Raw genomic sequence first — 111,061 nt, 5'->3', positions numbered from 1 at the left:
CGGGTGAGCACCATGCGGCGGTGCATCGCCAGCAGGGTCTCGTCGGGGATCGCCCGCGCGGCGGCGGCGAACTCGGCGTTCTCGTCGGTCTCCACGAACCGACCCTCGGGGTCGAGGAGCCGGACGGTGGTCGTCGCGGGAGCCGCGGCGCGGAATGACATGCGGGCCAGCGTAGCGCCAGGCACTAGTCGGCCACCTGGAGGTCCCCCACAAGTGAGCGGGCTGTTTGGAGGAGCGTTTCCACAGCTTCGTGCTCGCCGATCGAGATGCGGATGCCCTCTGGCGGGAAGGCCCGGACGATGATGCCGGCGGCCTCGAACGCGGCCGCCGCGGTCGCCGTCCGCTCGCCCGTCGGCAGCCAGAGGAAGTTGCCCTGGGCGTCCGGGACGTCCCAGCCCTGGGCCCGGAGCTCGACGACGATCCGGTCGCGCAGGGTGGCGATCTCGGTCACGCGTCCGAGCAGTTCGGCCTCGCGTTCCAGGCTGGCGAGCGCCGCCGCCTGGCCCTGGGCGGTCACGGACAGCGGGATCGCGCAGGCCCGGACGGCGTCGAGCACGTAGTCCGGACCGAGCGCGTAGCCCACCCGGAGCCCGGCGAGCCCGTACGCCTTCGAGAAGGTACGGAGGACCACGAGGTTGGGGTGCGCGGCGAGCAGCGGGTGGCCGTGCACGGCGGCTTCGTCGGTCACGAACTCGGCGTATGCCTCGTCGAGCACGACCAGCACCGACTTCGGCACCGCGGCCATGAACGCGTCGAACTCCGCGGCGGTCACGATCGGCCCCGTCGGGTTGTTCGGCGAGCAGACGAGCACCATGCGGGTGCGCTCGGTGACGGCCGCGGCCATCGCGTCGAGGTCGTGCCCGCCGTCGGCGCGGTTCGGCACCTGCACGCTCGTGGCGCCGGCGACCGTGACGACCCCGGGGTACGCCTCGAACGAGCGCCAGGCGTAGACGATCTCGTCGCCCGGGCCCGAGGTCGCGCGGGCGAGCTCGTGCAGGATCGCGACACTGCCCGGGGCGACGTGCACCTGCTCGGCGGTCAGCCCGAAGCGGTTGGCCAGCACGGCGCGCAGGGCGAGGGCGGTGGCGTCGGGGTAGCGGTTGTACGAGGTCTGGGCCTGCACGGCCTCGACGACCCCGGGGAGCGGCGGGAACGGGTTCTCGTTGCTCGACAGCTTGAAGGCGGAGTCGGACGCCTGTCGCCCCTGCTTGTACGCGGGGAGGACGGCCACCTCGGGCCGGATGTGCACACGCTGCTCGCTCACGGGTCCAGGCTACCGGCAGGCCCACGGCACCCACGAGGGGAACGAGGGCATCATGGGCGCATGCGATTCCTCGTCCGCCTCGTCGTCAACGCCCTCGCGCTCTGGCTCACCACGCTCATCGTCAGCGGCGTCTCCGTGACGCCGTTCGGTGACGGCGGGACCACCGCGACCGTCCTCACCTTCCTGCTCGTGGCGTTCGTGTTCGGTCTCGTGAACGCGGTGATCGGCACGCTCATCCGGATCGTGGCGTTCCCGCTCTACATCCTCACGCTCGGGCTCATCTCGTTCGTCGTGAACGCGATCCTGCTGCTCATCGTCGCGGGCATCTCGGAGGCGTTCGGCTTCGGGCTCGAGGTCGACTCCTTCGGCTGGGGCATCGTCGGTGCCTTCGTGCTCGCGGTCTTCGCCTGGCTGATCGGGCTCTTCGCCCGCCCGGTGCTCAACCGCCAGCGGGCGTGACCCCGGCGGACCTCGCGGAGGACCCCGCCCTGCGTCATGATGTGCTCATGACCCAGGACGTCGACGCCCCGTTCCGCGTCTCGTTCGTCTGCAGCGGCAACATCTGCCGCTCCCCCATGGCCGGGGTCGTGTTCGCGCAGATCGCCGCGGACGCCGGTCTCGCCGACCGGTTCCAGGTGGAGTCGGCCGGCACCGGTGACTGGCACGTCGGCGAACCCGCCGACGAGCGCACGATCGCAGCGCTGGCGGCGCGCGGATACGATGGCAGCAGGCATCGCGCCCGTCAGTTCGACCCGGACCGGTTCCCGGACCTCGACCTGGTGGTCGCACTCGACCGCTCCCACGAGCGCATCCTGCGTTCGTGGGCCCCGACGATGGACGACTCCGCCAAGGTGACGCTCCTGTTGCGGTACGACGCCGCCTGGCCCCAGCAGGCCGACGTGCCGGACCCGTACTACGCGGACCGGCACGAGTTCGACCGAGTGCTCTCGACCGTCGAACGGGCCTGCCGGGCGCTCTTCCACCAGCTCGAGCCGGCAGTCCGTCAGGGAGCCCCATGACCCCCCTTCCCCCGCAGCCGATCAGCCCGCTCGACGGGCGCTACTACCCGATCGTGCACACGGTGGGCGAGCACCTCTCCGAGGCCGGCCTCAACCGCGCGCGCATCGTGGTCGAGGTCGAGTGGCTCATCTTCCTGACCGACCACGCGATGTTCACCACCTCGCCGCTCAGCGTCGACGACAAGGCAGCACTGCGCCGGATCGTCGAGACCTTCGGCCAGGACCAGATCGCGGAGCTCGCCGACATCGAGGCGACGACCCGTCACGACGTCAAGGCCGTCGAGTACTTCGTGCGCCGCCGACTGTCCGAGCTCGGGCTCGACGCGATCGCCGAGCTCACCCACTTCGCCGCCACGAGCGAGGACGTCAACAACCTGTCCTACGCACTCACCGTGCGGGACACCGTCGACCAGGTCTGGCTGCCCGGCTTCCGTGCCGTGCTCGAGAAGCTCCGGACGCTCGCCGTCGAGCTGAAGAGCGTGCCGATGCTCTCGCACACCCACGGTCAGCCGGCCACCCCGACGACGCTCGGCAAGGAGCTCGCGGTCGTCGTCTACCGACTCGAGCGCGTGCTCGCCCAGATCGAGGGCGGCGAGTACCTCGGCAAGTTCTCCGGCGCGACCGGCACCTTCTCGGCACACCTCGCCGCCGACCCCGAGGCCGACTGGCCCGCGCTGTCCCGCGAGTTCGTCGAGGGCCTCGGCCTGACGTGGAACCCGCTCACCACGCAGATCGAGTCGCACGACTGGCAGGCCGAGCTCTACGACCGGGTGCGCCACGCCAACCGGATCCTGCACAACCTGGCCACCGACGTGTGGACCTACATCTCGATGGGGTACTTCACGCAGATCCCCGTCGCGGGTGCCACCGGGTCGTCGACGATGCCCCACAAGATCAACCCGATCAAGTTCGAGAACGCCGAGGCGAACCTCGAGATCTCGTCGGCGCTCTTCTCGACGCTGTCCGAGACCCTCGTGACGAGCCGACTGCAGCGGGACCTGACCGACTCCACCACCCAGCGGAACATCGGCGTCGCGTTCGGGCACTCGCTGCTCGCGCTCGACAACCTGCGCCGCGGTCTGGGCGAGATCGCCGTGAACGAGGCCAAGCTCGCCGACGACCTCGACCACAACTGGGAGGTCCTCGCCGAGGCGATCCAGACGGTCATCCGTGCCGAGGTCACCGCCGGGCAGTCGAACATCGAGGACCCCTACGCGATGCTCAAGGAGCTCACGCGGGGCAAGCGGGTGAGCCAGCAGGACCTCATCGTGTTCGTGAACCGTCTTGACATCTCCGACGGCGCGAAGGCCCGGCTGACCAACCTGACGCCGGCGACCTACACGGGCCTGGCGGACGAGCTGGTCGACCACCTCGACGTCTGAGCACGACGGACCGGCGGCCGGACGGTCGTCGGTCCGTCATCGGATCCGCGTCCGGGGGGTGCGGAATCCTGAGCGGTTCGATAGGTTCGTATCGCTGAGTACATCTCAGCACGGGGGGCGTCGCAGTGGATGCACCCTGTCCACTGACCGGATGGATCTCCACACCGTGCTTCGTTCTCGCATCACCGCGGCCGCCGTCGGCGCCACCGTGCTCGGCGTCTCCGCCGCCCTCGTCCCGACGGTCTCGACCGCCCTGGTGACGAGCACCGCTGCTTCGGCCATCGTCACCTGGACCGACTCGGCCGACGACTTCACCGCCGCGCCGACGGGCACCTTCCCGCTGACCGACCAGTGGTACTGGGCGTCCGTGACCGACCTGGACGGTGGCGGTTCGATCACCGACCACGCCACGCTGGACGAGGACGGCCTGTCCGTCTCCGAGGGCGAGGCCGTCGGCCTGGTCCGCGGCCTGAACGAGCCCGTGCCCGCGAGCAGCGTCCCCGCCCTCGCCGCCGGCATCAGCATGACGACCACCGGCGCGACGAGCTTCGGTCTCGCGGTCCAGGAGGGCGGCGACACCAGCGCGCAGACCGTGGTCTTCGCCACGGACGCGCCCGAGACCGGTGACGGCGTCGGCATCTCCGACGGCACCAGCAACTGGATCGACCCCGCGACCGGCGAGGTCGAGTCGACGACGGAGCTCACGGCCGACCTCGAGGCCGCCGACGCGCAGGTCGTCGGGTACGTCGTCTACGTCGGCATCGACGTCGCCGCCGACACCACGGCCCCGCCGACGCCCGAGCCGACCGAGACGCCAGCTCCGACCGACGAGCCCACCCCGGCCCCGACCGTCGACGGCACCCCGGCACCGAGCGCGCTGCCCAGCAGCGAGCTGAAGAGCCTCGCCGCCCCGCTCGAGGCGAACGGTCAGTCGCTCGCCGCCGACGCCAGCGGTTCGATCTCCGCGCTCCGCATCGACGACACCACGACGTACTTCACGCCGCAGCCCACCGCGGCCGCCGAGCTCCTCACCCCGACGGCCACGCTGACCGAGGCCACCACCACCGGAGTCCGCATCCAGGGCTCGGGCTTCGCTCCGAACGAGCTCGTCGGCGCCGGAGTCGGCACCGGCGCCCAGGGCACCGACATCCCCGGGGTCGCGTTCCGCGCCGACGCCGACGGCAACGTCTCCGGCACCATCGTCCTGCCCGCCGACTTCGTGAACACCGCCGGCGCGTACAGCGTCGGTCTCGTCGGCGCCTCGTCGGCGCAGGCCGCGCAGGCCGCGCTCACCGTCACGGCCGACCCGGCCGCTGCCGGTGACCCGGGCACGGCACCGGTCGCCGTCCCGGTGCCCGGAACGGCGAACTTCACGGGCTGATCTTGCCGATCCTCCCGACCGAGCCACGGCGGCGTGCGACTGTGATCGCCGCCGCCGTGGCGGTCGTCTGTGCGGGGGCCGTCGCGTTCGTCGCGCTCGGTCCCCTGTCAGCCGCGCCCGCCCCGACACCGACCCGGTCCGTCGCGGCACCGACGCCCACCCCCACGACGACACCGGAGCCGACCCGGTCGGCAGCGCCCGTCAACGCGGTCGACGCCCCGGCCAGCACCACCGTCGCCGCCGTCACCGGCGCGTCCGTCCCGGTCAGCGCGAGCGCGGGCGGCACGGCGACACAGACCCTCGAGAACCCGCAGGCGTCCGGTGCCCCGCTCGTCTTCCGGGTCGTCGACCAGCAGGACGGCTGGGCGGAGGTGCAGCTCGCACAGCGCCCGAACGGCAGCACCGGTTGGGTGCCGACCAGCGCCGTCACCCTGACCGAGGACCCGTACGCGATCGTCGTCACCCGCTCGACGAAGACGCTCGACCTGTACAAGGACGGCAAGGTCGTCGACAGCTACCCCGTCGCCACCGGCACCGGCGGCACACCGTCGCCGACCGGCCGGTTCGCGCTGACCGAGCTGCTCGCACCGACCAACGAGGGCTACGGCCCGTACGCGTACGGCACGACGGCGTTCTCGGACGTGCTCAACTCGTTCGGCGGTGGCCCCGGCCAGATCGGGCTGCACGGCACGGAGGACACGTCGAGCATCGGCACCGCCGCCTCGCACGGCTGCATCCGCATGCACAACGCCGACATCACGGCGCTGGCGGAGCGCCTGCCGCTCGGCACGCCGTTCCAGGTGCGCTGACGTTCCAGGTGCGCTGACGTTCCAGGTGCGCTGACAGGCGGCCTGGAGGCACGGCGTGCGCCCGGCAGTGGGCGCCACCGTCTCAGGTGGTGACGTCCAGGGCGACGGCGACCAGCGCCTCCAGGACGGTGCGCACCACGGGACGGACGGCACGGTCGGGGCGGACCAGTGCCTCGATGCGGCGTCCGGCACGGACGTCGGCGAGCTCCGCCAGGTGGAAGCGCCCGGCGGCTCGCGTGCCCGACGTGTACCGCGGGACGAGTGCGATGCCGTGGCCGGCCGCCACCAGGTTCTCGATGACCGGCAGGTGGATCGTGCGGAACGCGACACTCGGCGGGGTGTCGGTCGCCGCGGCCATCGCGTGCAGCACCCGGTCGATCGGGTAGCCCTCCGGCACGCCGATCCAGCGTTCCCCGACGACTTCGTCGATGCCCACGCGTGCGCGGCCGGCCAGGGCGTGCCCGGGCGGCAGGGCGACGTCGAGCGGTTCGCGGAGCAGCGGCACGGTGTCGACCGATCCCTGGTCCGCCGGGCGGACGCCGTCCGACCGGTGCCCGACGACCACGTCGTGGTCGGCCGCGAGCGGTGCGAACTCCCCCTCGCTGACGTCCACGTCGACCAGGGTCAGCGCGATGCCGGGGTGTGCCTGCATCCGGGTGAGCACGCCGGGCAGCAGCAGTTCCGCCGCCGACGGGAAGATCGCCAGCGACACCGGTCCGGTCGTGCCGCCGAGGTGCTCCTGCCAGGCGGCGTCCACCTGCGCGATGGCGGTCGCGACCCCGGATGCCAGGCCCGCGAGCACTTCGCCGTGCAGGGTCAGCCGAACCCCGCGCCCGACGCGTTCGACCAGCGGGACCCCGACCTGCCGCTGTAGCGTCTGCAGCTGCTGGGAGACGGCGCTCGGTGTGCGGTGGGTGGCCTCGGCGACGGCTGTGACGCTGCCGCGCTCGGCGAGCTCCCGCAGGACCGCCAGCAGCTGCACGTCGAAGTCGACCATGCAGGGACCCTACATCGTCGTTCGTGAAGGTTTCGATGGACCTACAACGTGCGGGCCGGGACGATGAGGAGCATGACCACCCGAGACCGCCTCCTCGCCGTCGTCGTCGCCGTGGTCTGGGGACTGAACTTCCCCGCGACGGCACTCGCGCTCGAGCACTTCCCGCCGTTCCTGCTCGCAGCGCTGCGGTTCACGATCCTGGCGGTCCCGACGCTGCTGTTCGTGCCGCGGCCGCGGATCCCGTTCGGGCGGCTCCTGCTCGTCGGTCTCGGGCTCGGCGTGCTGCAGTTCTCGTTCCTGTACCTCAGCATGGCGTCCGGCATGCCGTCGGGGCTGGCCTCGCTCGTGCTGCAGGCCTCCGCGCCGTTCACGGTGGTGCTGGCCGGGGTGTTCCTGCGCGAGCGGCTGACCGGCCGGCAGGTCGTCGGGGTCACCGTCGCCGTGGCCGCCCTCGCCGCGATCGCCCTGCACCGTTCCCAGACCGCTGCGCTGCTGCCCGTCGTGCTCGCACTGTGCGGTGCGCTCGGGTGGGCGATCGGCAACGTCGCGACCCGGCGGGCGGGGGCCGCGAACCCGCTGCACCTGACCCTGTGGTGGTCCGTCGTGCCGCCGGTCCCGATGGTCGTGCTGTCGCTCGTGGTCGAGGGCCCGGACCGCATCGGCACCGCTCTCGGTTCGGCGTTCACGGCGGCCGCGCTGCCCGCCGACCTCGGCCTGCTCTACATCGTGGTCGTCGCGACCCTGGTGGGCTACGGCATCTGGTCGCGGCTGCTAGCGGCCTACCCGTCGAGCACGGTCGCGCCGTTCTCGATGCTCGTGCCCGTGGTCGGGGTGCTCGCGTCGTGGGTGGCCTTCGGCGAGGTGCCCGACCTGGTCGAGGTGCTCGCCGGCGCGGTCGTCGTGGCCGCCGTGCTGTGGTCGTCACGTCCGGCGCGCGACCGCGGGCCGCGACCGGCCCCCGTCGACGAGGTCGCACGACGCGCCGCTGCCGTGTCGCCGAGGTCGCACGACGTGCCGCACGGACCGCTCGCGAGCGGCAGTCCGCGCGACCTCGACCCGGCGCTCAGCCCCGGTGCTGGCGACGCTCCGCGATGATCCCGGCGAGCGCCCCGCGCAGGTGCGGGTACCGGAACTCGTAGCCGGCCTGGGTCAACCGGGTCGGCACCACCCACCGGCTCTTCAGCACGAGTTCGGTCTCGGTGCGGATCGCGAACGACCCGAGCTCGAGCATCCACCGCCAGGTCGGCACCCCGAACCGGCGCCCGACGGCGTCGCGGAGGGTCGCCATCACGGTGCGGTTGTCGGACGGGTTCGGGCTCGAGATGTTCACCGGCCCCTCGATCTCCGGGTGGTCGCGGAGGAACCGGATCGACCCGAGGACGTCGGCGATGTGCACCCAGCTGAAGCGCTGCCGACCGTGCGTGGGCTGGTGATGGTGGTAGGTGCCGGCGCGGAGCCGGGAGCGCGTCGGTACCCACGGTCCGTCGTACTGCGGCCCGCCGAGGCCGGCCTGCGCGAGCCGGAGGAGCGGCAGCAGGGCGCTGCCGTCGCCGAACACGATCGCCATCCGCAGCGCCACACGACGGGTGCCGGGCAGGTCGGCGCCGAAGAAGGCGTCCTCCCACGCGCGGGCGACGGAGACCGAGAACCCCTCGCCGATCTCCCCCGTCGCTTCGTCCTGCGGTCGGTCGTCGGCGTGCCGGTAGATCGTCGCGGTCGAGGCGTTCATCCACAGCGGCGTCGGGTGCTCGGACGTGCGGATGGCCTCGGCGAGCTCGAGCGTGGTGTCCACCCGCGAGCGCATGATCTCCGCACGGTTGCGTCGGCCGTAGCGGCAGTTGACGCTCTTGCCCGCCATGTTCACGACCATGGCGGCGCCGTCGACGAGTTCCCGGATGCGCATGGTGTTGCCCCACACGGCGTCGCCGGTCCGGCCGATGGTGACGACCTGGTACCCCTCTTCGGTGAAGGCGTCCCGCAGGTACCGCCCCACGAAGCCGCTCGCTCCCGCGATCACGACCCGGCCCTTCTGGTCGTTCATCTCATCCCCGTTCTGTGTCCGGCGCGATCTCGTACCGGAACGCCCCCTCGTACCGGTACAGCGTGCCGAGCACCGGCGCCGTGAGCACCAGGGACACGCGCTGCAGGTCGGCTTCGTCATCGAATCGTTCTGTGAGCGTCACACGCGGGCTCAGGGCGGCCGGGAGGCGCAGATCGCGTCCCAGCGCACGGAACGTCACGCGCGTGGAGACCAGGCGCAGGGCGCCCGCGTCGGGACCGTCGGCGTCGACCTGCGCCCGGAGCCGGGCGCTGACGCGCCCGTGGCGACCCAGGTGGTCGACCAGGCCGTCGGGTTCGGCGGTGATGGCGTCCACCATCGTGCGGCTCCCGGAGCGGAACCGAAAGGTGCGGTGCGCGCGGACGGCGACCCGGGCCTCCAGGCTGACCCCTGACCCGCGGCGGACGCGAGCCGGCCGGTTCTCGACCGTGAACGGGACGTCCCGCTCCCAGACCGGGAACATGACGGAGTCGCGGGCGAACACCGCGAGCACCGGCCAGAGCCACCGACGTGGGGTGCCGACGACGTCGAAGACGCCCTCGCCGCGGCCGACGTGCCCGGGCGGGACGGGGCCGAAGTACGTGCGGAGCCGCGGGTGCAGCCGGGCCAGCACGTCCGGCGGTGTGGACAGCTCGTAGGGCGACCGGCTCACGGTTCGATCCTGGCATGTCGTCAGTGCGGATCCCTACGATGTCGCACATGGGACACGACCACGGGCACGGCGTCGGGCACGCCTCGGAGCGCGCCCTGCTCATCGCGTTCTGCATCTCGGCGGGCATCCTGCTCGCCGAGGTCGTGGGCGCCGTGGTCACGGGTTCGCTCGCGCTGCTCGTCGATGCCGGGCACATGGTCGTCGACACCGGCGGACTCGGCATCGGGCTCGTCGCGACGCGGCTCGCCCGCCGGTCCCCGACCGCGCAGCGCACCTGGGGCTTCCAGCGGGCCGAGGTCCTCGGGGCCACCGCACAGGCCGCGATCCTGCTCGCCGTCGGGGTCTACGTGATCATCTCGGCGGTCCAACGGCTGTTCGTGCCGGAGGAGATCCACTCCGGGCCGCTGCTCGTCTTCGGCATCGTCGGACTCGTCGGCAACCTGGTGGCCTACGCGGTGCTGCTGCGAGCCTCGGGCGAGGGGTTCACCTCGCGCGCCGCCCGGCTCGAGGTCCTCAACGACACCCTCGGCTCGGTTGCCGTCATCATCGCCGCGGTCGTGCTCATGCTGACCGGGTGGGAGCGGGCGGACTCCGTCGCCGCGATCCTGATCGGCCTGCTCATCCTGCCGCGGGCGATCCGGCTGCTGCGCGAGACCGCGAACGTGCTGCTCGAGTCGACGCCGCCGGGGCTCGACCTCGACGATGTGCGTGGCCACATCCTCGAGCTCGACCACGTCATCGCGGTGCACGACCTGCACGCGACGCTCGTGGCGACCGGGGTGCCGAACCTGACCGCGCACGTGGTCGTCGACGACCACTGCTTCTCGACGGCGCACGCCCCGGCGATCCTCGACGAGCTGCAGCGCTGCGTGGCGGAGCACTTCGACGTGCCGGTGGAGCACTCGACGTTCCAGTTGGAGCCGGTGTCGCACCGGCGGCACGAGTACGAGGTGCACGCGTAGGGGTCCGCGCTCGGGCGTGTGGGCGTCGGTCGGGGTCGCTCCGGCTTCGCGACGATCCACCAGGTGATCGACCCGTGGTCTGTCGCAGAACGGGTGTCCGCGGGTGCCCGCGTCAGCAGTCGTCGGTGCGCGTGGGGTACGCCGTGATCACCCGGTCGGTGGTGGCCGAGACGATCACCTTGACCCAGGGCTCGTCGTCGGGGCGTGAACCGTCGTCGAACCGGACGGGTGCGGCGTAGCAGACCTTGCCGTCGCCGGCGTCGAGCGGGAACCCGGAGCGCGGGTCCTCGAGCGCCGTCTGCACCGCGGTGAGCATGGCGTCGTCCCAGTCGCGCGAGCCGTGCCCGGTGACGACGTCCTGCCAGTCGGCGGTGTGCCGCACCCGGATGTGCTCGTACCCCTGGGCAGCGGTGCCGCACTGCAGGGTGACGCGGCCCAGGGCCTCGGTCTCGTACTGCGCAACGGCCGCCTGGGTCGTGGTGTCGCACCGGCCGAGCGCGGTGCTGCCGGGCATGTCCGGCCCGGTGCGGGTGATCGTGACGGTGCCGTCACCGGCGGCGGTCGGCGCGTCGCTCGGCGTCCGTGAGGCCGAGCCGGCACCGATGGTGGGGTCGTCCGCGCCCTGCCGTGCCGTCAGGAACAACCCGCCGGCGAGGAGACCGGCGGCCACCACGGCCGCGACGCCGGTGATCACGGGACGGTTGCGGTTCCGGGGCACGCGCCCAGTATGCCGGGAGTTCGACCGCACGACGGAACCAGGCTCCGGACACGGCACCGCGCGATCGCGTGGTGCAGTGTCCGGAACCTGGTTCCGGGCGGACGGGAGGCCCGCCATACGTCAGGCGCGCGCGGCCAGCCGGGTGCCGGCGACGACGGCCAGGACGGCGACGAGCACCACGTACCCGATCAGGACGGGGAGCGTCGGGATCACCAGCAGCGCCGCCCCGACGGCCACGACCGGCACGGTGAGCCCGGCGTAGGCGATGAGGAACGTGGCGGCGAGCACGCCGCCCCGGCGCTCCGGGCCGACCAGTGCTGCGGCGCTGCCGATCGCGGCGCGGAACAGCAGGCCGACGCCGGCTCCCGCGACGACTCCGCCGCCGATGAACCCGGCGACCTGCAGCAGGACCGCGGCGACGGCGAGGACGACCAGGCCGACGACCAGGAGCAGCATGCCGAGCCGGATCTGCGCACGCTGCGACAGTCGGGCGAAGACGATCTGCGACAGCGCGCTCGCGGCGAAGACCCCGAAGGTCGTGGCGCCGGCGGCCAGGCGGTCGGTGACGTGGAACGTGGTGCCGAGGAAGCTCGGCGCGACCGAGGTGAAGAGGCCCTGCACGGCGAGCGCGGCGAACGCGGCTGCGCCGGCGGCCCAGAACGCGGCACCCTGCCCCTCGGGAGCCTGCATGCGCTGCGGGCGGTAGGCCACGGGCTGCTCGGGACGGTCGACCGTCTCCGGTGCAGCCAGCACGAGCACGAACGCGACGGCCAGCGCGATCACGAACACCACGTACGGGACCATGAGCGGCTGCCCGACGAACTCGGCGAGCGCTCCGCCGACCAGGGCACCGAGGGACAGGCCACCGAGGTTCACGGCTCCGGCGGCGACGCTCGCGCCCTTCGCGGAGTCGCTCGACCCGGTGGCACGGACCCGGAGCTCACCGAGGTGTGCCGTCGCGGTCGCCGTCAGCGTCCCGACGCCGAGGCCGGTCACGAGCCGGGCGACGATGAGGCCGGTGACGTCGTTCCAGAGCAGGAACAGCACGGCGGCGACGAGTTCGAGGGCGATCGACACCAGGATGAGCGGGCGCCGCCCGTGCACGTCGCTGAGGTGTCCCGCCAGGTACAGCGACCCGACGACCCCGACCCCGTACGCCGCGAAGATCACCGTCGTGGTGAAGGTCGGGAAGCCGTCGCGGGCCTGGTAGATGACGTAGAGGGGCGCGGGGACGGTCGCGAAGGCCATCACCGCGAGGAACGCGAAGGCGACGACCCAGAAGCCGAAACCGTGGCGCCGACGGGTGTGGACACGGCGTCCGCGCGGGGCGACGACACGGTCGCTCGCGGATGCGGGAGCGGCGGTGGTGGCGGGGACGGTGCCCGTCGGGGTGTCGGTGACGGTTGACATGCTCCGATGATCGCGCTCGCGGTGCATCGAGTCCAACGGATGCGCTTGATGTGCACGATCGATCTGTTCGATACTCGGACGATGGAGACCCGACTGCTCGACCAGTTCGTCACCGTCGCCGCCGAGGGCAGCGTCACCCGGGCCGCGGAACGGCTCTGGGCCGCGCAGTCCACGGTGTCCGCGGGCATCGCCTCGCTCGAGCGCAGCTTCGGGGTGCGGCTCTTCGATCGCACCGGCCGACAGCTCGTCCTGACCCCCGCCGGCGAGGACCTGCTCCCCCACGCCCGCGCGGTCCTCGAGTCCCTCGACCGGATGCGCGACCTGGCCACCGCCGACGACGCCGACCTGCGGGGCCGGGTGCGGCTCGGCATCTTCACGAGCATGGACATCGTCGACCTGACGGGCGTGCTGCAGCGGTTCCGACGACAGCACCCGCTCGTCGCCGTGGAGCTGATGACGTCGCCGTCGGGGACGACCGGCCTCGTGCAGGACCTCGTCGCCGGGCGGCTCGACATCGCCTACACGGGCCTGCCCACCGTGCCCGCCGGCGTCGTCGTGGAGCCGCTGCGGGAGATGCCGTTCCGGGTGTTCACCGCGGCGGACCACCCGCTCGCCGGCCGGTCGTCGGTGTCGCTCGCCGAACTCGCCGACGAGCCCTTCGTCGACACGGCGCACGGGTTCGGCAACCGGATCATCCTCGACGGGGCACTCGAGCGGCTCGGGATCCGTCGGCGCATCGTCGCGGAGATGAACGACATGCCCGCCGTGATCCGGTTCGCCTCGGCCGGGCTCGGCGTCGGGGTCGTGCCGGACTCGGGGGTGCGGTACGACGGGGCGGTGCTCGACCTGGAGGACGAGGTCGACCCGCTCCGCATCGGCCTGGCGGTCCGGACGTCCCCGGAGCCGAGCCGTGCGGTCCGGACGCTGGCGCGTGACATCGTGGCGGCGCGGCTCGGGTGACCCTGAGCGCGCTCGCTGTGCTTCGTGAGCAGGAACGGTCGCGTCACGGTGCGCGAGGCGACCGTTCCTGCTCACGATCTGGCCACCGACGGACTGGAGGCACGGGTCGGGTCCGCCTCGTGCCTCCGGGCCGTCAGTCCCCCCAGATCTCCCCGACGACGGCGTCCAGCAGCCCGTTCGTCGGGAAGTTCGCCTGCCGGATCACGATGAAGGTGTCGTCGCGCAGGAAGAAGGTGGAGACCTGGTCCACCGGGGCAGCCTCGGCCGGGACGGACGACTGGCACACCCGCCCGCCGTCGCGGTCCTCGCACTCCAGCGGACTGGTGGCGAGCACGTCCGCGGCCCCGGGCCCGGCCGTCCCCACGGTCATGGTGAGCCCACTGACGTCGGCTCGGGGATCTGCCCACGTGCAGATGATCTTCGACTCGCCGTTCGCCCAGGTGACGTCCTCACCATCGCCGCCGGCCGTCCCGTCCTTCGCCTTCGAGATCTCGGTCAGCGGAGTCTCCCCGAAGAGCCGGGTGTAGTCCTCTGCCGGGACCATGTCGCGGCACGTCGCCGGGATCGTCGCCGCGGCGGCGGTCGGTGTCGACGTCGGGGTGGGCTTCGGGACCGGGGCCCCCGTGATCGGGGCGGAGCTCGGCGTCGTGGAGGACGGCGCGGGCTCGGGCTGCTGGGTCTGGGTGGGAGCGGCGACCGGGTCGGCGTTCTGCTGCGACAGGGTCAGGGCGACCGCACCGGTCGCGGTGCCGACGGCGAGCAGCGCGACGACACCGATGACGATCCCGGACCGGCCCCGACGACGCTTCGGGAGCGGGGTGGCACGTTCGAGGACGTTCTGCTTCATCGAGACGAGCATGCGCTGCAGGTCGTCTCCCTGCGGAGGCTCAGTGTTCATCGTGCATCACCACCTTCTTGAGTCGTCGACGGTTGCGGGACACCCGCTGGGTGACCGCGCCGACCGTGAGTCCGAGGAGTTCGGCGGCCTCGGCGTACGAGTGCCCCTCGAGGAGGCAGAGCTCGCAGATGCGGCGGTCGAGGTCCGGGAGCGCGGCGATCTCGGCACGGACCCAGCGCAGGGTCTCGCGGGCCTCGTCGTGGTCGGCGGGCGAGGCGAGGTGCTCCGGGAGCTCGTCCGTGCGGCGCCGGGCCTGCTTGCGGCCGGTGTTGAAGGCGTGGTTGCGGCACACGACGAGCAGCCACGGCAGCACCGTGTCCGCCGGCAGCTCGAGGGTCGCGGCGCGCTGCCAGAGCGTCAGGAACGTGTCCTGCACGATCTCCTCGACGTCGGACCGGTCGTCGACGAGCGCCCACGCGTAGCGGGTGAGGGTGGGGGCGTACCGGTCGAACGCCCGGGCGAGCGCGCCGGTGTCTCCCTGTGCCATCGCACGGACGAGTCCTTCGTCCGTGTCGGTGCCGGTCGTCACGTCCACATCCCACCTCCTTCACTCAGAGGTGTCGGCAGGACCCGCGATCCTGACAGGACCGTGGCGGATTCGTGATCTCGGGCGTGTCCGCCCGGAGCCGTCAGCTGTCAGCTGTCAGACATCAGCGGTCAGTGGAAGTCGTCGCCGTCGCCCTCGCCCGGCGTCTTGTGCCCGCCGAGCATGTCGTTGTCGTCCTGCTCGCTCGACGAGGCGAGCTGCAGCATCGCGAGCACGACGACGACCACGATGAACGCGACGCCGAGGAAGATCACGGCCAGCTGCAGTTCCCGCGTCGAGAACAGCACGACGAGCCCGGTGAACACCGCGATGATCGCGGAGATCCCGAGGAGCTCGACCGGGCGCAGACGGTCACGACGGCTGGGGGTGGTCATGCGTGTGGTGCTCCGTCCGGGGCGACGGCCGGCGTGGCCGTGCCCCACTTGTGCGAGAGGCCGGCGATCACGTGGAAGACGGCCGTGATGGCGAGGTACGCGCCGAGCAGGCCGACGAGCACGATCGAGGCGTCGAGGGTGCCGGTGACCTGCTCCACGCCACCGAGCTGCTGGGAGTAGTCCGGCGGCGTGACGAGGAAGGCGACCGCGAGCAGCAGCGTGAGGCCGCCGATCGTGGTCCAGTCGCGAGCGAAGGGCGAGCGTCGACGGGCACGGAGCCCCTGCGAAAGCTCGAGGGCCCCGGTCAGCACCGCGAACGCGACGATGACCGTGATGAAGGCCGGCAGCCCGAACCCGTTGCACGCGAACGCGGCGACGGCGGCGAGCAGGGTGATGACGGCCTGCAGCAGGGTCGTGCGACGCGATCGACCGTCGAGGGGCAGTCGGGAGATCCCGGCGAACAGGAGCACGAGGCCCTCGACCAGGGCGAAGCCGCCGAACAGCAGGAGACCGTAGCCCGCGGCGTGGTTGGTCGAGAAGGTGATCACCATCGCGACGACCGCTGCGGGGATCGCCCGGAGGATCGGGATCGGCCAGTACCGCGCGCGCTGGGTCGCGTCTTCCACGGTGGTGGCGTCGTCCACGGTGTCGGACACGAGACCTCTTTCGGGCATGCGGATCGTGGATCCGATCCTACCGCCGGTGGGGTGGACGCCCGACCGGAGCGGACTCGACCCCCTGTGGACGTCCACACCCGTGCACCGGGACGACACCGCCTCCGGGTGCCGTCCCGGCGGTGTCAGGGCTGCTGCGGGTCGTCGGACGGCGCGTTCCGGCGAGCACGACGTCGGGCGAGCCACCAGCACACGGATCCGGCGGCGGCGGCCAGGGCGGCGAGCGCCGCGGCGAGGCCGAGCCCTTCGGCGCCGGTGTAGGCGAGGGCTCCGACGGGGGCAGCCGCCCGACGGTCGGCTGCGGGGTCACCGGCTCCGCCGCCGTCGTCGACACCGGCGCCGTCACCGTCGTCACCACCGGAACCGTCACCACCGGCGTCCCCGTCGTCCGGAGCAGGCCCGGTCGTCGGCGCGGGGCTCGGCGCGGGCCCCTCGTCGTCCGGGCCCACGACGATCGCGACGCCGGTGGACGGGTCGCCGCCGTCCGCGTCGGTCGGCGAGGTCGCCGTCGCCACGTTCACCACGTCGGAGCCGTCCCCCTGGTACGCGGGGTCGAGCTCGGCGCGGATCCGGAAGTCCAGGGTCTCGCCCACCTCGAGCGACACGTCGGAGCTGCAGGTCACCCGCTGCCCCTCGGCCGTGCAACCGTCCTCGGAGCCCACGAACCGCATGGCCTGGGGCAGGTCGTCGACCGCCCCGACCTGCTGCGCCACCGACGGCCCCCGGTTCCGGGCCGTCACGAGGTACTCGACCTCGTCACCGGGCCGGACGGTCGACGGCGACACCGATTTGTCCGTCTCGACGTCGGCGGCGATCACGGGGGCAGTGACCGTAGTGGTCGCCCGCGAGGCGTTGTCGGCCTCGTTCGTGTCGGACAACGAGGTCGGCGGGGCGATGGTCGCAACGCTCTCCAGCGCTCCGGACGTGCCCTCGGCCACCCGGCCCTCGATCGTGACGACGGCGGAACCCCCTCGGGGCAACGACAGGTCGGTCGCGACGTCACCGGTGCCCGACCCGGTCGCACAGGCGGAGCCGTCCGCGGCCGTGCAGGTCCAGGTGACGTCCTCGACGCCGTCGGGCACGTCGACCTGGAGCGGACTCGGGTCGGCGGCGTTCGGGCCGGGGTTCCGCGCCGTCACGGTGTAGCGGAGCGGTTCGCCCGCCGTCGCGGTCGCGGGCAGGTCGTGCTCGACGGACAGGTCCGCCGGCTTCCAGACCCGGAGCGCGTCGACCTCGTGCTTGTCGACGTGACTGCCGGTGGCCCCGGCGAACCCGAGGCGCAGCGTGCTCGGCAGCGCGGCCTGCCCGTCGCCGTGCAGCGGGACCGAGTCGAGCACGGTGCGCATGGTCGAGCCGACCTGCAGCCGGACGGAGACCGCGAGCCCGCCGTCGTCGTCGGGCAGCAGGGTGATCCGGACCGTCCGGGGCGTCGAACCGGCCGTCACGGTGCCACCAGGTGCCGCGGCACCGGCGACGTACCGGTAGCCCTCGGTCCCGTTGCCGGAGCCCCGGACCACCACGTGGTCGGGCTGTGCTCCGGGGCCGGACCCGTTGATGCGTGACGAGAAGTTGCCGTAGTGGTCGATCGCGACGGCCGCGAAGCCACCGGGGACGCCCGGCAGGTCGCACTCCCGGCCACCGCCCTCGGTCGCTTCCTTGCGGCATGCGTACCCGAGACCGGCGCCGAAGGACCCGACGCCCTGCGCGGAGGCCCCGTCGGCCAGGTACAGCAGCAGGCCGTCGGCGCCGGGGTCGTCCTTCTCGGTGTGCATCGCGTACGTGAACTCGATCTCGAGCCCGGTGTCGGACGGGAACGTGTCGTTCGTCGACCACGCCCCCGCCTGGTTCCGGATGTCGTCGGTGAGCCGCAGTCGGCCGCCGGACACCGCGGCGTCACCGTGCAGGGCACCGCCGGACGCACTGGAGAACTGGTTGACGTACGGGAAGTCGAGGGCGGCCGCACTCGACCCGGACGGCAGGACCGCGGGTGCCGCGAGCACGCCGATCGCGGTCAGGGTGGCGCACGCCGCAGCGAGACGGCGGACGACCCGCGAGCGGAACGACCGCCGGTCGAGGGAAGGCGCTGGGGCAGGAGCTGGAGCTGGAGCTGATGCAGTGGGATCTGTCATGCCCCGATGCTCGCGACCGGGACGTCACCCCCGGGCGGCGGGGAGACGATCTGTGGAACGCCCCCACGGGCCTCCCGGCTGTGGAGGAAGAACGACGCGAGCGGACCGCTCAGGCCAGCCACACCGTCGTCTCACCCGGCAGCAGCCCCGGTGCGACCCCGTCGAGCGGCCCGGACGCGACGACGACGGTCCCGGCCGGCAGGGGCACCGGCGCGGTGCCGAAGTTCGTGACCGACCGCCAGCCGTCGTGCCGCGCGAACGCCACGACCTCGGAGCCGGACTCCAGCCACGTCAGCGCCTCCCCCTGCTGCAGGCGACGCCGTGCGGCCAGTGCCCGGCGGTACAGCGACAGGGTCGACTCGGGATCGCCGTCCTCGGCCTCGACCGAGGACTCCCCGAAGTCCTGCGGCTGCGGCAGGTGCGGTGCGACGTCCCCGAAGCCGAACGACGGTCCGGAGCGCGTCCACGGGATCGGTACCCGGCAGCCGTCCCGGCCCTTGACGGTGTGCCCGGTGCGGAGCCACTTCGGGTCCTGCAGCAGGTCGCGCGGGATCGCGGCGGCCTCGTGCAACCCGAGCTCCTCGCCCTGGTAGACGTACGACGACCCGGGCAGCGCCAGCATCAGCATCGTCGCCGCTCGGGCCCGACGGAGCCCCCGTGCACGGTCGAGCTCCGGCGTCGTGCCGTCCGTCATGAGCCAGGCGTCGGTGTCGGTGCCGTCCGGCAGGCCGTAACGGGTGGGGTGCCGCACGACGTCGTGGTTCGAGAGCACCCAGGTGCTCGAGGCACCGGACTGCTCCGAGGCGGCCAGGTTCCGCTCGATGATCCGACGGAACACATCGGGCTCGAACGGAGCCTCGAGCAGGTCGAAGTTGAAGGCCTGCCCGAGCTCCGTCGGCCGGGCGTACAGGACGCGGCGGGGTGCCGGGGCCCAGGCCTCGGCGACCGCGGCACGGGGCGGGTCGTACTCGTCGAGCACCCGGCGCCAGGTGGCGAAGATCTCGTGCACCTCGTCGCGGTCGTACAGCGGGTCGGAGCCGTCGAGCGGCAGGTCCTGCTCGTTCGACGGCCGGTACGGGGTCGACAGGTCCTTCGCCAGACCGTGCGCGACGTCCACGCGGAACCCGTCGACACCGCGGTCGGACCAGAAGCGCAGCGTGTCCTCGAAGTCGGCGTGGACCTCGGGGTTCGACCAGTCCAGGTCGGGCTGCTCGGGGGCGAACAGGTGCAGGTACCACTGCCCGTCGGGCACTCGGGTCCACGCGCTGCCACCGAAGTTCGACACCCAGTCGCTCGGCGGCAGTTCCCCGGAGGCGCCCGAGCCCTCACGGAACACGTACCGCGCCCGCTCGGCCGACCCCGGCGCGGACGCCAACGCGGCCCGGAACCACTCGTGCTGGTCCGAGGTGTGGTTCGGCACGATGTCGACGATGACCTTGAGGTCGTGCTCGTGGGCGGCCCTGACCAGGGCGTCCAGGTCGTCGAGGGACCCGAGCTTCGGGTCGACGGCGCGGTAGTCGGCGACGTCGTAACCACCGTCGGCGAGCGGCGACGGGAAGAACGGGGAGAGCCACAGGGCATCGACGCCCAGCGACGCCAGGTACGGCACCCGGCTCGTGATGCCCGCGACGTCACCGAGCCCGTCGCCGTCCGTGTCGGCGAAGCTGCGTGGGTAGACCTGGTAGACGACGGCGTCGCGCCACCAGGTCGGGTCGGTGGTTCGTGGCGTGCTGGCCGGGGTCCGAAGCGTGGTCACGTCGCCACCGTACCCAGGGTGCTGGGAATAGCGCCCCCTACGATCGCATTGGTTGTCGCTGACACCTTTCCGTCCAGCAACAGCATCCCGCAACAGAAGGAGCTCCATGACGAACGTCCTCGTCCTCGTCGGCAGCCTGCGCGCCGACTCCATCAACCGCAAGCTCGCCGAGGCCGCCGCGCACCACGCGCCGGAGGGCATCGAGCTGCACACCTTCGACGGCATCGTCGACCTGCCGTTCTACAACGAGGACATCGACGGCGACACCCCGCCCGCCGCTGCCGTCGCCTTCCGCGACGCCGTCGCCACCGCGGACGCCGTCCTGCTGATCACCCCCGAGTACAACGGCACCATCCCCGCCGTCCTGAAGAACGCGCTCGACTGGGGTTCGCGTCCGTTCGGTGCCTCGCCGCTGTCCGGCAAGCCCCTCGCCGTGATCGGCTCGGCGTTCGGCCAGTACGGCGGCGTCTGGGCCCACGACGACGCCCGCAAGGCCGCCGGCATCGCCGGCGCGAAGGTCCTGGAGGACGTCAAGGTCGCCATCCCGCAGTCGGTCGTCCGCTTCGCGGAGACCCACCCGCGTGAGGACGCCGAGGTCACGACGCTCGTGCAGGGCGCGCTCACCGCGCTCGCCGAGGCCGCAGCCGGCACGGACGAGCAGGCAGCCGCGTAACGCGACGAACCATCGGACAGGAGGCCCGTGGCGACCCCGCCACGGGCCTCCTGTCCGTCCGGTGCGGACGCATCGGACGCATCGGACGCCGCAGAACCCGGGAGTTCACTAGACGGCCGAGATACGAGACGGGTTACCCTGAACGCCATGTCGACGCAGGAGATCACCGAGGCGTCCGGGTACTGGTTCCCGGACGACGACGCGACCCAACGCGGGGTCGCGGTGCTGAACGCCCTGCGCCGGTACCGATCCGCCGAGACGGCCATGCGCCGCCGGACCCGTGACTCGATGGGCATGGGCGAGACCGACCTGCTCGCCGTGCGCTTCCTGCTGCAGGCGCAGCGCTCCGGCACCGCCGTGAGCCCGAAGGACCTCGCCGCGTACCTCAAGATCTCGTCGGCCTCGACGACCATCCTCATCGACCGCCTGGTCAAGTCGAACCACGTCCGCCGCGACCCGCACCCCACCGACCGCCGGGCCCTCGTCATCACGCCGACGACCGAGACCGACGACGAGGTCCGCGCCACGCTCGGCGTGATGCACCGCCGGATGATGTCGATCGCCGAGGGGCTCCCCGCGTCCGAGGCGCGGATCGTCGCCGGGTTCCTGGAGCAGATGCGCGACGCAGTCGACCAGGTCGACCCCGCGCCGTCGCACTGAGCAGCCCTGCACCGGACGACCTCGGGGGACGCTGCCTCCGAGCGCACTGAGAGCGTGCACTGCGGCACCGCGTAGACCGGAACGGTCACACCGACGCGAAAGGAGCCACAACCATGCACGCTTCGGACAAGATGGCCAAGAACCTCCAGGCGGTCCTCGTGGACCTCATCGACCTGCACCTGCAGGGCAAGCAGGCCCACTGGAACATCCTGGGCACCAACTTCCGCGACCTCCACCTGCAGCTCGACGAGATCGTCGACGCAGCTCGTGAGTTCGCCGACGACACCGCCGAGCGCATGCGTGCGCTGTACCTCGTGCCGGACGGCCGCTCGGCGACCGTCTCCGCGGGCAGCCACCTCGACGCGTTCCCCTCGGGCGAGATCACCACGCACGACGCCATCGACCAGGTCACGCTCCGGCTGTACCAGGCGACCGGCACCATGCGCGATGTCCACGACGAGGTCGACGACGAGGACCCGACGACCGCGGACCTGCTCCACGGCTTCATCGAGCGCCTCGAGCAGCTCGCGTGGATGGTCTCCGCCGAGAACCGCGCGCCCAGCACCCCGCTGGCCTCCGCGACCACGCCTGCCGTCGCCGACGCGTCGGCACACGCGTAGGGGCCCGGGTGGACCTCGGTATCCAGGGCAAGACCGCACTCGTCTTCGGCGGCGACTCCGGCATCGGCTGGAACACGGCGCGCATCCTCCTGGCAGAGGGTGCGACCGTGGTCGTCACCGACATCGACCAGAGCCGTCTGGACACCAGTGCGGACCAGCTCGAGGCGCCGCTCGGCAAGCTGCACGCCTTCGCCGCCGACGTCCGGAGCGCCGAGAGCCTCGCCTCCCTGCACGACAAGGTGCGTGAAGCGGTCGGCGAGATCGACATCCTGGTGCAGTCCTCGGGCGTCACCGGCGCCCAGGGCATGTTCCACGAGATCGACGAGGCCGGCTGGGTGGAGACGATCGACATCGACCTGATGGGGCCGGTGCGGATCACCCGCGAGTTCATCGGCGACCTGCGCCAGGGCGGCTGGGGACGCATCGTCTGCCTGGTGTCCGAGGACGCCTCGCAGCCGTACGACGACGAGCTGCCCTACTGCGCCGCCAAGGCCGGGGTGCTCTCGTTCGCCAAGGGCCTGTCGCGCTCCTACGCCTCCGAGGGGCTGCTGGTGAACACGGTCTCCCCCGCGTTCATCCACACGCCGATGACGGACGCGATGATGGACAAGCGGGCCAAGCAGCGCGGGACCTCGTTCGACGAGGCCATCGGCAGCTTCCTCGAAGAGGAGCGGCCGTACATGGAGCTCAAGCGCCGCGGCGAGCCGGAAGAGGTCGCGAACGTGGTGGCCTTCCTGTGCTCGGACCTGGCCAGCTTCGTGAACGGCGCCAACTACCGGGTCGACTCCGGCTCGGTCGCCACGATCTGATCGTGGCACCACAGCACCGCCAGGAGGCGTCATGACCGACTTCCGCTACCTCATCGTCGGCGGCGGGATGGTCGCCGACGCTGCTGCCCGTGGCATCCGCGAGCTCGACACCGACGGGTCGATCGGCATCCTCAGCGAGGACGTCGACCGGCCCTACGCCCGGCCCGCGCTCTCGAAGAAGCTCTGGACCGACCCGGACTTCAGCTGGGACGACAAGGTCGACCTGCACACCGAGGAGACCGGGGCGCAGTTCGTCCTGGGCACCGCGGTCACCGCGATCGACCGTGCCGCGAAGACCGTCACGACGGCCGACGGCGCGACGCACGGCTACGAGCGGCTCCTGCTCGCGACCGGCGGGAAGCCCCGGGGGCTGCCGGGGCTGTCCCCGTCGGCACGCGTGCTCGACTACCGCAGCGCGTCGGACTACCGCCGGCTGCGCGAACTCGCGGACGCCGGAGCGCACGTCGCCGTCGTGGGCGGCGGGTACATCGGCCAGGAGATCACGGCGGGGATCGTGCAGAACGGTGCACGCGTCACGCTGGTCGACCCGGACGAGGTCGTCGGCGGACGGATGTTCCCGGACGACCTGGCTCGGGCGTTCCAGCAGCGCTTCGTCGACCACGGCGTCGAGCTCCGCACCGGTCGTCGGGTGTCCGAGGGCACCGAGACGGCCGACGGCGTGCGACTGACGCTCGACGACGGGTCCGTGGTCGAGGCCGACGCGGTCGTCGCCGGACTCGGCATCGAACCCGCCACGCAGCTCGCCGCCGACGCCGGACTCACCGTCCGCGACGGCATCGTGGTGACCTCGACGCTGCTCACCGACGACGACTCGGTGTTCGCCGCCGGTGACGTCGCCGAGTACCCGGACCGGATCCTCGGCACCCGCCGGGTGGAGCACGTCGACAACGCCCAGCAGCAGGGTCGTCAGGCAGGCCGCAACCTCGCGGACGCCGACGAGACCTACGACCACACGCCGATGTTCTACTCCGACGTCTTCGACATGGGGTACGAGGCCGTCGGACAGGTCAGCTCGAAGCTCCGCACGGTCGAGGACTGGCAGGACCCCACCGTCACCGGCGTCGTCTACTACCTGGACGACGACGACACGGTCCGGGGCGTGCTGCTCTGGAACGTGTGGGACAAGACCGACGAGGCCCGCAAGGTCCTCGCCGAGGCGAACGCGCTGACGCCCGACATGCTGCCGGGCCGCATCACGCCCTGACCGCTCGCCCGTCGCGGTGGTCGCGACTGCCTGGAGGCCCGGTGCCCGTCCGTCGTACCGGCACCGGGCCTCCAGGCGGTCGCCCGCAGATCGCGACGCCCGCTGCTTCGACGGTGCTGGCTACTTCGACTCCGGCGCGACCTCGTCGACGACCGCCCGGCGATCCGCCGGGTCGACCGGCAGGTCGTCGCCGTCCGCCATCGCGACGGCGTGTGCGGACTTGGCCGCCTCGAGCGTCTCGTCGTCGTTCCGGGCCATCCCGAACAGCTCGATGAACCGCGACTTGACCAGCAACCAGGCGTCCCCCGGGCTGAGCCGCGCCAGGTCCGACGACGTCGAGTCGTCGCGCACCCGCTGCAGCGACGACACGCCCCGGTCGGGGATCCGGTGGTCGACGTGCGCCACCGCGAGCCGTGCGACCGCGTCGGCCTGTGCGTGCATGACCGAGTGTGCGCCGTCGACGACCTCGCGGAGGACCGCGTACGGGAACACCCGCGCCAGCCGACGGACCCAGTCCCGCGGCACCATCGCGTCGTGTTCACCGCGGACGATCAGGGTGCGGGCCTGCACGTGGGCGGCGCGCTCCTCGATCGGGAACGCGATCATCCGCGGCAGGACCTTCCGGAACCAGTGCCAGCCGCACAGTGCGTACGCCGTGATGCCGTGCCAGCGGACCGCGGCGGGCTCGTGCAGCGTCGACCGCAGGAACCGGAACGCCGACTGCCGCACCGTCCGTGCCGACGAGTCGACCACCGGGCTGATGAGCACGAGGTCGGAGATCCCCGGACGGCGGGCGGCGACCTCGGTGACGACCTGGGTGCCCATCGAGTGCCCGACCAGGACCGGGTCCTGGAGCCCGAGGTCGTCGATGACCCGCTCGACCGCGTCGGCGTAGCGCTCGATCGAGACCTTGCCGCGGAACCGCGGGACTCCGGCGAAGCCCGGCAGGTCGAGCGCGTGCACCGGCCCGTTCTCGTTGAGGTGCGGGGCGAGCCGCTCGTAGTAGGTCGAGGCGATGCCGAGCCCCGCGACGAGCAGGAAGGCCCGCTCGCCCGGCTCACCGATCGAGCTCACCCGGACGTAGGTGCCGTCGACCGCGACCCGGTCCACCTGCACCGTGACGTCAGCGTCCTCGGCCTGGGCGAGCTCGCCGGCCGGGTCCGGCCGCGGTGCCTGGCGTTCGTCGTCCACGTGGGTCTCCTCCGGTCGGGCGGTCGCCCAGGATACCCGGCCGCCGTCCGCGCGGGCGGCGACGACGTGCTCAGCCGCTGAAGGTGTTCGCGGGGAACCCGTGGACCGTCGTCCGCACCGCGAAGACCGCGCCGGACCGGGGCGCCTGCTCCAGGTCCTGCTCGGTGAGGTTCTCGCGGGCCGTCCCGACGAAGAGCGTCGACATGTCCGGGCCGCCGAACGCCACCGACGTCGGGTTGGCGACGGGGAGCTCCACCGTCTCCAGGTGCGAGCCGTCCGGCCCGTAGCGCTCGACGCGGGACCCGCCGTAGATCGCGCTCCAGAAGCAGCCCTCGTCGTCGCGGACCAGGCCGTCGTGCGCCTGACCGACGATGAACGGCTCGAGTTCGCCGAGCTCGCCGTCCGGGCCGTACGACCCCCGGAAGACGGTCGAGGCGCTGGTGTCGGTGACGTACATCGTGCTGCCGTCCTCCGACCACTCCATGCCGTTCGTCACGCCGAAGCCGCCGCGGAGCACCCGGGTCGTGCCGTCGGCCTCGATCGAGTAGAGCGCTGCGTCGGGCTCGCCGGTCGTCACGTTCATGCTGCCGACCAGGAACCGGCCGAACGGGTCGCACTTGCCCTCGTTGAACCGGTTGCCCGAGGTGCTGTGGGTGACGCGGGCGATCTCGCGCTCCACGGCGCCCTGCTCGTCCATCACCACGACGGTGTCGCCAAGGGCCGCGACGAACCCGCCGGCGGCCCGGGGCTGGAAGCTCGCCAACGGGGGCGGCAGCGGCACGCTCGAGCGCACGGTGCCGTCGGCCTCGGCGGTGTTGAGGGTGCCGAGGGTGATGTCGGCCCACCGGAGCAGCTGTGCGGACGGGTCCCACACGATGCTCTCGGCGAGGACCGCTCGGGCGTCGGCGAAGACGGTCGCGGGGCCGGTCGTGACGTTGGTGCTCATCGACCCCGTCTACCGCGGGGGTGGTCCGTGCCCGTTCAGGCGTGCGCGCGTCGGTGGGTAGCGCGGCGGCGCCGGCGGGTCAGAGGCGGGCGAACCGCGCGCGGAAGAAGCTGTAGACGCCGAAGGCCAGGAACCCGATGCCGATCGCGACGAGGACGAACACCCCACCGGGCATGCTCCGCACCGCGTCGAACGCGGCGTCGAGGCCGGTGGCCTGGTCGGGGTCGCTCTGCAGCCCCGCGACGGCGATGAGCACGCCCACGATGACCACGGCGACGCCCTTGCCGACGTACCCGACGACGCCGAGCACGGTGACCACGCGGTCGAGCTGACCCGACGGTCGCGTGATCTGCTTCCGGAACGACCGGCGGCAGCCGATCACCACGAGCCCGATGCCGACCGCGACCGCGATCGCCCCGGCCAGGACCAGCACGAACACCCCGCCCGGTGTCGCCAGGGTCTTCGCCGCGGCACTCTGCGACGAACTGCTCGAGCTCGAGCCGGCGCCGAGCGCGTACGAGGCCGCCGAGTACGCGATCACGCCGTAGACCACGGCCTTCGCGACGTCCTTCAGCCGGGCGAGCCAGCCCCGGGTGGTGTCGGAACGGCCGCCGACGATCGCCTCGACGACCAGGCGCACGGTGAGTGCGGCCGTGCCGACGGCGATCAGCCAGAGCAGGAACACCCCGCCGGGGACCGCGGCGATCTGCTGCAGCGCACCGGACTGGTCCGTCTCGCCGCCCGAGGACGCGTTGCCGATCCCGAGCAGGATCGCCAGGTACCCGATCAGCAGGTGGACGATGCCGCTGCCGACGAACCCGGCGCGTGCCGTGACCTCGAACCAGCGGCTGTCGGCCGCCCGCCGGACCTGTCGTCCGGTTTCCTTCGCTGCGTGTTCCGCCGTGTCGCTCATCACGGCCCAGCGTGCCCGACGCGTGCCGTCCTGTCCGGGGCGCGCCGGGCCGTGCGGTCCGCCACGTGGCGGACGGGAGGCCCGTGGCGGTGCCGCCACGGGCCTCCCGTCCGTCGGTGGGCGCGTCTCAGTCGCCCTTCACGTTGACGACCTGCCGCAGGGTGTGCCGGATCGACACGAGGTCCTCGGCGTCCGCCATGACCTGGTCGATCGGCTTGTAGGCGGCCGGGATCTCGTCGAGGAACGCGTCGGTGTCGCGGTACTCGATGCCGGCCATCGCCTCGCGCAGCTGCTCGTGGGTGAAGGTCCGCCGGGCAGCGCTCCGCGAGAACAGCCGGCCGGCACCGTGCGGGGACGACTCGAGCGAGGGCTTGTTGCCGAGTCCCTCGACCACGTACGACGCGGTGCCCATCGACCCGGGGATCAGGCCGGGCTGACCGGCCTTCGCCTGGATCGCACCCTTGCGTGAGACCCACACGGACTTGCCCCAGTGCGTCTCACGCTGCGTGAAGTTGTGGTGGCAGTTGATCCGCTCGCGCTCGTCGACGGGCGTGCCGACGGCCTCGGACAGCTGCCGCACGACGCGGTCCATCATCTCCTCGCGGTTGAGCAGCGCGAAGTGCTGGGCCCACCGGAGCTCGGCGATGTACCGGTCGAACTCCGGCGTGCCCTCGACCAGGTAGGCCAGGTCGGGGTCCGCCAGCTGGATCCACCAGCGCTCCATGGCCTTCTTGGCGACCTTGATGTGCCGCTGCGCGATCTTGTTGCCGACGCCCCGCGACCCGGAGTGCAGGAAGAGCCAGACCCGGTCCTGCTCGTCGAGGGAGACCTCGATGAAGTGGTTGCCGGACCCGAGCGTGCCGAGCTGGTTCCGCCACCCGCCGTGCACGCCGTCGGGGTCGAACCCGGCGGTCTCGGCCATCGCCTCGAGCTCGGCGATCCGGGGAGCGGCGGTCGCCACGATCTTCCGGTTCGACGCACCGGCCGACAGCGGGATCGCGCGCTCGATCTGCTCGCGCAGCCCCTGCAGGTCGGCGGGCAGGTCGGTGGCGGTGAACTGCGTGCGGACCGCGATCATGCCACAGCCGATGTCGACGCCGACGGCCGCCGGCATGATCGCGCCGAGGGTCGGGATGACGGACCCGACGGTGGCCCCGAGGCCGAGGTGTGCGTCGGGCATGAGGGCCAGGTGCGGGAACACGAACGGCATGCGCGCGGTCGTGCGGGCCTGCTGCTCGGTGTTGTCCTCGAGCATCGAGGCCCAGCTGAGCAATCGGTCGTTGATCTTCTTCATGGAGTCGTCTCGCTTTCGTGACGGTCGAGGTGACGGTCCGAGACGGTCGTACGCCGGGCCTCCTGGTCGTCGCCGGACGTGGCGGACGGAAGGAAGCGGTGCTGACGAACGCCCCGGGCCGGGTGGGCACGGGGCGTCGTTGGACGTCGCGTGCCTACGCGGGATAGCGGAGGGACCACTGCTGCTCGGGCAGCACGGCGGCCGCGGCGAGCTGGAGCTCGACGCGTTCCTCGTTGTGCTGCACGGCGCGCATGCGCGGTCCTTCCGGTGTGCCCGGGGCGGGCGGTCTGCCGATCGGCAGGAGGACGACGCTAGTGCGACACGCCCGGGATGCGCAAGTCACGTGGGCGTGTCGGCTGGGCGCCGGGGGTTGGCCGGCGGCTGTCCTGGGGTGCTCCGGCGGTTCGCCGGTGGTTCTCTACAGGCGGGAGGCCCGGCGTGCGTTCTCCACGAGGGGTACGTCCGCCTGATGGTCGCCACCGGGGCCGGGGCAGGCTGGACGCATGACCGAGCGCACGCGAGACACCCCCGACGCGACCGAGAACGAGGAACGGACGAACGGGTACGTCCCGCTCCGTTCGTACGGCGCGATCGGCGACGGGCGGACGGTCGCCCTCATCGCGCTCGACGGTCGGATCGACTGGCTGCCGATCCCGTCGATGGACTCGCCGCCGGTGTTCGCGAGCATCGTCGACGCCGAGCACGGCGGACACGTCGCCCTGCGGCCCGTGGACGACCGGGCGCAGGTGTCCCGCGCCTACCTGCCGGGGACGAACGTGCTCGTGACGACGTGGACGACCCCGTCCGGCACCGCCACCGTGACCGACGCCATGGTCACCGGTGTGGCCGGACGCCTGCCGTGGGCCGAGATCGGCCGCTGCGTGCAGGGGGTCGAAGGGTCGGTCGAGATGGAGTGGGCGGTCGTGCCCGGCACGATCCTGAACACGGCGGAACCGCGCCGACTCGACACCGCGAACGGCACGGTGATCGGCATCGACGGCGTGACCATCGCGATCGTCGAGCAGGGCTTCGAACCGGTGCACGACGACGGCCCCCGGTTCTCCGGGCGGTTCTCGACCACCGAGGGGTCGAAGTCGATCCTGACCATCGTCGGCACGTACGACGAGCCGATCTTCCTGCCCGAGCCGGAGCGCACGCTCGAGGGGGTCGACCGCACGATCGAGAACTGGTCGACCTGGTCGAAGGAGTTCAGCTACGACGGCCCCTGGTCGGACGCCGTCCAGCGCAGCGCCCTCGCCCTGAAGCTCCTGATCTTCGCCCCCACCGGCGCCATCGCCGCTGCCCCGACGACGAGCCTGCCCGAGGACCGCACCGGCGGGAAGAACTGGGACTACCGGTTCGCCTGGGTGCGCGACCTGGCGTACACGGTGCACGCGCTCACCCGCTTCGGTCTGCGCGAGGAGACGCACGCCGCCGTGTCGTGGGTGATGCGCACGATCGCCGAGCACGACGAGACGATGCCGATCTTCTACGGACTCGACGGGTCGAAGAGCGACACCGTCGAGGAGCGCGACGTCCCGGGCTGGAACGGCATCGGGCCGGTCACGATCGGCAACCGCGCGGGTGACCAGCTGCAGCTCGGGGTCTGGGGCGACGTGTTCGAGATCATGCGCCAGTACGTCCGGGCCGGCAACGTGCTCGACCGCAAGACGGCCTCGGTGCTGCAGGACCTGGCCGACGACGCGTGCCACCGTTGGCCGGAAGCCGACTCGGGCATGTGGGAGCTGCAGGAGGCGCAGCACTACACGACGAGCAAGATCGGCTGCTGGCAGGCGCTCGACGCCGCAGTCGAGCTGCACGACGCGGGGATGATCGACGGCCCGCGCGAGAAGTGGATCGAGAACCGCGAGCTCATCGAGGACTGGGTCGCCGAGAACGGGTGGAACGAGGAACTCGGCCACTACGTCATGTACCCGGGCACCGACGCGCTCGACTGCTCGATCCTGCTGCACGCGATGTCGGCGTTCGACCGCGGACCGCGCATGGAGTCCACGATCCGGGCGATCGAGGAGCAGCTGCAGCACGGCCCGCTCGTGTACCGGTACTCCGGCATCCAGGACGAGGAATCGCCGTTCGTGGCGTGCTCGTTCTGGCTCGCTGCGGCCCTGGCCTGCGTCGGACGGGTCGACGACGCGAAGCAGCTGATGGACGACATGGTCGCTCAGGCGAACGACGTCGGCCTGTTCAGCGAGATGCTCAGTGCCGTCGACGGGGACTTCATGGGCAACATCCCCCAGGGTCTGTCGCACCTGGCCCTCATCCAGGCCGCGCTGACCATCGAAGAAGTCTCAGAGAAGTCCTGACCGGGCTGGACGAACCGTCGGGGGCGCGGGGCATCATGGTCTGACGATGAACGACGTCGATGCACGGATGGACCGGCTCCGCAGAGCCGCGCGCTACCGCTACCAGCAGCTCGTCGACCAGGAGATCGAGCGGGGGTCGCTCGACCCCGACGAGGTGCGATCGGAACGTGAGGAACGTCGGCTGCTCAAGGCCGCCGACGTCGCCGCGCACGCCCGGGCCCAGATCGCGGAGGCCGAGCGCCGCGGGGTCTTCGAGGGCAACCCGTACCACGGGAAGCCACTGCCGGGACTCGACGGGCAGCACGACCCGGACTGGTGGATCAAGTCGAAGATCGAGCGTGAGGACATCCGGGGCATCGCTCCGCCGGCCCTGGCGCTGCGGACCGAGGACGCCGAACTCGACGACGCACTCGACGCGCTGTCGCTGGAGTCCGACGTGCGGGACGTCCTGGTGGACTTCAACGCGCGGGTGAAAGAGGCACGGCGGCAGCTGCTCGGCGGGCCGCCGGTGGTGACGCCGATGCGCGACGTCGAGGCCGAGGTGCTCGCCTGGCGGGAGCGCCGCGAGGTGCGCATGGCTTCGGCCGCGCGGGCTGCGGAGCAGGCACGGCTCGAGGCGAAGCCGCGGCGGTGGTGGCGGCGCCGCTGAGCGGTGGCGCGGTGCGGCGCGGGGGCGGGCGGTCCGGTCCGGGCGCGATTTCGCGCTGAGCGACAGACCACGCGGACGTGAGCACGTGAGGTGTCGCCCAGCCCGTGACGACGGAGGCCGCCGGCCCGGCGTACCCACATGACGGACGGGAGGCCCGTGCCAGCTGGCACTGGGCCTCCCGTCCGTCTGTGCGCCCGTTCTTTCCCATCGCGCGCGCGTTGGTTCGCAAGAACGGGCGTCCCTGGTCGAAAGAACTCGCCAGGTATGCCCGGTTCCGCCAGGTACGCCCGGTACCGCTCGACGCACGAGCCGCGACGCAAGTCGGCGCGGACCGCGCTGCTGCGTGGTCCGGGCCGATTGTGGTGGTGCGGGGTGTTACTTGATCTGTGCGGTGATGGTGGCGGTGCCGACGAGGAGGCCGCGCTTGACGGCGTCGGTGCCGAAGGTCTTGTTCAGCAGGCCGGCGGCGTCTTCGGAGATGTGGACGGTGGTGCCGGTGAGGATGGCGTTGTCGCCCTCGAGCTGGAGGGGCTTGAGGGAGCCGCCGTGCAGCTCGAACAGGAACGCGTTGGCCGCGGCGACCTTGCCGTTGACGAGGACGTCGCCGTAGAGCTTGGACGAGCCCGGGTTCACGACGAAGTTCTCCAGCGTGACGGTGGTGTCGCCGGCCTTCAGGGTCAGACCCGAGTCGTCGTGGTTCAGCAGGCCCTGCACGTACGGGCGGTAGTTGCCATCGGGCGACCAGTAGGTGACCGACCCGGCGGTGATCGGGAACGACACCGACCCGTCAGCCAGGGTTGCGTCACCCGAGACGCCGGGGGTGAGCTTCAGGGCGGTGAGGGCGTCGGTGAAGCCGGAGTCGAGCTTCACGGCGGTGGAGCCACCGAGGACCTCGGGGACCGAGGCGACGGGTGCGGGGATCTTCGACTCGGACGACGAGGACACCGTGTGCACGTTCGGGGTCGCGGCCTGGGCGGAGGAGATCCCGAACGCGGCACCGCCGAGGACGAGGGCGCCGGTCGTGGCGAGGGTGATGGAGGTCTTGAGGCTCTTACGCATCGTGATCAGTCCTTTGCTCTGGAGGCGCTCCGGCCGGTGGCCGAATGTGCACTGTGCACACACTGAGTACCGGCCAACTGTGACCGGAGAGCGCCCTGGGCTTTTGCCCTGTGCAAGTCATTCGGCGCCCCCGCCCGAACGGTTTGGGACGAGTTTCCTGAGGTGCCGCAACCCGGTGTTTCGTACCGTGTACCCATGGCTCCAGCACACATCTCCACCACCGACCGGCTCCGGGCGGTCGACGCCTGGTGGCGCGCCGCCAACTACCTGACGGTCGGGCAGATCTACCTGCTGGACAACCCGCTGCTCAGCCGGCCGATCGAACCCGACGACGTCAAGCCGCGGCTGCTCGGCCACTGGGGCACCTCCCCCGCACTGAACCTCGTGTACGCGCACTGCAACGCGCTGATCACGGAGACCGGGCGCGAGTTCCTGTACATCTGCGGCCCGGGGCACGGCGGTCCGGCGATGAACGCGAACGCCTGGCTGGACGGCACGTGGAACGAGCTGTACCAGGACGTCGACCTGCAGCGGTTCTTCCGCCAGTTCTCGTTCCCCGGCGGCATCCCCTCGCACGCCGCCCCGGAGACCCCCGGCTCCATCAACGAGGGCGGTGAACTCGGCTACTCGCTGTCGCACGCCTACGGTGCGGCGCTCGACAACCCGGACCTCGTCGTCGCGTGCGTGGTCGGCGACGGTGAGGCCGAGACCGGTCCGCTCGCCGGTTCGTGGCAGGCGCACACGTTCCTCGACCCGGTCTCCGACGGCGCCGTGCTGCCGATCCTCAACCTCAACGGCTGGAAGATCGCGAACCCGACCGTCCTGGCCCGCATCCCCGACGAGGACCTCACCGCGTACTTCCGCGGGCTCGGCTACGACCCGATCGTGGTCGACTCCCGCCGCGTCGACGACGACCCGTACGCGGTGCACGCCCTGTTCGACGGTGCCCTGCGACGTGCCCTCGCCGGCATCGACGACATCCAGGCCGCTGCCCGCGCCCAGGCCGCCCGTGCCGCCGCGGGGCAGCCCGCCGGTGCCGCGGACCTGCGTCCGCGCTGGCCGATGATCGTCCTGCGCACCCCGAAGGGCTGGACCGGCCCGAAGGAGGTCGACGGCGAGCAGGTCGAGGGGACCTTCCGCGCGCACCAGGTGCCGCTGCCCGCGGTGCGCGAGGACGACGGCCACCGTGCGCAGCTCGAGGAGTGGATGCGCTCGTACCGCCCCAAGGAGCTCTTCGACGAGGACGGCCACCCCGTCGGCATCATGACCACGATCCGTCCGACCGGTGACGAGCGGATGAGCGCCACCCCGCACGGCAACGGCGGTCGACTGCGGACCGCGCTCGACCGGCCGCCGCTCGAGCCGTACGCGGTCGAGGCTGGTTCCACGGCATCCGCCACGGGCACGCTCGGCCCCTGGCTCGCCGCACTCATCGAGAAGAACGCCTCGACCTTCCGGCTGTTCGGCCCGGACGAGACGATCTCGAACAAGCTCGACGCCGTCTTCGACGTGACCTCGCGCGTCTGGCGAGCCCAGCGCGCCGCAGGCGACGAGCACCTCGCCGCACGCGGACGGGTCACGGAGGTCCTGTCCGAGCACCTGCTCGAGGGGATGCTCGAGGGGTACGTGCTGTCCGGTCGGCACGGGATGCTCAACACCTACGAGGCGTTCGCCCACATCATCGACTCGATGGTCGGGCAGTACGCCAAGTGGCTGGAGTCCTCGACCGACATCGACTGGCGGGTGCCGGTGTCCAACCTGTCGCTCCTGCTCTCGTCGCACGTCTGGCGACAGGACCACAACGGGTTCTCCCACCAGGACCCCGGGTTCCTCGACGTCGTCGCGTCGAAGCAGCAGGACCTCGTCCGGATCAAGCTGCCGGCCGACGCCAACACGTTGCTCGCCGTCGCCGCGCACGCGATGGAGACCACGGACCGCATCGAGGTGATCGTCGCGGGCAAGCACCCGGAGCCGGTCTTCCTGTCCCTCGACGACGCGGTCGCGCACGCGCAGGCCGGACTCGGCGTGTGGGACTTCGCCGGCACGGAGCAGGCCGTCGGGAAGGTCGACGTCGTGCTCGCCTGCGCCGGTGACGTCCCCACGGTCGAGGCGATCGCCGCCACCGACATCATCCGGAAGCACGCTCCCGGCGTCGGGGTCCGTGTGCTCAACGTCGTCGACCTGCTCGCGCTCGGCGACCCGCGCAAGCACGAGCACCCGATCCCGGACGAGCAGTACGACGCGCTCTTCCTGCCCGGCACGCCCACGGTCTTCGCGTTCCACGGGTACCCGACGCTCGTGCACCAGCTGACGTACCGCCGGAACGGGCACGACGACCTGCACGTGCACGGGTTCCTCGAGCAGGGCACGACGACCTCACCGTTCGACATGCTCATGCGCAACGAGATGGACCGCTTCGCCCTGGCCCACGACGCCCTGACGCGGGTGGACGCCGAGGCGCACGCCGATCTGCTCACGAAGCTGTCCGAGGCGCGTGACGCCGCGCGGACGTTCGCGTACACGAAGGGCGAGGACCACCCGTCCCTCGCGGGCTGGGAGTTCGCGGGCTGGCCGCAGGACGAGCCCGCCAGCGGCGGGACCGGCGGCGACCCGGGTGCGGGCGAGACCGAGGCGGCCGCGCCCGGCAACTGACGCACTCCTCCACAGGCCTGGAGGCCCGGAGCGCCGTCCACAGGACCGGTCACGCCCGCCGCGTGGCCGGTTCCGTGCTGTCAGGGTTCCGGCATGGACATCGGCTGGATCAGCGCGCTCGTGTCGGTCACGAGCGCGACCGTCGCGCTGGGTGCGCTCGTCGCCTCGGTGCTCGACGGGCGCGCAGGACGGCGAAATGCAGAGTTCTCGGTGCACCGCGACCTGTGGTGGCAGCGTTGGTCGTGGGTCGCCGACCGGGCGACCTCGGACGACGAAGGACAGCGCGCGGCCGCCGGTGTGATGTCGGCTGCGCTGGTGACCCGCAGTTGGACGACCGCGGACGACCGCTGGGTCGGCCAGGCACTCGACGACCTGACCGCAGCGACGATCGAAGGAGCGAACGATGATCTCGAAGCTGAGTGACAAGGACTTCAAGCGCTGGCTCGACGGACGTGAACTGACGACGCCCGCACTGCTGGCGGACCCGCACTACGGGCCCATGATGCGGGCGAAGGGCGCCGAGGAAGAGCTCCGTCAGGCGCGCATCGAATGGCGCGAACGCCAGGAGCGCGCCCGGGCGCGGAAGCTCAAGTACGAGGCGTCCTTCGGTGAGAGCTGAACCGATGCCCTGCGAGCCTGCCACGCTGGCACCGTGACCGAACTCGTCATCCCGGCCCCGAGCCTCCCGACCGTGCCCACGACGACGGGCGCGCGTTTCCCCGTCCGCCGTGTGTTCTGCGTCGGACGGAACTACGCCGCGCACGCCCGCGAGATGGGCCACGACCCGGACCGCGAGCCGCCGTTCTTCTTCACCAAGCCGGCAGACGCGGTCGTGGTCGACGGCGCCGACACCCCGTACCCGCCGCTGACGCAGCAACTGGAGCACGAGGTCGAGCTCGTCGTCGCGATCGGCACCGGCGGCACGGACATTGCGGTCGCCGACGCCCTCGCACACGTCTGGGGGTACGCCGTCGGGATCGACCTCACTCGCCGCGACCTGCAGGCCGAGGCGAAGCGACTCGGGCGGCCGTGGGACACGGCCAAGGGCTTCGACGCCTCGGCGCCGATCGGGGCGATCACCCCGGCGGCCGAGGTCGACCCGACCAGCGGCGCGATCGAGCTGACGGTGGACGGGGAACTCCGGCAGTCGGGCAACCTGACCGACCAGATCTGGCCGGTCGCCGAGACGATCGCGGCGCTGTCATGGTCCGTGGCGCTCGCGCCCGGCGACCTCGTGATGACCGGCACTCCTGACGGTGTCGGCGTGCTCGAACGCGGCGCCGTGCTCGTCGGCACGATCGCCGGCGTCGGCGAGGTCCGGACCCGGATCGTCTGAAGCACGTGTCGGCGATGTGTCGACGGGCTGGGAGCGTTCGCAGGCAGCACGGGTAAGTCTTGGGCATCGTCGCGGGTGGGGCCCGCGGCGGACACGGGGCGGCGCATCGCGACGGGGCGACGCGGACACCTCGGGACTGCCGGAGGTACCACCGTGCTGGAACACGACCTGCTCGCCACGTCCTGGACGTGGGCGGGCGACGAGAGCATCCGCGACCGCGTGCACGCCGTCGGCGCCGCCGGGTTCGCCGGCCTGTCGCTGTCCCTCGACGACCTGCACGAGGTCCGCGCGACGACGGGGTTCGCCGAACTGCGCCGCATGCTCGACGCCGCCGGCATCGTCTGGGTCCAGCTCGGACCACTCGACCGGTGGTGGACGTGCACGAGCCGCACCCAGCACGAGGACGCCGACCGCGGTGTCGTGCTCGAGGCCGCGGCGACGCTGAGCGCCTGGCAGGTGGTGGCGCGCGCCGACACCTCGTTGCCCGGAGCCTCCCCCGCCACGATGGCCGACGACTGGGTCGTGCTCGCCGACCAGGCCGAAGCGGTCGGAGCGCAGCTCGTGCTCGAACCGGAACCGTGGTCGAACCTGCCCACGATCGAACGGGCCTCCCGTTTCGTCGCCGCTGCCGGCCACCCCAACGGCGGCCTGCTCATCGACGCCATGCACGCACTCCGCGGCGGTTCCACCCTCGCGTCGATCCGGCAGGGCGTCGCACCCGGGGTCCTCGCAGCCGTCGAGCTGAGCGACGGACTGCTGCACACCCCGAGCGGGATGACCCTCGCCGAGGAGTCCCGGACGGCACGGTACCTGCCCGGTGCCGGGGCGTGGGACCTGCCCGGCTTCGTCCGGACCGTGCGCGAACTCGGGTTCGCCGAGCCGTGGGGCGTCGAGGTCCGGACCCCGGCGCACCGGGCGATGCCCGTCCGCGATGCGCTCCGGACGGCCGTGGCCGCCACCCGTGCGGTGCTCGACGCCGCCGACGCGTTCGGCTCACCGGCCGCCCCGGCGATGCCCTCGACGCCCGCGCCGACGTCCGCGGTGGACTTCGAGCCACCGCACACCGGCCGCTCCGACCCGACGCACGGTGCCCGTCGCCGGGACGCCGACACAGGGACGCCCGCGTAGGTTGCTGGGCATGACCGATCAGGCAGCACACGACGACGACCTGCTCCGCCGTTCCCAGGAGTCCATCGACGAGGCCAAGGCCGCCGCGGCCGAGGTGGTCGAGCCGGAAGAGGACGAGCTCATCGAGGAAGACGCGCCCGTGGCCGACCACGCGGTGCCCACCGACGGCCCCGCACCCGCGGCCTGACCCCGTCCTGATCCGACAGGATCCCCCCGCACGGACGACATCGCCGGGCGACCCTCGAGGTCGCCCGGCGATTCTTCTTGCCGCTCGTGTGACGATCCGGTCACTCGGCACGTCTCACCAGTGGACCCACCGGTCGCGCTTCGGCGAGCCTGGTGCGGGGCCTCGTGGTCGGTCTCCCTGAACCGGCTGGTCACGTGCCCCGGCGACGGTCCGTGCGCTCCCTGATCCAGCGTGCGGGCCGTCGGGTCTGTCCCGCCCGCCGGGCGGTCAGCCGCTCAGACCGCCCCGGTCAGTCGTCGTCCTCGTCGGCGAGGAAGTCCGCGTACCGGACCTCGTTCTCCGTGGCGCCACCGCCCGGTTCGACGGTCCGCTGCGACAGGTCGTCCCCCGTGATCGCGACGCGTTCTGCGGCCGTGTAGGGCGGCAGGTACTTGCTCGAGTTCATCTTCGAAGCCCCCTTCGTCCCGGCGAACGTAACAGCCCGTGACCGATCGTGGCCAGCGGTGCCGATACTGTCCCCCACGCAGGCTCGTGACGGGGGACGGATGTTCGCCAGCGGCGGACCCCATGCGCACGCATGTGGCAACAGCGAGCGGAGCGTCTCAGGACTCCCGCACGACGTCGTCCGGGTCCTTGTCCACGCGCCACCCTCGCCAGGACGGCTGCCGGAGCCGTCCGTCGCCGGTCCACTCGGCGAACTCGACCTCGCCGACGCGCTTCGGCGTGACCCAGTGCGCATCCCGCGCGTCGGGTCGCGGGACGTCGACGAACGGCGGGGTCTTCCGTTCCAGCGGTGCGAGGACACCGGCGATCTCGTCGAGGTCACGGTCACGGAACCCCGTGCCGACCTTGCCGACGTACTCCAGCCCGTCGGGGCCGGGCACCCCGAGCAACAGCGACCCGATCCCGCCGGCACGTCGACCGCTGCCCGGTTTCCAGCCGCCGACGACGACTTCCTGCGTGGCGTGGTGCTTCAGCTTCAGCCAGGCCTCGGACCGCCGCCCCTCGGCGTACTTCGACGACCGCTTCTTCGCGACCACGCCCTCGAGTCCCTGCTCGCGCGATGCAGCCAGCACCGCGTCGAGGTCGCCCTGCACCGCCGGCGGCACGTCGATCGCGCCGCCGGGGTCCACGACCGTCTCGAGTGCCTGCCGCCGGGCGTCGTAGCCGAGCCGCGTCAGCTCGTGCCCGTCCGCCTCGAGCACGTCGAACAGCAGGAACCGCACGGGCGTCGTCTCCTGCGCGCTCCGGACCTCGCGCGCCTTCGTCAGGCCCATGCGGTTCTGGAGCAGCTGGAACGAGGGTCGGCCACGATCGTCGACGGCCACGATCTCACCGTCGAACACGCCGTCCACGCCGGCCCGCTCGCCCAGTTCCTGCAGCTCGGGGTACTGGGCCGTCAGGTCGTTGTCGTTGCGGCTGCGCAGGGTCACCGACCCGTCACGGACCGTCGCCAGCGCGCGCACCCCGTCCCACTTCATCTCGAAGGCCCAGTCGGCCGGGTCCAGCCGGGGCTCCCCCTTGGCCAGGGTCGCCTGCATCGTCCGGCGCTCCGACGGCGGGGTCTCGGCGTCCGCGGCCCCGCTGATCCGTCGCTGCCCGGTGCGCTGCGCATCGCCGTGCCCGTCCGACGGCCGGTCCGACCGTCGCGCCACCGTCGGCCCGGCAGAGCCGCTGCCGTCCGCCAGCCGTTCGGGTTGCTCCTTCGTGCGGTGGATGAGCCAGTTCTTCTCGTCCCCGCCGCCACGGCCGCGGGTGTGCAACAGCGCGAGACGGCGAGCGCCGCCGGCCCGACCGTGCAGGGTGACGATGACCTCCTGCCCCTCGCGCCACTTCTCGAGCTCGTAGGTGCCATCGTCCCAGATCGTGACCGTGCCGCCGCCGTACTCGTCCTTCGGGATCGTGCCCTCGAACGACCCGTACTCGAGCGGGTGGTCCTCGGTCTGCACGGCCAGGTGGTTCTTGCCCGGGTCGGTCGGCTCGCCCTTCGGCAGGGCCCAGCTCACCAGCACCCCGTCGTGCTCGAGCCGGAAGTCGTAGTGGTCGCGGGTGGCGTGGTGCTCCTGGATGACGAAGGTCGGTGTGCCGTCCTTCCGCACGGTGGGCGCTCCCTCGGGCACGGGCTCCGGCGTCTTCGAGGCGTCCCGCTTCGCCCGGTAGGCGGCGAGCCGGTCACGTGCGGGCTGCTCGGCGTCGTTCGCCCGCTCGGTCCGGTCGCTGTCCCAGTGACCGTGGTCGTCGCGCCCGACGGCCAGCGAGGCGGAGGCGACCGGGTGCAGGAAGTCCCCACGGGCCTCCAGGCGTTCGAGGACCTCGTCCAACGTGAGCTGCGCGAGCCCGCGTTCCTCGAGTTCCTTCCAGGTGCGGGGTGCCGCGACCGTCGGCCGCTCGCGGCCGCGCAGCGAGTACGGCGCGATGGTCGTCTTGTTGCCGTTGTTCTGCGACCAGTCGACGAACACCTTGCCCTTCCGCTCGGCACGGCTCATCGACGAGAGCACCAGGTCCGGCAGGTCCGTCTCGAGGGCCTTGGCCAGCTCGTGGGCGACGTCGGAGACCTGCGCGGTCGTCGCCTTGCCGTCGAGGGCCGCGTACAGGTGGATGCCCTTGGAGCCGGACGTCACCGGGTACGGGTCGAGCCCCATGCCGTGCAGGATCTCGCGCGCGGCCACGGCGACCTCGACGCACTCGGGCAGCCCCACGCCCTCGCCCGGGTCGAGGTCGAGGACGAGCCGGTCCGGGTTCTGCTGCGCGCCGCGGGGGCCGAACCGCCACTGCGGGACGTGCAGTTCGAGCGCGGCCTGCTGCGCCATCCACACCAGGGTCGGCAGGTCGTCGACGATCGGGTACTCGTTGTCGTGTTCCGAGTGGTGGATGGTGTGGTGCCGCACCCAGTCGGGGGCCGAGTCGGGCAGGTTCTTCTCGAAGAAGACCTTGCCCCCGACACCGTTGGCCCAGCGCTTCCGGGTCACCGGGCGGTCCTTGACGTGCGGGATCATCCACGGCGCGACCCGCTCGTAGTACTCGATCACCCGACCCTTGGTGGTGCCGGTCTCGGGGTAGAGCACCTTGTCGATGTTCGTGAGCGCGAGCCGCCGGTTCCCGACCAGGACGACGGTCTTGCGCGAGGCGGGACTCACAGCGCCACCCCGGTCGCTCCCGCCACCGTCAGGGTCGTGCCGGACGTGTACGACGACTCGGGCCCGGCCAGGTAGACGTAGGCGCTGCCGAGCTCGACGGGCTGGGCGGGACGACCGAACGGGGTGTCCTGGCCGTACGCCGCGATCTCGTCGCCCGGGTAGCTGATCGGCTGCAGGGGCGTCCACACCGGCCCGGGCACCACCGTGTTGGCGCGGATGCCCTTGCTGGCGAGCTGCCGCGCGAGCCCGTTCGTGTAGGTGATGATCGCGGCCTTCGTCGCGGCGTAGTCGATCATGCGGTCCTGCGGCTGGTACGCGGACACCGAGCTGGTCGTGACGATCGAGCTGCCCGGCGCCATGTGTGGGACCGCAGCACGGACGAGCCAGAACAGCGAGTACAGGTTGACCTTCATCGTGCGGTCGAAGTCCTCGGTGCTCTGCACGGTGACGTCCTCGTGCACCTGCTGGTGGCCCGCGACCAGCACGAGCGCGTCCAGTCCACCGAGCTCGCTGACGGCGTCCTGCACCAGGACGTCGCAGAATGCCTCGTCCGTCAGGTCGCCGGGCAGCAGCACCGCCTTGCGCCCGAGGTCACCGATGACGTCGCGGACCTGTTCGAGGTCCTCGCGCTCTTCGGGCAGGGCGTTCAGGGCGACGTCGGCCCCTTCCTTCGCCATCGCGATCGCCGCGGCGCGCCCGATGCCGGAGTCCGCGCCCGTGACGAGCACCCGGTACCCGCGCATCCGCCCGGTGCCCAGGTAGCTCGTCTCGCCGTGGTCGGGGGCGGGGTCCATCGCACTCGCCAGCCCGGACCCCTGCTGGGTCTGCGCGGGGAACGGCGGACGGGGGAACTGGTCGCGCGGGTCCTGCTTGTCGAGCTGGCTCATGGGCCCATCGTGCTCGCGCCGGCCTCGCGGCGGTCCAGCGAACCGGACATCCGTGGAACGATCCCCCGGACGGCGGACCTGTGGAGGAACCGACGGCTCCGGGCACGCACGCGTGCGGGCGGGCATCATGTGCGCATGAGGTCGATCTGGAAGGGCTCCATCGCGTTCGGGCTCGTCAACGTGCCCATCAAGGTCTACGCGGCCACCGAGACGCACGACGTGTCCCTGCACCAGGTCCACGACGACGACAAGGGCCGCATCCGGTACAAGCGGGTGTGCGAGTTCGGCCACGAGGTCGAGTACGCCGACATCCAGCGCGCCTACGACGACGGTGACAAGACCGTGGTGCTCACCGCGGACGACTTCAAGCAGCTCCCCGAGGAGCAGTCGCACGAGGTCGAGGTGCTCGAGTTCGTGCCCGTCGAGCAGGTCGACCCGATGATGTTCGAGAAGACCTACTACCTGGAGCCCGACTCGCGCTCGCCGAAGGCGTACGTGCTGCTGCGCGAGACCCTGGCGAAGACCGACCGCCTGGCGATCGTGCAGTTCACCCTGCGGCAGAAGACCCGGCTCGGGGTGCTCCGGGTGCACGACGAGGTCATCCTGCTGCAGGGGCTGCTCTGGGGCGACGAGGTCCGCGCTGCCGACTTCAAGACCCTCGACACGACGGTGAAGGTCAGCGCCAACGAGCTGAAGATGTCGTCCTCGCTCGTCGAGAGCATGTCCACCGACTTCGACCCCGACCGCTACACCGACTCCTACCAGGAGGAACTGCAGCAGCTGATCGACGCCAAGCTCGAGGCGGGCGACGACATCGACACCGAGAAGACCTTCGGCGCGCAGGACGACGAGGACGACGACGACGAGGGCGGTGACGTGCTCGACCTGATGGCCGCCCTGCGTGCATCCGTCGACAAGAAGCGGACAGGAGGCTCGGGGTCGCGTTCGTCGTCGGCCTCACGGTCGTCGTCCGGTTCCGGCTCGGGCACGTCCGGCTCCGGCAGGAAGGCGCCGGCGAAGAAGGCACCGGCCAAGAAGGCTGCCGAGAGCACGACGGAGAAGGCCCCCGCGAAGTCGGCGCCGAAGAAGGCACCGGCGAAGAAGGCCCCGGCCAAGAAGCCCGCCGCCAAGAAGCAGGCGAGCTGACCACTCCCGGGTCAGGCCGCGGTCGACCCGCCGCCCGCCAGGCGCTCGAGCATGGTGAACACCCCGGCGTACTGCTGGCGGAGCGCCGCCCACCCGGCGCCGGTGTCGATCGACTCCGGGTCCTCGACGGCCGCCGCGTACCCGTACTGCGCCCGCGGGACCGGGTCGCCCGGCAACCGGAGCTCCTGGGTGAACGCGCCGCTCGCGGCCTCGAAGGTCAGGGTGTGCGACGCGATGTTCCGGCCCCAGTCCGCGGACGGCCACGACATGAACGCGACGTGCCGCATCCCCTCGGCGGGATCGGTCGCCGAGACGTAGCAGCCGTGGTGGTCCTCACCCGGGGACAGGATCGTGTACGTGCCGTTGTCCCGGTAGACGAGCAGTGCCTCGGCGAAGGGCTTCGGTGCGTACATCGCGGTGTAGCGCAGCGCGTGCACGAACTGCGGCCGCCCCAGCGGGACCGTCACGAGCGCGCTGCGGACCGGCCCCTCGCTCGGTGGCGCCTCGCCCGGGGTCGACGCCGCTGCACCTGCCGGCAGGTGGGCGACGTAGAGCAGCTCGGCGTCCTCCGTGCCGGTGCTGCGGCCGTCGTGCACGATGCGCGGCTCCTCGACCAGGGCCTGCCCCGGCCCGACGACCCGAGTGGCCTCTTCGGTGACGTGCGTCAGCGCACCGCGCACCACGAGACCCGTCTGGCGTGCGTCGTGCTGGTGCCAGCCGGTCGACGCACCCACCGGGAGCGTCAGCCGCCGCACCTCCAACGTGCCGCCGTCGGGCCCGTCGACGGTGGCGATGAGGGTGGTGGTGGGCTCGGGGTGCATCTGGGTCCTCTCGGTGGTGCGTTCGCCAGATGATCGTCTTGCACCCGCCTGGGACGGTGGTCGAAGGACGACGCGGATCCGTTCAGCCGACGCGCGAGGCACGTGTCACGAGCCGGAAACACGGGTCCGGGACACTGGTCGGATGACTCCACAAGAGCCTGGGAGCCTGCAGTCGTCATCCGAGACCGCAGGCCCGCCCGTCACCGTCTCCGTCACCCGCCTGGTCGAACCCGACCGCATCCCCGAGGTCACCCGCTGGGTGCAGTCCGGGGTGAACCTGGCGAACCGCTACCCCGGCTTCCTCGGCTCGGGGTGGGTGCGTTCCACCGCGCAGTCCCGCGAGTGGCACATGCTCTACCGGTTCGCCGACCACGACTCCCTGGCGACGTGGGAGAACTCCGACGACCGGCTGCGCTGGCTCGACCTCGGCCGTGACCTGGTGGTGGAGTCCCGCGTCGAGAAGCGCACCGGCATCGAGGGGTGGTTCGACGTCCCGCAGCACGCCCCGGCCTCGAGCGCTCCCCCGCGGTGGAAACAGTCCGTGAGCATCTGGCTCGGCTTCTTCCCGGTGAACCTCGCGTTCACGTACCTGATGGCCTGGCTCGTCCCCGCGTTCGCGCACGTCGCGATCCTGCCCCGGGTGCTTATCACGACCGTCGTGCTCACGCCGATCATGACGTTCTGGGTGCTGCCGTTCGTGACGAAGCTGATCCGTCCGTGGCTGCTCGCTCCGCCGAGGTCCGAGCGGGCCTAGCCGACGGCCCCGAGCGGGCCTAGCCGCCGACCCCGAGCGGCACGGGCCCGTCGTGGCCGAGGGCGTCCCATCCGATCTGCAGCATGTGGGGCCGGGCCTCCGCCGCGGAGGCCTCGGTCTCGTACGTCAGCGCGAGCATCACGATCGCTCCGAACGCCCCGGAGACCCGTGCACGCCGGTCGAGCGGGGTGGCCGTGGCGTCGGCCATGTCGATGCCGAACACGTCGAGGAGCGTCGCTGCGACCGGTTCGAGCCGGACGCCGACGTCGTCCCCGCGCCGCAGGGTGAACGCCGCGAGCGCGAGTTCCGCCCACCCCGGCCGGACGAGAGCGAGGTCGGCGATCCCTGCGAGCGCCGCGGCGTCGCGGGTCTCCCCCACGGGGGCGGCGGTGGCAGCTGCCCGGATCGCCTCGGTCTGCGCGGTGCACTGCGCGAGCGCGGCCTCGACGAGCAGCTCCTTGCTCGTGAACCGGGCGAGGATGCCCGCCTTCGAGTAGCCGGCCTGGTCGGCGACGGCCTGCACGGCGGTGTCCTTAATGCCGCGTCGGGCGATGAGTCCGGCGGTGATGTCCAGGACACCCCCGTTGATCTCCTCGGCGGAGGGGCGAGCCCGGCGCGCAGGGCGGGTCACGCGCCGACCGCCGAAGCCCGCGCCGTCCGCAGTCGCCGCGTCCCCGCGACCAGCAGAGTGATCCCGGTCAGGAGCTCCCACGCGACGATCGTGTACACGGACGCACGCTCCCACACGCCGTCGGGGAGCACCTCGATCACCGTCGACGACGAGTCCACGACGAGCATCACGAGGGAGACGAGGCCGACGATCCCGAGCACGACGCTCGCGATCCGGTAGGCCGCCGGTGCCCGCAGCGCCCCGGACCCGATGCCGGCGGTGACCGCCACGAGGTTGCCGGTCGTGATCGCTGCCGCGGCGCCGAGCACGTGGAACACGATGGTGCCGCCGTCGGTGCTCGTCTGGCTGCCGTGGAACGAGCCGACCAGGACCATCCCGACCAGGTGGACCACGGCGAGGACCGCGGTCGCCACCCGGGCACGGCGGGACGCGGCGCGGAACACCACGGCGGCGAGCACCGCTGCGATCCCGAACAGGACGCCCTGTCCGATGAACGTCGTGTTCATGAGCACGTGCAGCGGTGAGTCGATCGACCGCCCCTGGAACGTGCCGACGTCGGGGACCCCGAGGTCGGAGATGTAGTTCGTCGCGTAGCTGTAGCCGGGGAACGCCGACGCCGAGACGGCTTCGCCGACGAGCCATCCGACTCCCGCGACCGTCCAGAGTGCGCCGGGGACGAGCACGCGGGGAGTGTCCGATCTGGTCATGTACTGACCATAACGGTCACTACTGGGAGTTGCCCAGCACCGACAGCTGGTCGAGCCGCTCGAGGATCACGCCCTCGCGGAGCGCCCACGGGCAGATCTCGAGGGCCGGCAGGTCGAAGATGTCCAGGCACGCCTCGGCGACGAGCGCGCCTGGCACCACCTGGTGCGCCCGGCTCGGTGAGACACCGGGCAGGGCCGCGAGCTCGTCGACCGACATCGTGAGCAGTTCCGGCAGCCGCTGCCGCAGCACCGCGCCGTCGAGCGCGCGCGGCACCAGGGGCCCGGCGGCCGACGGGGCGGCACCGCAGATGCGGGCGATCGACCGGAACGTCTTCGATGTCGCCACGGCCCGGTCCGGGCGGCCCGACCGGAGCAGCCGTCCGGCGTCCCGGGCGATCTCCACACGGATCTCGTGCCGGATGCGGCGGACGTCGTCCTCGGTCGGGGTGCCGGCCGCGAAGTAGGAGCGCGCCAGGCGTGCGGCGCCGATCGGCATCGACCACGCGACGTCCGGCGCCTCGTCGGCACCGCCGGCGATCTCGAGCGAGCCACCGCCGATGTCGAAGACCGCCAGGCGACCGGCGGACCAGCCGAACCAGCGGCGCACGGCCAGGAACGTCAGCCGGGCCTCGTCGGAGCCGGACAGGACGGCCAGTTCGACCCCGGTGGAGGCCTCGACGTGGGCGAGTACGGCCTCGGAGTTGCCGGCGTCGCGCACCGCCGACGTGGCGAACGCGAGCATGTCCTCGCAGCCGCGTTCTTCGGCGACGCGGACGGCGTCGGCGACGAAGGCGGTCAGGGCGTCGATGCCCTGCTGGGTCACCGCGCCCGAGTCGTCGAGGTGCTCGGCCAGCCGCAGCGGCTGCTTGAACGAGGACGCCGGCAGCGGCGCGGCGCCGCCGTGGGCGTCCACCACGAGCAGGTGGCCGGTGTTGGACCCGATGTCGAGGACTCCCACGCGCATGGGGACAACGCTAACGGCCTGGAGGCCCGCCCTGCGCCCGCAGGAACGCCTCCAGCTCGGCGATGGTCGGGTATGAGGCCTGTGCGCCCGGCTTGGTCGCGGCGTACGCCCCGACCCCCACCGCGAACCGAGCGGCGTCGACGAGGGCGTCCCCCGCCGCCAGACGCAGCGCCACCGCACCCATGAAGGCGTCGCCGCAGCCCGTGGTGTCCACCGGCTCGACCCGCACGGCGTCGATCGACACCGGCTCGGCACCCCCGTCGTGCACGACGCAGCCGGCACCACCACGGGTGACGATCGACCGCCCGACGCCGTGGTCACCGAGCGCCGCGGCCTCGTGCTCGTTCACCAGCAGGACGTCGGTCAGCTCGAGGAGCTCGGCCGGCACGGCGCCGAACGGCGACAGGTTCGTGAGCACCGTGACCCCGGCGGCGTGCGCGGCCCGGGCGGCGGCGAGGACGACGTCGATCGACACCTCGAGGCAGAGCCCCAGCACCGCGGCGCCGGCGAGGACGTCGTCCGGCACGTCGTCCGGCGTCAGCGTGCCGTTCGCCCCGGCGGAGATCACGATGGTGTTCTCGCCTGCGGCGTCGACCGTGATGGCGGCGGTGCCGGTCGCGACGCCCTCGCGGATCGCAACGTGCGTCGTGTCGACGCCCGCAGCCGCGACGGAGTCGCGGAGCAGCGCACCGTTCCCGTCGTCGCCGACCGCACCGATCATGCGCACCGTGCCCCCGAGCCTCCCGGCAGCCACCGCCTGGTTGGCGGACTTGCCCCCTGGCAGGATCGCGAGGTCGGAGCCCTGCAGGGTCTCACCGGGCTGGGGGAAGCGCGTGGTGCGGACCACCAGGTCCGCGTTGAGCGACCCGACGACGACGATGCTCTCGGTCAACGGACGGTCTCCTTCTGCGGGGCGACGGACGTGGTCTCGGCGCCTTCCGGACGGGGGATGAGGAACGAGATCGCGAGTGCGACAGTCGTGATCGCGGCTCCGAGCAGCATGCCACCGGAGTACCCGGCGGTGCCCGCGGAACCGCCGACGCCGAGCGCGATCTGCAGCGCGGGCAGGACCGCGAAGCTGACCCCGGCGCCGAGGTTGAACGCACCGGCGTTCAGCCCGGGCAGGAACCCGGGGTTCGACTCCGGCGACAGCACGATGCCCAGGCCGTTCAGGATGATGTTCGCGATGCCGGCGTAGGTGATGCCGATCAGCACCGTCGCGGTGACCAGCACCGGCAGCGAATGCACGCCGACGAGCGCCATCAGGACCGTCGAGACGATGCTGCCGATGAGTCCGAAGCGCAGGACCGCGCGGTACCCGATGGTGGGGGCGAGGCGCCCGGCAAAGGGTCCGACGATCCAGCCGACCAGCGCGTACGGGGTGAGGAACACGAGCGAGGCAAGGTCGGCCTCCATCCCGAAGCCGGCGTCCCCGTTCTGCGCGAGCGACGTGACCAGACCGTTGACGACGGCGAAGACGCCGGTCATGGTGAGGAACGTCGTGGCGAGGAGCGCCCAGGTCGCGCGGCGCTTCAGGAACCGGGTCTCGACCAGGGGCTCCCGCACCCGCGACTCGACGGCCCAGAACACAGCGAAGGCGACGAGCGCGACCACGACGCCACCGACCACGAGCACGGGGTTCGCCGCGCCGAGCTTGCCGGCCTCGTTGAACGCCGTGAGCAGCGCACCGACGCTCACCACGAGGGGGACGACGCCGATCCAGTCCATCCGGGTGCCGGCCGAGGGCTTCGACTCGACACCCCAGACGGCGACCAGGAACAGGGCGAGGACGGTGACGACGGCGATGACCCAGAAGATCCCGCGGAACCCGAAGTTCGTCGCGATCCAGCCGCCGGCCAGGGCGTCGACACCCGCGATGCCGCCGTTCACCGCGGTGAGCAGCCCGAGGGCGGCGCCGTAGCGCTTCGGGTCGCTGATCTCGTTGCGCAGGACGAGCAGGCAGATCGGGACGACCGGACCGGTGACGCCCTGGATGATGCGGCCGGCGAACAGCATCGGCACGTTCACCGCGAGCGCGGCGACGATGCTGCCGACGAGCATCACGGCGAGCATGCCGATCAGCACGCGCTTGCGGCCGACGATGTCGGACAGCCGCGGCAGGAACAGCGAGAACAGCGCCGCGAGCGTGAAGTACAGGGTCTGCGACAGGCCGATGGTGGCGTCGTCGGTGTTGAGCTCGCGCGCCATCGTGACGAGGGCAGGGCTCAGCATGCTGGCGTTCAGCTGGAACGCGATGCACGCGGCGAGGAGCGCGGCGGTGAGGGCGCCGATCGACTTCTTCGTCGAGGTGGTGGTCATGGGGGTTCAGCGCTCCGGGGTCGTGGTGATGCCGGCTTCGACGGCGTCGGCGGCGGCACGTGGGGTCCAGCCGGTGTCGGCCGTCTCGCCGATGCGCTCGAGGGCGTCGACGACGAGGTCCCAGAACCGGCCGTGGTCGAGTTCCATCGCGGCGCTCGTGCGGCAGTCCTCGGGTGCGGGGGCGCGGAAGTCGGCGACGGTCATGCCGAGGGTCAGCGCGCCCTGGGTCTCGACGTGGATCGGGACCTTCACGGCGCGGACGATCGTGGGGTCGATCACGTAGGCGACGGCGCAGGGGTCGTGGACGGGCGGGGCGTCGAAGCCCTGGGCGTCCTTGTAGGTCTGGCCGAAGAAGTCGAGCAGCTCGCCGACGAACGCGGCGGGGGCGGTGCCGACGCCGGCGATGCGCGCGGCGACCTCGGGGGTCGCGAGGGCCTGGTGCGTGAGGTCGAGGCCGACCATCACGACGTCCCAGCCGGCCTCGAACACGATGGCCGCGGCCTCGGGGTCGATGACGATGTTGAACTCGGCGACCGGGCTCCAGTTGCCGACGTGCACGCCGCCACCCATGAGCACGACCTGCTTGACACGCTCGACGATGCGGGGCTCCTTGCGGGCGGCGAGGGCGATGTTCGTCAGACCCCCGGTCGGCACGAGGGTGACCGTGCCGGGCTCGTGGGCCATCACGGTGTCGATGATCAGGTCGACGGCGTGGCGCTCGTCGAGCTCGAACGACGGCTCGGGGAGCATCGGGCCGTCCAGGCCGCTCTCACCGTGGATGTCCGGTGCGACCTCGATCTGGCGCAGCAGCGGGCGGGCGGCTCCGGCGGCGAACGGCACCCCGGTGATGCCGGCGATGCGGGCGACGGCCAGGGCGTTGCGGGTGACCTTCGGCAGGGTCTGGTTGCCGACGACGGTGGTCACCGCGAGCAGGTCGATGGCCGGGCTGCCGTGGGCGAGCAGGAGCGCCACGGCGTCGTCGTGGCCGGGGTCGCAATCGAGGATGATCTTCGCGGCGGGCTGGGTCGCATCGGGCACGCTGGGCGCTCCACTTCTTCGGGGAATCGAGGTGAGTGCTCGACGTGGTGGGGATCCACGGGCCGGCAGAGCGCTGGCGACGCGGCGCGTCAAGCGTTTGACATCGAAACACGTCAAACGCTTGACGTCAAGTTCGACCACCGCGCTCGCTAGCATCGACGGGTGCCCTCCCCCGCCGCCCCGAGCCGTCGTGTGACCGCTGCGATGGTGGCCGAGCGTGCGGGCACGAGCATCGCCACGGTCTCCCTCGTCGTGAACGGCAAGGACCGCGGGCGGGTCTCCGCCCCCATCGCTGCACGGGTCCGCGACGCCGTGGACGACCTCGGCTACGTCGTCGACCACGCGGCGAGCTCACTGGCGCGCGGCAGCGGCGACCTCGTCGTGTTCATCGCCCCCGACCTGTCGAACCCGTTCTTCGCCGAGGTCATCCGTGGCGTCCGCGACACCCTGGGCGACCGGTTCCAGCTCGTGCTCTCCGTCACCGAGCGGGGTGCACAGCCGGTCGCGGCCGACGTCCGGCGCTTCGAACGGCTCCGGCCGGCCGGCATCCTGGTCGACGCACCGGCCGCCGACGAGCCGATGTCGGCGAGCGTCCCCGTGGTGCTGCTCGACGCCCCCGGCGGGCCCGAGGCCGTCAACTACGACCTCTCCACCGGCGTGCACGACCTCGTCGCCCACCTGCACGTCCAGGGGCACCGGCACGTGGGCTACCTCGACGGCACCTCGCGGGCTGCGACGTTCGGCGTGCGCCGCGAACTGTTCGAGCAGGCCTGCGCGGACGCCGGCATCACGGTCTCCGAGGTCACCGCCCGTGCCGACCTGACCGTGGAGGCCGCTGCCTCGGCCACCGAGCACGTCATCGAGGCCTGGCAGGACGACGACGTCACCGCCGTCGTCGCCGCAGCCGACACCCTGGCCTACGGAGTCCTGCGGGTCGCCGGTGCGCTCGGCATCGCCGTCCCCGGCGCACTCGCGGTCGCGGGCTTCGACGACCTGCCGTCGTCGTCGGTCACCGCGCCGGCCCTGACGAGCGTGGCGCTGCCCGGCGCCGACCTCGGTCGCGCTGCGGCACTGCGGCTCCTCGCGACGCTCGACGGCACGGCCGCCGAGCCCGCGGCCCTGCCGACGCGGCTCGTGCCGCGCGCGAGCACCGGCGCGTAGCGCCGGATCACCGCGACCTCACGCGCTCAGCGACAGCTCACGCGCGCTGGAACACGTGAGGTGTCGCTCAGCACGAAACGCCGGCCGCGGCAGTGCGCGACCGGGCGACGGACGGGAGGCCCGGCGCCAGCTGGCACCGGGCCTCCCGTCCGTCAGTCGGTCGCGTCTACCGGTCGGTGTCCCGCCCCGGTGCGGAACCCTCCGTTGCCGCCGCGTGCTCCGCGCGCGCAGCACGCTGCGCGCGCTCGAGCTCGTCGGCCTCGTCGCCGCCGACGGCCTCGCCACGGGCGACCATGCCGGCCGTGTCGGAGAGCGTGATCTGCGGCAGGAAGAGCGCGAGCAGGAACGCCACCGCGATGAACGGCAGCAGGTACCAGAACACCGGTGCGAGCGAGTCGGCGTACGCGTTCACGACACCGTCCTGCACCGCAGGAGGCAAGCCCGCGACGGTCGACGGGTCGATGCTCCCCGCCGAGGACGCCGCATCGGTCGCCGAACCGCCGGCACCGCGGAACACGTCGGTCAGCGACGTCGTGAGCCGCGCGGTGAAGAGCGCGCCGAAGACGGCCGTGCCGAGGGAGGCGCCGACTTCGCGGAAGTAGTTGTTCGTCGACGTGGCGGTACCGACCTGCTCGGCGGGGACGGCGTTCTGCGCGACGAGGACGACCACCTGCATGATCAGGCCGAGCCCCGCACCGAAGACGAACAGGTACGCGCAGATGAGCCAGATCGGGGTGTCCGCCGCCAGCTGGGTCATCGCGAGCATCGCGATGGCCACCAGGACCGTGCCGACGATCGGGAACATCCGGTAGCGCCCGGTCTTGGTGATCAGGACACCCGAGGCGATCGAGGTGCCGATCAGACCGGCCATCATCGGCAGCATCAGCAGGCCGGAGACCGCAGCCGAGGTGCCGGAGGCCATCTGCAGGAACGTCGGGACGAAGCCGATCGCGGCGAACATGCCGATGCCGAGCACGAGGCCGATGCCGGTGGCCAGCAGGAAGGTGCGGTTGCGGAAGAACGACAGCGGGAGCACCGGGTCCTGCGCACGGGACTCGACGAACACCAGGAGCGCTGCCGAGACGACGAGACCGGCGAACCAGGCCCAGGTCTCGGGGGCGTCCCAGCCGTGGTCCTTGCTGCCGCCGAACTCCGAGAAGAACACCAGGCACGTGGTCGCGGCGGACATGAACAGCACGCCGAGGACGTCGATGCGCTTCGTCGCCTTCTTGTTCGGCAGGGTCAGCGCGAACCACGCCACGAAGAACGCCGCGATGCCGACCGGGATGTTGATGTAGAACGCCCAGTTCCAGGTGAGGTGGTCCACGAAGAAGCCACCGAGCAGCGGGCCACCGATGGCGGACAGGCCGAAGATCGCACCGAGCGGGCCGAGGTACTTGCCGCGCTGCGAGGCCGGGACGATGTCCGCGATGATCGCCTGCGACAGGATCATCAGGCCACCGCCGCCGAGCCCCTGCATGGCGCGGAACGCCACGAGCTGCGTGAAGTCCGTGGCGAACGCGCACCCGGCCGACGCGATGGTGAACAGCGCGATGGCGATGAGGAACAGGTTGCGTCGGCCGAGGACGTCGCCGAACTTGCCGTAGACGGGCATCACGATGGTGGAGGCGAGCAGGTACCCGGTCGTCAGCCATGCCTGGTGCGCGACGCCGCCGAGCTCGCCGACGATCGTCGGCATCGCGGTGGAGACGATGGTCTGGTCGAGGCTGGAGAGCAGCATCCCCGCGATCAGGGCGGAGAAGATGATCCAGATGCGACGCTGCGTCAGGAGCAGCGGGCCGTCGGAGCCTGGGCGGGCACGCTTGGTGGTGCCCGGCGCGGTGGCGCTCATGTGGTGTGTTCCCGTTCGGTCGTGGTGACCGCCCTGAGCAGGCGGAGGTTCTCGGTGAGCAGTTCGTCGAACGTCGGCCCGGTGGCCTCGTCGAACGCGTCGTCGAAGTACTCGGTCGCGGTGGCCTTCATCAAGGCGGCCGCGGCCTCGGTGACCAGGCGCGGTCGGCGGTCGGCGGGGTCGTCCCACCCGAACCGTCGCCGCAGGGCCACGGTGATCCGGGCGAGCTGCACGTCGGTCGCCGACAGGAACCGTGCGACGAGTGCCGGCTCCCGCTCGAAGACGCGGCGGACCAGGGCCTCGTCGGCGCGGGCGATGCCGACCCGGTGGAACTGGTCGATCGCCAGCGCGACGATCGACCCGAGGGGGTCCAGTTCGCCGGGGACGATCCCGCCCGCGGCGTAGGCGTCGATCGCCTCGACGTCGGCGTTGAGCTCGATGCCGAGCACGGCGTCGTCCTTCGACCCGAAGTGGTTGAAGAACGTGCGGCGCGACACCCCGACGGTCTCGCAGAGCTGCTCGATCGTGAAGCCGTGCAGCCCGTGTTCGACCGTCGCCCGACGTGCCTCGACGATCATGCGTCGGCGCAGCGCGCGGGTGCGTTCGGTGGTGCTCACCGAGCAAGAATTGCACTCTCGTGTTGAAAGTGCAATCTGGATCGGGTCGACTTAGAGCGTCTTCTCGAAGCAGAACGACCACGGCATCGTCGCAGCGTAGGGCTCGTAGACGTCGATCTGGTCCCAGCCGGTCTTGCGGTAGAGCGCTACGGCGTCGGGCTGCTTGTCGCCGGTCTGCAGGATGAGCCGCGGGGCGCCGAGTTCACGGCCGACGCGCTCGCACTCGTCGAGCAGTGCGGTGGCCGCACCCTTGCCACGCGCGGAGGCCAGCACGATGAGGCGCTTCAGTTCGACCTCGTCACCCAGGCGCCGGACGGCGATGTGCCCGACCGGTTCGCCGGACTCGTCGACGGCCAGGATCGACGTGACGACGGTCGACGGGTCGACGCTCAGCGCACGACCCCGCTCGGCGGTGACCGCCGGGTCCTCGCCGGCGTTCGCCGACCCGTAGCGCTCGTGCATCTCGTCGTCCATGCGGGCGCGGAGCACCACGCTGCGGGGGTCGTCCCAGGACACGCGTTCGATCGTGATCACGAACGTCGATCCTGGCACGGGCGACCGACGACGCGGAAACCGAGGCGACCGTCGGGCGCGACCGGCGCCGCCCGTCCGGCGCGACCGGCGCCGCCCGTCAGGCGCGCTGGCCGAGTGCCGCGATCGGGCCCTCGCCGGCGCGGAACGCCGCGAGCACGGCCGCCGCGTCGTCGTACACCTCTGCCGCCCCGGCACCGCGGAGCTCGTCGCCGCCGATGCCGCCGGTCATGACGCCGACGCACGGTACCCCCACCTTGCCGGCGGACTCGACGTCCCACATGGCATCCCCGACCATCACGGCGTCGTCGGCGGAGACCCCGGCCTTGTCGAGCGCGACCCGGATGATGCCGGGGTCCGGCTTCGCCTGCTCGACGTCCTCGGAGCTGGTCTCGGCGGTGACCCACTCGCCCGCGTCGAGCAGGTCGCGCAGGCGGGCGAGTTCGTGCTCGGGCGCGCTGGTCGCCAGGACCACGGCGTGCCCGGCCTCGGCGACGGCCTGCAGGAGTTCGCGTGCACCCGGCAGCAGCCGGAGCCGCGGCATCTGCTCGGCGTAGTAGGCGGTGTGGAACTGCTTCGCGGTGTCGCGGGTCTCCTGGGACGCGTCCGGCAGCAGCGTCTCGAGCAGCTTCGCCGAGTCCATCCCGATCGCGCGGTGGATCCGCCAGGCGTCGACGGACTCCCCCGCCGCCAGGAACGCCCGCCACCACGCGTCGATGTGCGCGTAGTTCGAGTCGGCGAGGGTGCCGTCGATGTCGAAGAGGACTGCTGTCGTGGGTGCGTCGGCCATCCCACCATGCTGCTCGGGAGGCCCGGATCGCCTCCCAGGGGCCGCCCGCGTCCGTCAGACGGTGATCGTCTCCCCCGCCGGCAGGATCAGGACGGGCACCGGCCCGAGACCGTCCGGGCCGAGGAAGCGCGCGGCGGACTGCTGGCCGAGCTCGCTCAGCATCGCCTCGTGGATCTGCACGGCCCGCTCCGGCGCCACGGCGCGCACGTAGTCGACGGCCTGGGCGGTGTTCGTCCACGGGCCGCTCGTCGGCAGCAGCAGGGTCGGCACCGGGACGCCGGGCTCGAGGTACGCGTCGCCCGGGTGGAACACCGCGTCGTCCACCAGGTAGCCGACGTTCGCAGTGGAGGGGATGTCGGGGTGGATGACCGCGTGCTGCTCGCCGAAGACCCGGACGGAGAACGGTCCGACGGTGATCGTGTCGCCGGCGTGCACCGCTGCGACCCGGCCGTGGTGTTCGCCGAGCTGCTCGACGACGGTCTCCGGACCGCGGACGACGAGGTCCGGGTTCGCGGCGAGCCCCGCGCGCAGGGCGTCGATGTCGAAGTGGTCGGGGTGGTCGTGCGTGACGAGGACACCCGCGGCGCCGCGGACGAGGTCGACGGCCTCGGGAGTGAACACCCCGGGGTCGATGACGAGGGTGACGCCGTCCTGCTCGAGGACGACGGTGGCGTGGTTGTACTTCGTCAACTCCATGCGCACAACTGTACAGCCGTGTTGTACTTCTGCGATCGCCCAGGAGGTGAGGAGTCGTTCAGTCGGCCCGGCGCGCGACCCGCTCGAACAGCTCGGGCAGACGGCGGAGCAGCGCACGCTCCTCGGCGTCGGTCTCCTCGCGGATCGCGTCGGCCAGCCAGTCCGTGCGGGCGTCCATGTCGCGCTGCAGGGCGGCCCGGCCGGCGTCCGTGATCCGGATCACCGAGGCTCGGCGGTCGGTGGCCGACGCCGTCCGGTCGACGTACCCGAGTTCGGCCAGTTCGCCGACCGTGCGGGACTGCCCCTGGTGCTTCACCCCGCGGCGGCGCGCGAGTTCCGCGATCGTCATCGGGCCCTCGCGGTGCAGGAACCCGAGGGTGGTGGTGTGCGTGGCCGGCAGCGCGTCCGCCTCGCGTCGTGCGGCACGCACGACCCGGCCGATGGACTGTCGGAGCTCCGCAGCGAGCTCGTCGATCGGGTCCATGCCCGGAACGCTACCGCTTCACGGACAGGAGGCGCGGTGCCCGCTGGCACCGCGCCTCCTGTCCGTCACGGGGTTCCGCTCAGCTGCTGCGGACGTCGTCCGCCGCACCCTGCGCGTTGTCCTTGACGTCGGACGCGGCCCCCTGCGCCTCGCCCTTGATCGTCTGCGCGGCGTCCTGCGCGGTCCCCTTGAGGTCCTGCGCGTGCTCCTTCGCCACGTCGCCGAGCTGCGAGCCGACGTCCTTCGCCTGCTCCTTGACCTCGTCGACGAGCGGTGCAGCCTTGTCCTTCAGCTCACCGGCGAGCTCTTCTTCCTTCTCGGTGGTCGGCAGGAGCGACGACACGAGCCAACCGGCACCGAACGCGATGAGGCCGACGGCCAGGGGGTTGCCCTTCGCCTTCTCGACGCCCTTCTGCGCGACGTCCTTCGCCTGGCCGGTCGCGCCCGAGGCGGAACCGGAGGCGCTCGAGCGGGCCGACTGGGCCGCGCCCATCACGGACTCACGGACGTCCTGGAACCGGCCCTTCACCTTCTCGCTCTGGCGGTGGGCGATGGACGACGGGCTGACCTTGTCGGCGAGGGCGTCGACGTCGGAGCCGAGTTCGCCGCGGGTGCGCTCGATGTCGGCGCGGATCTCGTCTGGGGTGCTCATGGCTTCCTCCCGGTGTTGGGCTTGAGTGTCTCGGGGACTTCCTTGGCGGTCTCGACCGTCTGTGGGGCGCCCTTGATCTCCTTGATCTCCTTGCGCCCGCGGACGGCCAGGATCGCGGCGACGATCGCGTACACGACCGCGATGATCAGGGCGGACCAGGCGTTGCCGATCAGGTAGCCGAGGCCCCACCACGCTGCGATCGACAGGAACAGCAGAGCGAACACAGCGGTGAGTCCGGCGCCGCCGAACATCCCGCCCGCCTTGCCGGCCTTCTTCGCGGAGTCGGTCAGCTCGGCCTTCGCGAGGGCGACCTCCTGCCGGAACAGACTGGAGAGGTCACGCGACACGTCGGACAGCAGCTCACCGAGCGGTGTGGTCGCAGCGCGCTCTTCGGGCGTCGGTTCACCCAGGGGTGTCGCGCCGGGGACGGACTGGCTCATACGCCACTCCCCGATCCGGTGGTGCCGTCGCCGGCCTCCTTCTCGTGCTTGACCTCGGTCGCGAGCGCCTTGGTCAGGCGTCCCGCGAGCAGGCCAGCGCCCGCGGCGATCGCGATGAAGGTGCCGGGGCGCTTCGCGGCGAAGTTCTTCACCTCGTCGAGCAGCGAGCCCGGGTCGCGGTTCTCGAGGAACCCGGCGGCCGAGGTCGCGCGGCCCGACAGGTCGCGGACGACCTTCGAGGCGACGCCCTGCTCGTCGTCGTTCTCGGCCATGCGACCGAGCTGCTCGCCGAGGGAGCGGAGTCCGCCGGCAGCGCGCTGCTGCTGCTCGCCGGCCTGCTGCTTGAGGTTCTCGGACGCCTGGCCGTAGAGCTGCTTGGCGTGGTCGGTCGCCTCGGAGGCGACCTTCGACGCCTGCTCCTTGGCGGTGCCCGCGACGTTCGCGGCCTGCTCCTTGGCGTCGCCGGCGACGTCCTGCGCGGCACCCTTGGCCGCGTCGGCCTTGCCGGAGCCGCTGCCCGAGTCACTGCCGGAGCCGGAGCGGCTGCCGGTGCTGCCGGAGCCACCAACGCTGCCGGCGGATGCCGCGGACGGGACGGCGGGGAGCTGCTCGTCGGCCGGGACGGCGTCGAGGGGTGCGTCGAACGGCACCTCGGCGGCGCTGTCGCCGTACGGGTCGTAGGTCTGGGGCGCACCGGGGTCGGTGGGTCGCGCGGCGGGGGTTCCGCTGGCGTACGACGGCACGGTCACGCCGGGGGCGACCTCGTGGCCCTCGGAGGCTGCGGTGCGGTCGTGGATGGGCGTCCCGGAGTCGTTCCCGGGTGGGTTCGTGGTCATGGTCGGCCTTCCGGTTGTCGTCGTCCCCGGCGTGCACCGGGGGCGTTTCGCAACGAACTTGCGCCGTGCCCTCTTGGTCCGGTCCCAGGATCACCGGGAAACGCGGTCCGGCAATCCGCACAGGTGGAAGCCGGTTGGATCGACGGGTGCCCCGAGTCTCGGTCGTGATCCCCGTGCGGGACGACGCCGTGCACCTGCGCCGGTGCCTCGCCGCCCTCGCGGCCCAGACCCGGCCGGCCGACGAGGTCGTCGTGGTCGACAACGGCAGCTCCGACGACAGCGCGGCGGTCGCCCGGGACGCCGGTGCGGTCGTGCTCACGGAGCCGGTGCGCGGGATCGCCCGGGCCTCGGCGCGCGGCTACGACCGTGCGTCCGGCGACGTCGTCGTGCGGCTCGACGCCGACTCCGTCCCACCGCCGACGTGGATCGCCGACGCGGTCCGGCTGCTCGCCGACCCCGAGGTCGTCGCGGTCACCGGTCCGGGCCGGCCGCGGAACGGTGGCGCCGTGGTGCGCCGACTGTGGAACGCCGTGTACATGGGCCCGTACTTCGTCCTGATGTGGAGCGCGCTCGGGCACCCGCCGCTGTTCGGGTCCGCCATGGCGATGCGCCGGTCGACCTGGGCCGCGGTCGGTGGGCGAGCGCACCGCGACGACGCCGAGGTGCACGACGACGTCGACCTGAGCATGCAGCTCGACCCGGCCTGGCGGGTGGTTGCCGACCCCGTGCTCACCGTGCAGGTGTCCGCGCGACCGTTGGCGGGCCTCCCGTCCGTCTGGGTGCGGACGCGACGCGCCTTCCACACGTTCCGCGTGAACGGCCGGCGGGCGAACCCGGTGCGCCGGTGGGCGCGACGGCTGCGATCGCAGTCGCGGTCGCGGCGGTGGTGGCGCAGCCGCTGACCGACGGGGTCGGGCGACAACGAATCGGTGACGGTCCCAGCCACCGCGGCCCTCGGTCGGTACGTTCGTGAGCGACGGTCACGACCTGACGCGACCGGACGAAGGGGAACCATGCGCCACACGATCACGCTCGCTGCCCTGCTGGCGGCGGGCCTCGCCCTGACCGGCTGCGCCCAGGCCGGACCGGCCGGACCCTCGAGCGACACCGCGACCACCGCAGCCGACCCGACGACGGCACCGAGCCCGACCGACACCACGACCGCTCCGAGCCCCACCGGCACCGGGGCCCCGAGCGACGAGACCGCCGCCGTCCCGGCCAGCTGCACCGACCTGATCACCCCTGGCAAGTGGGACAAGGCGTTCGCATCGGCACCGCTCAACGACCCGTCGGTCGTCGGGGACCCGATCGCGATCCCGAAGAGCTCGTTCACCCCGGCGCTGCAGGGCGACGGCAAGCGCCTGTACTGCGTGTGGCGGGAGCCGCAGGCCGACATCTCGTACCTGTCCATCGCGGTCGACGCCGTCGACCCGACCGCAGCCCGCGACGCGCTCGAGCAGCTCAGCGCGAAGGGCTACGACTGCGGCGACGAGTCCGACGGGTCCCTGTGCCAGAAGGTCTCGAAGAACTCGCAGTACCCGGTCACGGACGGCGACACGTACTTCACGCGGGGTGACCTCGGCATCCACATCCAGCAGTCGAACATCGAGACGACCGATCTGCTCGACGACGTCGTGGCGAACGTCTTCACGGACTGACGCATCGGGTCAGCGGGCGGGTCGAGACCGCACGTGCGCCCGCTCACCCTGCGGCCCGTACAGGCACAGCACCTCGGTGACGGAGTCGGTCACGTTGCCCATCCAGTGCGGGGTGTGGGTGTCGAACTCGGCGACCTCACCGGGTCCGAGGTCGAGGTCGTGCTCCCCCAGCACCAGTCGGAGCCGTCCGGACAGCACGTAGAGCCACTCGTAGCCCTCGTGCGTCTTGAGCGACGGCTCCCCACCCGGGGTGTTCGGCGGGAACAGCTGCTTGAACGAGCGCACCCCGCCGGTCCGCTTCGTCAGCGGCACGACGACGCGGCCGCCGTGCACCTCGGGCTTCATGTGCACGCGCGGGTCTCCGGTCTGCGGTGCGCCGACCAGGTCGTCGAGGGGCACCTGGTACGCCCGCGCGAGGGGTAGCAGCAGTTCGAGCGTCGGCTTCCGTTGCCCAGACTCGAGCCGCGACAGCGTGCTCACCGAGACCCCCGTCTGCTCGGACAGGGCGGCGAGCGTGACGTCGCGGTGGGCACGCAGCGCGCGCAGGCGGGGGCCGACCCCGTCGACGACCTCGGCCGTCGTGCGCGGTGTGGTCGCGTCCTGGTTGCCGTGTCCCATGGCGGCCATGTTGCCACACCGGCAAACTTCGTTGCTGTTCACGCTCGACCCGCCGCATGATCAGCGCATGCCTGCACACTTCGACGTCATCGTCATCGGCGGCTCCGCCGCCGGCCTCTCCACCGCCCTCATCCTCGGCCGTTCGCGGCGCTCGGTGCTCGTCGTCGACTCCGGCGAGCCCCGCAACGCCCCGGCGGCCGGCGCGCACAACTACCTCGGCCACGAGGGCGTCGCGCCCGCCGAGCTGCTCCGCATCGGTCGCGACGAGGTCGCCGCCTACGGTGTCCAGGTCACCGCCGGGAGGATCGTGGCCACGTCCGCCACGACCGGTGACGGTCACGACCCGGTCGGCTTCTCGGTCACGCTGGACTCGGGCGAGGTCGTCACGGCGCGCAGGCTGGTCGTCACCTCCGGCGCCGTGGACGTCCTGCCGGAGGTCCCGGGCCTGGCCGAGCAGTGGGGGCGCGGGGTCGTGCACTGCCCGTTCTGCCACGGGTGGGAGATCCGCGACCAGCGGATCGGGGCCCTCGTCACGACGCCGAACGGCGCACACCACGCGCTCATGTTCCGGGCGCTGAGCGATCGGGTGACCGCGTTCCTGACCGAGCCGGCCCTGATGGACGACACCGCCCTGGCCGGTTTGGCGGCCCGCGGCGTCTCGGTGGTTCAGGGACCGGTCGCCGCCGTGGTCTCCGAGGGTGACCGGCTGACCGGGGTCCGGCTCGCCGACGGGTCGTTCGTCGAGCTCGATGCCCTGGCCACGGCGAGCCGACCCGAGGCGCGGGTGGCGTTCCTGTCCGGGCTCGGCCTCGCCGCCACCGACCAGTTCATGGGTGACCACCGGTTCGCGACCGCGCTGACCGTGGACGCCGCCGGGCAGACCGCCGTGCGCGGGGTCTACGCGGCCGGCAACGTGACGGCCCCGATGGCGACGGTCATCGCGTCGGCGGCGGCCGGCACCCAGACGGGTGCGGCGGTGCACGGCGACCTGGTGCAGGCCGACCTGGCCGCGGCGCTGGCGGGGGTGGGTGCGGGCGTCGGCGCGGGCTGACCCTGCGGCCGATGTTTCGCGCTGAGCGACAGTTCGCGGGGCCGGGCGGGCGTGCAGTGTCGGTGAGCGCGAAACCCGGGCTCGGTCAGTCGACGCGGTAGCCGGCCTGTGCGGCCAGGAGCGGCGCGAGCGTGTACAGCTGGTCGGCGCCGATCGTGGCCCCGCGGAACCCCTCGAGCCGCTCGACCCGATCGAGGTCCGCTCCGCGCAGGTCCACGTGGTCGATGCGGGTGTTCGACCCCTCGGCGGCGCGGATGCTGCTGCCGTCGAACGACACCCGCAGCAGCTTCGCGTCGGCGATGTCGAGCTCGTCGATGACGCAGTCACGGAACACCACGTCGGTGATCGTCGAGCCGCGCAGGTTCACGAACCCGAACTTCATGCCGACGAACTCGACGCCGTTCAGCCCGGAGTCGTACAGCTCCGCCGAGCCGACGCGCCCGCCGGAGACCCGGACCTCGCGCCACGTGCTGCTCGACGCCCGCAGGATCGGGGCGTCGAGCGAGTCGATGATCGAGTCACGGACCCGGAGCCCACGGAAGTCCGCGTCGTCGCCCCGGAACGTGTCGATGACGCACTCCTCGATCTCCAGGTCGGGCAGTCGCTCGCCGGCCAGGTCGAGGACGTCGATGCGCTTGCCCTCGATGCGGTCACCCGTCAGGACGTCACCGGGTGCTGGCACCCAGTCCTCGAGGTTCGTGGGTTCGGTCAGGGTGATGCGCGGGGCGTCGGTGCCGGAGGAGCGTGCCATGCCCCCAGTCTGGCGGTGACCGCCGACCCGCGGGTCACGACCCGGGTCGGGTGAGGACGCTGTCCAGCCGGTAGTCCTTCGCCGGGCCGCGCGCTTCCCACCGCACCGTCCAGCGGTCTTCGTCGCCGTCGAAGGCACCCGTGTAGTCGTCCGGGGTGCAGGCGTGGGCGACGCTCGTGCCCCAGACCCAGTCGTGGAAGACCCGACCGTCGGAGAAGTGCACGGTCCAGCCGCCGGCGGCGCGGTGCGCCACGCCGGTACTCGTCCGCCGCAGGACGAGGGTCCGGGACACGGGCGTCGTCCGGCCGTCGAAGGTCATCACGCCCGACTCGTCCCAGCGCACCTCGTCGTCGCCGACCCGGGTCAGGGTGGTGGTCCCGGTGACGGTCCCCGTGGCACCGGCGCGGTGGTCGTGCACGGTGCGGTGCAGGTCCCACACCCCGAGCAGGTCCGTCGGCAGCAGCACCCGACCAGGCTAACCGCGCAGGGCCTCGGCCCGCGCGGCTCGACGCTCGTCGTCGGTGATGACCCCGCGGGCGTGCAGCTCGTCGAGTTCGAGGAGCCGCTGCTCCGGCGAGCTCCGACGGGCACCGTGCGGGCGCCGGCTGCGGACGACCGCGATGCACACGGCGACGATGACCGCGATGACGATGAGCGCCATCAGCAGGGTCCAGACGAGGTCGTAGACCGGCGGGATCAGGGGGTTCTGCACTTCTTCGGAGGCCATCATCGTCCACGCAGCGCTTCGGCTCGGGCGCTGCGGTGCTCCTCGTCGGAGATCACGCCGCGGGCGTGCAGGTCGTCGAGTTCGGCGAGCCGCTGTTCGAGTGGCTTGTCCGGTGCGAACGTGCGGCTCTGCATCACCTGGTACGCGATGTCCTCCTGCATGGTGAGCGGGTTCTGACCGCGGTCGGCCATCCGCTTGCCGCGGTAGAGCGCCAGGATGACGATCGTCAGGGTCGTGAGGATCGCCAACGCGGCGACGACCCCGAATGCGATGCCGAACCAGCCGTCGAACAGGTCGGGCATCCCCGACTCCCCCGGACCCTCGAGCTCACTGAACGCGGACCAACTGAGCACCATCGCGCTCCCCCTTCTCACAACGACGAGCGAAGCGTAGCGCGAGACGGCGAACACGAGCGGGCGTTCCTTCCCAGAACGCCCGCGATGGAATGTGGAAACGGGCGTACCTGGTCAGAAGTTCCGACCCGGTACGCCCGAAATCTCCCGGTACGCCCGATCCGACTCGGCAGCGCGAGCCCCACCCAGCCCAGCCCACGGCCCCCGGCCTCCCCCAGCCCGCTCAGCCGCGCAGCGGCCCCGACCCCGGAACGTTCGCACCGTCCGCGAACCCGGCCACGAGTGCACGCAACGCTTCTTCGGAGGTGTGTCGGGCCTCCCATCCGAGCACCGACCGGGCACGGTCGGTCCGCATGATCGGCACGCCGGCGGCGATGTCGATCCACCCGGCGTCCGTCGGCTGCAACCGCAGCCGCCACGTCACCGTCACGACCCCGCGCAGCAGCCGCAGCGGGATCCGCACCGCACCGAGCATGCCGAAGGCGCGGGCCAGTCGCGGCGGGTTGAGCACGGGCGACGCGGCGATGTTGAACGCCCCCGCTGCCCGTCGGTCGACCGCGCGCCAGTAGGCGTCGGCAACGTCGTCGGCGTGCACGGCCTGGAACACGAACGGGTACGGCAGCGGCAGCACGAGCCAGCGGATCCACCGCACGATCGACATCGGCACGAGGTGTCCGAGGAACAGCCCGCGGATCTCGGCGGCGGCGTCCCGCTGGAAGATCAGTCCCGGGCGCAGCCGGGTGACGGTCACGGAGGGGTGGCCGGCCTCGAACGCGTCCATCGCCGCTTCGTTCGCGGCCTTGTGGATCGAGTACGTCGCCGTCGGGATGCCGTCCGTCGGCCAGCTCTCGTCCACTGGGGTGTGCTTGCCGTCGACGTCCACCCCGCGGTAGGCACCGACCGAGGACGCGACGACGACCTGGGGCACCTCGGCGCGCGCGACGGCGGCCAGGACGTTCGCCGTGCCGGTCACGTTCGTGCGGTGCTGCGCCGGGATGTCGTGCGTCGGCTGGAGGGCCCACGCCAGGTGGACGACGGCGTCGGCGCCCTGGAACACGGCCGTGAGCTGGTCCACGGCGTCCGCGGCACCGACGTCGACGGCGTGCCAGACGGCGGCGGCGTACGGCTCCGCGCGCAGGTCCGGCAGGCGCCGGGCGACACCGACGATCTGGACGCCGGCGGCGTCACGGGCGGCGTCACCCGCGGCGTGACGGCCGCTGTCCCCGTCGCCGTCGGCGCGCACGGCCGCGAGCCGACGGAGCACCGCCGTCCCGACGTTGCCGGTCGCACCGACGACGACGATGCGCATCAGGCCGCGGCCATCGCGGGGTCGAGCACGACCTTGACGCAGTCGTCCTGCTTCTTCTGGAAGACCTCGTACATGTGCGGGGCATCCTCGAGCGAGACGCGGTGGGTGGTCAGGTCGAGCGTGCCGAGCGGGTCCGACGGGTCGGAGACGAGCGGCATGATGTCGTCGATCCAGCGCTTCACGTTGCACTGGCCCTCGCGGATGGTGATCTGCTTGTCGAACAGCGTCATCATCGGCATCGGGTCGGCCATGCCGCCGTAGACACCACTCAGCGAGACGGTGCCCCCGCGGCGGACCAGGTCGATCGCCGCGTGCACGGCGGCCAGCCGGTCGACGCCGGCGGTCTCGATCGCCTTCTGCGCGAGCTTGTCGGGCAGCAGGCCGGCGGCGCGCTGGGCGAAGCCCGCCATCGGGTTGCCGTGGGCCTCCATGCCGACGGCGTCGACGACCCCGTCGGGGCCGCGGCCGTCGGTCAGGTCGACGAGCTCGGGCACCAGGTCCTTCGTCAGGTCGAACACCTCGGCACCGTGCTTCGCCCCGAGGTCACGGCGGACCTGCTCGGGGTCGACGGCGAGCACGCGGTAGCCGAGGTGCTTGCCGATGCGGGCGGCGAACTGGCCGACCGGGCCGAGGCCGAGCACGGCGAGCGTGCCACCCTCGGGCACCTGGGCGTACTGCACGGCCTGCCACGCGGTCGGCAGGATGTCGCTCAGGAACAGCCAGCGGTCGTCGGGGGTGCCGTCGTCCGGCACGACGATGGGGCCGTAGTCGGCGTGCGGCACGCGCAGGTACTCGGCCTGGCCACCGGGGACCTGGCCGTACATCTTCGTGTAGCCGAACAGCGAGGCACCGGTGCCGTACTCGGTCACCTGGGTGGTCTCGCACTGCGACTGCAGGCCGTGCTGGCACATCCAGCAGTGGCCGCAGGAGATGTTGAAGGGGATGACGACCCGGTCGCCGACCTTCAGGTTCGTGACGCCGGATCCGACCTCTTCCACGATGCCCATCGGCTCGTGGCCGAGGACGTCGCCACGGTCGATGTACGGGCCGAGCACGCGGTACAGGTGCAGGTCGGACCCGCAGATCGCCGTGGAGGTGATCCGCACGATCGCGTCGGTCGGCTCCTGGATGGTCGGGTCGGGGACGGTCTCGACGGACACCTTCTCGGTGCCCTGGTAGGTCAGTGCGCGCACGTTGCGTTCCTCTCGTGGTCGCTTCGAGCCGGCCTGGAGGCACGACTCGCGTTCCCCTCCTCGGTACGCGCCCGCCCCGTGGACGCTCCCAGCCCCGCGTCCCCCTCGCGCACGTCGGCGCGGGTCGGCAGCCGTGGCCGCGACCTCAGGCGAGGACGGCCGTGAGGACCCGCTCGTGCTCGTCGCGACCGCCCGGTCCGGCGCTGCCGGCGAGCATGATGAGCGCCTTCCACAGCGCCCATCCCCGTGCACGCGCCCACGTGTCGTCGTCCAGGTCGACGGCCCGCCGGAACACCCGTCGCGCCGGGCCGTCCAGCATCGTCCACGCGAGCACGAGGTCGCACGCCGGGTCCCCCACGCCGCACGTGCCGAAGTCGATCACCGCGCACAGCCGCCCGGTGTCGTCGACGAGCAGGTTGCCCGGGGCGACGTCGCCGTGGAACCAGACGGCCGGCGCCTCCCACCGGCTGGCGAGGGCCTCGGCCCAGACCGCTTCGCACGCGCCGCGGTCGACGACGGCACCGCCGGCCCTGCCGCTGCCGACGCCGGCGCCGACGCCGACGCCGACGCCGACGAGCGTGTCGAGCGCCGTCCGCACCTCGGCGTCGTACACGGACGGGTGCTCGCCGCGGTGGAACGAGTGCGCGCCGGCGGTGGGGCCGCCCGTCGCCGGGACGCTCCGGAGCTGCCGGAGCACGGCACCGACCTCGGCAGCGAAGCGCTCGTGGTCGAGGTCGTCGACCTGCACGGCGGGCACCCCGTCGAGCCACCGCCGCACCGACCACGGGAACGGGTACCCCTGGCCCGGTTCCCCGAGCGCCACGGGCTCCGGGACGGCGACGTCCAGCCGCCGGGCGAGGTACGGCAGGACGTCCTGCTCCTTCTCGACCGCGGGCACGTAGCCGGCCGCGCTCGGCAGTCGCACCGACAGGGCGTCCCCGAGCCGGTAGGTGCGGTTGTCCCAGCCCTGGTGGTCGACCTCGCGCACGGGCAGGTCGGCCCAGTCGGGGAACTGCTCCGCGACGAGTCGTTCGACGAGTCCGGCGTCGATCCGGGGCACCTCGGTGTGCATGCCCGCAGCCTAGGCGTCGGACCGGGACGGCGGTGGGGCCGGTGCGCGCGGGCGGCCAGCGGCGGGGCGGACTCGCACCGGGCCTCCCGGCCGTCGCCTCAGGCGGGTTCTGCCAGGGCGAGCAAGGCGTCGCGCGCGACCGCGAGCTCCCGCTCATCCAGGTAGGGCGGCATGCCGACCGCGGCCGCGAGGCCCTCGGCCGCGTGCCGGACCACCAGTGCGCGGTCCTCGGGCAGGCCGTCGCGTGCGAACAGCGTCCGCCAGTGCTCGGCGTCGGCGGCGACGGCCGCGGCGATCCCCGGGACGGCCATCAGACCGGGCCAGTGCGACGACGGTGCGAACAGGTCCATCGCCTGCTCGCTGCCGCCGCAGAGCGTCCGGACGTAGGCGCGCAGGACCTTGCCCGGTCGGTTCTCGGCGAGGTCCACGTGCTGCATGACCTCGTCCGTGAACGCGGCCAACCCGTGCTCGACGACCGCGAGCAGGAGTTCGTCCTTCGACGGGAAGTGGTGCAGCAGCCCGCTCTTCGAGACGCCGGCTTCGGTCGCGATCTCGGCGACGCTCACCCGCGTACCGCGCTCGGCGAGCAATCGGCGTGCGGACTCGAGCACGGCCTGCCGCGTGCGCTCGCGGTCGCGGGAGCCGTCGGTGCCGGTGCCGGGGCCCGTGCTGCGGTCAGTGGTCATGCGGTCCATCCTGCCGGTTCGGGATGACCCGGAGCGCGACCACGGCGGCGACCGCGAGCAGCACCGCGGCGCAGACGGAGGCGAGTTGCATGCCACCGGTGAACGCCTCACGGGCGTGCTCGAGCACCGGCGACCCCGGTTGCAGTACCTGGCTCGCCGACGCCAGCGACTCCCGGACCCGGTCCGCGACGCCCGCACCCAGGCTGTCGCCCGTGAGGTCGAGGTTCGACCGGTAGAACGCGGTCTGCAGCGACCCGAGCACCGCGATGCCGAGCGCGACGCCGAGCTCGTACCCGGTCTCCGAGATCGCCGAGGCGGCGCCCGCACGCTCCCGCGGAGCCGCGGCGACGACCGCGTCCGTCGCCAGCGTCATCGACACCCCGACGCCGAGGCCGACCACGGCGAGCGCGATGGCGATCCCCCAGTACGTCGGCAGCCCCTCGGCGAAGGCGAGTCCGGCCATGCCGACCGCGGCGACCGCCAGCCCGAGGCCGATGGAGCGACCGGGGCCGACGCGACGGGAGAGCAGGCCGATCACGGCGATGACCGCGATGGACGCCAGGGTGGCCGGCAGCTCCGCGGCTCCGGCGAGCAGCGGGGTGAACCCGCACACCAGCTGCAGGTACTGCGAGAAGAAGAACAGCAGACCGCTCAGCGCGAAGACGGACAGCGAGTTCGCGACCACCGCACCGGAGAACGCCGGGATCCGGAACAGCTGCAGGTCGATGAGCGGCGTGGTCAGGCGTTTCTGCCGCCGGACGAACCACCAGCCCGACGCGAGCCCGAGCAACGCGGTCGCCGGCACCGTCCAGTCGAACCCGTGCCCGGCGACGTGCTTCACGGCGTAGACCAGCGGCACGATCGCGAGCACCGAGAGCACCGCGGAGAGCAGGTCGATCGGGGTCCGGGCGCCGCCGCGGGACTCCGGCAGCAGGAACGCCCCGGCGACGACGATCACCGCGATGACGGGGATGTTGATGAGGAACACCGATCCCCACCAGAAGTGTTCCAGCAGCGCCCCGCCGACGAGTGGTCCGGCCGCGGCACCACCGGTCGCGCCCGCGGACCACACCGCGATGGCGGTGGTGCGCTGCCGCGGGTCGCGGAAGATCGTGCGCACCAGCGACAGCGTCGAGGGCATCAGGGTGGCGCCGGCGACGCCGAGGAGTGCCCGTGCGGCGATGAGCAGCTCCGGGCTCGAGGCGAAGGCCGCAGCGGCCGATGCCAGTCCGAACGCGACGGAGCCGAGGAGCAGCAGGCGCTTCCGACCGATCCGATCGGCGACGTTGCCCATCGTGACGAGCAACCCGGCGAGTGCGAACGAGTAGACGTCGCCGATCCAGAGCACCTGGGTCGCGGTCGGGTCGAGGTCGGCGGTCAGGGACGGCACCGCCAGGGCCAGCACGGTGCCGTCGATCGCCAGGAGCACCACGGCCAGGGTGAGGACGCCGAGGGACGCCCACTCACGGACGGAGGCGCGGTGGGTCGGGGTGGTGCTGGTCGTGGTCATCGGTCGACCGTAACCGACCATTTGGTCGGTTGGGCAGACTGCACAGTCGGTTCACAGCACAGTACAGCGCCGCTCGGTCAGCCCCGCAGCCGGTCACGCTCCCCTGGCGGCAGGTGCTCGGTCGCCGTCCGGCGGGCCGCCGGGCTGAGGAACCGGCCGCTCTGCTCGAGGAACGCCACGAGCGCCGCCTCGGACGCCCGCTTCCCCGTCTCGCGCAGGACCAACCCGAGCGCCGACTGCACCGTCTCGCTGCGCTCGCGCACCAGGCGGCCGGCGATCCCGAGCGGCACCTCGGCGTCGCCCTGCTTCGCGAACGCCAGGGTCGCCACGACCGCGATCCGGCGGACCATCGCGACGTCGGACTTCGCCAGCGCGAACAGCGGACCGGTCGAGGCGCCCACCAACGGGGCGCCGACGAGTTCCTCGGCGGCCAGGTCGACGAGCACCGGGTCTTCGAACCGCTCGGCCTTCGCCGCCGACAGGTACTCGTCGGTGAGCTCCGGGTCCGGGTGCGCCCGCATCGCCTGCACGAGCAGCAGGACGGCGACGAGCTTCGCGCCGTCGTCCTCGCTCCAGAGCAGCGCCGAGCGCTCGCCCTCGTCGAGGTCGTGGAACTGCCGCGCGACCCGGCGGGCCGCAGCGACGTCGCCGGTGGTGCGGGCGAACGCCGCCAGCACGGCTTCCGCGTCGCGCCCTGCCTGGAGGCCCGTCACGCGACCTCCCCCTCGCTCGCGTCGTTCTGTGGTGCCCTCCGACGTCCGCGGCTGAGCACGATGACCGCGACGACCACCAGGAACGCCGCGAACATCCAGGTGCCCACCTGCGGATCCACCAGGCGCGCCAGCACGGCACCACCCGGCGAGCACACGGCGGCGGTGATGCCGACCGTCAGCCCGACCCGCAGGTCGACCGCACGGCGCCGGAGGTTCGCGACCGTCCCGGACACCGACGTCGGCACCATCGTGAGCAGCGACGTGCCCTTCGCCAGCAGGTCACCGGCACCCAGCACGACCTCGAGCCCCGGCACGATGACGACCCCGCCGCCGACGCCGACGAGCCCGGACAGCACCCCCGACAGCAGCCCGAGCAGCAGCAGGACGATCGCCTCGACGACGCCGAAGTGCACCTCGCCACCGCGGGTCGGCACCGTGGTGAACAGCGACACCAGCACGACGGCGATGAACCCGACGAAGATCCACGGCAGCACGCGGAGCGGCAGGGCACGGAGCAGCCGGGCACCGATCGGGGCGCCGATGACGCTGCCGACCGCCAGGGTCAGGGCCGCGAGCCAGTGCACCTCGCCCTGCACGGCGTAGGTGACCGCACCGACGACGGCCGCGGGGGCGATGGCCACGAGCGAGGTGGCCGAGGCCCGACGCTGGTCCATCTGTGCGAAGGCCATGAGCGCCGGCACCACGATGACCCCACCGCCGACGCCGAACAGCCCGGACAGCACGCCCGCCAGGACCCCGATCGCCACCAACACGAGCACCGTTCCGCCGCGCTTCCTCATCCCGCCCAGGCTATCCGCGCCGCGGGCGAGCCCTCGCACCGTGCGAGGTGGCGTGCGAGGTGGCCCGCACTTGGAGTGCAGAAATGGTCGGGTGTCCGAAGGCGACCCGACCATTTCTGCTCACGAAGCGACCGACGAACCGCCCCGCGCCCCGCGCCCCGCGGCCACGCCCCGCCTCAGCGGAAGTGCATGTTCTTCAGCGGGTCGACGAGGGTGCCGTTCCGCCGCGTCTCGACGTGCACGTGCGGCCCCGTCGACTGCCCGGTGTTGCCGGACTTCGCGATCTCGGTGCCGAGCTTCACGATCTGCCCCTGCTTCACCTCGATCTTGCTGAGGTGCGCCGTCAGCACCGCCGTCATGCCGTACGTGACGACGATGTAGTTGCCGTAGGCCGCGTCGTTCGCGATGGTCTTGGTGACCGTCCCCGTCCCGGAGCCGTACACGGCCGTCCCCACCGGCACCGGGGCGTCGGTGCCCTGGTGGTAGCGCGGCACGTGCCCGGCGCCGCGGTCATCGCCGTACCGGCCGGTGATCTTCGTGCCGTTGACGGGCCAGGCCAGGCCGGTGACCGGTCGGCTCGACCAGACCCGGGTGTCCTTCGCGCCGTAGAGCACGACGTTGCCGTCGACCTGGACGAGCAGGTTGCCCGACCCGGCGGTGCTGGTGCGCGAGCTCCAGAGCGCGACCTTCTTGCGCGAGGCGTCACGGGTCCAGATGACGAAGTTGCCCTTGGCCTGCAGCTCGGCCCAGGCGCCCGGGTGTCCGCCGGTGCGCGACTGCCAGACGACGCGGCCGCTGACCTTCTGCACCAGGTTGCCGTCGGTGCGCATGTTGAGGATGCGCGTGTTCGAGGTGTCGGATCGCAGCACGGTGCCGCCCAGGATGGTGTTCCCCGACGGGACCCGGTCCTGGTAGCCGTTCCAGCTCACGACGACGGTCTTGCCGGCGAGCAGCGCCATCGTGCCGTCGGCGCGCACCTTCAGCGCGGTCGAGTTCACGGTGCCGGCCGAGGCCCAGCGGGCCACACGCTTACCGTTCTTCGTGATGTCGAGGGCGCGGTTCTTGCCGACCACGGCGATCGCGCCGGAGTTGCCGGCGGTGTTCGACGCCCACAGCACACGGTTGCCGATGCCGTACTCGACCAGGTTGCCGTCGCCCTGCATGATGAGCTTGAACTGGCCGTTCGGCGACGTGACCTGGTCGCCGGGCAGGATCTTGGTGCCGGCCGGGGCCGAGCCGACCCAGACCGCAGAGGCCGCTGCCGGTTCGGCTGTCGCCACGAGCGCCCCCGCCGCCAGGGCCAGTGCCGTCACGGCGCCGGCGATGCGTGGGAGTCGGCGCGCACGTGCGACGGTCGACGGAGTGGTGGTCATGGATCCCCTGCCCTGGAACCGACCGTGCGAGCGCGCGGTCGTTCGGCGCTCGCCCTGCACGAGTCGCCGAACGATGTTCGCTTTTCTGCGCGGGGTGCACAACCCCTTGGACGGGGGGTGTACAGCACGGAGCCGATCGCCGCGGGACAGGATGGGACCATGTCGACGCCGAACCCCGCCTTCGTCCCTCCCGCTGCGCAGACCACCCGTCCGGACCTGCGGGGCACGTTCGGGATGGCGGCCTCGACGCACTGGATCGCGACGGCGACCGCCCAGTCGGTGCTCGAGCGCGGCGGCAACGCCTTCGACGCGGCTGTCGCCGGGGCCTTCGTCCTGCAGGTCGTGGAGCCCCACCTGAACGGCCCCGGGGGCGACCTGACGGCGGTCTTCGCGACGGCAGCCAACCCGGTGCCGACGGTGCTGGTCGGTCAGGGCCCCGCCCCCGAGGGCGCGACCCCGGAGCACTACCGCGCCGAGGGCCTCGACCTGGTCCCCGGCTCCGGCGCGCTGGCCGCGACCGTCCCCGGCGCGGTCGACGCCTGGCTGCTCCTGCTCCGCGACCACGGCACGTGGGAGCTGGCCGACGTCCTCGCCCCCGCGATCGGGTACGCCCGCGACGGCCACCCGGTCGCACCTGCGGTGGTCCGGACGATCACCGCGGTGCGCGGCCTGTTCGAGCAGCACTGGCCCACCTCCGCCTCGCAGTGGCTGCCGGTAGGCGCGGTGCCGGTCCCCGGGGACCTGGTGCGTAACGAGGCACTCGCTGCAGTGCTCGACCGGCTGGTCGAGGCCGGTGCCGGTGCCGGCAGCCGGACCGGCCGCATCGATGCGGCCCGGTCCGAGTGGGCGGAGGGGTCCGTCGCCGAGGCGATCGACCGGTTCGTCCGCGAACCGCACCGGCACGCGTCGGGCACCGACCACGCCGGGGTCATCCGGGCGTCCGACCTGGCGGCGTTCCGGGCGTCGTACGAGCCCGTGACGACCGCCGAGTTCCGCGGCTGCACGATCGCCAAGACCGGACCGTGGGGCCAGGGTCCGGCGCTGCTCCAGACACTGCGGCTGCTCGAACCGCTCGACGACGCCCTGCTCGACCCGTCGACCGAGCTCGGCGCGCACACGATCGTCGAGGCGCAGAAGCTCGCCCTCGCCGATCGTGAGGCGTTCTACGGCGACGGCGAGGTCCCGATGGACGTCCTGCTCTCCGACGCCTACGCCGACGAGCGCCGCGCACTGATCGGCGAGCGCGCTTCGGCGGAGCTCCGCCCCGGCACGGTCGCCGGGATCGAGCACGCGCTGCCGCCGGTCCGGACCTCGTACGACTCCGCCGGGTCGGTCGGGGTGGGCGAACCGACCGTGCAGGTCGCCCGCGAGGCAGAAGCCGACACCGAGGTCCCGCCGGCCGCTCCGCCCGAGGACCGCGGCGAGCCGTTCGTCACCCCCGACGGCGAGACCCGCGGCGACACGTGCCACATCGACGTCGTGGACCGCTGGGGCAACATCGTCAGCGCGACCCCGTCCGGCGGGTGGCTGCAGTCGTCGCCGACGATCCCCGAGCTCGGGTTCTGCCTCGGCACCCGACTGCAGATGACGTGGCTCGAACCGGGCACGGCCTCGACACTGCGGCCCGGCGAGCGCCCCCGCACGACGCTGACCCCGACACTGGTGCTCCGCGACGGGCAGCCGGTCGCCGCGCTCGGCTCCCCCGGCGGTGACCAGCAGGACCAGTGGCAGCTGCTGTTCCTGCTGCGCTGGATCGTCGGCGGGTACTCCGCACAGCAGGCGATCGACGCGCCGGCGCTGCACACCACGTCCTTCCCGGGGTCGTTCTGGCCGCGCACGTGGGAGCCCGCCGGACTGGTCGTCGAGGACCGCCTGGGTGAGGAGGTCATCGCGGCGCTCGAGGCCCGCGGACACGTCGTGACCCGCGGCGGTGACTGGAGCCTGGGCCGGCTGTCGTGCGTCACCCGTGACCCGGACACCGGGATCCTCGGCGCTGCCGCGAACCCCCGCGGCGCGCAGGGGTACGCGGCGGGACGCTGACCGACGCCCGTTCCTTCCCAGAACACCCGCACTGGAAAGTGGAATCGGGCGTACCTGATCAGAACTTCCAACCAGGTACGCCCGATTCCGCCAGGTACGCCCGAATCGACCAGGTACGCCCGGTTCAGAGCGTCGGGACGACCACTGCGCGACCCGAGAGCTCGCCGGCCTCGAGCTTCCGGTACGCCTCGAGTGCGTTGGACAGCGCGTAGCGCTCGACGTCGGGGACGATCTGCCCGGCGCGGTACATCGCGACGACCTCGTGCAGGTCCTCGATGGTGCCCCAGTAGGTGTTCGTGATCGTCGACTCGTACGGCGTCGCGAAGAAGTTCCACTCGGTGGTGCCGCCGGCGATCCCGACGACGGTGAACCGCCCGCCGACCGCCATCGAGGCCTGCGCGACCTTGATCGTGGGGGTGGCACCGACGAAGTCGAAGGCAGCGTCGACGCCGCGTCCGCCGGTGATCTCGCGGATGCGCTCGGCCTGGTCCGGGCCGCCGGGGACGGTGATCGCGCCCCGGGCGGCGGCGCGGTCCATCGCGTCCTGCTTCATGTCGGTCGCGATGACCGTGGCACCGGTGAGCGCCGTGAGGATCTGCACGGCGATCTGCCCGAGGCCACCGAGCCCGACGACGAGCGCGAAGCGACCGCCACCAGCGAGGTTCGGCAGGGAGTTCTTGATCGCGTGGTACGGCGTGAGCGCGGCGTCGCTCAGCGGTGCGGCGGCGACCGGGTCGGCGTCGCCGAGCGGCACGAGGTTCCGCGCCGGGACGCTCACGTACTCCGCCATGCCGCCGTCGCGCCCGAGGCCGATCCCCATGTAGGGGTTCGTCGCGGCGTTCTCGCAGTAGGTGTCCTGCCCCTTCGAGCAGTACGAGCAGTGCCCGCAGCCGACCGGCCCGTAGACCAGGTAGGCGTCGCCCTCGGCGAAGCCGGTGACCCCGTCACCGACGGCCTCGACCCAGCCGGAGTTCTCGTGGCCGAGCACGAACGCGGGCGCCTGGGCTCCCGGCTGCCCCTGCTGGAACTCGCGGTACACGGCGACGTCCGAGTGACAGGCACCGGCGCCGGCGACCTTGAGCAGGACCTCACCGGGCCCGGGTGCGGGCTTCGGGACCTCGGTCAGGGACGGGAAGGTCTGGTACTGCTCGAACACGACGGCGCGCATGGGTTCTCCTTTGATCGCCCTTCACGCTACACCTGTCGTTGAGGACGACATGTGTCGCCCAGATGCCTCGGGACCACGCCCTCCCGCGAACAGTCCGCGGTCGAACCGTGCCCCACCAGGGCGCGACGACCGCGCCACCATGACACCCAGCACGACCGCGCCGAGCGGTCCGGTGAACACGAGGAGCAGGATCCACAGGCCGGCGTGGTCCCGGTCGTGCAGCCGCCGCACGAGCAGCGACCACCGGGGCACGATGGTCAGGATCGTCGGGACGAGGATCGCCAGGTCCCACGCGTCCGGCCAGACGTCCCGCCCACCGCTGCCCCAGCCGAACCACCCGTCCCGCCCGCGGTCGATCAGGTGGAACGAGACCCGCGGTGACGGGACGACCCCGAACGGGTCGACGTACATCTCCCACCGCCCGCCGGTCCCGTGCACGCCGACGACCCAGAGGGCGACCCCGACCAGCGCGAGCTCGAGCGCGACCACCCACCAGAACTCCGAGCGACTCGCCCGCCCGTGGAACCGCCACCCCTGCGTCCAGAACCGGAGCCAGGCGACCACCGGGTTCGCCACGTCGGCCGGACCCTGCTCGAGCACGGACTCGCGGAAACCCGTCACACTGCTGTCCCCCATGTGCCAGATCGTAGGGCAGACCTGCGTCTTCGCCGTGAGCCCGTTGCGAGAACGGTCGTTCTCCGATTGACTCAGGAGCGGTGGTCCCGTTCGGGGCCGCTCCCCCACACGAAAGGAGCGGGCATGCCCACTCGCACCGCACGCACCGCCTGGAACGGCGGCCTCGAGGACGGTTCCGGCCAGGTCGAACTCTCGAGCTCGAAGGTCGGCACGTACGACGTCTCGTTCCCGAAGCGCACCGCCGAGGACGCCGGGGGCACCACGAGCCCCGAGGAGCTCATCGCCGCCGCACACTCGGCCTGCTACGCCATGCAGTTCTCCGCGGTCCTCGGCGAGGCCGGCGGCACGGTCGAGGCCCTCGACGTCAAGGCCGACGTCTCGCTCGGCCCGGACCCGGCCGGCGGCTTCCGCCTCACCGGCATCGTCCTGACCGTCAGCGGCGAGGTCTCCGGCATCGACGAGGCCGCCTTCCTCAAGGCCGCCGAGGACGCCAAGGCGACCTGCCCCGTCAGCAAGGCGCTGACCGGCGTCGAGATCACGCTGCACGCGACCTTCGAGCAGTAGGCGCGCGAAGCAGGAACCGTCACCACGTGACGGACGGGAGGCCCGGTGCCAGCTGGCACCGGGCCTCCCGTCCGTCGTCCACCTACGCTGGGTGCCGTGCCCCGCTTCCTCGCCACCCCGACCCTCGTCGCCCTCTGGCTCGGCCTGCTGGCCGTCGTCCTCGGGATCGTGTTCGTGCTGACGACTCCGACCTTCACATTCGGCTTCGCAGCCTTCGCCCCGCTGTCCGACTACGCGTTCGTCGCGGGGAGCCGCCCATGGCAAGCGACGGCCGGACCGGTCCTCGTGCTGGTGGGCGCGGTCGTCGCCGCGTTCGCCCTCGGTCGTCTGAGCACGCGCCGCCGGGGCTGATCCGAAGGCGTCCAGCGGACGTCCGGACTCGGCCGCCGTCGACTGGCACCATGGCGTGATGGCCGAGCAGCACCCCCCGGGCCCGCACAAGCCGGGCCGCCCACCCCGGCCACGACGCCGCAGCCTCGCGCAGCACGACCTGCGCGACGCACGAGCCCGCCTGCGCGGGACGATCTACGAGCACGTCGAGCCCGACGCCAAGGGGCGCGACCAGTACACGGCGACCCAGATCGTCGACTTCTGCCTCGACCTGGCCGAGGTCATGCTCGCCTCGGGTGCAGACACCCGCAGCGTCGAGACGGCCGTCGTCGCGGTCTCGACGAAGTGGAACCTCGCGCCGCTCGACCTCGACTTCTCCGGCAGCTCGGTGACCATCCAGTACGCCCCGGCCGACGTCCCGCCGCTCGTCAAGGTCCGCACCGTGCGGTCGGACGGCTCCGACCTCGACAAGCTCGCGCGGGCGAACCAGATCGTCGACGACCTGATCCACGACGACCGCGACATGACCTCGGCGGTGAGCGCCCTGGTCGCCGTGCTGCGACTCCCGCCGCGGTGGCCGATGTGGCTGTCCGACGTCGGCCTGTCGATCCTCGGCATCTCGATCGCCGTGCAGGCCGGAGGCGGGTGGCGCGCGGGGCTCGGGGCGTTCGTGCTGATGCTCGGGATCATCGTCTCCGGGCGCTGGCTCACCGACCGGGGGTACCCGCAGTTCTTCGTGTCCGGGGCACAGGGCGCGGTGGCGTCGGCGATCGGCACGCTGGCCATCTGGGCCGGCGTGCTCAACGCGAACGGCGCCGCGACGATGGTGGCGGCGCTCGTGGTGCTCCTGCTGCCGCACCCGTCCCTGGTGACCTGGGCGCAGGACGCCATCTCGGGGTTCCGGGCAATGGCGGTCGCCCGGGCGTTCTACATCGGGCTGGTCATCGCGGCGATCGTGGTCGGAGTACCGGCCGGGATCGCCATGACGCACTGGCTGCGGATCGAGGTCGACCCGTCCGGCATCGTGACGCAGACCCTGCCGCTCTGGGCGTCGCTGTCACTGACCGTGGTGTCGGCGGGCGCGAACTGCTTCGTGCAGCAGGCGAGCGCCCGGGTGATCCCGGTCGCCGTGGTGTTCTCGGTCGCCGCCGGTGCCGCGCTGTGGGCGCTGCGCCAGGCCGGGCTGCCGCTCCTCGGGGCGACGTTCCTGGCGGCGGTGCTGCTCGGGGTGCTCTCGACCTACGCGGCCGTCCGGATGCGCACGGCCGTGGCGGCGATCGCGGTGCCGGCGTTCTGCGGGGCGCTGCTGCCCGGTGTCGCCGTGTCGAACGCCCTGCTGAACTTCATGTCCGGGTCGTCGAGCGCCGCGCTCGACTTCGTGGCAGCGGTGTCCGTGGCACTCGGGATCGGCGCGGGCCTGGTGCTCGGCGGGCTCTTCGCGACGCCCGGTGCCCGTCGAGCGCTCCGCCGGACGCGTCGGGTCGTCGTGCACTCGGTCCACAACGACACCACGGCGCTGCGCGTCATCCGTGACACCGGGTACGACCCCGGCGACGGTTCGGTGCCCCGCGGGTCCCGCTCGGCCGGCGCTCCGTGAGCTGCGCGGCCGGCGCTTCGTAAGGCGCTTCGTGAGCAGAAGAGGTCGGGTGCGACGCACGCACCCGACCTCTTCTGCTCACCGAGTGGGCCGGCCGCGCTCAGCCGGCGTCGGACACCGCGCTCGACACCGCGGTCGGGGCGTCGTAGTCGCCGTCCGGGATCGCACGGAGCGCCTCGAGGACGTCGTCCGGGGCGCCCTCCTGCTCGGCCGTCGAGACCACGTCGTCCTTGGACGCCGGGTAGTCGATGCCGCTCAGGTACTTCTGGACCTGGATGGGGTTCGGTGCTGCCATGTCGGTTCCTTCCGTCAGGTTGCGCCTCCCGGAGTACCCGCGGGGCGCTGCACGACGGCGCGGGGAACGCGCTCCGCGGACGAACCGCCGGTCAGATCTCCCAGCTGCCCGAGTCGTCGTCGTCCCACATCGCCAGACGGCGGGCGGCCTGCGGCTCGTACCGCTCCATCCAGCCGCGCTCGAGCCGGGCGACCGCGCGGTCGAACGCCGCCACCAGGTCGAGCTCGGCGCGCAGCAGGGCCTGGAGCTGCAGCCCCTCGTACAGGGCGATGAGCTGCTCGGCACCGCGGCGGGGGTCCATCGTGTGCGGGGCACGGCCGATGGCGACGTCGTGCTCCAGGCCGCGCTTGATCTGCGCGAAGAAGAGCTGGTACCGCGACCGCAGGTAGGTCGCCATCGGGTGCGCCGGGTTGCCCGCGACGGACAGCAGGGCGACGAGCAGGCGCATCAGGGCCGGGTCCTCGGCGTTCGAGGCGACGATGGCGCGGAGCAGGTCCACGGTCGAGCCGTCACCGACCTCGTGCGTGACCTCGTCCATCCGGGCACCGTTCCAGCGGTCCAGCGCGGCGAGGACCAGGCCGTCCCACGACGGGAAGTGCTGCTCCAGCTCGGCGACGCTGATGCCCATCCGCTCGGCGACCTGCACGGGCCGGGCTTCGTGGAAGGGGACGTCCCTGAGCAGGTCGACGGTGGCACCCACGATCGTGATCCGCAGGTGCAGCGTGGCCGCCGCGGCCGCAGCGGCCTGCGTGTCGGCGCTGGTGTGTTCGAGCATCGTGCCCTCCGTCGTCCCCGGACGTCCTGTCCGTGTCACCCCGGATCCGGGGTACCTCCATCCAAACGCAGAACGGGGGACACCAGAATCCCCGGTACGGGTGTCGGCACAAGGGGGGACAGACCACGACGTCGAGCCGGTTCGCGGCCGTCCGTGCGACCATGCGGGCATGACCCCGAACGACCCCACTGCCCAGGGACTCGCGACCATGGCCTCGACCGGCTTCGAGTTCGGCGGCGACCCCGAGCAGGTGGCGCACGACGTCCGGGCCATGTGGGAGCAGCTCGGACGGCCCGCCGGTGCGTTCGAGGCCGCGGCCCGGGCCATCGCCGTGCTGCCCCAGCGCCCCGAGGTGCCGATCGCCGACCAGGCCCGCCGTCGCGCGTTCGAGCAGGCGATCGGCATCAACCCCGTCGAGGTCGAGCTGGCCGCCGCGATGTCGGCGCGGGAGCTCCTCGAGCGGATGGCGCGCTCCGTCAGCTGCTGACGCGACCAGGCGCCCTGGACCCGACCACACGGACGACGGGAGGCGCGGTACCCACCGGCACCGCGCCTCCCGTCAGAGCCCCGTCAGGAACAGCGCCCTACGGCGTCGGCATCCCACCGTCGACGTGCAGCGTCTCGCCCACGACGTACGACGACTCACCGCTCGCCAGGAACACGTAGGCCGGCGCGAGCTCGGCCGGCTGGCCCCAGCGACCCAGGTAGGTCTGCTCGCCCGCGCTCGGCAGCGCCTCCGGCGGCTGACCGCCGGCCGGCTGCAGCGGCGTCCAGATCGGGCCAGGGGCGACCGCGTTGACGCGGATCCCCTTCGGCGCGAGCTGCGCGGCCAGGCCCTTCGCCATGTTGTTCACGGTCGCCTTCGTGGCCGCGTAGTGCACCAGGTGCGGCGACGGGGCGTACGCCTGGATCGACGTCGTGTTGATGATCGTGGAGCCGGGCTGCAGGTGCGGCACGGCGGCCTTCGTGATCCGGAACGTCGCGTAGGCGTTCGTCTTGAAGGTCTCGTCGAACTCCTCGTCGGAGATCTTGGTGATGTCGTCGACGTTCTGCTGCTTGCCGGCGTTGTTCACCAGGATGTCGAGGCCACCGAGCTGCTCGACCGCGTCGGCGACGAGCTGCTCGCAGACCTCGAGCGAGGTGATGTCGCCCGGCAGCGCGACGGCCTTGCGTCCGGCGGCCTCGATGAGCCCGACGATGCGGTCGGCGTCCTCCTGCTCCTCGGGCAGGTACGAGATCGCGACGTCCGCACCCTCGCGGGCGTAGGCGATGGCGACGGCGGCACCGATGCCGGAGTCGCCACCGGTGACGAGTGCCTTGCGGCCGGTCAGACGACCCGAGCCGCGGTAGGTGTCCTCACCGTGGTCGGCGGGGACGTTCTGCGCCATCTCCGCGTCGGTGCCGGCGCCCTCGAGGTACTGCTCGTCGGGCTTCTTGTCGGCGTACATCTTCGTGGGGTCCTGCATCACGTACTGGTCAGGCCCGGTCTGGTCGTTCTGCTGGTCCGTCATGCCGCCGACGGTACGCAGGGGGTCGCTGCGGGCCGTCCAGGAGGCTGTCCCCCGTTGCGCGGAGCGGCCTGCGCCCGTCGACCGCACCGCTCCAGGGCCGCAGGTGCGTGATCCTCGTTTGTCACGGTCCGGTGACGGGCAGGCTCCGATTCGGTAACACCTGTCGTTCTGTTCCGATCGAGGCCCTACCGTCGAACGGTGACTCCTCGGACCCTGCTGGCGCTCGGCGCCGCCGTGCTGGCCTTCTCGGCCGGTGCGCTCGCGTTCGACGGCACCGCCGGGCTCGGGGCAGACGTGGCCGTGGCCGCCGAGACCTCGCACGACGCCGCTCCGGTGCACGTGACGAAGGCGGAACTCCGACGGGTCGACTCGATCGAGCTCGACGCCGAGGCTCTCGTGCTCCGGGACGGCGACGACACCGTGGTGGAGTCCTCGATGCGCGACTCCGGGCTGACCGTGAGCGTCCTGAACCGTCTGCTCGGCACACCGTCCCGCACGCAGACGGCCGAGGGCGACGGCGGGGCGTGCTTCCCCGCAGGCACCACCTACACCTGGGGCGGTGCCATCCGCGTCGCAGCCCTGACGACCGACGCGGCGGCCGGCAACGCCGTCGAGATCCGGGTGCTGCGCGACTCGGTCCGCAGCGTGCTCGGCCGGCAGATCGAGCTGACCGGCCCGGGCGGTGTCCGGGTGGGCGACGACATCGCGGACGAGATCGCCGACGCTCCCGGTTCGGAGCGGGTGTCCTACGGCTCGGACGACTCGCGCGCCTGGCAGCTCCTGCTCCGCGAGGGCTGGGCGGACCGGCACGACGACGACGACGAGTCGAGCAAGCACTCCGACGACGCCGGCACGAACGGCGTCTCCGCCCTGACGAACGAGACGACCGTCACGGTGCTCGGTTCACCGATGCCCGTCCACGCGCAGCGGAGCTGCTGAAGCGACTCAGACCCGCACTGTCGCGATCACCGGGAAGTGGTCGCTGGCGAACCAGGTCTCGGGGCCGTCGTGGTCGATCACAACGCGGTCCACGGCGCTGACGTCGCGGGTGAGCACCCAGTCGATCCGCTCGCCCGAGTCGACCGGCGGCTGCCAGTCGTTGAACGTGGCGGTGCGGTCGTCGGGGTCCCCCGCGGCGAGCCAGGCGTCGGCGAACCCGGCCTCGGCGAACACCCGCGAGGCCGTCCCGCTGCCCGCGGGTTCGTTGCAGTCCCCCGCGAACACGACCGGGCCGGTGGTGCCAGCCAGTCGTTCGGCGATGAGCGCGGCACTCCGGCCGCGGACCTCGTCACCGTGCGCACCGGGCTCGTGGTCCAGGTGCGTGGTGAGCAGCGTGAACGCGGGCCCCTCGGCGTCGAGGAACCGGGCGTGGTTCGCGATCCGCGGGTACAGGCTGCCCCAGGTGTTGGAGACGGGCTCGTCCGGGGTGTCCGACAGCCAGAACGACCCCTCGTCGGACGGCCGGAACCGGTCGCGGCGGTAGAAGACGGCCGCGTGTTCGCCGGCGTCACCGCCCTCGCGCCCCTGTCCGACGTCGGCGTGGTCCGGCAGGCCGGCACGCAGGTCGTCCATCTGGTGCGCGAAGGCCTCCTGCACGCACAGCAGGTCGGGGTCGTGCCGGCGGATCAGGTCGAGCACGACCGGCAGGCGGGCCGGCCAGTCGTGCGCGGGGTCCGGGTTCTTGATGTTGTAGGTCATCAGGACGATCGGGCGTGCGGCGCTGGTCACACCGAGAACCTACCGACCGGTTGCCCCGCGGGTTCCCATCAGTTGATGCAGGTGCCCTCGGTGCCGTAGTTGTGCACGTCGGTCGACTTGGCCGTCGGCTCCTTCGCGGGCTTCTTCGTCGGCTTCGAGCCGGTGCTCGAACCGCCGGTCGACGGCGTCGACGCCCCGGCGCTCGGCTCGGTCGCGACCGGCTTCGCGGTCTTGCCGTCGGTACCGAGCACGAGCGTGACACCGGTGACCGCACTGGTGCGGACGGCGACGGCACCGGGCACCACGGACGCGATGGCCTTGGCCTGCGACTCCTGACCGGCTGGGTACTGCACCTGGGTGGTCTTCGTCGTCGCGGACGAACCGGCCGGGGCGACCTGGAAGCCGCGGGCGGTCAGGACCTGCCCCGCAGCCGTCGCGGCACCCTCGACCCCGCTGCCGTTCAGCACCGTGACCGAGGTGTTCGCCGGCTGTGCGCGGCCGGCCTTCGTGTAGGCCTCGGGTTCGCCGACCAGGCCCTGCACGAACGCGGGCAGGCCGACGGTGTCGACCTCGACGATCGACAGGGCGGACCCGTTCACGTAGATGGTCGGCGTGCCGAGCGTCGGGATCGTGGCGGACTGGATGTTGCCGGGCCGCAGGTTGCGCATCTGTGACGCCAGGTCGATGAGGTCGGTGTCCGTCTGGATCGATCCGCCGACGGCCTTGAGGATGTTCCCCATCTTCACCGGGTTGAGCAGCGTCCCCGCCGACGTGACCTTCCGGGCCTCCTGCGACAGGAAGTACTGCTGGCGGACGTTGCGGTCCAGGTCGCCGTTCGGCAGGCCGTGGCGCTGTCGCACGAAGGACAGCGCCTCCTTCGCGTTGAGCGAGGACTTGCCCGCCGGCAGGTCGACGCCGGAGTACGGGTCGCTGGTCGCCTGGTTGAGGCAGACCTGCACCGGGCCGAGTTCCTTGACGACCTGGTAGAAGCCGAGCAGCGAGACGCGGACGTAGTGGTCGATCTGCAGGCCGCTCAGGTTCTCGATCGTCTTGATGAGCATCTTCGCACCGCCGGTGTCGCCACCGCCGTTGAGCGTGCCGTAGTAGAAGGCGCTGTTGAGCTTGCCCTTGCCGACGTCCGGGATGTCGACGTAGGAGTCACGGGGGAACGAGATCATCGTCGCCTGGCTGCCGTCGGCGTTGATGTGCAGCACGATCATCGTGTCGGTGTTCGTCGCACCACCGTCCGACGTCGTGCTGAGTTCCGCCATCTGCTCGGGGGTGGCGTTCTCCGGCCGATGGTCGTCGCCGACGAGCAGGATGTTCTGCGCCTTGCCGTCGACGTCGTCCTTCGTGTCCTTCTTGCCGGTGATCGCGTTGACGATCGTGACGCCGTCGGACAGCTGGTTGTACGCGTACCCGGCGTACCCGACGCCCAGCAGGAGGGCCATCGTGAGCACCCCCGCGACGGCCGGGAACACGACGCCTGCGCGTCGCTTCTGGCGCCCGTGGCGCGGCGTCGCAGCACCGCGATGTGCGGGCTCGGTCGTCTGCTCGGGTTCGTTGCTCACCGGGAAACCATAACCGCCACGCGGGGAACGGACATGGGATGCGCCTGGAAGGTCACCCCGTACTCGCCGTCACCCCGTGACGGACTGGAGGCCCGTGGCGGCGTCCCCACGGGCCTCCAGTCCGTCACCTGGTCGCGCTAGTCGCGCGACGGGAGCAGGTGGATCGCCTCCATGGCGAGTTCGGCAGCGATGGGGTCCTTCGCGACGACGGCGTCCTTGAGCTTCGTCAGCTCGGGCAGGATCACGTCGGCCGGCAGGAGCTCGGCGAGCTCCGGTACGCGGAGCTTGAAGGAGAGCCCGTCCGTGGTCGAGTTGCAGAGCTGCACGAGCGACGGGTTGCCGCACGCGTCCGCCCACATCGAGTAGATGCCGGCTCCGTCGCGCGCGACCTGGTCCTGCTCGTCGGCGCTCACCCGCGCGTGCACGTCGTCGAGCATCTTCACGATCTTCTTGCGCTGCGCGTCCGTGAACCGGGGCACCGCGAGCCGCACGACGCCGCCGTAGATCACGCCGAGGGTGCGGTACGCGTCGAGGAGTTCCCCCTTCGTCGGCGCCGCGACCCGGGTGTAGCGGTTCGGTGCCATCTCGATGAGGCCGGCCCGGGCGAGCTCGGCGAGGGCCTCGCGGATCGGGGTGCGGGAGACCCCGAGCCAGGCGATCAGGTCGTCGTCGTTGAGCCGTTCCCCGGGCTCGAGCGTGCCGTCCATGATGGCGTCGCGGATCTTGTCCTGCACCGTGTCACGGAGGAGCTTGCGCTCGGCAGCGGGCTGCGTCGAGGGAACTGGCATGGGTCCAGCGTGTCACATGTCAGGGTTCGTGCGCGAGAGGCGCGACGGCCACCAGGCGCGGTGCCCGAGGTCGTAGGCCAGCGCCGGCACGAGCAGCGAACGAACCACGATCGTGTCGAGCAGGACGCCGAACGCGACGACGAACGCGATCTGCACGAGGAACAGGATCGGGATCACGCCGAGGGCGGCGAACGTGGCGGCGAGCACGACGCCCGCCGATGTGATCACCCCGCCGGTCACGCCGAGTCCGCGCAGGACGCCCTCGCGTGGACCGTGCCGCAGCGCCTCCTCACGCACTCGTGTCATGAGGAAGATGTTGTAGTCGACGCCGAGTGCCACCAGGAACACGAACGAGTACAGCGGCACGCTCGGGTCCGCGCCCGGGAAGTGGAACACGTGGTCGAAGACGAGCGCTCCGACACCGAGGGCCGCCGCGAAGGACACGATCACGCTGCCGATCAGCACGAGCGGCGCGACGATGCTCCGGAGCAGGAGCATCAGGATCAGCAGGATCACGACGAGCACCACGGGGATGATCAGGGTGCGGTCACGGATGCCGGTGTCGTTCGTGTCGACCGCCGTCGCGGTGACGCCACCGACGATCGCTCCCGGGTCGACCCGTTCGACGGCGGTGCGGAGGTCGCGGACGGCCTGCTCGGCGGCGTCCGAGTCGGCGGCATCGGACAGCGTCGCCTCGAGCAGGACGTCACCGCGGGAGACGGTCGGCGTGCTGCTGCCGGCGGCGGACCCGGTCACCGGGACGGTCCCGGCGGGGCTGTCCTTCGCTGCGGCGACGACACCGTCGACCCCGTCCACCGCGGTGATCGCGTCGACGAGCTGGTCGAGGTCGCGCTCCGCGCCGATGACCTGCGCGGGGCTGCCCGAGCCGCCCGGGAAGTGGTCGGCCAGCACGTCCTGACCGTCACGGGCCTGCGACGACCCGATGATCAGGTCGCTCTGCGGCACCCCGTCCGCCTTGAGTCCGAACAGGCCGGCACCCATCGCGAGCAGGCCGACCGTGCAGACGATCCACACCACCCGCGACCGCCGGGCGACGAGCCGGCCGACGCGCGCCCAGATGCCGCGGGCGTCCGGACCGGTGAGCACGGGGTGGGCACTGCCGAACGCGGGACGCAGCGGCCAGAACGCCGCGCGGCGGAACGCGAGCAGCAGCGCGGGCAGCAGCGTCAGGGCGGCGAGCAGGCTGAACGCGATGCCGATGGCCGCGACGGGGCCGAGCGCCTTGTTCGAGTTGAGGTCGGAGAGCAGCAGGCAGAGCACTCCGACGATCACCGTGCCACCCGAGGCCAGGATCGGCTCGAGGCTCCCCCGCAGGGCGGCCTTCGTCGCGTCCCAGCCGGTGCGGTGGTCGCGCAGCGCCTCCCGGAAGCGCGAGGTGTACAGGAGCGCGTAGTCCGTCGCCGCGCCGATCACCAGGATCGACAGGATGCCCTGGACCTGCCCGTTGACAGTCACGATGTCGGCCTTGGCGAGCCACCAGACCACGAGGATCGAGGCGCACAGGGCGAACGTGGCGGTCCCGAGCACGAGGACGGGCAGCAGGGGTGATCGGTAGACGATGATCAGGATCACGAACACCGCGGCGAGCGCCACCCCGAGCAGCAGCCCGTCGATGCCGGCGAAGGCCTCGGTCAGGTCCGCGGTGAACCCGGCCGGGCCGGTGACGTAGCCGCTGACACCGGACGGCAGCGCGTCGTCGACGTCGGCCCGGATGGCCTCGACCGCATCTCCGGTCTCGGCGTCTTGCGTGAGCGTGGCGACGATCTCGACCGCGTCGCCGTCCTCGCTCGGGATCACCGGGCTGACGGCATCGACGTCGGCGCGGTCGGACAGCGTCGTGGCGAGCGCCTTCGCGTCGGCGAGGTCGGTCGACGTCAGGCCGCCGTCGCGCTCGAGGACGATGATCGCGGGCGCTCCGGACTCGTCGCGGAACTCGGAGGACCGCTCCTGCACCTTCGTGGCGTCGGCCGAGGCGGGCAGGAACGAGGTCTGGTCGTTGGTCGAGACCTCGGAGATCTTGCCGAAGAAGGGACCGCCGACCGAGGCGATGCCGAGCCAGACCACGATGACGAGCGCGGGGAGGACGATGCGGAGGAAGCGGGACACGTCGGTGAGCGTACACCGATCGTCAGCATGCTGATCACTTGACCGTCGAGCGCTCCTGACGACCATAGAATCACGGCATGCAGGACACGAGCGAGCAGTGGCCCCTCGGGCGCCTGCTGTCCGCGGCTGCACGGTCCGTCGAACGGGACTGGGACGAACGGCTCCGCGCCATCGGGCTCTCGCACGCCGCGGTCGTCGCGATCGACATCCTCATCCGGACCGGTCCGACCGGCGCGGACACCATCGCCCGCACGGCCCGGGTCCAGCCGCAGACGATGTCCCGCACGCTCGAGCGGATGGAGCGGGACGGCCTGGTCGAGCGCACCCCGCATCCCGCCGATCGCCGGCGCCGCGTGGTGAGCGTGACGTCCGCTGGCCGGTCCGCCTGGGAGACCGCACGGCACATCGAGCGCGAGGTCCTGCCGGAGGACCCGGCGCTCCGGACGGCACTGGCCGAACTGCTCGCCAAACCGCAGTCCGAGTGACACACTGTTCATGAAATACCACATGCGATAAGATCCTGTGGTCGGTGCGTGCCGACCTGACCACAGGAGCCCCGCATGTCCGAACGCCGAGCCGCCCGGGCGGCCGCAACCCACACCCGCCGCGCACCCCGTCGCAGCACCCGGCGACGGCGACCGTTCCTGGTCGCCCTGATCGCGACGCTCGGCTCGCTCGTCGGTGTCGCCCTGGTCGTCGCCGTCGTGGCGAGTGTGTTCGTCGGCGGGCTCGCGCGCAGCTTCGATGCCGGTCGCGACACCATTGCCGACCCGTTCCCGAACGGCGCTCGGCCGAGTGCCTCCGGCGGTGAGAACATCCTGCTCATCGGGTCCGACGCCCGTGCGCAGGGCGGACCCGAAGGTGCGCGGCCCGAGCTCGGCGGGCGCTCGGACACCCTGATGCTCGTGCACGTCCCCGCCGACCGGCAGCACGTCTACCTCATGTCGATCATGCGGGACTCGTGGGTCGAGGTGCCCGGACACGGTCGCGCGAAGATCAACGCCGCCTACTCCTGGGGCGGAGTACCCCTGACCGTGCAGACCGTCGAGCAGCTCCTGGACGTCCGGGTCGACCACGTGGCCGAGATCGACTTCGCCGGGTTCGCGGACATGACCGATGCCCTGGGCGGTGTCACGGTCGACTCCCCCCGGCCGTTCTCGGCACGGGGCCACGACTTCACGGCGGGGGCGAACCGGCTCGACGGCGCCGCCGCGCTCGCCTTCGTCCGGGAGCGCTACGCCTTCGCCGACGCCGACCACACGCGGGTCCGCAACCAGCAGGCGTTCATGCGCGGAGTCGTGGACGGGCTGCTGTCCCGCGGCACCGTCACCAACCCCGGGCGCATCCAGGACTTCGTCGCCGCGACGAGCGACCACCTGGCGGTCGACGCGGGGCTGTCGTCCTCACGGCTCGTCGAGCTGGGCTGGTCGCTCCGGGCCGCACGGGCCGACGACCTGGTGACCTTCACCGTCCCGACGGCAGGCTCCGGCACCTCGCCGGACGGGCAGTCGGTCGTCACGTTGAACGGACTCGAGGTCGCCTCGCTGTCCCAGGCGCTCCGGTCCGACGACGTCGCCGGCTGGCTCAGCGACAACCCGCAGTAGCCCGGCACCGCACGCACGACGACGCCCCACGACTCGAGGTCGTGGGGCGTCGTCGTGTTCGGTCTGCGGAGAGATCAGGCGGGGAGCTGGAGCTCCTGGCCGGCGTAGATCAGGTTCGCGTCGTCGATGGTCGACGTGTTCGCGGCCCAGAGCTGCTTCCAGCCGCCGTCGATCCCGAGCTTCGTCGCGATCGTGTCGAGCGTGTCACCTGAGGCGATCGTGTACGTCTTGCCGCTCGTCTTGACCGGGGCCGGCTTGCTCGGCGTCGTCGCTGCCGGGGCGGGCGTCGACTCGGTCGTGCTCGGCGCGGCCGGCTGCGGGGCAGCCTGCTCGGCAGGAGCCGGTGCCGGAGCAGCGGGCTGCGGGGCAGCCTGCTGCGCGGGCGCCGGAGCGGGTGCGGGGGCCGGAGCCGCCGCGGCGGGGGCTGCACCGCTGGTGCCGCTCAGCCCGAGCTGGGCGGAGCAGGCGGGCCATGCACCCCAGCCCTGCGAGGCGAGGACACGCTCGGCGACGGCGATCTGGGCCTCGCGGCTGGCGGAGGCGGGGTTGCCCGCGCCACCGTTCGCCTGCCAGGTACCGAGGTTGAACTGCAGGCCGCCGTAGTAGCCGTTGCCGGTGTTGATGGCCCAGTTGCCGCCGGACTCGCACTGCGCGAGCTGGTCCCAGGTCGAACCGGACGCTGCGTTCGCGGGGGCTGCCGCGAGGCCGACACCGGTCGCGGCGATGCCGGCGAACGCCAGGCCACCGACGATGGTGCGGGTACGGGAAAGCTTCTTCATGTGATTGCTCCACCGGGGTCACGAGCCGCATCTGTTGCGGGATCCACTGCCCACCCCGACCGATCGCGGTCAGTTGTGGGGGTGCGCCACCGGGGGCAGTGGTCATCGGGCCGGCGGCACCTCGGTCGGCAACCATAGGAAACTCTTGACCGTTATCAAACCGAGACAAACGGTTCTACCCGTGCATGCTATGTACCCCGTCCCAGAACCTGAACGGCTCGATGCCCATGGCCATGGTGATCGAGGCGTACCCGGGTACGTGTCCTTGGCAATTCCCTGGCAATGCCGATCGACGGTCGGGATCAGGCCCGCGTGAGCAGGGTCACGGCCTCGAGGTGCCCGGTCTGCGGGAACATGTCGAGCACCCTGGCCCGGTGCAGCCGGAACGACGGCATGCGTGCCAGGTCCTTCGCCAGGGTCACCGGGTTGCAGCTCGAGTAGACGACGTGCTGGACGTCCGACTCCTCGAGCCAGGTCGACAACCGCTCCCCGATCCCGCGACGCGGAGGGTTCACGACGACGAGCTCGGGCACCGCGTCCGGACGAGCCCGGAGGGCGTGCTCGGTCGCGTCGTCGGCGGCGAACCGGAGGCCTTCGAGGCCGGCCTCACGAGCGGACTGCTTCGCGGAGCGGATCGCCTCGGCGCTCGTCTCGATGCCGGTCACCACGCGGCCGGGACGGGCAGCGTGCAGCGCGAACCCGCCGACGCCGCAGTACAGGTCCCACATCGACGCCGGGTCGAGCTCGTCGATCCAGGCCGTCGCCTGCGCGTACAGCTCGGTCGCGACGCCGGTGTTCGTCTGGAAGAAGCTCTGCGGCCGCAGGTGCATCGTGATCCCGCCGAGCCGCATCGGCAGGGTCTCCTGCTCGGTCAGCACGATCTCGCGGTCGCCCTCGGTGACGGCCTTGTGCTCGGGCAGCAGGTTGGCGGTCACCACGACCGCGTTCGGCAGTGCGGCACGCAGGGCGTCGAGGTGTTGGCGGAGCCGCGGGAGCTGCCCCTCGGAACGCAGCACGAACCGGATCATCAGCTCGCCGTCGGGCGACTCGGTGACCAGGACGTACTTGAGCTCACCCCGGCGCGCGGCGACGTCGTACGGGATCAGCCCGGCGGTCGAGACGAACTCGGCCAGCACGGGCAACGCGTGCCGGATGCCGGGCGTGCAGATCCCGCAGTGCCGCAGGTCCACCCCGCGCTGCCGGTGGTCGAGGATGCCGACGGTGGGGTGCTGGACGGTCCCACCCACGACCATCTTCGCCTTGTTCCGGTACCCCGACTCCGGGCTCGTGATCGCGGGCGACCAGGAGACCGCTCCGGAGCCCCCGGCGGCCTCGACCGCGGCGTGCAGGAGCTCGCGCGTGCGGAGTTCCTTGTCGAGGACCTGGTCGGCGTAGGGCTGGCCCATGAGCGTGCACGACCGGCACACCCCGCGGTCGAAGTAGTCGCACTGCATGGCCGAGTCAGGATACGGCAGCGTCCCGCGTCGTCGTGGCGATCCGGTACACGGACGTCGTCGCGGTCAGGAAGAGGGTCGTGCCCTCGTCGCCGCCGAAGCACAGGTTCGACGTGACCTCCGGCACGGCGACCGCACCGATCCGGGCACCCGTCGGGTCGAACACGACGACGCCGCGGTGCGAGGACGACCAGACGTTGCCGTGCACGTCGACCCGGATGCCGTCCGGCGCACCCTCTCCGGGCTCGAGCCGCGCGAACACCCGGCCGTTCTTCAGCAGGTCGCCTCGGCGGTCGTAGGCGCGGATGACCGGCTCGTCGCCCGACGAACTCGCGATGTACAGCACCCGCTCGTCCGGGTCGAAGGCCAGGCCGTTCGGCTCGTCCAGGTCGGTCGCCACTGGTCGCAGGTCCTCGCCCGCCGGGCCGCACCGGAACACCCAGTGGTCGCCGTACTCACGCACGCCCGGGTGTCCCTCGCGCGGCTGGGTGATGCCGTAGGCGGGGTCGGTGAACCAGACGCCGCCGTCCCGCGCGATCACCACGTCGTTCGGGGAGTTGAACCGGCCCCTGTCCCACACGTCGACGATCGGCGTGACGACGCCGTCGCGGTCCCGCTCGACCCGACGCAGCCCGTGCGAGCACTGCACGACGCTGCCGTCCCGGTCGAGCGTGCGGCCGTTGGTGAACTCGACACCGTCCGCGTACACCGAGGTGTCCCCCGAGTCCGCGTGCCACTGCAGGATCCGGTCGCCGGGGATGTCGGACCACCGCAGCGTGCGCGTCGACGGGATCCAGCAGGGCCCCTCGGCCCAGGTGCTGCCGGTGGCGATGCGCTCGAGCGCGTCGGCGTCCGGTACGAGGTCGTCGAGCAGCACGGGTTCTCCTTCGAACGGGGTGCCCAGCCTACGTTCGTCAGGCCGCGGCCGCAGCCTCGCTCCGTCGTCGGACGGCCTTCTCGATCGCGGAGATCGCGAGGCCGAGCAGGATCGACGCCACGACCGCGAGGGTCGTGACGAGGAAGGGCTGCTCGCGGCTCCAGCGCCCGGTGGCCGAGGCGATGCCGACGCAGTACGCGGCCCACACGACGTCGGCGAGCACACAGCTGAGCAGGAACCGCCGGAGGTCGAGCCCGCTGTCCGCGCCGACCAGGTTCGTCGTCAACCGGCCCATCGGGATGAAGCGTCCGAGCACCGCGATGCGCCCGGGAGCGGCACGGTAGCGGCCGTCGATGGCGTCCCGGGCCGCGCGGACCTTCGGACGCGCGAACCACGACCTCGAGCCGAGGTCGACCGACCGCGCCAGATGGTAGAGCCCGAGGTCACCGAGGACCATCCCGATCGACGCCGCGACGACGAGGAAGAGGACCGGCAGGAGACCGCCGTCACCGCCCACCAGGAGCGTGCCGATCGCGACGACGAGTGCCTGGCTGGGCAGGAAGACCGCGACGCTGCCCACGGCGAGCACGAGGCCGACCACGAAGAACGCCCACGGGGTGCCGACGAGCTGGACGACCAGGTCCTGTGCTGCGTCCACGACTCACCCTCCACGGGCGCCGGAGGGGCGCGCCGGGGTCCATCCTCGCAGGTCCGGCGCGCCCCGCTCACGTGCGGTCGACGATCGCCCGCATGGTCGAGGCCGCGTCGTCCGGGCGGCCGTCGAGGACAGCGTCGGCGAGTGCCAGGTGGAGGCCGACGTCGTGCCGGTCCGGGCGGATGCTCCCGCGTTCGCGCAGCACCTGGCCGACGACCTGGTGCAGGCGTCGGTACAGGGCGTTGCCGGACAGGCCGAGCACGAGCGCGTGGAACCGCACGTCCGCGGCCACGAAGTCGAGGCGGTCGTCGCGGGTCGCGGCGGCGGCGAGCTCGTCCGCGGTGGTGCGGAGGGCCTCCCGTCGGTCCGCGCACTCGTCGAGCGCCGCTCGCCGGGCTGCTGCGGCAGCGGCGGCGGGTTCGACCGCCGCGCGCAGCTCGCGGAGTTCGACCGCCACGCGCTCGCCGTCGGGGCCCCGCAGGCGCCACCGCACCACACGCGGGTCCAGGACGTCCCACTCCCGCAGGTCGAGGACGGTCACGCCGACCCGGCGCCGCGCGGTGAGCAGGCCGAGCGCGACGAGGACGCGGACGGCCTCGCGGACGATGCTGCGGCTGGCGCCCGTCCAGGTCACCAGGTCGTCGACGCTCCGGCGGCTGCCCACGGCGACCGCGCCGGAGACGACGGCGGCACCGATCTGGTCGAGGACCCGTTCGAAGGTGCTCGTCACCGCTGCGAGACCGGCGACAGCACGAGCTCGTCGATGCGCACGTGTGCCGGCGACCCGAGCACGAAGGTGACCGTCCGCCCGATGTCCTCCGGTTGGAGCATGCGCTGCCGCGCGGCCGCGTCGGGGACCTCGGGCCGTTGGTCGAGGAAGTCCGTCGCGACGTCACCCGGGCACAGGTGGGTGGCACGCACGCCGTGCTCGGCCTCCTGCTGGTTGAGCGTCCGGACGACCGACGCGAGCGCGGACTTGCTCGCCGAGTACGCGACACCCGCCCCGGGCTGGAAGGACCACCCGGCGTACGACGACACGACGACGACCACGCCGCCGGCCGCGCGGAGTGCCGGCAGCGCGGCGTCCACCAGCGAGACGACGGCGGTGAGGTTCGTGTCCACGATCGCGCGGAAGTCGGTCAGCGACTGGTCGTCCCACCGGCGCCTCGGGGCGTTGAGCCCGGCCGCCAGCACGAGCCCGTCGAGCCGCCCGTGCCGCTCGAGCACGGCGTCCCGTGCGGCTGCGACGGCATCGGGGTCGTTCGCGTCGAGGGGCAGGACGTCCGCGGTTCCCCCGGTGCCGCGGACGGTGCGTGCGACCTGCTCGAGCCGCTCGGCACGGCGCCCGCTGAGCACCACCGTCCAGCCGTCCCGCGCCGCCGCCTCGGCGCTCGCGGCCCCCATGCCGCTGCCCCCACCCGTGACCCAGAGCACACGCTGATCCGTCATGCTCGAATAGTATGCCTATTCAAGGCACCGACGACGGGAGCAACGATGCACCTCGACCTGACCGACCACGTGGTGGTCGTGACCGGCGCAGCACGCGGGATCGGGCGCACTCTCGCCGACCGCTTCGTCAGCGAGGGGTGCCGTGTCGTCGCCCTCGACCTGGCCTTCGAGCCGGACTTCCCGCTCGACCACGTCGTGTGCAACGTCGCCGACCCGCAGTCGGTGCGCGACGCCGTGGACGAGGTCGTCCGGCGGCACGGCACGATCGACGTGCTGGTGAACAACGCCGGCATCAACGTCACGGGCACGGTCGCCGAACTCGAGTGGGACGCCTGGCGCCGCTGCGTGGACGTCAACCTCGGCGGCACGTTCCTGATGAGCCAGGCCGTGGCTCCGGTGATGCAGGCGGCCGGGCGCGGGCGGATCATCAACGCCGCTTCGTTCGCGGCGATCGTGCCCAGCGTCGGGAGCGCGGCCTACGCGGCGTCGAAGGCCGCGGTCGTCTCGTTCACCCGGGTCCTGGCGTCGGAGCTCGGCCCGTGGGGGATCACCGTGAACGCCTACGCACCGGGCATGGTCCCGACGGCGATGAACGGCTTCGCGACGATGCCGACCGAGGCGCAGGACCGCCTGCTCGACACCCTGTCGCTGCGCCGGTGGGAGACCGCGGACGACGTCGCCGATCTGCTCGTCTTCGTGGCGAGCGATGCTTCCGCGTACATCACCGGCACCCTGCTCGACGTCTCCGGCGGCAAGCTCGCGACCCAGATCCCCGCCCGCGCGCACGGCCGGACCTGAGCGGACTGCTGTCCGGCCGCACAGGTTCTCCACATGGCCCTCTCCGTAGGCTGTGAAAGCCCAGTGAGCCGGACTGCCGCCCGACCCCGAGGAGGTGCCCGATGGTCCTCGTCCTCGTCGCGTTCGCGATCGTCGCCCTGATCGTCCCCGCACTGACCCCCGTCCTCGGGCGCCGCGTCTTCTTCGTCGCAGCCCTCGCCCCCGCCGCGGCGGCGGTGCTGACGATCGCCCAGACCGACGCCGCCCTGCACGGCAGCGTCGTCGAACGGCACCAGTGGGTCCCCCAGCTCGACCTCGACGTCACGCTGCGGATGGACGCCCTGTCGTGGGTGCTCGCCCTCGTGGTGTCGATCGTCGGCGCGTTGGTGCTGGTCTACTGCGCCTCGTACTTCGAGCGGGACGAACCCGGGCTCGGTCGGTTCGCCGGGGTCCTGACCGCCTTCGCCGGCTCGATGTACGGGCTCGTGATCGCCGACGACGTCATCGTGCTGTTCGTCCTGTGGGAGGCCACGACGGTCTTCTCCTACCTGCTCATCGGGCACGACGCCGCGAAGCGTGCCAGTCGCGCCGCCGCCATGCAGGCGCTCGTCGTCACCACCGCGGGTGGTCTGGCGATGCTCGCGGGCCTCGTGATGCTCTCGGTCACGGCGGGCACGACCTCGCTGTCCGCGATCGTCGCCGATCCCCCGAGCGGCACGGTCGTCTCGGTGTCGGTGGTCCTCGTGCTGCTCGGGGCGCTCACGAAGTCGGCGATCGTGCCGTTCCACTTCTGGCTCCCCGCCGCGATGGCCGCACCGACCCCGGTCAGCGCGTACTTGCACGCCGCGGCGATGGTGAAGGCCGGCATCTACCTGGTGGCCCGGCTCGCCCCCGCGTTCGCGCTGCTCGACGGCTGGCGCGAGACGATCACGCTGCTCGGCGTCGCCGGGATGCTCGTCGGCGGGTACCGGGCCCTGCGGCAGACCGACCTCAAGCTCCTGCTCGCCTACGGCACCGTGGCCCAGCTCGGGTTCCTCGTGCTCGCCGCCGGCTGGGGTGCCCCCGCGGTCGCCCTGGGCGGGGTCGCGCTCCTCGTGGCCCACGCCGCCTTCAAGTCGACGCTCTTCCTGGTCGTCGGCGCGATCGACCACGTCACCGGCACGCGTGACCTCGGTCGACTCAGCGGGCTCGGCCGCGCCCGCCCGTGGCTGGCGGTCGTCGCGGTGCTCGCGCTGCTGTCGATGGCCGGGCTCCCGCCGACGATCGGGTTCGTCGCGAAGGAAGCCGTGCTGACCGGGTTCACCGAGTCCCTGCACGGCCCCGACGCCGGCTGGGCCTGGTTCGCCCTGATCGGTGTGACCGTCGGATCGGTGCTCACCGTGGCCTACTCGCTGCGGTTCCTGTGGGGCGCCTTCGCCCGCAAGCCCGGCATCGCGACCACCGAGCCGCACGCCCTGCACGGCCTCGCCGTCGTGCCCTCGGTGCTCGCGCTGGCCGGCCTTGCCCTCGGCCTGCTCACCCCGGTGGTCGCGCACGGCATCGAGCCCGCTGCCACGACCGCCGCACTCGGTGGCGAGGACGTCCCGCACCTCGCGCTCTGGCACGGCCTCGAACCCGCGCTCGGCCTGTCCGCGATCACCCTGGTCGGCGGCCTCGCACTGTTCGCCCTGCGTCGTCCGGTCGAAGCGCTCCAGCACCGGCTCGCGGGGTTCCCGAGCGCTGCGGGCACGTACCGGCACGGCATGCGACTGCTCGACCGCGGGGCGACCGTACTCACCGCGAGCCTGCAGCGCGGCTCGCTCCCCTACTACCTGACCGTGATCCTGTCGGTCTTCGTCGCCGGGGCGCTCGCCAACCTGGTGCTCGGCGGGCCGTGGGAGTTCCACGTCCGGTTCGCCGACTCGTGGGGCCAGATCCCGGTGATGATCGTGATGTCGATCGCCGGCATCGCGGTGCTCACGGCGAAGACCCGGTTCGCCGCCGCGGTCCTGGTCGGCGTCACCGGCTACGGCCTCTCGGTGCTGTTCGTCCTGCACGGCGCCGTCGACCTCGCCCTGACGCAGCTCGTGGTCGAGACGGTCACCCTGATCGCCTTCGTCCTGGTGCTCCGACGGCTGCCCCCGCGCATCGCCACGACCAACCCGTCGCGGTTCCGGGTCGTGCGGGCGCTCTTCGCCGGGCTGGCGGGGCTGACGCTGGCGATCGTCGTCGTCGTCGCTGCCTCGGCCCGGACGGCACGCCCCCTCTGGCCCGACCTGCCCGCACTGACGAGCTCGTTCGGGCACGGTCTGAACGTCGTGAACGTCGCCCTCGTCGACCTGCGCGGCTGGGACACCCTCGGTGAGCTCACCGTCGTGGTCGCCGCGGCCACCGGCGTCGCGAGCCTGATCTTCGTGAACTCGCGCGAGGACACCCTGCCCCGGCTGCGCGACCTGCCGGAGACCCTGACCGCGAACGGCGAGCGCACCGACGGTGAACCCCGCGCCTGGCTGCCGACGAGCGCCGCGATCCCGACCGGCCGTTCGGCACTGCTCGACGTGGTCGTCCGCCTGCTGTTCCACGGCCTGATCGTGCTGTCGGTGTACCTGCTGTTCGCCGGGCACAACTCGGCCGGTGGCGGGTTCGCCGGTGGCCTGGTCGCCGGCATCGCACTCGCGGCCCGCTACCTGGCCGGCGGCCCGGCCGAACTCGGTGCAGCGGCCCCGGTGCGTGCCGGTCGACTGCTCGGGCTCGGTGTCGCGACGGCAGCGATCACCGCGATCGTGCCGCTGTTCTTCGGCCGTGAAGCCCTGTACTCCGAGTTCTTCGAGGCCACCGTCCCGATCCTCGGGCACGTCGAGTTCGTCACCGCCACGTTCTTCGACATCGGCGTCTACCTGGTCGTCGTCGGTCTGGTGCTCGACGTCCTCCGCAGCCTCGGCGCCGAGGTCGACCGGCAGCGCCTCGAGGACGCCTCGACCCCGACCCGCGACACCACCGAGGGGTCCGTCAGCGACGCCCTCGATGCCCCCACCCCGGAAGGGAGCGCCACGTGACCGTCACCCTCGTCCTCGTGATCGCCATGGCGGTGCTGTTCTCGTGCGGCGTCTACCTGCTGCTCGAACGCTCCCTGACCCGGATGCTCCTCGGCTTCCTGCTGCTCGGCAACTCGCTCAACCTGCTGTTGCTGGTGATGTCCGGCGCCGCGGGCGATCCGCCGATCGGCAAGAGCGCCGAGGGCATCACCGACCCGCTCCCCCAGGCGTTCGCCCTGACCGCGATCGTGATCACCTTCGCCGTCAGCGCGTTCCTGCTGGCCCTGATCCACCGGTCGTGGCAGCTGTCCCGCGCCGACGAGGTCGAGGTCGACGAAGCCGACGCCGCCATCGGCCGCGACCGCGACGAGGCGGCCGACGAGGACCCGGAGACCACCACCGACGCAGAACAGGAGGCGACCCGATGACCTGGCTCGTCCCGCTCCTCGTCCTCGTCCCGCTGCTCGGTGCCGCGGTCGCGCTCGGACTCCTCCGGCACCAGAAGCTCCAGCGTGCGATCACCGTCGTGGTGCTCGTCGTGGCGCTGGCCGTCGCCGCCACGCTCATGGTCCTGGTCGACCGGCACGGCACGATCGTGGTGCAGGTCGGCGGCTGGGACGCCCCCTACGGCATCTCGCTCGTCGTCGACCGGCTCAGCGCACTGCTGCTCACCGTCAGTGCGAGCGTCCTGCTGCTCGTCCTGCTGTTCTCGATCGGGCAGGGGCTGGCCGCCGACGACGAGGACGCCCCGGTCACGATCTTCTACCCGACGTACCTGGTGCTCGCGGCCGGTGTGCTCGACTCGTTCATCGCCGGTGACCTGTTCAACCTGTACGTCGCGTTCGAGATGCTGCTGGTGGCGAGCTACGTGCTCATCACGCTGGGCGGCAGCGAACAGCGCGTCCGGGCCGGCACGACGTACATCGTCACGAGCCTGATCGCGTCGGCGATCTTCCTCGCCGCCATCGGGCTGGTCTACGGCGCCACCGGCACGGTGAACATCGCCCAGATCAGCGAGCGCGTCGCCGACCTGCCGGAGCACGTCCAGCTGCTCCTGCACACGATGCTGCTGATCGGGTTCGGCATCAAGGCCGCCGTGTTCCCACTGGCGTTCTGGCTGCCGGACTCGTACCCGACGGCCCCGGCGCCGGTCACCGCGGTGTTCGCGGGCCTGCTGACCAAGGTCGGCATCTACGCGATCATCCGGCTCGAGACGGTGATCTTCCCACGACCACAGCTCAACGAGGTGCTGCTCGTCGTCGCCGCACTGACGATGGTGGTCGGGGTGCTCGGCGCGGTGTCGCAGACCGACGTGAAACGGCTGCTGTCCTTCACGCTGATCAGCCACATCGGCTTCATGGTGATGGGCGTCGGACTCGGCACCGTCGCGGGGACGGCGGCAGCGGTGTTCTACACGGTGCACCACATCGTCGTGCAGACCACGCTGTTCCTGGTGTCCGGTCTGATGGAACGTGTCGGCGGGACGACCTCGACCCGGTCGCTCGGCGGACTGCTGAAGGCCGCACCGCTGCTGGCCGCCCTGTACCTGATCCCCGCGTTCAACCTGGGCGGGATCCCGCCGTTCTCCGGCTTCATCGGCAAGCTCGGCCTGTTCCGCGCCGCCGCCGAGGACGGTTCCCCGATGGCGTACGTCACCATCGGCGCCGGCGTCGTCACCTCACTGCTCACCCTGTACGCGCTCATGCGGGTCTGGGACGCCGCCTTCTGGCGGCCGAAGCCGGCGGCCGAGGCCGCGGCTCCGCACACGACCAGCGCCGAACCGCACGCCCACCTGCGCTCCCCGGAACCGGCGCCGCTCACCGTCTCCGAGGAGACGGGCGAGGCGTACCACCCGGGAGGCTCGGTGACGGTCACCGACGCACCGCACGCGGCCCGTGCCTCCAGTCCGACCACCGGCGCGACCGAGGCGGTCGGCGAGGCTCCCGAGAAGGTGCGCCTGCCGCGCATGCTCGTCGGCGTGACGACCGTCGCGGTGCTCGGGTCCGTCGCCCTGACCGTCGTCGCCGGCCCGCTCTACGGCTACGCGACCCGCGCAGCGGAGTCGCTGGAGTCGCCCGACCGCTACGTGCAGGCCGTGCTCGGAGGTGAGCGATGACCGACGTCCGCCGCATCTCGAACGCCCGCCGGATCGCGCTGGCGTGGCGCTACGACGTGCCCCTGGTCGCGGGGCTCACCGTGCTCTGGGCGCTGCTCTGGGGGTCGTGGACCCCGCTGACGCTGCTGTGCGGCATCGTCGTGGCGCTCATCGTCACCCAGGCGCTGCCGCTCCCGCCGGTCCCCCTGTCCGCACGGTTCTCGATCGTGCACGTGCTGCGGTTCCTGGTGGTGTGGTCCGGTCTCGTCGTCGTGGCGTCATTCCGGGTCGCCTGGGTCGCGTTCCGACCCCGCGGTGTGCGGCGGAGCTCGATCACGCTCGTGCAGCTGCACTCGACCTCCGAGATGACCTTCACCCTGGCCACGCTCGCGATCTCGCTCGTGCCCGGCTCGTACGTCGCCGACGTGGACCTGCGGCGCCGTCGCCTGCTGCTCCACGTGCTCGACACCGAGCGCCTCGAGCAGGTCGAGGACGAACGCCGCGTCGCACTCCGGATCGAGGCCATGGTCATCCGCGCACTGGGATCCAAGCAGGACGTCTCCGAGCTGTCCGAGCACCTGCCGGAGGTGACCCGATGAGCCCCGCCGTCGTCGTGATGGGCATCGCCGTCGCGCTCGTGCTCGCGCTCCTCGGGGCGACGTTCGCCCTCGCGGTGTTCCGCATCGTGCGCGGCCCGACCATCCTCGACCGCATGATCGGCTCCGACATGGTGCTGACCACCGTGCTCGTGGTGATCGCCGCCGCGATGGTCATCCGCCAGGACCTGACCGGCATCCCCGTGCTCGTGGTGATCTCGGCGACGAGTGTGTTCGCCACGGTCGCCGTCGCCCGGGCCGTCACGCCCTCGGCCGACCCGTCCGACGAGGGACTGACCGTCACCACCCCCGAGCGCGCCGAGGAGGACCAGTCGTGATCGAGATCATCGAGTCGTTCGTCGACGACGCCGGCATCCGCGCCTGGATCGCCATCGGGCTGCTGCTCGTCGGGTCGCTGCTGTCGCTCGGCGCCGGGGTCGGCATCGTCCGGTTCCCGGACCCGCTCGTCCGTCTGCACGCCATGGCGAAGCCGCAGGTGCTCGGGCTCGCACTCGCGCTGGCCGCCATCGTGGTCGCGGTGTGGACGTGGACGGCGTTCTGGGTCGTGCTGCCGATCATGGTGTTCCAGCTGTTCCTGGTACCCGTGTCGACGCACATGATCGCCCGCGCCGGCCTGCGCGCCGACGACTACCGGCACGAGGACCTGCTGGTCGACGACACGGAGTCCTGACGCACCGACCTGACGGACCGGAGGCCCGTGGCGGCGTCGCCACGGGCCTCCGGTCCGTCAAGCGCTCACGTTCGCGGTCAGGCGGTCGCGACCCGGCGCGGGAGCAGCAGGTTGCCGACCGCGGCGACCACGACGATCGCGGCGGAGACCGCCGGCAGCAGCATCGCGGCCGCGGTGCCGTGGTGCTCGGCGACGTCCCCGGTGATCGCGGAGGCGATGGACTGGCCGACGATGACGGCGGACCCGAGGATCGTCATGGTGGTGGCGGACCGGCCGACCGGTGAGCGGTCGGAGCCGAGGCTGTACTGGGCGACCAGGGTCGGCCCGATCCCGATGCCCATGATCGCGAGGACGACGCCCGCGGCGACGACGGAGTCGGCGCTGGCGAACGCGATCGCACCGCCGAGGAGCACGACGCCGAACACGAGCCAGCGCCAACCGAGGCCGAAGGCCCGGGGGAACGCCGCCGACCCGAGTGCCAACCCGGCGGATCCGATGCCCATCAGGCCGTAGAGCAGGCCTGCCTGCGAGGCCTCGCCGTGGGTCTCCATGAACGCCGTCAGCGAGGTGAGGGTCGAGCCGAAGAACAGGCCGATGCCGAGGATGCCGACGACCACGACGACGAGCCGCGGGCGCAGGAGCTGCCGTGCGGGTGCCTGCGTCGACTCCGCGTGCTGGCCGACCACGAGCTTGCCGGTCGGGTGCAGCGCGAACGCCGTGACGAACACGAACGTCAGGACCGAGGCGCCGGCGACGGCCACCCACGGGGCGATCGCGCTGGCGAGGATGCCGACCAGGAACGGACCGATGATGAACACGGTCTCGTCGGCGGCGGACTCGTAGGCCATGGTGCCGCTGAGGGTCTTCTCGCGCCGCGCCGGGGCCATCCGCTGCCGGATGATCGCGACGAGCCGCGTGCGGGACATCGGGGCGACCTGCGGGGCCGAGGCACCGATGCAGAACGCGACCGCGAGGACGGCGAGGTCGGGCGCGGTGCCGCCGACGACGAACGGGAAGAACCCGAGCAGCGCCGCGTTCACCAGGCCGACGGGGACGAGGACCGCCCGCTGGCCGTAGCGGTCGGCCGCGGCGCCGACCATCGGGCCGAAGATCGCGGAGCCGATGCCGACGGCGGCGGAGTTGATGCCGCCGAGGGCGACGGAGTCACGGGCGGCGACGACGAGGGTCAGGACGCCGACCACCATCATCGCGAACGGGAGCCGGGCGATGAACGCCACGGGGAAGTACCAGCGGCCGGCGAGGGAGACGAGTGAGCGGTCCGGAGCGGGCGGGGCGTCGGTTGAGCGGGTCTGGAGCATCGGGGTTGTGCCTTCTCGGCCCGCCCGGTTCGGTGGCGGCGGACCCATCGGGTGCCGCCGTTGTCCGCCGGGATGCCGGCGGCCGGTAGATACACACTGCGTGTTGTCGAACGCTGTCGATGGTACCAACCGGCCGCCGCGCCCCGGAGGAGTTCGCTCCGGGCGCCGTCCCGGCGGTCAGCCGTGGTGCGGTCGAAGACCGTCGCCTGCGGCGCCGCCAGCCGACAGTTCGTGACCGCTCGGCGGGCGACCCGCGACGTGTCGTGACCAGCCCCCGCATGCCGGCCACGCGACGCAACGCGACCGGACGACGGACGGGAGGCGCGTGGCGGCGTGCCCCGCGCCTCCCGTCCGCCGTGCCGCGCGCCCAGGGCACCGCAGCGGTCACGACACCCCGTCGGCCGTGCGCGGTGCGGTCGCAGACCGTCGCCTGCGGCGCCGCCAGCCGACAGTTCGTGACCGCTCGGCGGGCGACCTGCGACGTGTCGTGACCGGCCGGCGGGATCCGCCGAGCAACGAGATGCGACCAGCCGAGCGACTGCTGCGGCGTGGTGCTCGGGTCAGGAGACCTCGCCTGCGCGGGCTCCCGCCCACAGGTCGACATCGGTGATGCCGACCGAGTGCTCGTCGATGACGCGGAGCTCCTCGTCGGTGAACGACGTGTTCGACAGCGCGGCGACGTTGTCCTCGAGCTGCGACACCCGCGACGCACCGATGACGAGTGAGGTCACCCGCTCGTCGCGGAGCGCCCAGGCGAGGGCGAGCTGCGCGAGGGACTGTCCGCGCGCGGCCGCGACGTCGTTCAGGGCGCGGAGGTGCTCGACGACCTCGGGCGTGATGCTCGACGCGTCGAGGGACTTGCCCGCTGCCGCGCGGGAGTCCTCGGGCACCCCGTTCAGGTACTTGCCGGTCAGCAGCCCCTGCGCCAGCGCGGTGAAGCCGATCACGCCGAAGCCGAGCTCGCCGGCGGCGTCGAGCAGCCCCTCGGTCTCGATCCAACGGTTGAGCATCGAGTACGAGGGCTGGTGGATGAGGAGCGGCGTGCCGAGGTCGCGGAGGATCTCGGCTGCCTGCCGGCTGCGCTCGGCGTCGTACGACGAGATTCCGACGTACAGCGCCTTGCCCTGCTGGACCGCCGTGTGCAGGGCGCCCATCGTCTCCTCGAGCGGGGTCGAGGCGTCGAGACGGTGCGAGTAGAAGACGTCGACGTAGTCCAGGCCCGTGCGCTGCAGCGACTGGTCGAGCGAGGCGAGCACGTACTTGCGCGAGCCACCGCCCTGCCCGTACGGCCCCGGCCACATGTCCCAGCCGGCCTTCGTCGAGATGACCATCTCGTCGCGGTAGGGCCGGAAGTCCTCGCGCATCAGGCGGCCGAAGTTCACCTCGGCAGCACCGTACGGCGGGCCGTAGTTGTTCGCGAGGTCGTGGTGGGTGATCCCGAGGTCGAACGCCCGGCGGCTGATGGCGCGCTGGTTCTCGAAGGGCATGTCGTCCCCGAAGTTGTGCCAGTACCCCAGGGAGAGCAGCGGCAGGTCGAGGCCCGAGCGGCCGGTCCGGCGGTACGTCATCGAGTCGTAGCGGTCGTCACTGGCGATGTAGGTCATGGGACGAGCCTGGCACTCGATCGGGCCCGGGCCTCGCACGCTTCGCTTCGCGGACCCATGATGGGTGCACGAGACCACGAGGAGACGACGATGGCACGGACGACGAAGACCGAGACCACCTTCACCGACGAGGAGCGCGCGGCGATGCAGGAGCACGCCGCGGAGGTCAAGCGCGCCCGCGGCACGAAGGGCACCAAGGCCGAGAAGGCGGCGGCCGACGCCGCTGCGGTCGAGGCGAAGATCGCCGAGATGCCCCAGCCGGACCGCGGTCTGGCGGAGCGCATCCACCGCATCGCGCTCGAGGTCGCCCCCGAGCTCGCGCCGAAGCTCTGGTACGGCATGCCCGCCTACGCCCGGGACGGCAAGGCGGTGTTCTTCTTCCAGGACGCCGCGAAGTTCAAGGCCCGCTACGCGACGCTCGGGTTCCAGGACTCGGCCGCGCTCGACGACGGCACGTTCTGGCCGACGTCGTGGGCGATCAGCCCCGAGTTCTCCGAGGCCGACGAGGCACGGGTGGCCGACCTGATCCGTCGCGCGGTCGGTTGACGGTGCTCGGGCTGGGCGCCGCTCCCGTCTTCGCCCTGCTGTTCCTGGTGCTGTACGTCCTGGGGCGGCGACGGGATCCGCGGATGCTCCGCAACGGGGTGTTCCTGACCGCGGCCGTGCTGTTCGGGCTCGCGACGGTCGTGGCCGTGCTGACCAGGGTGGTCCCCGGGTTCAGCCTGCTCGTCGCCGTGGTGCTGCTGCTCGTGCCGCTCGCCGTGGTGGTGCTCGGCGTCGCCCTGGTCGCGAACGGCCTGCAGATGCTCCGGGCCGAGGGACGCAGCGTCGGCAACCTGCTGTCGCTCGCCGCCGGGGTGGCGGTGTTCGTGCTGCCGGCGATCGCCATCGCCCTGCTCGTCTCGGGCAGCGGCGAGGGTTTCACGCTGTGGGACGGCACGAAGATCGCGGTCGCCGTGCTGATGGTGTTCGTCTGCGGGTACTTCGCACTGTCGCTGGTGGCGTTCGCCCTGTACTCCGTGGTCTACGGGCGGACGCGGCACGGCATCGTCCCCGACACGATCGTGGTCCTCGGCTCCGGGCTCGTGCACGGCGAGGTCCCGCCCCTGCTGCAGAGCCGGCTCGACCGGGCGCTCGGCGTCTACCGCGCCGAACGAGCCGCCGGACGCCGACCGCTCCTCGTGCCGTCCGGCGGACAGGGCGACGACGAACCCCGCCCCGAGGGCACCGCGATGGCCGAGTACCTGGTGGCGCACGGTGCCGACGCGGACGACGTCGTCGCGGAGACCGCGTCGCGGAACACCCGCGAGAACCTCCGGTTCTCGCGGGACGTGCAGACGGCCGCCGGCCGGGACGGCCAGATGGTCGTGGTCACGAACAACTACCACGTGCTGCGGGCCGCGACCCTGGCCCGTCGCCTCGATCTGCCCGCTCAGGTCGTCGGCGCCCGCACGGCGGCGTACTACGTCCCGAGTGCGTTCCTGCGGGAGTTCGCCGCGGTGATCGTCGAGCACCGCTGGCTCAACGTGGTCGCCTGCACGCCGTTCGTGCTGTTCACCGGGTTCCTGCTCTGGGAGTCGTTCCAGCAGTAGGATCTCCACCATGGTCGAGATCCCGGCGCCGCGGCCGACCGACCTGCTGCCCATCGGCGAGATCGTCCGCCGCACGGGCGTCGCCGCCTCGGCCCTGCACTTCTACGAGCGCAAGGGCCTGATCCACCCGGAGCGCACCGACGGTGGCACGCGGATGTACCCGCGGCACGTCGAACGGCGGATCGCGATCATCCAGGTGGCCAAGCGCCTCGGCATCCCGCTCAGCGAGGTCGCCGAGCAGTTCGAGGCCCTGCCCGCCGACCGGATGCCCTCGCTGCGCGACTGGAACCGGTTGAACGAGCGGTGGCGCGCACGACTGCGGGCCCGCCAGCTCGAGCTCGAGCGCCTGCAGCAGGAGATGACACAGTGCATCGGCTGCGGGTGCGTCTCGCTCGGAGCGTGTTCGGTCGTGAACCCCGGTGATGCCCTGGGCGACGAGGGGCACGGCGCGCGTCGCCTGCTGCCGATCCAGGACGAGGCGGCCGACGACGCCGCTGCCGCTGCCGAGGACGCTGTCGCCTAGCCCGCGCGCAGTCCGTCGTCGATCCGCTGCAGCAGCTCCAACGCCTCGACCGCACCGCGCTCGTCGCCACCGAGGGCCGTGCGGAGCTTGCCGGACCAGTGCCGGTAGAGCCGGTCGACGCTCTCCTGGGCCAGGGCGGTCGAGTGCAACTGCACGGTCCGGGCGTCCGCCGGGTCCTGGCGCCGCTCGACCATGCCCTTCGCCACGAGCGACCGGAGCGCGACGCTGAGGTTGCTGCGCTGCAGGGCCGTCGCCTCGGCGGTGGTACTGGGCGAGGTGCCGGGGTTGCGGTTGATCCAGCGCATGACGAGCGCCTCGGTGCCGGTCAGCGGCACGATGTCGAGGGTCTCCGAGCCGTGCGGGTCGATGTCACGCGCGATCCGGAGCAGGACGTCCGCGAACTCGGCGAGGACGTGGTCGGACACGGCGGAGTGCATGACCGTACTGTACCGATCTCGGGCAATGAGTTATGCTTTCATAACAATGACCACGGACACCGGAACCATCCGCGCGACGATCGCGACACCCACGACCAAGCAGCAGGGCATCACGACCGCGCTGCTCCTGGTGCTCGGCCTGCTCAGTGCCGTCGCCCCCTTCGCCACCGACCTGTACCTGCCGGCGTTCCCGCAGATGACCACCGAGCTCGGGGCGAGCGCCACCGCCGTCCAGCTCACCCTGACCGCGTTCCTGGTGGGCGTGACCGCGGGCCAGCTCGTGTTCGGTCCGCTGTCCGACCGGTTCGGCCGCGTGCCACCGCTCATCGCCGGTGCCGCGGTGTGCGTGCTCGCCAGCATTGCCGCGGTGCTCGCGCCGAACATCGGCGTGCTCATCGCGGCCCGCCTGCTGCAGGGCCTCGGCGGTGCGGCCGGCATGGTGATCAGCCGTGCGGTCATCTCCGACCTGGCGACCGGCAAGTCCGCCGCCCGCGCGTTCTCGCTCATGATGATCGTCGGCGGGGTCGCCCCGGTCGTCGCACCGCTGCTCGGCGGCCTGCTCACCGGTCCGATCGGCTGGCGAGGCCTGCTCTCGATCGTGCTCGGCCTGTCGGTCGTCATGCTCATCGCCGTCCTCGCCGTGATCCGCGAGACCCACCTGAAGGAACACCGCGACGCCCTGCGCGAAGAACGCCGCGGCTCGGGCTCGGCGCTCCGTGCCCTGCGCTCCCGCACGTTCCTCGGCTACACCGCGGTGTTCGGCTTCGCATTCGCCGTGATGATGGCCTACATCTCCGCGTCGCCGTTCCTGTACCAGGACATGATCGGCTTCGGCACGGTCGGCTACGGCCTGGCCTTCGGGCTGAACGCCCTGGCGCTGATGGGCGTCAGCATCCTGTCCGCCAAGCTCACCGCGACCCGTTCGGTCACGGGCGTGCTGTCGCTCGGCATCGTGCTGGTGCTCGCGTCGACCGTGGCGTTCGCGCTGCTCGTCGTCTCCGGGGCGCCGGTCATCTGGCTCGCCGTGCCGCTGTTCACCGCGGTCGGCTCGCTCGGCCTGGTGCTCGGCAACGCCACCGCACTCGCCCTCGGTGCCGTGCCCTCGGCTGCCGGCAGCGCCTCGGCCGTGCTCGGTGCCCTGCAGTTCGGGCTCGCGGCGCTCGTGTCCCCGCTCGTCAGCATCGGCGGCTCGGACACCGCGGCGCCGCTGGCGATCGTGATGCTCGCCGCCGCCGTGGTGGCCGTCGTGGCGCTGCTCGCGGCGCGGGGCCGGACCAGCCGGACCAGCACGCTCAGCTGACCCGGAAGGACACGTTCCGCTGACCCGGAACGACACCGCCTGCTGACGCGGAACGACACCCGCCGCTGACGTGGAACGACACTGTCGACGTCGCCCGACATCGACAGTGTCGTTCCGCGTCGACCAGACCGCCCCCGGCCCAGCCCGGCGTCAGCCCCGCCCCGGCCGCAGGAACGGCACCCGCGGCATGAGCCAGTCGACCCACACCACCCGCACCCCCGGCGCCACGGCCAGTGCCCACAGGATCGAGGCAGCGGCGTCGGTCGGGTAGTGCACCGCGTCGATCGACACCGCGAAGAACACGATCACGATGGCCACGACCCCGAGCGTCAGGGCGAGCCGGTGCCACCGCGTCTCGCGGAGCAGCCAGATCAGGGCGATGACGAACGCCGTGATGTAGACCGTGTGCCCGCTCGGGTACCCGGGGTCGGGCTGCACGGGGAACGGGTGCGGCAGCACGGCGACGTCGGGCCGGGCGCGGTGCACGATCTCCTTCACGATCGCGGACGGCACCCACGTGATCGCGATGGTGCCGCCGAACGCCAGGGCCGGTCGCAGGTCGCGCGTGCGCCACCAGATCACGGCGACGACGACGACCGTGATCCCGATCGCCGGTGCCGGACTGATCACGTGGTAGACCGCCGTGCTGAACGCACCGATGAACCCGGTGTGCAGCGCGTTGAGGGCCTTCGACAGCCCGAGGTCCACGGTGCCGAGGGTGAACCCGACGATGGTGACGACGACGACCGCGATGACGGCGATCGCCACCGAGACGAGCGGGTACGGCGAGCGCTCGAGGATCCCGTACGCGGCGGGCTCCCGTCGGCGGGGACGGAGGAGCGGCGCGTCGTCGGTCATCCCGCCATCGTCGCAGTCCGACCCCGGCATCCCAGGGCGAGTGAGCCTCACAAAACTCCGAAAGCGTTCAGCGCGGCGGTCGGGAGTAGACAGGACGCATGCCAACCGTTGCCGAGAACATCGTCGCCACCCTCCGCGCCAACGACATCCACCGGGTCTACGGCCTGCCCGGGGACTCCCTGAACGGCTTCACCGACGCCCTGCGCAAGGACGGCACGATGCGGTGGGAGCACGTCCGGCACGAGGAGGCGGCCGCGTTCGCCGCCTCTGCCGAGGCCGCCCTGACCGGTGACCTGACCGTCTGCGCCGGCAGCTGCGGGCCCGGCAACCTGCACCTGATCAACGGCCTGTACGACGCGAACCGTTCGCGGGTGCCGGTGCTGGCGATCGCCGCCCACATCCCCACGGCCGAGATCGGCTCCGGTTACTTCCAGGAGACGCACCCGCAGGAGCTGTTCCGCGAGTGCTCCGTCTACGTCGAGTACGTCGCCGACCCCGTCCAGATGCCCCGCCTGCTCGAGATCGCGATGCGCGAGGCGATCGAGAAGCGCGGCGTCGCCGTGCTCGTGATCCCGGGCGACGTGCTGCTCGCCGAGGCGAAGGACGACCGCACCACCCGGATCGAGCGGGCCACCCCGCGCATCGTGCCGAGCGAGGCCGAGCTGCAGCGCACCGCCGACCTGCTGAACGGTGCCGACCGGGTCACCATCCTGGCCGGAGCCGGCGTCGCGGACGCCCACGACGAGGTCGTCGCCCTGGCCGAGCGGCTGCAGGCCCCGATCGTGCACGCGTTGCGTGGCAAGGAGTACATCGAGTACGACAACCCGTACGACGTCGGCATGACGGGGCTGCTCGGCTTCGCGTCCGGGTACCGCGCGATGGAGGACGCCGACGTCGTGCTCATGCTCGGCACCGACTTCCCGTACCAGCAGTTCTTCCCGGCCAAGGCGAAGCACGTGCAGGTCGACATCCGCGGTTCGCAGCTCGGCCGCCGGCACCCCGTCGACATCGGCCTGGTCGGCACCGTCAAGGACACCGCACTCGCACTCATCCCGCTGCTGACCGGCTCGCACCCGACGAAGCACCTCGAGGACTCCCTGAAGCACTACCGGAAGACCCGCGAGAAGCTCGACGACCTGGCGGTCCCCGCCGGGAAGAAGAAGCCGCTGCACCCGCAGTACGTCGCCCGGGTGCTCGACCGGCTCGCCGCCGAGGACGCCGTCTTCATCCCCGACGTCGGCTCCCCCGTCGTCTGGGCCTCGCGCTACCTCACCATGAACGGCAAGCGCCGGCTGATCGGCTCGTTCGTGCACGGCACGATGGCGAACGCCGTCCCGCAGGCGATCGGTGCGCAGACCGCGTTCCCGGACCGGCAGGTGATCGCCCTGGCCGGTGACGGCGGGCTGACGATGCTCCTCGGTGAGCTCATCACGATCGTGCAGAACAAGCTGCCGGTGAAGATCGTCGTGTTCGACAACTCGTCGCTCAACTTCGTCGAGCTCGAGATGAAGGCCGCCGGCTTCGTGAACTACGGCACCGAGCTGCAGAACCCGGACTTCGCCGCCGTCGCCGAGGCGATCGGCATCAAGGGCTTCCACGTCGACGTGTCCGACGACTTCGAGGACGCGATGGCCGCCGCGCTCGCGCACGACGGCCCGGCGCTCGTGTCGGTCCGCGCGAACCGCCAGGAACTCTCCATGCCCCCGGCGGTCACGCTCGAGCAGGCGAAGGGCTTCACGCTCTACGCCATCCGCACGGTGCTGTCGGGTCGCGGTGACGAGCTGCTGGACCTCGCGTCCACCAACGCGCGGCAGCTGCTGTAGACGCGAGCGGATGACGGCCTGGAGGCGCGGTGCCAGCTGGCACCGCGCCTCCAGGCCGCCTTTTCGTCACCACCCGAGCGTCTGGCCGTCCTCCAGGAACACGCCGGTGGGGCCCTCCGGGCCCGCGCTCGCGGCGGCCGCGATCGTCGCAGCGCTGACCTCGACGGGGCGACCGTGCGGGTTCGGCATGCCACCGAACTCGGTGGCCGTGTAACCGGGCTCGATCGCGACGAAGTGCACCTCGGGCACGACGCGTGCGTACTGCACCGTCAGCATCGAGACGGCGGCCTTGGACGCGCCGTAGACCACGGCCGGCACGCTGAACGCCGGCTTCGACGGGTCGTGGGTGGCGGTGAAGGAGCCGAGCGCACTCGACAGGTTCACCACGATCGGGTTCGCGGAGCGACGCAGGAGCGGCAGCGCGGCCTCGGTCGCGCGGATCGTGCCGACGGCGTTCGTGTCGAAGACGGCGAGCGCCTCGGGCCCGCTCTGCCCCCAGACGGCGATGCCGGCGTTGTTGACCAGCACGTCGAGTCCGCCGTTCGCGTCGACGTGGGCGAAGGCCGCGGCGACCGAGTCG

117 protein-coding genes (2 of these 117 cut by a window edge) are annotated in these 111,061 nt (G+C 72.0%); 47 read left to right on the top strand and 70 right to left on the bottom strand.

Annotated features, from left to right (window positions below; translation table 11 throughout):
* Positions 1–161, bottom strand: partial view of a thiamine pyrophosphate-dependent dehydrogenase E1 component subunit alpha gene (locus DEJ08_RS01955; protein ID WP_071404900.1) — the start only. It extends 976 nt beyond the left edge of the window; the window shows 161 of its 1,137 coding nt (coding positions 1–161); the start codon lies at positions 159–161; the stop codon falls past the left edge of the window.
* A 23-nt stretch (positions 162–184) separates the two neighbouring features.
* Entirely contained in the window at positions 185–1,264 is a 1,080-nt protein-coding gene (locus DEJ08_RS01950) for a histidinol-phosphate transaminase (RefSeq protein ID WP_111053912.1), read from the bottom strand.
* 60 nt (positions 1,265–1,324) lie between these two features.
* Between DEJ08_RS01950 and DEJ08_RS01945 the strand changes: the two genes are divergently transcribed.
* From DEJ08_RS01945 to DEJ08_RS01925, 5 genes are all read left to right on the top strand, one after another.
* Positions 1,325–1,723: a phage holin family protein gene (locus DEJ08_RS01945; RefSeq protein WP_071404898.1), complete on the top strand. Its 399-nt coding sequence runs from the start codon at positions 1,325–1,327 to the stop codon at positions 1,721–1,723.
* A 47-nt stretch (positions 1,724–1,770) separates the two neighbouring features.
* Positions 1,771–2,283 carry a low molecular weight protein-tyrosine-phosphatase gene (locus DEJ08_RS01940; RefSeq protein ID WP_017886476.1) on the top strand — a complete coding sequence of 171 codons (513 nt, stop codon included), beginning with the start codon at positions 1,771–1,773 and terminating at the stop codon, positions 2,281–2,283.
* Entirely contained in the window at positions 2,280–3,665 is a 1,386-nt protein-coding gene (gene purB / locus DEJ08_RS01935) for an adenylosuccinate lyase (RefSeq protein ID WP_111053913.1), read from the top strand. The genes DEJ08_RS01940 and purB overlap by 4 nt, the downstream gene beginning before the upstream one ends.
* 151 nt (positions 3,666–3,816) lie before the next feature.
* The gene (locus DEJ08_RS01930; RefSeq protein ID WP_111053914.1) at positions 3,817–5,046 is read left to right on the top strand and encodes a hypothetical protein; all 1,230 of its coding nucleotides are present in this window, start codon (positions 3,817–3,819) and stop codon (positions 5,044–5,046) included.
* 2 nt (positions 5,047–5,048) lie between these two features.
* On the top strand, positions 5,049–5,855 hold the full coding sequence (locus tag DEJ08_RS01925; RefSeq protein ID WP_284180497.1) for a L,D-transpeptidase family protein: 807 nt from the start codon (positions 5,049–5,051) through the stop codon (positions 5,853–5,855).
* A gap of 82 nt (positions 5,856–5,937) precedes the next feature.
* Here the strand turns inward: DEJ08_RS01925 and DEJ08_RS01920 are convergent, their stop codons facing one another.
* On the bottom strand, positions 5,938–6,852 hold the full coding sequence (locus tag DEJ08_RS01920) for a LysR family transcriptional regulator (RefSeq protein ID WP_111053916.1): 915 nt from the start codon (positions 6,850–6,852) through the stop codon (positions 5,938–5,940).
* A 72-nt stretch (positions 6,853–6,924) separates the two neighbouring features.
* Between DEJ08_RS01920 and DEJ08_RS01915 the strand changes: the two genes are divergently transcribed.
* Positions 6,925–7,947, top strand: a complete 1,023-nt coding sequence (locus tag DEJ08_RS01915) for an EamA family transporter (RefSeq protein ID WP_258366993.1) — start codon at positions 6,925–6,927, stop codon at positions 7,945–7,947.
* Here the strand turns inward: DEJ08_RS01915 and DEJ08_RS01910 are convergent.
* Entirely contained in the window at positions 7,916–8,893 is a 978-nt protein-coding gene (locus DEJ08_RS01910) for an epimerase (RefSeq protein WP_111053917.1), read from the bottom strand. The genes DEJ08_RS01915 and DEJ08_RS01910 overlap by 32 nt on opposite strands.
* 1 nt (position 8,894) lies before the next feature.
* Positions 8,895–9,563, bottom strand: a complete 669-nt coding sequence (locus DEJ08_RS01905) for a DUF4166 domain-containing protein (protein ID WP_111053918.1) — start codon at positions 9,561–9,563, stop codon at positions 8,895–8,897.
* Positions 9,564–9,610: 47 nt separating this feature from the next.
* Here DEJ08_RS01905 and DEJ08_RS01900 point away from each other — a divergent pair, with 47 nt between their 5' ends.
* Positions 9,611–10,525: a cation diffusion facilitator family transporter gene (locus tag DEJ08_RS01900; RefSeq protein ID WP_111030904.1), complete on the top strand. Its 915-nt coding sequence runs from the start codon at positions 9,611–9,613 to the stop codon at positions 10,523–10,525.
* Between the two features lie 112 nt (positions 10,526–10,637).
* On the opposite strand, the gene DEJ08_RS01895 is transcribed toward DEJ08_RS01900, so the two are convergent.
* Together DEJ08_RS01895 and DEJ08_RS01890 are read right to left on the bottom strand one after the other, a co-directional pair.
* On the bottom strand, positions 10,638–11,243 hold the full coding sequence (locus tag DEJ08_RS01895) for a hypothetical protein (protein ID WP_111053919.1): 606 nt from the start codon (positions 11,241–11,243) through the stop codon (positions 10,638–10,640).
* 120 nt (positions 11,244–11,363) lie between these two features.
* Entirely contained in the window at positions 11,364–12,653 is a 1,290-nt protein-coding gene (locus DEJ08_RS01890) for an MFS transporter (protein WP_111046244.1), read from the bottom strand.
* 48 nt (positions 12,654–12,701) lie between these two features.
* On the opposite strand from DEJ08_RS01890, the gene DEJ08_RS01885 reads away from it, so the two are divergent.
* Positions 12,702–13,613: a LysR family transcriptional regulator gene (locus DEJ08_RS01885; RefSeq protein ID WP_181438927.1), complete on the top strand. Its 912-nt coding sequence runs from the start codon at positions 12,702–12,704 to the stop codon at positions 13,611–13,613.
* Between the two features lie 133 nt (positions 13,614–13,746).
* On the opposite strand, the gene DEJ08_RS01880 is transcribed toward DEJ08_RS01885, so the two are convergent.
* The 6 genes from DEJ08_RS01880 to DEJ08_RS01855 form a co-directional block, all read right to left on the bottom strand.
* A complete protein-coding gene (locus DEJ08_RS01880; RefSeq protein WP_146245113.1) occupies positions 13,747–14,511 on the bottom strand; it encodes a hypothetical protein in 765 nt (254 codons plus the stop codon).
* A complete protein-coding gene (locus DEJ08_RS01875) occupies positions 14,501–15,040 on the bottom strand; it encodes an RNA polymerase sigma factor (protein WP_111053937.1) in 540 nt (179 codons plus the stop codon). The genes DEJ08_RS01880 and DEJ08_RS01875 overlap by 11 nt, the downstream gene beginning before the upstream one ends.
* Positions 15,041–15,168: 128 nt before the next feature.
* Entirely contained in the window at positions 15,169–15,432 is a 264-nt protein-coding gene (locus DEJ08_RS01870) for a hypothetical protein (protein WP_071404886.1), read from the bottom strand.
* Positions 15,429–16,088: a DUF308 domain-containing protein gene (locus DEJ08_RS01865; protein WP_258366994.1), complete on the bottom strand. Its 660-nt coding sequence runs from the start codon at positions 16,086–16,088 to the stop codon at positions 15,429–15,431. Before DEJ08_RS01865 ends, DEJ08_RS01870 begins: the two co-directional genes overlap by 4 nt.
* A gap of 143 nt (positions 16,089–16,231) precedes the next feature.
* Positions 16,232–18,235, bottom strand: a complete 2,004-nt coding sequence (locus DEJ08_RS01860; protein ID WP_111053922.1) for a lectin-like domain-containing protein — start codon at positions 18,233–18,235, stop codon at positions 16,232–16,234.
* Between the two features lie 109 nt (positions 18,236–18,344).
* The gene (locus DEJ08_RS01855; protein WP_111053923.1) at positions 18,345–19,991 is read right to left on the bottom strand and encodes a glycoside hydrolase family 13 protein; all 1,647 of its coding nucleotides are present in this window, start codon (positions 19,989–19,991) and stop codon (positions 18,345–18,347) included.
* 106 nt (positions 19,992–20,097) lie between these two features.
* Between DEJ08_RS01855 and DEJ08_RS01850 the strand changes: the two genes are divergently transcribed.
* From DEJ08_RS01850 to DEJ08_RS01830, 5 genes are all read left to right on the top strand, one after another.
* Positions 20,098–20,664: an NADPH-dependent FMN reductase gene (locus DEJ08_RS01850; protein WP_027464982.1), complete on the top strand. Its 567-nt coding sequence runs from the start codon at positions 20,098–20,100 to the stop codon at positions 20,662–20,664.
* A 147-nt stretch (positions 20,665–20,811) separates the two neighbouring features.
* The gene (locus tag DEJ08_RS01845; protein WP_111024711.1) at positions 20,812–21,324 is read left to right on the top strand and encodes a MarR family winged helix-turn-helix transcriptional regulator; all 513 of its coding nucleotides are present in this window, start codon (positions 20,812–20,814) and stop codon (positions 21,322–21,324) included.
* A gap of 113 nt (positions 21,325–21,437) precedes the next feature.
* A complete protein-coding gene (locus DEJ08_RS01840) occupies positions 21,438–21,944 on the top strand; it encodes a Dps family protein (RefSeq protein WP_071404882.1) in 507 nt (168 codons plus the stop codon).
* Positions 21,945–21,952: 8 nt separating this feature from the next.
* A complete protein-coding gene (locus DEJ08_RS01835; RefSeq protein ID WP_111053924.1) occupies positions 21,953–22,753 on the top strand; it encodes an SDR family NAD(P)-dependent oxidoreductase in 801 nt (266 codons plus the stop codon).
* Positions 22,754–22,784: 31 nt separating this feature from the next.
* On the top strand, positions 22,785–23,978 hold the full coding sequence (locus tag DEJ08_RS01830) for an NAD(P)/FAD-dependent oxidoreductase (RefSeq protein WP_111024713.1): 1,194 nt from the start codon (positions 22,785–22,787) through the stop codon (positions 23,976–23,978).
* A gap of 120 nt (positions 23,979–24,098) precedes the next feature.
* Here the strand turns inward: DEJ08_RS01830 and DEJ08_RS01825 are convergent, their stop codons facing one another.
* The 4 genes from DEJ08_RS01825 to DEJ08_RS01810 form a co-directional block, all read right to left on the bottom strand.
* Positions 24,099–25,169 (bottom strand): alpha/beta fold hydrolase, encoded by a 1,071-nt coding sequence (locus DEJ08_RS01825; RefSeq protein WP_111039756.1) that lies wholly within the window; start codon positions 25,167–25,169, stop codon positions 24,099–24,101.
* Positions 25,170–25,239: 70 nt separating this feature from the next.
* On the bottom strand, positions 25,240–26,115 hold the full coding sequence (locus DEJ08_RS01820; RefSeq protein WP_111053925.1) for an SMP-30/gluconolactonase/LRE family protein: 876 nt from the start codon (positions 26,113–26,115) through the stop codon (positions 25,240–25,242).
* Between the two features lie 79 nt (positions 26,116–26,194).
* Positions 26,195–27,028 carry a DUF1206 domain-containing protein gene (locus tag DEJ08_RS01815; protein ID WP_111039758.1) on the bottom strand — a complete coding sequence of 278 codons (834 nt, stop codon included), beginning with the start codon at positions 27,026–27,028 and terminating at the stop codon, positions 26,195–26,197.
* A gap of 127 nt (positions 27,029–27,155) precedes the next feature.
* Positions 27,156–28,322, bottom strand: coding sequence for an RtcB family protein (locus DEJ08_RS01810; RefSeq protein ID WP_071404876.1), 1,167 nt, complete (start codon positions 28,320–28,322; stop codon positions 27,156–27,158).
* Positions 28,323–28,825: 503 nt separating this feature from the next.
* Here DEJ08_RS01810 and DEJ08_RS01805 point away from each other — a divergent pair.
* Positions 28,826–30,646: a glycoside hydrolase family 15 protein gene (locus DEJ08_RS01805; RefSeq protein WP_111053926.1), complete on the top strand. Its 1,821-nt coding sequence runs from the start codon at positions 28,826–28,828 to the stop codon at positions 30,644–30,646.
* Positions 30,647–30,692: 46 nt separating this feature from the next.
* Positions 30,693–31,295, top strand: coding sequence for a DnaJ family domain-containing protein (locus DEJ08_RS01800; protein ID WP_110864991.1), 603 nt, complete (start codon positions 30,693–30,695; stop codon positions 31,293–31,295).
* 375 nt (positions 31,296–31,670) lie between these two features.
* Here the strand turns inward: DEJ08_RS01800 and DEJ08_RS01795 are convergent, their stop codons facing one another.
* The gene (locus DEJ08_RS01795; RefSeq protein WP_110865654.1) at positions 31,671–32,354 is read right to left on the bottom strand and encodes a hypothetical protein; all 684 of its coding nucleotides are present in this window, start codon (positions 32,352–32,354) and stop codon (positions 31,671–31,673) included.
* Between the two features lie 195 nt (positions 32,355–32,549).
* Between DEJ08_RS01795 and DEJ08_RS01790 the strand changes: the two genes are divergently transcribed.
* From DEJ08_RS01790 to DEJ08_RS01765, 6 genes are all read left to right on the top strand, one after another.
* Positions 32,550–35,006 (top strand): phosphoketolase family protein, encoded by a 2,457-nt coding sequence (locus DEJ08_RS01790; protein ID WP_111055560.1) that lies wholly within the window; start codon positions 32,550–32,552, stop codon positions 35,004–35,006.
* 93 nt (positions 35,007–35,099) lie between these two features.
* Positions 35,100–35,429 carry a hypothetical protein gene (locus DEJ08_RS01785; protein WP_111055559.1) on the top strand — a complete coding sequence of 110 codons (330 nt, stop codon included), beginning with the start codon at positions 35,100–35,102 and terminating at the stop codon, positions 35,427–35,429.
* Positions 35,410–35,625 (top strand): hypothetical protein, encoded by a 216-nt coding sequence (locus DEJ08_RS01780; RefSeq protein ID WP_111047860.1) that lies wholly within the window; start codon positions 35,410–35,412, stop codon positions 35,623–35,625. Before DEJ08_RS01785 ends, DEJ08_RS01780 begins: the two co-directional genes overlap by 20 nt.
* 33 nt (positions 35,626–35,658) lie before the next feature.
* Complete coding sequence (locus DEJ08_RS01775) at positions 35,659–36,342, top strand: fumarylacetoacetate hydrolase family protein (RefSeq protein WP_111055558.1); 684 nt, start codon at positions 35,659–35,661, stop codon at positions 36,340–36,342.
* Between the two features lie 153 nt (positions 36,343–36,495).
* Positions 36,496–37,470, top strand: coding sequence for a sugar phosphate isomerase/epimerase family protein (locus DEJ08_RS01770; RefSeq protein ID WP_146248570.1), 975 nt, complete (start codon positions 36,496–36,498; stop codon positions 37,468–37,470).
* Between the two features lie 10 nt (positions 37,471–37,480).
* Entirely contained in the window at positions 37,481–37,657 is a 177-nt protein-coding gene (locus DEJ08_RS01765) for a hypothetical protein (RefSeq protein WP_155896953.1), read from the top strand.
* A gap of 289 nt (positions 37,658–37,946) precedes the next feature.
* Here the strand turns inward: DEJ08_RS01765 and DEJ08_RS01760 are convergent, their stop codons facing one another.
* The 3 genes from DEJ08_RS01760 to DEJ08_RS01750 form a co-directional block, all read right to left on the bottom strand.
* On the bottom strand, positions 37,947–38,102 hold the full coding sequence (locus DEJ08_RS01760; protein WP_181439071.1) for a hypothetical protein: 156 nt from the start codon (positions 38,100–38,102) through the stop codon (positions 37,947–37,949).
* Positions 38,103–38,259: 157 nt separating this feature from the next.
* A complete protein-coding gene (locus DEJ08_RS01755; RefSeq protein ID WP_111055556.1) occupies positions 38,260–40,794 on the bottom strand; it encodes an ATP-dependent DNA ligase in 2,535 nt (844 codons plus the stop codon).
* On the bottom strand, positions 40,791–41,681 hold the full coding sequence (locus tag DEJ08_RS01750; protein ID WP_071404867.1) for an SDR family oxidoreductase: 891 nt from the start codon (positions 41,679–41,681) through the stop codon (positions 40,791–40,793). The genes DEJ08_RS01755 and DEJ08_RS01750 overlap by 4 nt, the downstream gene beginning before the upstream one ends.
* Positions 41,682–41,816: 135 nt before the next feature.
* Between DEJ08_RS01750 and ku the strand changes: the two genes are divergently transcribed.
* Positions 41,817–42,827, top strand: coding sequence for a non-homologous end joining protein Ku (gene ku / locus DEJ08_RS01745; protein WP_111055555.1), 1,011 nt, complete (start codon positions 41,817–41,819; stop codon positions 42,825–42,827).
* An 11-nt stretch (positions 42,828–42,838) separates the two neighbouring features.
* Here ku and DEJ08_RS01740 read toward each other — a convergent pair whose 3' ends face one another.
* Positions 42,839–43,648 (bottom strand): cupin domain-containing protein, encoded by an 810-nt coding sequence (locus DEJ08_RS01740; RefSeq protein WP_111055554.1) that lies wholly within the window; start codon positions 43,646–43,648, stop codon positions 42,839–42,841.
* 142 nt (positions 43,649–43,790) lie between these two features.
* Here DEJ08_RS01740 and DEJ08_RS01735 point away from each other — a divergent pair, with 142 nt between their 5' ends.
* Positions 43,791–44,402 carry an antibiotic biosynthesis monooxygenase gene (locus DEJ08_RS01735; protein WP_111055553.1) on the top strand — a complete coding sequence of 204 codons (612 nt, stop codon included), beginning with the start codon at positions 43,791–43,793 and terminating at the stop codon, positions 44,400–44,402.
* A gap of 19 nt (positions 44,403–44,421) precedes the next feature.
* Here DEJ08_RS01735 and DEJ08_RS01730 read toward each other — a convergent pair whose 3' ends face one another.
* From DEJ08_RS01730 to uriH, 6 genes are read right to left on the bottom strand one after another with little or no spacing between them, the layout of a single operon-like run.
* Positions 44,422–45,033 (bottom strand): TetR/AcrR family transcriptional regulator, encoded by a 612-nt coding sequence (locus tag DEJ08_RS01730; RefSeq protein WP_181439070.1) that lies wholly within the window; start codon positions 45,031–45,033, stop codon positions 44,422–44,424.
* Positions 45,030–45,740, bottom strand: a complete 711-nt coding sequence (locus DEJ08_RS01725) for a DUF998 domain-containing protein (protein ID WP_111055551.1) — start codon at positions 45,738–45,740, stop codon at positions 45,030–45,032. The genes DEJ08_RS01730 and DEJ08_RS01725 overlap by 4 nt, the downstream gene beginning before the upstream one ends.
* A 19-nt stretch (positions 45,741–45,759) precedes the next feature.
* Positions 45,760–46,704, bottom strand: coding sequence for a Ppx/GppA family phosphatase (locus DEJ08_RS01720; protein ID WP_111033954.1), 945 nt, complete (start codon positions 46,702–46,704; stop codon positions 45,760–45,762).
* Positions 46,705–46,714: 10 nt separating this feature from the next.
* The gene (locus tag DEJ08_RS01715) at positions 46,715–47,596 is read right to left on the bottom strand and encodes a ribokinase (protein WP_111055550.1); all 882 of its coding nucleotides are present in this window, start codon (positions 47,594–47,596) and stop codon (positions 46,715–46,717) included.
* Positions 47,593–49,023, bottom strand: a complete 1,431-nt coding sequence (uriT, locus tag DEJ08_RS01710; RefSeq protein WP_111039774.1) for a uridine transporter UriT — start codon at positions 49,021–49,023, stop codon at positions 47,593–47,595. The genes DEJ08_RS01715 and uriT overlap by 4 nt, the downstream gene beginning before the upstream one ends.
* Positions 49,024–49,029: 6 nt before the next feature.
* Positions 49,030–50,061: a uridine-preferring nucleoside hydrolase UriH gene (gene uriH, locus DEJ08_RS01705; protein ID WP_111055549.1), complete on the bottom strand. Its 1,032-nt coding sequence runs from the start codon at positions 50,059–50,061 to the stop codon at positions 49,030–49,032.
* Positions 50,062–50,223: 162 nt separating this feature from the next.
* Here uriH and DEJ08_RS01700 point away from each other — a divergent pair, with 162 nt between their 5' ends.
* Positions 50,224–51,222: a LacI family DNA-binding transcriptional regulator gene (locus DEJ08_RS01700; RefSeq protein WP_258367300.1), complete on the top strand. Its 999-nt coding sequence runs from the start codon at positions 50,224–50,226 to the stop codon at positions 51,220–51,222.
* A gap of 166 nt (positions 51,223–51,388) precedes the next feature.
* Here DEJ08_RS01700 and DEJ08_RS01695 read toward each other — a convergent pair whose 3' ends face one another.
* The 9 genes from DEJ08_RS01695 to DEJ08_RS01655 form a co-directional block, all read right to left on the bottom strand.
* Positions 51,389–53,074: an MDR family MFS transporter gene (locus DEJ08_RS01695; RefSeq protein WP_111055548.1), complete on the bottom strand. Its 1,686-nt coding sequence runs from the start codon at positions 53,072–53,074 to the stop codon at positions 51,389–51,391.
* A complete protein-coding gene (locus DEJ08_RS01690) occupies positions 53,071–53,691 on the bottom strand; it encodes a TetR/AcrR family transcriptional regulator (RefSeq protein ID WP_258367298.1) in 621 nt (206 codons plus the stop codon). The genes DEJ08_RS01695 and DEJ08_RS01690 overlap by 4 nt, the downstream gene beginning before the upstream one ends.
* 51 nt (positions 53,692–53,742) lie before the next feature.
* Complete coding sequence (locus DEJ08_RS01685; RefSeq protein ID WP_258367297.1) at positions 53,743–54,225, bottom strand: GNAT family N-acetyltransferase; 483 nt, start codon at positions 54,223–54,225, stop codon at positions 53,743–53,745.
* 97 nt (positions 54,226–54,322) lie between these two features.
* Complete coding sequence (locus tag DEJ08_RS01680) at positions 54,323–55,012, bottom strand: HAD family hydrolase (protein WP_111039777.1); 690 nt, start codon at positions 55,010–55,012, stop codon at positions 54,323–54,325.
* Between the two features lie 54 nt (positions 55,013–55,066).
* Positions 55,067–55,708, bottom strand: a complete 642-nt coding sequence (locus tag DEJ08_RS01675) for an MBL fold metallo-hydrolase (protein WP_110865612.1) — start codon at positions 55,706–55,708, stop codon at positions 55,067–55,069.
* Between the two features lie 58 nt (positions 55,709–55,766).
* A complete protein-coding gene (locus DEJ08_RS01670; protein ID WP_111055547.1) occupies positions 55,767–56,192 on the bottom strand; it encodes a MarR family winged helix-turn-helix transcriptional regulator in 426 nt (141 codons plus the stop codon).
* Between the two features lie 79 nt (positions 56,193–56,271).
* Complete coding sequence (locus DEJ08_RS01665) at positions 56,272–56,844, bottom strand: DUF3618 domain-containing protein (protein ID WP_111024914.1); 573 nt, start codon at positions 56,842–56,844, stop codon at positions 56,272–56,274.
* Positions 56,841–57,284: a phage holin family protein gene (locus DEJ08_RS01660; protein ID WP_051597109.1), complete on the bottom strand. Its 444-nt coding sequence runs from the start codon at positions 57,282–57,284 to the stop codon at positions 56,841–56,843. The genes DEJ08_RS01665 and DEJ08_RS01660 overlap by 4 nt, the downstream gene beginning before the upstream one ends.
* Positions 57,281–58,120 carry a hypothetical protein gene (locus tag DEJ08_RS01655; protein WP_146248569.1) on the bottom strand — a complete coding sequence of 280 codons (840 nt, stop codon included), beginning with the start codon at positions 58,118–58,120 and terminating at the stop codon, positions 57,281–57,283. The genes DEJ08_RS01660 and DEJ08_RS01655 overlap by 4 nt, the downstream gene beginning before the upstream one ends.
* A 146-nt stretch (positions 58,121–58,266) precedes the next feature.
* On the opposite strand from DEJ08_RS01655, the gene DEJ08_RS01650 reads away from it, so the two are divergent.
* Both DEJ08_RS01650 and DEJ08_RS01645 read left to right on the top strand, forming a co-directional pair.
* A complete protein-coding gene (locus DEJ08_RS01650; RefSeq protein ID WP_146247539.1) occupies positions 58,267–59,022 on the top strand; it encodes a glycosyltransferase family 2 protein in 756 nt (251 codons plus the stop codon).
* A 111-nt stretch (positions 59,023–59,133) separates the two neighbouring features.
* Positions 59,134–59,778: a hypothetical protein gene (locus DEJ08_RS01645; RefSeq protein WP_111055544.1), complete on the top strand. Its 645-nt coding sequence runs from the start codon at positions 59,134–59,136 to the stop codon at positions 59,776–59,778.
* 9 nt (positions 59,779–59,787) lie between these two features.
* Here the strand turns inward: DEJ08_RS01645 and DEJ08_RS01640 are convergent, their stop codons facing one another.
* Complete coding sequence (locus DEJ08_RS01640) at positions 59,788–60,405, bottom strand: helix-turn-helix domain-containing protein (RefSeq protein ID WP_111039782.1); 618 nt, start codon at positions 60,403–60,405, stop codon at positions 59,788–59,790.
* A 58-nt stretch (positions 60,406–60,463) separates the two neighbouring features.
* Between DEJ08_RS01640 and DEJ08_RS01635 the strand changes: the two genes are divergently transcribed.
* The gene (locus DEJ08_RS01635) at positions 60,464–61,447 is read left to right on the top strand and encodes an NAD(P)/FAD-dependent oxidoreductase (RefSeq protein ID WP_111055543.1); all 984 of its coding nucleotides are present in this window, start codon (positions 60,464–60,466) and stop codon (positions 61,445–61,447) included.
* A gap of 85 nt (positions 61,448–61,532) precedes the next feature.
* On the opposite strand, the gene DEJ08_RS01630 is transcribed toward DEJ08_RS01635, so the two are convergent.
* The 12 genes from DEJ08_RS01630 to DEJ08_RS01575 all read right to left on the bottom strand — a co-directional run bounded on the left by DEJ08_RS01630 (position 61,533) and on the right by DEJ08_RS01575 (position 71,934).
* Positions 61,533–62,198 (bottom strand): pentapeptide repeat-containing protein, encoded by a 666-nt coding sequence (locus DEJ08_RS01630; RefSeq protein ID WP_071404847.1) that lies wholly within the window; start codon positions 62,196–62,198, stop codon positions 61,533–61,535.
* Positions 62,199–62,232: 34 nt separating this feature from the next.
* Positions 62,233–62,664: a DUF6314 family protein gene (locus DEJ08_RS01625; protein ID WP_111055542.1), complete on the bottom strand. Its 432-nt coding sequence runs from the start codon at positions 62,662–62,664 to the stop codon at positions 62,233–62,235.
* Positions 62,665–62,673: 9 nt separating this feature from the next.
* Positions 62,674–62,925: a hypothetical protein gene (locus DEJ08_RS01620; protein ID WP_111024922.1), complete on the bottom strand. Its 252-nt coding sequence runs from the start codon at positions 62,923–62,925 to the stop codon at positions 62,674–62,676.
* Positions 62,925–63,281 (bottom strand): SHOCT domain-containing protein, encoded by a 357-nt coding sequence (locus DEJ08_RS01615; RefSeq protein WP_111055541.1) that lies wholly within the window; start codon positions 63,279–63,281, stop codon positions 62,925–62,927. Before DEJ08_RS01615 ends, DEJ08_RS01620 begins: the two co-directional genes overlap by 1 nt.
* A 220-nt stretch (positions 63,282–63,501) precedes the next feature.
* The gene (locus DEJ08_RS01610; RefSeq protein WP_111054825.1) at positions 63,502–64,587 is read right to left on the bottom strand and encodes an NAD-dependent epimerase/dehydratase family protein; all 1,086 of its coding nucleotides are present in this window, start codon (positions 64,585–64,587) and stop codon (positions 63,502–63,504) included.
* A complete protein-coding gene (locus DEJ08_RS01605; protein ID WP_071404842.1) occupies positions 64,587–65,780 on the bottom strand; it encodes a zinc-dependent alcohol dehydrogenase in 1,194 nt (397 codons plus the stop codon). Before DEJ08_RS01605 ends, DEJ08_RS01610 begins: the two co-directional genes overlap by 1 nt.
* A gap of 145 nt (positions 65,781–65,925) precedes the next feature.
* Positions 65,926–66,852, bottom strand: coding sequence for an aminoglycoside phosphotransferase family protein (locus DEJ08_RS01600; protein WP_111054824.1), 927 nt, complete (start codon positions 66,850–66,852; stop codon positions 65,926–65,928).
* A 98-nt stretch (positions 66,853–66,950) separates the two neighbouring features.
* Entirely contained in the window at positions 66,951–67,538 is a 588-nt protein-coding gene (locus tag DEJ08_RS01595) for a TetR/AcrR family transcriptional regulator (RefSeq protein ID WP_051597141.1), read from the bottom strand.
* A complete protein-coding gene (locus tag DEJ08_RS01590; protein ID WP_111054833.1) occupies positions 67,528–69,048 on the bottom strand; it encodes an MFS transporter in 1,521 nt (506 codons plus the stop codon). The genes DEJ08_RS01595 and DEJ08_RS01590 overlap by 11 nt, the downstream gene beginning before the upstream one ends.
* A gap of 77 nt (positions 69,049–69,125) precedes the next feature.
* Positions 69,126–69,761, bottom strand: a complete 636-nt coding sequence (locus DEJ08_RS01585) for a DNA alkylation repair protein (protein WP_181439014.1) — start codon at positions 69,759–69,761, stop codon at positions 69,126–69,128.
* Positions 69,758–70,561: a sulfite exporter TauE/SafE family protein gene (locus DEJ08_RS01580; protein ID WP_111054822.1), complete on the bottom strand. Its 804-nt coding sequence runs from the start codon at positions 70,559–70,561 to the stop codon at positions 69,758–69,760. Before DEJ08_RS01580 ends, DEJ08_RS01585 begins: the two co-directional genes overlap by 4 nt.
* Before the next feature lie 176 nt (positions 70,562–70,737).
* Positions 70,738–71,934 carry a peptidoglycan DD-metalloendopeptidase family protein gene (locus DEJ08_RS01575; protein ID WP_110865535.1) on the bottom strand — a complete coding sequence of 399 codons (1,197 nt, stop codon included), beginning with the start codon at positions 71,932–71,934 and terminating at the stop codon, positions 70,738–70,740.
* Positions 71,935–72,093: 159 nt separating this feature from the next.
* On the opposite strand from DEJ08_RS01575, the gene DEJ08_RS01570 reads away from it, so the two are divergent.
* Complete coding sequence (locus DEJ08_RS01570; RefSeq protein ID WP_111054821.1) at positions 72,094–73,974, top strand: gamma-glutamyltransferase; 1,881 nt, start codon at positions 72,094–72,096, stop codon at positions 73,972–73,974.
* A gap of 124 nt (positions 73,975–74,098) precedes the next feature.
* Here the strand turns inward: DEJ08_RS01570 and DEJ08_RS01565 are convergent, their stop codons facing one another.
* Both DEJ08_RS01565 and DEJ08_RS01560 read right to left on the bottom strand, forming a co-directional pair.
* On the bottom strand, positions 74,099–75,142 hold the full coding sequence (locus DEJ08_RS01565; RefSeq protein WP_111054820.1) for an NAD(P)-dependent alcohol dehydrogenase: 1,044 nt from the start codon (positions 75,140–75,142) through the stop codon (positions 74,099–74,101).
* 21 nt (positions 75,143–75,163) lie between these two features.
* Positions 75,164–75,778 carry a DUF805 domain-containing protein gene (locus DEJ08_RS01560; RefSeq protein ID WP_111054819.1) on the bottom strand — a complete coding sequence of 205 codons (615 nt, stop codon included), beginning with the start codon at positions 75,776–75,778 and terminating at the stop codon, positions 75,164–75,166.
* 123 nt (positions 75,779–75,901) lie between these two features.
* Between DEJ08_RS01560 and DEJ08_RS01555 the strand changes: the two genes are divergently transcribed.
* The 3 genes from DEJ08_RS01555 (at position 75,902) to DEJ08_RS01545 (ending at position 78,269) form a co-directional block, all read left to right on the top strand.
* Positions 75,902–76,342, top strand: a complete 441-nt coding sequence (locus DEJ08_RS01555) for an OsmC family peroxiredoxin (RefSeq protein ID WP_027467170.1) — start codon at positions 75,902–75,904, stop codon at positions 76,340–76,342.
* Between the two features lie 96 nt (positions 76,343–76,438).
* On the top strand, positions 76,439–76,693 hold the full coding sequence (locus tag DEJ08_RS01550; RefSeq protein WP_111054818.1) for a hypothetical protein: 255 nt from the start codon (positions 76,439–76,441) through the stop codon (positions 76,691–76,693).
* A gap of 58 nt (positions 76,694–76,751) precedes the next feature.
* The gene (locus tag DEJ08_RS01545) at positions 76,752–78,269 is read left to right on the top strand and encodes a threonine/serine exporter family protein (RefSeq protein WP_111054817.1); all 1,518 of its coding nucleotides are present in this window, start codon (positions 76,752–76,754) and stop codon (positions 78,267–78,269) included.
* A 100-nt stretch (positions 78,270–78,369) separates the two neighbouring features.
* Here DEJ08_RS01545 and DEJ08_RS01540 read toward each other — a convergent pair whose 3' ends face one another.
* Entirely contained in the window at positions 78,370–78,564 is a 195-nt protein-coding gene (locus DEJ08_RS01540; RefSeq protein ID WP_111028641.1) for a DUF2795 domain-containing protein, read from the bottom strand.
* 91 nt (positions 78,565–78,655) lie between these two features.
* The gene (locus DEJ08_RS01535) at positions 78,656–79,339 is read right to left on the bottom strand and encodes a TetR/AcrR family transcriptional regulator (RefSeq protein ID WP_027467173.1); all 684 of its coding nucleotides are present in this window, start codon (positions 79,337–79,339) and stop codon (positions 78,656–78,658) included.
* A gap of 169 nt (positions 79,340–79,508) precedes the next feature.
* Here DEJ08_RS01535 and DEJ08_RS01530 point away from each other — a divergent pair, with 169 nt between their 5' ends.
* The gene (locus DEJ08_RS01530; RefSeq protein WP_111024588.1) at positions 79,509–79,826 is read left to right on the top strand and encodes a hypothetical protein; all 318 of its coding nucleotides are present in this window, start codon (positions 79,509–79,511) and stop codon (positions 79,824–79,826) included.
* A 97-nt stretch (positions 79,827–79,923) separates the two neighbouring features.
* Here the strand turns inward: DEJ08_RS01530 and DEJ08_RS01525 are convergent, their stop codons facing one another.
* Positions 79,924–80,850, bottom strand: a complete 927-nt coding sequence (locus DEJ08_RS01525; protein ID WP_110858602.1) for an SDR family oxidoreductase — start codon at positions 80,848–80,850, stop codon at positions 79,924–79,926.
* Between the two features lie 198 nt (positions 80,851–81,048).
* Between DEJ08_RS01525 and DEJ08_RS01520 the strand changes: the two genes are divergently transcribed.
* Positions 81,049–81,789, top strand: a complete 741-nt coding sequence (locus tag DEJ08_RS01520; RefSeq protein WP_111054815.1) for a hypothetical protein — start codon at positions 81,049–81,051, stop codon at positions 81,787–81,789.
* 6 nt (positions 81,790–81,795) lie between these two features.
* Here the strand turns inward: DEJ08_RS01520 and DEJ08_RS01515 are convergent, their stop codons facing one another.
* From DEJ08_RS01515 to DEJ08_RS01500, 4 genes are all read right to left on the bottom strand, one after another.
* Positions 81,796–82,578, bottom strand: a complete 783-nt coding sequence (locus tag DEJ08_RS01515; protein ID WP_111054814.1) for an endonuclease/exonuclease/phosphatase family protein — start codon at positions 82,576–82,578, stop codon at positions 81,796–81,798.
* A 38-nt stretch (positions 82,579–82,616) separates the two neighbouring features.
* Positions 82,617–84,119, bottom strand: a complete 1,503-nt coding sequence (locus tag DEJ08_RS01510; protein WP_111024584.1) for an LCP family protein — start codon at positions 84,117–84,119, stop codon at positions 82,617–82,619.
* 137 nt (positions 84,120–84,256) lie between these two features.
* Complete coding sequence (locus DEJ08_RS01505) at positions 84,257–84,907, bottom strand: GntR family transcriptional regulator (RefSeq protein ID WP_111028645.1); 651 nt, start codon at positions 84,905–84,907, stop codon at positions 84,257–84,259.
* 12 nt (positions 84,908–84,919) lie between these two features.
* The gene (locus tag DEJ08_RS01500) at positions 84,920–87,034 is read right to left on the bottom strand and encodes an MMPL family transporter (protein ID WP_111054813.1); all 2,115 of its coding nucleotides are present in this window, start codon (positions 87,032–87,034) and stop codon (positions 84,920–84,922) included.
* A gap of 77 nt (positions 87,035–87,111) precedes the next feature.
* On the opposite strand from DEJ08_RS01500, the gene DEJ08_RS01495 reads away from it, so the two are divergent.
* The gene (locus tag DEJ08_RS01495) at positions 87,112–87,519 is read left to right on the top strand and encodes a MarR family winged helix-turn-helix transcriptional regulator (protein WP_111054812.1); all 408 of its coding nucleotides are present in this window, start codon (positions 87,112–87,114) and stop codon (positions 87,517–87,519) included.
* Positions 87,520–87,594: 75 nt separating this feature from the next.
* Entirely contained in the window at positions 87,595–88,638 is a 1,044-nt protein-coding gene (locus DEJ08_RS01490; RefSeq protein ID WP_111054811.1) for an LCP family protein, read from the top strand.
* A 74-nt stretch (positions 88,639–88,712) separates the two neighbouring features.
* On the opposite strand, the gene DEJ08_RS01485 is transcribed toward DEJ08_RS01490, so the two are convergent.
* From DEJ08_RS01485 to DEJ08_RS01460, 6 genes are all read right to left on the bottom strand, one after another.
* Entirely contained in the window at positions 88,713–89,417 is a 705-nt protein-coding gene (locus DEJ08_RS01485; RefSeq protein ID WP_111032656.1) for a LysM peptidoglycan-binding domain-containing protein, read from the bottom strand.
* Positions 89,418–89,719: 302 nt separating this feature from the next.
* Entirely contained in the window at positions 89,720–90,871 is a 1,152-nt protein-coding gene (gene rlmC, locus DEJ08_RS01480; RefSeq protein ID WP_111054810.1) for a 23S rRNA (uracil(747)-C(5))-methyltransferase RlmC, read from the bottom strand.
* Positions 90,872–90,878: 7 nt separating this feature from the next.
* Entirely contained in the window at positions 90,879–91,745 is an 867-nt protein-coding gene (locus DEJ08_RS01475; RefSeq protein WP_502869460.1) for an SMP-30/gluconolactonase/LRE family protein, read from the bottom strand.
* Between the two features lie 40 nt (positions 91,746–91,785).
* Complete coding sequence (locus DEJ08_RS01470) at positions 91,786–92,406, bottom strand: DedA family protein (protein ID WP_071404822.1); 621 nt, start codon at positions 92,404–92,406, stop codon at positions 91,786–91,788.
* 67 nt (positions 92,407–92,473) lie between these two features.
* A complete protein-coding gene (locus DEJ08_RS01465) occupies positions 92,474–93,133 on the bottom strand; it encodes a FadR/GntR family transcriptional regulator (RefSeq protein ID WP_111054809.1) in 660 nt (219 codons plus the stop codon).
* A complete protein-coding gene (locus tag DEJ08_RS01460; RefSeq protein WP_181439013.1) occupies positions 93,130–93,852 on the bottom strand; it encodes an SDR family oxidoreductase in 723 nt (240 codons plus the stop codon). Before DEJ08_RS01460 ends, DEJ08_RS01465 begins: the two co-directional genes overlap by 4 nt.
* 45 nt (positions 93,853–93,897) lie before the next feature.
* Between DEJ08_RS01460 and DEJ08_RS01455 the strand changes: the two genes are divergently transcribed.
* The 7 genes from DEJ08_RS01455 (at position 93,898) to mnhG (ending at position 101,025) form a co-directional block, all read left to right on the top strand.
* Complete coding sequence (locus tag DEJ08_RS01455) at positions 93,898–94,650, top strand: SDR family NAD(P)-dependent oxidoreductase (protein ID WP_111054807.1); 753 nt, start codon at positions 93,898–93,900, stop codon at positions 94,648–94,650.
* Between the two features lie 101 nt (positions 94,651–94,751).
* Positions 94,752–97,664, top strand: a complete 2,913-nt coding sequence (locus tag DEJ08_RS01450) for a Na+/H+ antiporter subunit A (RefSeq protein ID WP_111054806.1) — start codon at positions 94,752–94,754, stop codon at positions 97,662–97,664.
* Complete coding sequence (locus tag DEJ08_RS01445; protein WP_110865552.1) at positions 97,661–98,071, top strand: Na(+)/H(+) antiporter subunit C; 411 nt, start codon at positions 97,661–97,663, stop codon at positions 98,069–98,071. The genes DEJ08_RS01450 and DEJ08_RS01445 overlap by 4 nt, the downstream gene beginning before the upstream one ends.
* Complete coding sequence (locus DEJ08_RS01440; RefSeq protein WP_111054805.1) at positions 98,068–99,759, top strand: Na+/H+ antiporter subunit D; 1,692 nt, start codon at positions 98,068–98,070, stop codon at positions 99,757–99,759. Before DEJ08_RS01445 ends, DEJ08_RS01440 begins: the two co-directional genes overlap by 4 nt.
* Positions 99,756–100,337: a Na+/H+ antiporter subunit E gene (locus DEJ08_RS01435; RefSeq protein WP_111054804.1), complete on the top strand. Its 582-nt coding sequence runs from the start codon at positions 99,756–99,758 to the stop codon at positions 100,335–100,337. Before DEJ08_RS01440 ends, DEJ08_RS01435 begins: the two co-directional genes overlap by 4 nt.
* Positions 100,334–100,672: an MrpF/PhaF family protein gene (locus DEJ08_RS01430; RefSeq protein ID WP_051597118.1), complete on the top strand. Its 339-nt coding sequence runs from the start codon at positions 100,334–100,336 to the stop codon at positions 100,670–100,672. Before DEJ08_RS01435 ends, DEJ08_RS01430 begins: the two co-directional genes overlap by 4 nt.
* Positions 100,669–101,025: a monovalent cation/H(+) antiporter subunit G gene (gene mnhG / locus DEJ08_RS01425; RefSeq protein ID WP_071245814.1), complete on the top strand. Its 357-nt coding sequence runs from the start codon at positions 100,669–100,671 to the stop codon at positions 101,023–101,025. The genes DEJ08_RS01430 and mnhG overlap by 4 nt, the downstream gene beginning before the upstream one ends.
* A gap of 77 nt (positions 101,026–101,102) precedes the next feature.
* Here the strand turns inward: mnhG and DEJ08_RS01420 are convergent, their stop codons facing one another.
* The gene (locus DEJ08_RS01420) at positions 101,103–102,344 is read right to left on the bottom strand and encodes an MFS transporter (RefSeq protein WP_111054803.1); all 1,242 of its coding nucleotides are present in this window, start codon (positions 102,342–102,344) and stop codon (positions 101,103–101,105) included.
* A gap of 560 nt (positions 102,345–102,904) precedes the next feature.
* Positions 102,905–103,948 (bottom strand): L-glyceraldehyde 3-phosphate reductase, encoded by a 1,044-nt coding sequence (gene mgrA / locus DEJ08_RS01415; RefSeq protein ID WP_071245810.1) that lies wholly within the window; start codon positions 103,946–103,948, stop codon positions 102,905–102,907.
* A gap of 90 nt (positions 103,949–104,038) precedes the next feature.
* Between mgrA and DEJ08_RS01410 the strand changes: the two genes are divergently transcribed.
* The 3 genes from DEJ08_RS01410 to soxR are packed head-to-tail and all read left to right on the top strand — an operon-like array spanning position 104,039 to position 106,063.
* Positions 104,039–104,494 (top strand): iron chaperone, encoded by a 456-nt coding sequence (locus tag DEJ08_RS01410; protein WP_196783353.1) that lies wholly within the window; start codon positions 104,039–104,041, stop codon positions 104,492–104,494.
* 2 nt (positions 104,495–104,496) lie between these two features.
* Positions 104,497–105,540: a YdcF family protein gene (locus tag DEJ08_RS01405; RefSeq protein WP_258367121.1), complete on the top strand. Its 1,044-nt coding sequence runs from the start codon at positions 104,497–104,499 to the stop codon at positions 105,538–105,540.
* A 10-nt stretch (positions 105,541–105,550) separates the two neighbouring features.
* Entirely contained in the window at positions 105,551–106,063 is a 513-nt protein-coding gene (gene soxR, locus DEJ08_RS01400; RefSeq protein ID WP_111054801.1) for a redox-sensitive transcriptional activator SoxR, read from the top strand.
* Here the strand turns inward: soxR and DEJ08_RS01395 are convergent.
* Positions 106,060–106,500, bottom strand: coding sequence for a MarR family winged helix-turn-helix transcriptional regulator (locus DEJ08_RS01395; RefSeq protein ID WP_258367120.1), 441 nt, complete (start codon positions 106,498–106,500; stop codon positions 106,060–106,062). The two genes, soxR and DEJ08_RS01395, sit on opposite strands and share 4 nt — an antisense overlap.
* A gap of 46 nt (positions 106,501–106,546) precedes the next feature.
* Between DEJ08_RS01395 and DEJ08_RS01390 the strand changes: the two genes are divergently transcribed.
* The gene (locus DEJ08_RS01390; protein WP_111054800.1) at positions 106,547–107,800 is read left to right on the top strand and encodes a multidrug effflux MFS transporter; all 1,254 of its coding nucleotides are present in this window, start codon (positions 106,547–106,549) and stop codon (positions 107,798–107,800) included.
* A gap of 150 nt (positions 107,801–107,950) precedes the next feature.
* On the opposite strand, the gene DEJ08_RS01385 is transcribed toward DEJ08_RS01390, so the two are convergent.
* Positions 107,951–108,658 (bottom strand): phosphatase PAP2 family protein, encoded by a 708-nt coding sequence (locus DEJ08_RS01385; protein ID WP_181439012.1) that lies wholly within the window; start codon positions 108,656–108,658, stop codon positions 107,951–107,953.
* A 98-nt stretch (positions 108,659–108,756) separates the two neighbouring features.
* Between DEJ08_RS01385 and poxB the strand changes: the two genes are divergently transcribed.
* Positions 108,757–110,481, top strand: coding sequence for a ubiquinone-dependent pyruvate dehydrogenase (poxB, locus tag DEJ08_RS01380; protein ID WP_111054798.1), 1,725 nt, complete (start codon positions 108,757–108,759; stop codon positions 110,479–110,481).
* Positions 110,482–110,547: 66 nt separating this feature from the next.
* On the opposite strand, the gene DEJ08_RS01375 is transcribed toward poxB, so the two are convergent.
* On the bottom strand, positions 110,548–111,061 hold the 3' portion of the coding sequence (locus DEJ08_RS01375) for an SDR family NAD(P)-dependent oxidoreductase (protein WP_111054797.1). The gene runs 170 nt beyond the window's last position; only the last 514 of its 684 coding nucleotides appear in the window; its start codon lies beyond the right edge, outside the window; it ends in the stop codon at positions 110,548–110,550.

This window comes from Curtobacterium sp. MCLR17_054 (assembly GCF_003234335.2).
Classification (GTDB): Bacteria; Actinomycetota; Actinomycetes; order Actinomycetales; family Microbacteriaceae; genus Curtobacterium; species Curtobacterium flaccumfaciens.
This window is presented reverse-complemented; position numbering and strand designations above follow the sequence as displayed.

Bases quoted from the DNA above. Each gene is read 5' to 3' on its own strand.
- DEJ08_RS01945 (WP_071404898.1), top strand. From the start codon at position 1,325: ATGCGATTCCTCGTCCGCCTCGTCGTCAACGCCCTCGCGCTCTGGCTC.
- DEJ08_RS01940 (WP_017886476.1), top strand. From the start codon at position 1,771: ATGACCCAGGACGTCGACGCCCCGTTCCGCGTCTCGTTCGTCTGCAGC.
- purB (WP_111053913.1), top strand. From the start codon at position 2,280: ATGACCCCCCTTCCCCCGCAGCCGATCAGCCCGCTCGACGGGCGCTAC.
- DEJ08_RS01930 (WP_111053914.1), top strand. From the start codon at position 3,817: ATGGATCTCCACACCGTGCTTCGTTCTCGCATCACCGCGGCCGCCGTC.
- DEJ08_RS01920 (WP_111053916.1), bottom strand. From the start codon at position 6,852: ATGGTCGACTTCGACGTGCAGCTGCTGGCGGTCCTGCGGGAGCTCGCC.
- DEJ08_RS01915 (WP_258366993.1), top strand. From the start codon at position 6,925: ATGACCACCCGAGACCGCCTCCTCGCCGTCGTCGTCGCCGTGGTCTGG.
- DEJ08_RS01910 (WP_111053917.1), bottom strand. From the start codon at position 8,893: ATGAACGACCAGAAGGGCCGGGTCGTGATCGCGGGAGCGAGCGGCTTC.
- DEJ08_RS01900 (WP_111030904.1), top strand. From the start codon at position 9,611: ATGGGACACGACCACGGGCACGGCGTCGGGCACGCCTCGGAGCGCGCC.
- DEJ08_RS01890 (WP_111046244.1), bottom strand. From the start codon at position 12,653: ATGTCAACCGTCACCGACACCCCGACGGGCACCGTCCCCGCCACCACC.
- DEJ08_RS01885 (WP_181438927.1), top strand. From the start codon at position 12,702: ATGTGCACGATCGATCTGTTCGATACTCGGACGATGGAGACCCGACTG.
- DEJ08_RS01880 (WP_146245113.1), bottom strand. From the start codon at position 14,511: ATGAACACTGAGCCTCCGCAGGGAGACGACCTGCAGCGCATGCTCGTC.
- DEJ08_RS01870 (WP_071404886.1), bottom strand. From the start codon at position 15,432: ATGACCACCCCCAGCCGTCGTGACCGTCTGCGCCCGGTCGAGCTCCTC.
- DEJ08_RS01860 (WP_111053922.1), bottom strand. From the start codon at position 18,235: ATGACAGATCCCACTGCATCAGCTCCAGCTCCAGCTCCTGCCCCAGCG.
- DEJ08_RS01850 (WP_027464982.1), top strand. From the start codon at position 20,098: ATGACGAACGTCCTCGTCCTCGTCGGCAGCCTGCGCGCCGACTCCATC.
- DEJ08_RS01845 (WP_111024711.1), top strand. From the start codon at position 20,812: ATGTCGACGCAGGAGATCACCGAGGCGTCCGGGTACTGGTTCCCGGAC.
- DEJ08_RS01840 (WP_071404882.1), top strand. From the start codon at position 21,438: ATGCACGCTTCGGACAAGATGGCCAAGAACCTCCAGGCGGTCCTCGTG.
- DEJ08_RS01830 (WP_111024713.1), top strand. From the start codon at position 22,785: ATGACCGACTTCCGCTACCTCATCGTCGGCGGCGGGATGGTCGCCGAC.
- DEJ08_RS01820 (WP_111053925.1), bottom strand. From the start codon at position 26,115: ATGAGCACCAACGTCACGACCGGCCCCGCGACCGTCTTCGCCGACGCC.
- DEJ08_RS01815 (WP_111039758.1), bottom strand. From the start codon at position 27,028: ATGAGCGACACGGCGGAACACGCAGCGAAGGAAACCGGACGACAGGTC.
- DEJ08_RS01810 (WP_071404876.1), bottom strand. From the start codon at position 28,322: ATGAAGAAGATCAACGACCGATTGCTCAGCTGGGCCTCGATGCTCGAG.
- DEJ08_RS01805 (WP_111053926.1), top strand. From the start codon at position 28,826: ATGACCGAGCGCACGCGAGACACCCCCGACGCGACCGAGAACGAGGAA.
- DEJ08_RS01800 (WP_110864991.1), top strand. From the start codon at position 30,693: ATGAACGACGTCGATGCACGGATGGACCGGCTCCGCAGAGCCGCGCGC.
- DEJ08_RS01795 (WP_110865654.1), bottom strand. From the start codon at position 32,354: ATGCGTAAGAGCCTCAAGACCTCCATCACCCTCGCCACGACCGGCGCC.
- DEJ08_RS01790 (WP_111055560.1), top strand. From the start codon at position 32,550: ATGGCTCCAGCACACATCTCCACCACCGACCGGCTCCGGGCGGTCGAC.
- DEJ08_RS01785 (WP_111055559.1), top strand. From the start codon at position 35,100: ATGGACATCGGCTGGATCAGCGCGCTCGTGTCGGTCACGAGCGCGACC.
- DEJ08_RS01780 (WP_111047860.1), top strand. From the start codon at position 35,410: ATGATCTCGAAGCTGAGTGACAAGGACTTCAAGCGCTGGCTCGACGGA.
- DEJ08_RS01765 (WP_155896953.1), top strand. From the start codon at position 37,481: ATGACCGATCAGGCAGCACACGACGACGACCTGCTCCGCCGTTCCCAG.
- DEJ08_RS01760 (WP_181439071.1), bottom strand. From the start codon at position 38,102: ATGAACTCGAGCAAGTACCTGCCGCCCTACACGGCCGCAGAACGCGTC.
- DEJ08_RS01750 (WP_071404867.1), bottom strand. From the start codon at position 41,681: ATGAGCCAGCTCGACAAGCAGGACCCGCGCGACCAGTTCCCCCGTCCG.
- ku (WP_111055555.1), top strand. From the start codon at position 41,817: ATGAGGTCGATCTGGAAGGGCTCCATCGCGTTCGGGCTCGTCAACGTG.
- DEJ08_RS01740 (WP_111055554.1), bottom strand. From the start codon at position 43,648: ATGCACCCCGAGCCCACCACCACCCTCATCGCCACCGTCGACGGGCCC.
- DEJ08_RS01735 (WP_111055553.1), top strand. From the start codon at position 43,791: ATGACTCCACAAGAGCCTGGGAGCCTGCAGTCGTCATCCGAGACCGCA.
- DEJ08_RS01725 (WP_111055551.1), bottom strand. From the start codon at position 45,740: ATGACCAGATCGGACACTCCCCGCGTGCTCGTCCCCGGCGCACTCTGG.
- DEJ08_RS01720 (WP_111033954.1), bottom strand. From the start codon at position 46,704: ATGCGCGTGGGAGTCCTCGACATCGGGTCCAACACCGGCCACCTGCTC.
- uriT (WP_111039774.1), bottom strand. From the start codon at position 49,023: ATGACCACCACCTCGACGAAGAAGTCGATCGGCGCCCTCACCGCCGCG.
- DEJ08_RS01695 (WP_111055548.1), bottom strand. From the start codon at position 53,074: ATGAGCGCCACCGCGCCGGGCACCACCAAGCGTGCCCGCCCAGGCTCC.
- DEJ08_RS01680 (WP_111039777.1), bottom strand. From the start codon at position 55,012: ATGGCCGACGCACCCACGACAGCAGTCCTCTTCGACATCGACGGCACC.
- DEJ08_RS01675 (WP_110865612.1), bottom strand. From the start codon at position 55,708: ATGGAGTTGACGAAGTACAACCACGCCACCGTCGTCCTCGAGCAGGAC.
- DEJ08_RS01670 (WP_111055547.1), bottom strand. From the start codon at position 56,192: ATGGACCCGATCGACGAGCTCGCTGCGGAGCTCCGACAGTCCATCGGC.
- DEJ08_RS01665 (WP_111024914.1), bottom strand. From the start codon at position 56,844: ATGAGCACCCCAGACGAGATCCGCGCCGACATCGAGCGCACCCGCGGC.
- DEJ08_RS01660 (WP_051597109.1), bottom strand. From the start codon at position 57,284: ATGAGCCAGTCCGTCCCCGGCGCGACACCCCTGGGTGAACCGACGCCC.
- DEJ08_RS01655 (WP_146248569.1), bottom strand. From the start codon at position 58,120: ATGACCACGAACCCACCCGGGAACGACTCCGGGACGCCCATCCACGAC.
- DEJ08_RS01645 (WP_111055544.1), top strand. From the start codon at position 59,134: ATGCGCCACACGATCACGCTCGCTGCCCTGCTGGCGGCGGGCCTCGCC.
- DEJ08_RS01640 (WP_111039782.1), bottom strand. From the start codon at position 60,405: ATGGCCGCCATGGGACACGGCAACCAGGACGCGACCACACCGCGCACG.
- DEJ08_RS01635 (WP_111055543.1), top strand. From the start codon at position 60,464: ATGCCTGCACACTTCGACGTCATCGTCATCGGCGGCTCCGCCGCCGGC.
- DEJ08_RS01630 (WP_071404847.1), bottom strand. From the start codon at position 62,198: ATGGCACGCTCCTCCGGCACCGACGCCCCGCGCATCACCCTGACCGAA.
- DEJ08_RS01620 (WP_111024922.1), bottom strand. From the start codon at position 62,925: ATGGCCTCCGAAGAAGTGCAGAACCCCCTGATCCCGCCGGTCTACGAC.
- DEJ08_RS01615 (WP_111055541.1), bottom strand. From the start codon at position 63,281: ATGGTGCTCAGTTGGTCCGCGTTCAGTGAGCTCGAGGGTCCGGGGGAG.
- DEJ08_RS01610 (WP_111054825.1), bottom strand. From the start codon at position 64,587: ATGCGCATCGTCGTCGTCGGTGCGACCGGCAACGTCGGGACGGCGGTG.
- DEJ08_RS01600 (WP_111054824.1), bottom strand. From the start codon at position 66,852: ATGCACACCGAGGTGCCCCGGATCGACGCCGGACTCGTCGAACGACTC.
- DEJ08_RS01595 (WP_051597141.1), bottom strand. From the start codon at position 67,538: ATGACCACTGACCGCAGCACGGGCCCCGGCACCGGCACCGACGGCTCC.
- DEJ08_RS01590 (WP_111054833.1), bottom strand. From the start codon at position 69,048: ATGACCACGACCAGCACCACCCCGACCCACCGCGCCTCCGTCCGTGAG.
- DEJ08_RS01580 (WP_111054822.1), bottom strand. From the start codon at position 70,561: ATGAGGAAGCGCGGCGGAACGGTGCTCGTGTTGGTGGCGATCGGGGTC.
- DEJ08_RS01575 (WP_110865535.1), bottom strand. From the start codon at position 71,934: ATGACCACCACTCCGTCGACCGTCGCACGTGCGCGCCGACTCCCACGC.
- DEJ08_RS01570 (WP_111054821.1), top strand. From the start codon at position 72,094: ATGTCGACGCCGAACCCCGCCTTCGTCCCTCCCGCTGCGCAGACCACC.
- DEJ08_RS01565 (WP_111054820.1), bottom strand. From the start codon at position 75,142: ATGCGCGCCGTCGTGTTCGAGCAGTACCAGACCTTCCCGTCCCTGACC.
- DEJ08_RS01560 (WP_111054819.1), bottom strand. From the start codon at position 75,778: ATGGGGGACAGCAGTGTGACGGGTTTCCGCGAGTCCGTGCTCGAGCAG.
- DEJ08_RS01555 (WP_027467170.1), top strand. From the start codon at position 75,902: ATGCCCACTCGCACCGCACGCACCGCCTGGAACGGCGGCCTCGAGGAC.
- DEJ08_RS01545 (WP_111054817.1), top strand. From the start codon at position 76,752: ATGGCCGAGCAGCACCCCCCGGGCCCGCACAAGCCGGGCCGCCCACCC.
- DEJ08_RS01540 (WP_111028641.1), bottom strand. From the start codon at position 78,564: ATGGCAGCACCGAACCCCATCCAGGTCCAGAAGTACCTGAGCGGCATC.
- DEJ08_RS01535 (WP_027467173.1), bottom strand. From the start codon at position 79,339: ATGCTCGAACACACCAGCGCCGACACGCAGGCCGCTGCGGCCGCGGCG.
- DEJ08_RS01530 (WP_111024588.1), top strand. From the start codon at position 79,509: ATGACCCCGAACGACCCCACTGCCCAGGGACTCGCGACCATGGCCTCG.
- DEJ08_RS01525 (WP_110858602.1), bottom strand. From the start codon at position 80,850: ATGACGGACCAGCAGAACGACCAGACCGGGCCTGACCAGTACGTGATG.
- DEJ08_RS01505 (WP_111028645.1), bottom strand. From the start codon at position 84,907: ATGCCAGTTCCCTCGACGCAGCCCGCTGCCGAGCGCAAGCTCCTCCGT.
- DEJ08_RS01495 (WP_111054812.1), top strand. From the start codon at position 87,112: ATGCAGGACACGAGCGAGCAGTGGCCCCTCGGGCGCCTGCTGTCCGCG.
- DEJ08_RS01490 (WP_111054811.1), top strand. From the start codon at position 87,595: ATGTCCGAACGCCGAGCCGCCCGGGCGGCCGCAACCCACACCCGCCGC.
- DEJ08_RS01485 (WP_111032656.1), bottom strand. From the start codon at position 89,417: ATGAAGAAGCTTTCCCGTACCCGCACCATCGTCGGTGGCCTGGCGTTC.
- rlmC (WP_111054810.1), bottom strand. From the start codon at position 90,871: ATGCAGTGCGACTACTTCGACCGCGGGGTGTGCCGGTCGTGCACGCTC.
- DEJ08_RS01460 (WP_181439013.1), bottom strand. From the start codon at position 93,852: ATGACGGATCAGCGTGTGCTCTGGGTCACGGGTGGGGGCAGCGGCATG.
- DEJ08_RS01455 (WP_111054807.1), top strand. From the start codon at position 93,898: ATGCACCTCGACCTGACCGACCACGTGGTGGTCGTGACCGGCGCAGCA.
- DEJ08_RS01450 (WP_111054806.1), top strand. From the start codon at position 94,752: ATGGTCCTCGTCCTCGTCGCGTTCGCGATCGTCGCCCTGATCGTCCCC.
- DEJ08_RS01440 (WP_111054805.1), top strand. From the start codon at position 98,068: ATGACCTGGCTCGTCCCGCTCCTCGTCCTCGTCCCGCTGCTCGGTGCC.
- DEJ08_RS01435 (WP_111054804.1), top strand. From the start codon at position 99,756: ATGACCGACGTCCGCCGCATCTCGAACGCCCGCCGGATCGCGCTGGCG.
- DEJ08_RS01430 (WP_051597118.1), top strand. From the start codon at position 100,334: ATGAGCCCCGCCGTCGTCGTGATGGGCATCGCCGTCGCGCTCGTGCTC.
- DEJ08_RS01420 (WP_111054803.1), bottom strand. From the start codon at position 102,344: ATGCTCCAGACCCGCTCAACCGACGCCCCGCCCGCTCCGGACCGCTCA.
- mgrA (WP_071245810.1), bottom strand. From the start codon at position 103,948: ATGACCTACATCGCCAGTGACGACCGCTACGACTCGATGACGTACCGC.
- DEJ08_RS01410 (WP_196783353.1), top strand. From the start codon at position 104,039: ATGGCACGGACGACGAAGACCGAGACCACCTTCACCGACGAGGAGCGC.
- soxR (WP_111054801.1), top strand. From the start codon at position 105,551: ATGGTCGAGATCCCGGCGCCGCGGCCGACCGACCTGCTGCCCATCGGC.
- DEJ08_RS01395 (WP_258367120.1), bottom strand. From the start codon at position 106,500: ATGCACTCCGCCGTGTCCGACCACGTCCTCGCCGAGTTCGCGGACGTC.
- DEJ08_RS01390 (WP_111054800.1), top strand. From the start codon at position 106,547: ATGACCACGGACACCGGAACCATCCGCGCGACGATCGCGACACCCACG.
- DEJ08_RS01385 (WP_181439012.1), bottom strand. From the start codon at position 108,658: ATGACCGACGACGCGCCGCTCCTCCGTCCCCGCCGACGGGAGCCCGCC.
- poxB (WP_111054798.1), top strand. From the start codon at position 108,757: ATGCCAACCGTTGCCGAGAACATCGTCGCCACCCTCCGCGCCAACGAC.